Source organism: Alphaproteobacteria bacterium (assembly GCA_040216735.1).
Taxonomy (GTDB): domain Bacteria; phylum Pseudomonadota; class Alphaproteobacteria; order SHVP01; family SHVP01; genus CALJDF01.
In genome coordinates, this window is record JAVJOO010000004.1 from 459,107 (window position 1) to 573,741 (window position 114,635).

Below are 114,635 nucleotides of genomic sequence, written 5' to 3' on the forward strand. Positions count from 1 at the left end.
GTCGGGTTGGCCTTGCTCCAATCCGGGCAAGCTGCCCATCGGGATCGCGCGCCCGATCAGCGTCTCGACCTGGCCGACATATTTAGCTTCTTCGTGGGTTGCCAGCGTGATCGCGCGCCCGACCATGCCGGCGCGACCGGTGCGGCCGATCCGGTGCACGTAATCTTCGGCGTGGGTCGGCACGTCGTACAGAAACACGTAGGGCAGCCCCTGGATATCTAACCCGCGCGCGGCGACGTCGCTGCACACCAAAATGGTGAATTCACCGCGGCGGAATTTCTCCAGCGTTTCGGTCCGCGCCGGCTGCGACATGTCTCCGTGCAGTTCGAGGGCGTCGTAACCGTGGCTCTTGAGTGACCGCGTGAGCACACCGATATCGCGTTTGCGATTACAAAAAATGAGGGCGCTCGGCACCTCGTGTTGCTTCAACAACGACCGCAGCGCCTCACGCTTATCGGCGGCATCGACGTAGATTAACATTTGGTCGACCGTTTCCGCGGGCGAGGCGGGCGGGGCGACCGAAACCGACTTGGGGTTTTGCAAGAACCGGTCGGCCAGCCTGCGAATCTCCTTCGGCATGGTCGCCGAAAACAACAGGGTCTGGCGCAGCGGCGGGGCCAGTTTCACGATCTTTTCGACATCGGGGATGAAGCCCATGTCGAGCATCCGGTCGGCTTCGTCGATAACCAGAACCTTGATCCCGCCCAGCAGCAAACCGCCGTGCTCGGCGTGATCGAGCAACCGGCCGGGGGTTGCAATCAACACGTCGACGCCGCGATCGATCAGGCGGACCTGTTCTTCCATCCGCACGCCGCCGATCAGCAACGCGACGGTCAGTTTGTGATACTTGCCGTAAACCTTGAAGTTTTCCTGAACCTGCGCGGCCAATTCGCGGGTCGGTTCCAAGATGAGCGACCGCGGCATCCGCGCCTTGGCGCGGCCCGCGGCCAGGATATCGATCATCGGCAATGTGAACGAGGCGGTCTTCCCGGTCCCGGTCTGTGCCGTACCCAACACGTCGCGACCTTGCAGGACGATTGGGATCGCCTGTTCCTGGATCGGAGTGGGTTGATTGTAGCCGGCGTCCGCGACAGCCCGAAGGGCTTCGTCGCTAAGCCCGAGTTCCGCAAAACCCATGAAAACCCGTAGCTTGCGGATGCAACCGCGAATGTGACCTCATTGGGCGCAGCGATACCTTAATTGTGGGGGGCGGTCAAATCGTGGCCTCGGTGCCGTTTGGCCGTATTGCCCGGACTGTGCGGCCCCCCACGCCGATGCTATGACACCCCGATGACCGATCTCGTCCTGATCCCCGGACTCTTGTGCAACCGGGAATTGTGGGCCCATCAAATCGCACACTTGGCCCATCTCGCCACCGTCTCGGTGGCCGACGTGACCCAGGACGATTCGATCGCCGCGATGGCGATACGTCTCCTGGACAAGGCCCCCGCACGGTTTGCCTTGGCCGGTCTGTCGATGGGCGGCTATGTCGCCCAGGAGGTCGTGCGGCAAGCGCCGGACAGGGTCGTGCGCCTGGCGCTCTTCGATACCTCGGCCCGGCCCGACACCGACGATCAGCGCGACCGCAGGCGCGGACTGATCGACCTGTCGCGGCGCGGTCAATTCAAAGGCGTCACCCCGAGGCTCCTGCCGTTGCTGATTCACCCCGATCGGCTCGACGACACTCTGTTGGTCGGGCGGATCGCCGCCATGGCCGAAGACGTGGGGCAGGCGGGGTTCGTGCGTCAGCAAACCGCGATCATGGGACGGATCGACGGCCGCCCGTTGTTGCCGCATATCGCGTGTCCGACCCTTGTCGTCGGCGGTGAGGACGATCTCATCACCCCGCCCGAAGTCGTCCGCGAAATCGCCGACCTCATTCCCGGCGCGGCCTGTCACCTGCTGCCCCACTGCGGTCATTTAGCGACCATGGAAGAGCCCGAGCGAGTCACCGGCTTGATGGAAAGTTGGCTATCCGCCGGGTGAGCCCCCCTGTGCGCCCCGGCACCCACTCGAGATCGGCGACAGTCTGCGCGCGCGCAGGGGTTCGAGCCACGGCGCGCCTTTCCCTACGATCTTTACATTCGTGTAGCCGGTGTTTTAATTGACCGCGACGGTCGTACCCTCCATTCCTGCGCACGGCCCAGTAATCGAAAAGAGACCGCCATGACCAATCCGGACATCGTACTGATCGACCGTCACCCTGGCCGCTCGTCGCAGAGCATCGGCCTTGCCCGCGAGATGGGTACCGATCCGGCACTCATCCACGAGCCTTCCGTTGGCGTCGTCGGGACCAAAGGCGACAGCCAATGCTATCTGGGTGTCACGGCCAAGGTCGAAGCGATCCACATGGCCCTCAAGGGTCGCATCGGTACCGGCCCAGGCCAGCTCAAGTTCCGCCTCGTGCAGCCTGAGTACACGATCGCGACATCAGACGGCATTCGCAACGGTACGCCGGAGATGCGCTACTCGCTAATAGGGCGCGAGGTAACCCACGATGCGCTATGCGAACACTTTAGCGCCACCGGTCTAGCCGGCGCGATTGCCGTGGTCGCCTGCGACAAACCGCCCGTCGGCACTCTTGCTGCCATGCTGGAGCATAACTTGCCCAGTATCATCATGTCGGACGGCCCGATCCATCCCGGCACAGACCCCGAAACGGGGGAGAAGCTCGATATCGTCAGCGCTTTTCAAGTTGCTGGCGATCCCGATTCCGATTACCGCCACCACATTGCCTGCCATGCCTGTCCGGGTTTCGGAAGCTGTGGCGGCATGTTTACCTACAACACCATGCAGACGTTTATTGGCGTGCTCGGCATGCAGCCGTTGGACATGGTGGCGCCACCTTCGGACGATCCCCGTCGTTTGACTGAGTTCCCTGCCGAACTGGTCAGGCTGCTTGCCCAGTTGATCGAGAAAGACCTCAAACCCCGCGATATCGTTGGGCGCGATTCTCTGCGAAACGCCACGATCGTCGCCATGGCCATCGGCGGTTCGACCAACGCGATCTTGCATGCGCCCGAGATAGCCCGGGCCGCTGGCTTCGCGGATTTTTGGAAGGAGATCATGACGCCGGAGGAATTCAACCATCTCTCGCAGCACGTTGTGCCCGTGCTCACCGACGCACGGCCCTATGGCAAGTATTCGATGGTCGATATAGACCGGGCTGGTGGCGTACAGATTATTGTGCGCGAGTTGCTGGACGCCGGCCTGCTCAACGGCGACGTGCTCACCTGCACTGGCGAAACGCTGAGCGAACAGGTGGCGCGCTTAGGCGCGAAGGAGGCCGACGGTGCTGTTATCCATCCCGTCAAGGAGCCCTATAAGCCAACGGGTGGCCTGCGCATGCTCGGCGGCAACCTTTCGCCGGAGTTCTCTGCGATCCTGAAGCTTGCCGGCGTCGAGGGGGGGCTCGAGAACAACGTGTTCCGCGGCAAGGCGCGCGTCTTCGAAGGTCAGCAGGCGCTCCTCGATATGCTGGACCGGGCACCGGAGAACTTCGAGAACAACGACATGATCATCGTGCGCTATGAGGGGCCAAGCGGGGCGCCGGGCATGCCGGAAATGCTCGACCCCACCTCCCGCATCACCACCCTGTGCCGCGAGCGCGGCATCGTTATCGCCTTGATGACGGACGCGCGCTTCTCCGGTGGCTCGGTGGGCCTCGTCATTGGCCACGTGGGACCCGAAGCGGCGCTCGGTGGGCCTATTGCGTTTGTCGAGGACGGCGACGAGATCGTGGTGGATCTGAACAGTAACGAAATCAACTGTTCCGCGCTTGGCGATCCCGCAATTGTTAAGGCACGCAAAGCCACGTGGGACAAAGCGGTCGCCGGAAACGGCGGTTTTCATCCAAACTGCGGTGCTGCCGATACACGTTTGCTACACCGTGCAAGGCACATGGCCGTTCCAGCGATACGTGGCGCGGGCCTGCACCCAAACCGTGAAGTATGGGTACGCAACCCGCGTGAGCCCCTCCAAACCGGCTTCACGCCGCGCAATAAATTCCGTCCTGGAACGGATAAGAGGTTTTAGGCTGAGATCGACTCGACCAGGTTAGTCGAGGGGAAACCGTCGTGGCGTTGCGAACAGTGAAGACGTCATAAAGTGTCGGCTTGCTGCCCAAGACGACTAAGAACGGCGATCCCGTGGGTAAGCACCTTGTAGTGCCGTCACCCCGGGCTGCGTTAGGTCCGGTAAGGCATTAATCGCAGCAGGATATGGCTCAGGATTTGGTCGAATTCCGGCTCGGTATAATCCTCAAGTGCCTGGGTCTCGACGAAGCCCGACGAGATCGGCACATCGCCCAGACACAGGGCGCCCCGCACCAGTACGCGCTCCGCCAGGAACTTCGGCGAGATCGGCGATAGCCTGCGTGCCCGTAAGCCTTCGAGCCGCTTCGAGGGCAGCGCGGGGTAGGGGCCGGCTTCGTGGACATCGATCGCACCGGCACACAAGGCAAGGTCCAGGCGTTCGGCCGAATCGGCCTCGGCGTCCGGCTGGGTCGCCGGGCTGTTCACCCCGTCCAGCACCGGGTTGAACACCAGAACCACGCGGTAGCGGTGCGCCGGTGGCGGGTCAGGATCGACGGCAAAACGGTGCGGGCCCCAGACGCGTGGCAACCGCAGACGCGCCAGCACTAGGTCGCGGAATCGGTCGGCGTCGAGATCGCTTGGATTGCCGTGGAGTTCGGTCGGGATAGGCCCCGCATCGATCACGAACCGGACGGTATCGCGCGCGTAGTTCGGGCTCACCGCGCCGCCGTTATCGGTCGGCTGCGGGGTGACCGCCACGCAGGCACCGAGGCCCGCGGCGATGACAAGCGCAGCACCTGTCCGACCGGCGACCCCGCGCACCCTAGGAGCAGTTCGTTGTCGGACAGGTCACGTTGAGATCGCGGCGCCCCTCGGGCGGCAGCAGCGAGGTGACGAGGAGGTCGAGCACGCGTTCGAAGCGCGGGCCGGCAAAATCGTCCGGCGTCGGCGTCAATGCGCTGTCCTCCGACAGAACCTTGTCGAGTGAACAAAAGACCCCACGCACGAACAGGGTGGTGTTGGCACCGCCGGCTTTATCGAGACCTTCGCCGGCACAAACCTGGCGGGCGTCGATTCGCGTATTGTCGGCATTGAATACCAGGACCAAACGGAACCCGTGCCGGTTGCTCATCTGCGGATCCCGGCGAAACGCCGTCGTGCCGAAATACGGATCGATTTGCAGCGTCGATTCCACCAACTCGGCGAAGGCGGTGTCGTCTAGGGGGCTCGGGTTGCCATGAATCTCCAGCGGGAAGTCGCCCTGGCCCATGACATAGCGGACATAGCTTGGGTCATAGGGCAGGCCGGACGGCCCATCACCGGAAATCACGATGTCCGAGGTTGAACAGGCGGACAAACCCGTCACCAGGGCGGCAGCGAACAAAACTCTAAGGCGATTCATGGTCAGGACTCCTCGTTAGCCCGCCGCGATTCCCCGTCGCCTGAGAAAATGGGTATGCGTTGGTCGTCCGTCAATGGGCCCGTCGTTACGGCGAATTGCGATCGATAAAGGGCAGGGCCTCGGCGACCGCGGCATTGACCGCGCCGATAAAGGCGGCGCTGGAATCGTCGGGCGGCGGCGCTGCCCGCCAAGTCACGTCGGTCATACTTTGGGGCCCATCGCAAAAGCCCACCCGAATGGTCATTTGGTTGGCGGGACCGGCGAGCGTGATCGCCGACACGTCGCCACAAACGGCACGAAGGTCCAGGGTCCCGGCCGGGTTGAACAGAACAACCAGACGTTGACCCGCACCCGCCTCGGCGTTGGCGTCGCGCGCGAAGCGGGCATCCGGCGCCCATCCCGGCAAGCGCAGACGTTGATGCAAGGTTTGTTCGAGTTGACCTTGGGGGACGCCGCCAAAGGGATTGCCCCGGACAACCAACGGAAAGCGGCCGTCCCGCGCGACATAACTTACGAGTGAAGGGGCGTAGAACGGCGAGATCGTCGTGCCGACGCGACTGCCGCTAAAGGTCCCCGTGGCGGTATCGGCACACGCCCCCATGAGGGTCGCCGCCGCAACAAGCAGCACTATCCGTCCGATCATGGTTTCCTCCGGTGCCGTGGGTTCCCCGGCATCATACATCCAAGACGGCCGCGTCGGCCGCGTGTTCTTGTATAAAGGCCAATCGGTTTTCCGGTTTGCGCCCCATCAAATTCTCGACAAACTTATCGGTGCCGCGCCGTTCGTTTTCCGCCACCGTCACCCGAAGCAAGGTACGCTTCGCCGGGTCCATCGTCGTCTCGCGCAGTTGCGCCGAGGGCATCTCGCCCAACCCCTTGAATCGGCTGATGTCGGTCTTGCCGCGCCCGGCAAATTCGGTTTTCTGCAATTCCTCGCGGTGGGCATCGTCGCGTGCATAGAAAACCTTACCGCCTTGCGCCAAACGATACAGGGGCGGCTGCGCTAGATACAAATGCCCGTCGTGGATGAGCCGCGGCATCGCGCGGAAAAAGAACGTCATCAGCAACGAAGCGATGTGCGCGCCGTCGACGTCGGCATCGGTCATGATAATGACCCGGTCGTAGCGCAACGCGGCTTCGTTGTATTTGTCGCCGGTGCCGCAGCCCAAGGCCTGGACGATATTCGCGATCTCTTGATTCTCTTGGATCTTACCGGCCCCAGCGCTGGCGACATTGAGGATTTTCCCGCGCAACGGCAGCACCGCCTGCAAACGCCGGTCCCGCGCTTGCTTGGCCGAACCGCCCGCCGAATCACCCTCGACCAAGAAGATTTCGGTGCCGTCGGCTTGCCCCGCCGAGCAGTCCGAAAGTTTGCCGGGGAGGCGTAATTTGCGCTTCGCGCTTTGGCGCGACACGTCTTTTTCCTGGCGCTTTCGTTGACGTTCCTCGGCCCGCTCGCTCACGTAATCCAGAAGTTCGTTGGCGGCGTCGGCGTTGCCGGTGAGCCAATGGTCGAAGTGGTCCTTGACCGCGTTTTCGACCAGCTTGGCGGCTTCGACGCTGACCAGTTTTTCTTTGGTCTGTCCTTGGAATTGCGGTTCGGACATGAACAGCGAAACGATGATCGCCGCGCCGCCGCTGACGTCTTCGGTGGTGAACTGCGCTGCGCCGCGCCGCTTCACCATCGCGCCGTAGGCCTTGAGGCTACGGATCAGCGCGCTGCGCATCCCGCTTTCATGGGTGCCGCCCTGGGGTGTCGGCACGGTGTTGCAGTAGGTGCTGACAAACATCTGGCCGTCGTCGGGCCACGCGACCGCCCATTCGACGCGCCCCGCGCCGTTAAACGCGGCTTCGCCGGTAAACGGCGTGGGCGTGACCGTTTCCCGCGCGCCGATCTCCTCGGCCAACGCGTCGACCAAGCCGCCCGGAAAATGGAACACGGCTTCGGCGGGCACCTCGGACGTGCCCAGCAACGATGGGTCGCACTTCCAGCGAATATCCACGCCGCGGAACAAATAGGCTTTCGAGCGCGCCAACCTGTAAAGCCGCGCCGGGCGAAAGACCAGGTCGCCGAAGATTTCAGGGTCCGGGTGAAAGGTCACCGAACTGCCGCGCCGATTGGCGACCGGCTTGCCGGTCAGCTTACCCTTCGGTTTGCCCCGCACGTAGTGCTGCTGCCACAGCTTCTTGTCGCGCGCGACCTCGACGGTGAGGCTATCCGACAGCGCGTTCACCACCGACACACCGACACCGTGTAGCCCGCCCGACGTCTCATAGGCCTTGTTGCTGAACTTGCCGCCTGAATGGAGCGTCGTCAGAATCACCTCGAGGGCCGATTTGTTCTTGAACTTGGGATGGGGATCGACCGGTATCCCGCGCCCGTTGTCGCGCACCGTCAGCGACCCGTCGCCGTGGAGTTCGATCTCGATCCGGTTTGCGGCGCCCGCCACCACCTCGTCCATGGCGTTGTCGATAACTTCCGCCGCCAAGTGATGCAGGCCGTCGTCACCAGTGCCGCCAATGTACATCGCGGGGCGTCGGCGCACCGGTTCGAGCCCCTCGAGGACCTCGATATCCTTGGCCGAGTAGGATTTGCCGCGGCCCTTGCCGCCGGTTTCAAAAAGATCGCTCATGGTCCCTAAACAGAATTACCAAATGGACTCGCCAACGCGCGCGCACTATAGGGTATATTCTCAAACCACAACAACAAGATGTAGTAGAGAGTTGCCATGGAACCTCAAAGACCGAGTCGCGAGCCGGCGATCCGCGCCATGGCGATGCCGGGCGATGCAAATGCCAACGGCGATATCTTTGGCGGCTGGGTGCTCTCGCAAATGGACTTGGCCGGCGGCGCTTTGAGCGCCCAGGTCGTCGGCGGCCGTACCGCGACCGTCGCGATCGAGGCCATGACCTTCCATAAACCGGTCTTCATCGGCGATCTTGTCAGTTGCTATGCCGAGGTTGTCAAAACCGGCCGCACCTCGATCACCATTAAGATCGACACCTTCGCCATGCGCCGTTTCGGCGGCGAGGAGGTTAAGGTCACCGAGGGTATCTTCATTTACGTGGCGATCGACGACGCGGGCAAGCCGCGTCCCATAGGACCGTCCTAACCCAACGCAAAGATCTATAGACTCCGTTGGGCGGTATGTTAGATGAACGTCGGGAACAATTGAGGTACAGCGAACGATGAACGGTGAGATCGAAGTAATCGTCAAACAGGTGATCGAAATCGTGTCGACCTACGGTCTGTCGGTGGTCGGTGCCATTGTCATCCTCCTGGTCGGTCTGTGGCTCTCCGCCCGCGTCGCCTCTCTGGTAAAGCGCGCGCTGTCGCGCAGCGGACGGGTCGATGCGACGATCGTCGTGTTCACCGCCAGTTTGACGCGATACGCCCTCGTCGCCGTCACCCTCATCGCCGTCCTCAACCAGTTCGGCGTCCAGACGACGAGCCTTGTCGCCGTCTTGGGTGCGGCAACCCTGGCCATCGGTCTTGCGCTCCAAGGCACGTTGGCGAACGTCGCGGCTGGGGTGATGCTGCTCATCTTTCGCCCGTTTCGCGTCGGCGATTACGTCGAAGTCGGCGGGATCGGCGGGACGGTCAAGGCAGTAACCTTGTTCCTGACAGAGATGGTCACCCCCGACAACATCGAAATCGTCGTGCCCAACGGACAGGTCTGGGGCGCGGTGATCAAGAACTACAATCATAATCCGACCCGGCGGTGCGACATCAATGTCGGGATCAGCTACGACGACAATATCGGCGATGCCCGCGCCGCCGTTCTGGAATGCGTCGCCGCCGACCCGCGTGGGCTCAAGGATCCGGCGCCGGTCGTCGTGCCACTTGGGTTTGGTGACAGTTCGGTCGATCTGCAGGTTCGTGCTTGGGTGAAGACCGAAGATTTCTGGGCTTTTCGGTTCGATTTGACCCAAAAGATCAAGGAGAAATTCGACGAGCGCGGGATTACAATTCCCTATCCGATCCGGACCATCGTTCAGCAGTCGAAATAGGGCGTCCAACGTCCTCAACCTCTTAGAACGCTAGGAAGCAATCCCATGATGGAAATTCACACTTCGCCGATCTACATCGGCATCCTGACCCTCATGATGATGGTGCTTGGCGCGCGCGTTTCGTTCCTGCGCAACAAATTCAAGGTGTCTTTGGGGACCGGCGACAAACCGGAACTGCAACGGGCCGTCCGGGTGTTCGGCAACATGGCCGAATGGATCCCGATGATCTTGATCGCCTTGGTGGTTTCCGAAATGTTGGGCGCGCCGCAATGGCTCATCCACGTTGTTGGGATTGCCTTGATCGTCGGTCGCCTCGCAACGCTGCCCGGCATTCGCCCCGATCAAACCAACGCCGCCCGCGCGGTCGCCGCGATGCTGACCCTGCTCAGCGCATTGGTCACCGGGGGCTACCTGGTTTACGTCTCGGTCGCTTAGACGATCCTGATCACGAGGTCTTCGTTCTCGTCGAAGGCAGCCTTGAACCCTTCGAGTTCGCGGTCGAGCAAACCGTACTGCAACTGTTTGCCGCCCTCCAAGGTCGTGTTGAGCTTGGCGTTGTAGCAGCCGTGCGACAGGCCGTGCTTGTCGGTCACGTAATACTTGCGGATGGCAAAGGTGTTTTCGTTTTGCCGTGGGCCGGTCAAGTAGGTCTTGATTCCGTCGATGGTGCCGCCGGGGAGACGGACTCCCTTTAGCTTTTGCAGGTTCTCTTGCGCGAGCGCGGCAAACGCCGGTGCGTCGATCGACGTGATGCCGTAGGTCTGGCCCCATTCGAGGTCCTCGCCGGTGAGGTCGCGCACGGCATCGCTATAGAGAAGTTGGTCGTTCACGGCCGACCCGATCAAGCGGGCGAGTTCGATCGTCACGTCCCCCACGATGTAGCTCGCGCGCTCGTTCCCGCCGGTCGACTGATAGTACTCGTAGTGGCTTCCGGTCCCCGCGCACACCCGTAGCTTCGGCACGGTATGGGGCTCGGCCAGTTCGCGGGCGGCCTGGGTATGGGCGACGGCGACGCTGGCCGTACAGTACAGCGCAACGTCGGCCCACAGCCCGGTAAGGTTGTTCCACACGTAGAATCCGTCGCCCGTCGTACTCAATCGAACATCGATTGGCATGCCGGCCCGCTTGCACATGTTGGCGGCACGGATGATCGCATTCGACAAAACGTTGATTTGAGTAATCTGTTCAAACGGCGAGTAGAGCGAAAAACTGACCATGTCGAACAGCGCCACGGCGCGGCAATCGACTTCAGTCACCGAGTATTGCCCGAGCAGATCATTGATGAACTGCTGGATATCGGCGCTTTCGGTGAGACCGAACGACAACTTCAACGGGGTTGTCCGGCATCCAGCCTGGGTCGCGGTTTTCCAGTCGCCGTGATCGGGCAAGAAGCGAGCAGAGCGCAACAGCGTCGGAAACCGTTTGGCGATCGCCGGCAACTCGTAGGTGCTGACGTGGAGAAGGTCGAGGCCGTCGACGCTATAGCGCCAGCCCACCAGAACGGTGGTGCCGAGCGCGCTGACCCGCTTCAACCCGCCTTCCAACTCGGTACGGTTGGCCTTCGAAAGTCCTATGGGTGCCATGACGCCTAGCTAGGCGTCACGAAACGGTCACGCACTGCGTCAAATCAAGACCGTCAAGTACTGCGTCCTTCAGTTTGGCATGGCGCAGGTCGGTCTTCCGGACGCGGCCGGTTTCATTGCCATCGACGCCGCGTACAGGGATTGGTGTCAGCAACGCGCCGCTTAGGTCGGCCAAGCACAAGTCGGCCCCGGCCAGCGACGCGCCCGACAGCGCGGCACCGCTTAAGTCTGCGTTGGTCAGCACAGCTTTCGTTAGGTTGGCGAACAGGAGGATCGCGCGGGAAAGGTCGGCACCCTCAAGGTTGCAGCCCTTCAGCACGATCCCGCTAAGGTCCCGCGTTGAGAGATCCAAGTAGCCGAGGTTCTCGGCGTTGAGCGTGCCGCGCTGGCCCTTCTTTCCCCCGGTCAGCACCCATTGCTCGTGCTCGGTGAAGACGCGTCGCAAATAGGGCGGCAGGTTGTTGGGGTTGATCCGCACTTTGGCTTTCTCGAGCCAGCAGTCCACCAGGTTGGATTCCTCCATCTGCGAGCCTTCGAAATCGGCACCTTCAAAATGCGACTCGGTGGCGCTGATCCCCTTGAGGTTTGCCGTACGCAGGTTGGCGTTGCGAAAGGAGGCCTTACTGGCGCGTGCGCCGGAGAGATTTGCGCCCGTCAGATCGGCATTGCCGAAGTTGGTCTCGTCGAGATTCGCGCCGTTGAGTTGCGCGCCGTTCAGTTTGGCGCCGAACAGACTGGTATGGCGCAGTTGCGCGCCCGACATGCGCGCCCGCGCCAGGGTGGCGAAATCGAGTTGGCAGTCGCTGATATCGGTGGTCTCGCTGCCCAGGCGCATCCCGTCCGCACCCATCACCGTGCCGCCGCGCAGGTCCGCTTCGGTAAGATCGGCATGGTCCAGCCGAGCCCCCGACAGCTTGGCGCCGCGCAGGCTGGTATTGCGCATAATGGCCGAGGATAGGTCGGCGTCGGTCAGGTCCGCGGCGAAAAGATCGGCATTGGTCAAGTTGGCGCCGCGGAATTTGGCGCCGCGGCAATCGACGGCGACCATCACGGCGCCCGATAGATTGATCCCTGAAAGGTCCAGGCCCGCCAGATCCATGCGCGAAAGATCGGCCCGCGCACCGTTGGTCGGTTCCTTCAACCAGCGCAGGTGGCTTTTGATCAGATCGGGCAGGGCGGCCCGCCGAGTGACCTCGGGCCGACGGGGTGGCGTATTTGTTTTAACCTGTTGTGTCGCGGCCTGCATTGCGATTCCCCTACGATCCGTAATGCCTCAAACACGTCTAAAGTTTGAGCTGCAATTTACTAAAAGTAGTGGTGGCCCCCACGTACTCAACCTATGCTAGTCTGACGGGGAGCGAACGGCAAGGGGCACTGCAGGATTATCTGACGCAGGATCAACCGGCGCGCCGGTGGCGCGAATTCCGGACAAAAAAAAGGGGCCGCGCCATTTTGGCGGCGGCCCCTGTACCACAGATACTACGTTAACTAGTGCGTCTTATACACTGTAATACATAGAGAATTCAACCGGGTGCGGCGTGTGTTCAAAAGCGAACACTTCCTCCCACTTGAGGTCCAGGTATCCGTCGATCATGTCGTCCGAGAAGACATCGCCTTTCTTGAGGTAGTCGCGATCGGCGCTCAGGGATTCCAGTGCTTCGCGCAACGACCCGCACACCGTCGGTACACCCGCCAATTCCTCCGGCGGCAGGTCGTACAGGTTCTTGTCCATCGCATCGCCCGGGTGGATCTTGTTCTCGATCCCGTCCAGGCCGGCCATCAACATGGCCGAAAACGCGAGGTAGGGGTTCGCGCCGGGGTCGGGGAAACGCACTTCGACGCGTTTGCCCTTGGGGCTGGTCGCAAACGGGATGCGGCAGGAGGCCGACCGGTTGCGTGCGGAGTAGGCGAGGAGCACCGGCGCCTCGAACCCCGGGATCAAGCGCTTGTAGCTGTTGGTCAACGGGTTGGTGAAGGCGTTCAGAGACTTGGCGTGTTTAATGATGCCGCCGATGTAGTACAGCGCCATTTCCGACAGGTCCGCATAGCCCGACCCGGCGAACAACGGCGTGCTGCCCTTCCAGATCGACTGATGGCAGTGCATGCCCGATCCGTTGTCGCCCTTCACCGGCTTGGGCATGAAGGTCGCCGTCTTGCCGTAGGCGTGAGCCGTGTTGTGCACGACGTATTTGTAGATCTGCATGTTGTCGGCGGTGCGCACGAGGGTATCGAAGCTGATGCCCAGCTCGTCTTGGCTGGGGGCGACCTCGTGGTGGTGCTTTTCGACCGGCAGGTTCATGTCTTCCATGATTGACAGCATCTCGGCCCGCAGGTCCGAGTGCGCGTCCACCGGCGGAACCGGGAAGTAGCCGCCCTTAACCGCCGGACGGTGGCCGGTGTTACCACCCTCGAAGTCGCGGCCCGAGTTATAGGGGCCTTCGGACTCGTCGATCTTGTAGAACATGTGGTTGCTGGCGGTATCGAAGCGCACGTCATCGAACACGAAGAACTCGGCCTCGGGCCCGAAATAGGCGGTGTCGCCGATCCCGGTGTAGCTCAGATACGCTTCGGCGCGGCGCGCGATCGAGCGGGGGTCGCGGTTATAGGGTTCGCCCGTGGACGGCTCGTGCACATCGCAAAAGATGATGAGCGAGGACTGCGCCGCGTAGGGGTCCATCACCGCCGTCGACGGATCGGGGATCAGCGCCATGTCGGACTCGTTGATCACCTTCCAACCCGCGATCGACGAGCCGTCGAACATGATGCCCTCGGAGAACGAATCCTCGTCCATCATGCGCGGGTGCATGGCGAGATGCTGCCACTTGCCGCGCGGGTCGGTGAAGCGTAGATCGACGTATTTGATGTCCTTGTCCTTGATCATTTTGAGGACACTGGCGGCATCGGACATGTCTTGAACTCCCTCTTTGAACGAGTGTTTGTTAAACGATTGGCGGTAGTGACGTCGTGGAATTAGATCGCTTCGTTGCCGGTTTCGCCGGTGCGGATGCGGATCGCCTGTTCGACCGTCGAGACGAATATCTTACCGTCGCCGATGCGTCCCGTCCGGGCGGCCTGGGTAATCGCCTCGATGGCGCGCTCGACGAGATTGTCCTCAAGCACGATTTCGATCTTCACCTTGGGCAGGAAGTCGACGACGTACTCGGCGCCCCGGTAAAGCTCGGTGTGGCCCTTCTGGCGGCCGAAGCCCTTGGCCTCGGTGACGGTGATCCCCTGCAGACCGACCTCGTGCAAGGCGTCCTTCACTTCATCGAGTTTGAACGGCTTGATAATCGCTTCGATTTTCTTCATCGGACACACTCCGGCAACGGTGCGGCAACGCGCGTACCTCCCATATTGCACCCCGTGTGCCAAGTCTCCGGGCGGTCAAGTGGGCAGAATTCTGCGCTTACGACCACCGGCCGGACCCAGTGCTTGCCTGCAATAGAGGCAGGTGCATAGAAAATAGGCACGGTGGCCCGAGGCGGGTTGCGCCAACCACGGACGGTGACAGCCTTGCATTGAATGTGGCTAGCTTTCCCGAACCCACCCACGAAAGGGACCCGCCGTGCCGATCGATACCTACGCCGCCTTCCTCGTCGCGACCGTGGTCCTCATGCTGATTCCCGGGCCGTCGGTGATGCTCGCCGTCGGCGTCAGCCTGTCCCACGGCTTTCGCGTCGGCATGGCCAACGTCGTCGGGGCGTCGGGCGCGGTGGCCGTTCAGATGGTTATCCTCGCCCTCGGGCTCACCCCAATCCTTCTCTTCGCGGGTCAATGGTTCGAGGCGCTCCGCTGGGCCGGGGTCGCCTATCTCCTCTACCTCGGCCTGACTCAGTGGCGCCGGGCCGGGGTGGCACCCGAGAGCACCGCCGCAGTCCGTCGTGGCCGCCGGGTGTTCTGGCACGGGTTCGCGGTATCGGCGCTGAACCCCAAGAGCCTGTTGTTCTTCGCGGCCATCCTGCCGCAGTTTCTGGACCCGGCCCGCTCGCCGGGACCCCAGCTCGCGGTGATGGGCGTAACCCTGGTCGGCACCGCGCTCGTCACTACCACGCTGTGGGCCTATTTCGCCGATCGCGCCCGCATCCTTTTGCGCACGCCAAAGGCATGGACGTGGCGCGACCGTTTAAGCGGCACCGTTATGATCGCCGCCGGAATCGTGCTCGCCGTCGCCAAACGCTAACCTGCCACCAACATATGAGGCGTCGGCGCGGCTAACCCCTCGCGTCCGAGCCCACGGGCGGTGTAGTGTCGCGCGCCCCAGCCCGGTGTCTTGCGATGCCCCAAGAAACACTCGTTGCGTTTGTCCGCGTCATGCTTCTTCTCATGTTAATCCCAGGTCCCAACGTCATGCTCGTCGTGGCGACGGGGATGGCGCACGGCCTGCGCGCCGCCTTACTCAACGCCCTGGGCTCGGCCCTCGCCATTGTCCCGCATATGGTGATCTTGGCGGTTGCCCTTGGCCCGGTGATGATCTTTCTCGGGTCGTGGTTCGACTACGTGCGGTGGGCCGGGATCGTGCTGCTGCTCGGGTTTGGTATCCAACAATTCCTGACCCGGCCCGCGGCCGACGGCGCCGATGAAGGGATTTTGTCGCGCCAACCCTTCTGGCTCGGGTTCGGTGTCTCCTCGCTGAACCCCAAGCGCCTCGTCTTTCTGGCCGCGATCGTGCCCCAGTTCCTTGCCCCTTCGCGCGATCCGGTGCCGCAATTCGTCGCCCTCACGGTTGCGCTGGTCGCCGTCACTGTGGTGACCGCGTCCAGTTGGGCGCTGGTGTCGAGCGCTGCGGGCAAACTCCTCAAGGGGGCTAAACGCGGCGCGGTGCGCCAACGGCTCGGCGGTGCCCTGACGATCGGCGCGAGCGTTCTCTTGGCGGTGGTCGAGCCCTAAAGCGTTCCGGCTAAACCCGTCGGAACTCACCCGCCGTGCGCCCGCCGTCCACCGCAATCTGCTGCCCGGTAATCAGCGGCCGCGTTTGTTCGGCGAGGAACAGCACCGCGTCGGCAATGTCCTCGGGCTCTCCGATGCGCCCCATCGGCGTGATCGCCCGGGTATTGGCCATGTGCGCCGCCAGCCGGTCGGCGCCAAAGATTTGCGCCGCGCGCGGCGGCGGCTGGCCGCCCGGCCAGGTCAACGAGGGGTGGATCGTATTGGCTGAAATCCCATCGGCCTTGCCTTCGGCGGCGAGGCCGCGGACCAGTCCGGTCATGCATCCCTTAGCCGCCGAATGGATGCTGGCATTGGGCGCGCCGCGCAACCCGTTGACCCCCGAAATCGCCATGAAATTGCCGCCCTTGGGCACGGCGCGCCACGCGGCAAAGGCCGCCTGTGCCGCCAGGAACACGCCCTCGAGGTTGACCGCCAAGGCACCCAACAGGTCCGCCGGCGTGCTTTTCTCCAAGGTGGCGAGGAAGGCTTTCCCGGCGCTGCACACCACGATGTCGGGGACGCCCTCGCGGGCCGCGACATCGGCGAATAACCGGGGCCAGGCATCGGCTTCGGTCACCTCGTGGGGAACGAACCGGGCCGTTCCGCCGGCCTCGTGGATCGTTTGGCGCCGGGCCTCGCCTTTGTCCGGATCGCGCCCGGTGATCACCACCGCGGCACCCTCGCGCGCCAGGGCCAGCGCGCTGGCGCCGCCGATATGGCCGGCGCCACCCACGATCAGCGCGACCCGTCCGGCGACGCGCCCGCTCATGGGTTAAAGGATCTTGGCGATGCGCGTCATCGCTTCATCGATTTGCGCGCTTGAGGCCGCATAGGAGAACCGCACATACCCCTCGCCAAGGGCGCCGAAACTCGTTCCGGCGACGGTCGCGACGCCGGCCTCGTTGAGCATCGCGTCCTGCAGCGCCTGGGCGCTTCGCCCGGTGCCGGTGATGTTGGGAAAGGCGTAGAACGCGCCCAGCGGCGTCACGCAGGAAAAGCCGGGCAGGGCGTTGAGCCGCGCAACGATCAATTGCCGCCGTTCGTCGAAGGCCCTCACCATGGCCTCGACCGCATCCTGCGGACCGTTCAGTGCGGCCACGCCCGCCCATTGGGTCGCGGCGTTGACGCAAGAGTGGTCGTTGACCGCGAGCTTCGCCGCCAACGGTGCCAGTGCCGGGGGCCACAGGCTCCACCCCAGGCGCCACCCCGTCATCGCATAGGTCTTGGACCAGCCGTCCAGCACGATCAGCCGATCGTGCAGGGCCGGATAGGCCAGCAGCGAGGTGTGGGTATGACCGTCATACAGCATCCGGGAATAGATTTCGTCGGACAGAACCGTTACATGAGGAAATCTATCTAACCCTTTGGCAAACTTGTTCAATTCTTCCTTTTTAACGATACCCCCGGTGGGGTTGGCCGGGGTGTTGACGATAATCAGTCGGGTCTTGTCGGTGATCCGCCCAAGGACGTCGTCGGCCGAAAACGAAAAGCCCGAGGACTCGTGCAGTTCGATCGGCACCGGCGTCGCGCCGGAAAACCGGATCACCGATTCGTAGATCGGGAATCCGGGGTTGGGGTACATGATTTCAGTGCCTTGCTCGCCGAACATCAGGATCGAAAAGAACATGGTCGGCTTGCCGCCCGGCATGATGACGACGTTACCTGGATCGATCTCGACCCCGCGGTATTTCAGAACGTCGGCGGCGACGGCCTCGCGTAGCGGTAGGATACCGTTGGCCGGGGTATAGCCGTGGTGTCCGTCCTGCAGCGCCTTGACCGCGGCTTCGACGATGTGCGGCGGCGTCGGAAAATCTGGCTGCCCGATCCCGAGGTTGATGACATCCTTGCCCTTGGCGCGCAGCGCTTCCGCGCGGGCCAAGACGTCGAAGGCAGTCTCGGTGCCCAATTGTGCCATGCGTTGCGCCAAGTGCATCGGTGTCTCCTCAGGTGCGATTGCCGCACTTCCTATAGCGCATCTCGGAAACCCGCGCGACGCGGCGGAGGCCGGTTAACCGTCTGCCGCGAGGGCCTGCGACAGATCGTGCATACGGTAGGGCTTGGGAAGAAATCGGTACTGGGAATTCGCGCGTCCAGGCGCAGCGGAACCGGCGCCACTGGCGTCGTAGCCGGAGGTCAACACGATCCGCATCGCGGGATGGGTCTGGCGCACCCGATCGGCAAGGTCGCGACCGTTCATTGCGCCCGGCAACATCACATCGGAAAAAAGGATGTCGTAGCGCTTGGCGCCGCTCAGGAGGTCTAGCGCCTCGCGCCCATCGGCGGCCACATCGAACTGATATCCCAGGGCCGCGATCATATCCCCGGCCATTTCGCGCAGGCCCTCGTTATCCTCCACAAGTAAGACCCGGCCCCGACCGTGTACGGGAACACCTGTTTCGTGCGGCGTATGCTTGGCATCCTTCGGAGCGATCGGCAGCGAAAGCGCCACTGTCGTGCCGCTGCCTTCCGTCGAGTCGATCGTCAGATCGCCCCCGCTTTGCTTGGCGAAGCCATACACCATGCTCAGGCCGAGCCCCGACCCGAGGCCAGGCGGCTTGGTGGTGAAGAACGGTTCGAGGACGGACTGGAGCAGCGCTTGGGGGATCCCGGTGCCTGTGTCGCGGACCGCAAGGCGAACCGACGCGGGGCCGTCGATGCGCGCCTCGATATCGATGCGGCCGCCCTCCGGCATCGCGTCCTGGGCGTTCAACGTCAGGTTAAGGAGTGCCGCTTCGAGTTGGGCGGGGTCGACAAAAACTGGCGGAAGATCGGCAGCCACCGAGGTATTCACCACGATGTTGCTCCGCAATGTACGGCCCAGTAATTCGTTGATGTGAGCCACCGCCTCCGCCGGATGCACGACTTGAGGCTTGAGGACCTGTTTGCGAGCGAAGGACATCAACTGACGAACTAATGCCCGCCCCTGATCCAAGGCGCGAAGGGCGGTGCCGATGCGTCGTTGGGTCTCGGGCGAATCGATCAGCGTGTCCAACAGCTCAAGGTTGCCCTGCACGATCGTCAACAGGTTGTTGAAATCGTGCGCGACCCCACCGGTGAGCTGACCGACGGCCTCCATCCGCTGGGCTTGGCGCAGTGTCTCTTCGGCCGCATGCTGCTTGGTAACGTCGGTATGGATTGAGGCGACCTCGATCACGTCGCCGCCGGCATCGAACACCGGGAACTTGATCGACGACACCCGCCGCTCGGCGCCATCGGGAAAGGTCAGCGTATTCTCGCCCTTGACCGGGACGCCGTCGCGGGCGACCTGCCGGTCTAGTTCGCCGAACGCGGCGGCGGTCGGTTCGTCGTGGATCTCGGAACTGGTTCGGCCGACGATGTCGGCTAATGGCTGGGCCATCCAATCGCAAAACATCCGGTTCGCATGGGTAAAACGCCCGTCGCGATCCTTGAACACGATGGCCGCCGGCGAATGCTCCAGAAATCCCTGGACCTTTTGCATCAGCGGTTTGACACGGCGGCTTTCCAGGAGGGTCATCACCTGATTGGACAGAACCTTCAACGCGTCCCGCTGCTGCGCCGTGAGCGTGCGCGGTTCGTGGTCGATGACGCACAGCGTGCCGACGGCGAACCCCTCCGCCGTAATCAACGGCGCGCCGGCGTAGGCGCGGACATGGGGCGGCTCCACCACCAGGGGATTATCGGCAAAACGCGCGTCGAGGTGGGCGTCGGGAACTTCGAAGATAGAACTCTGGTTGATCGCATGACCGCAAAACGAAACCGCCCGCGGCGTTTCGCGCGCGTCAAGGCCGAACCGCGCCTTGAACCATTGGCGCTCCCGATCGATCAAACTCACCAGGGCGATCGGGGTGCCGCAGACATACGCCGCCAACCGTACGATATCGTCGAACTGGCCCTCCGGCGGCGTGTCGAGGACATCCAGAAACGCCAACGCTTCTAGACGTGCCGCCTCATTCTTGAGGGATGGGGGGGTCAGCATGGTGTCGTTGCGGCGCATGGGATGGTCATGGGGCAGGAGATTGAACGATCCGAACGGCCGCTGTCCAGAAAGTGGGGCCCCAGCAATCTGCAAATCTCGGGGACACCGATTGTGATGACGGGGACAGCGAGTGTGATTGGATTGCCGGCATGCCCGGGATTACGTGGGACGGGACCTTTTTCCGCACACCGAAAGGACCGCCCCCATGATCGTCTCCGACGCCAAGGCCGCCGCCAACCGCGCGAACGCCCAAGCCAGCACCGGTCCGCGCACGCGCGCCGGCAAAGCCGCGATCGCTCGCAACGCCCAAAGCCACGGACTCTATGGCACGAGCACGCCCGACACGGGCGAGGACCGCGCCGCTTTCGACAATCTCTACGAAGACCTGCGCATCCGCTTTGCCCCCGACGGGGTCGCCGAGACTGCCCTGGTGGCGCGTTTGGCAACCGTCATGTGGCGTCTCACCCGAGTTGCCGCAGCGGAGAATGCGATCTACGCCGCCCACGAGCTGGATTTCGCCCCTGCCAACGACGACCTCGACGACAGCGGTGCGGTCGCGGTCGATTTGCCCCAACTGTGGGGCCGTGCCCATGCCGCCGGCGGGATCGATTCGGCGATCGCCCGGATCAACCGGCACGAAGCGCACCTCCAGCGGATGCAGCAGCGCACCCTCGACATGCTCATGGCACTCCAGGGGTTACGCGATGGCGTCGATCCGGTGACTGCCACCAAGGTCAACGCCCGGGCCCAAGCGAGATCGGCCCCAGCGATGCCGGACAAAGCGAAACCCGACCCATCGAGACCCTGGGTTACTGGGGTGCCGACTGAAGAACCCGAGGAGATGGACACCGAGCAATTTTTCACGGCAATCGGTCCGGTCCTGGCGGAGTACAACGAGATTGTCGGCCCGGAAAACGCGATTCATTTTTTTCGCGGCCGCCTCCCCGAGGGCATCGAGGACGCAGGACCAGCCGAGGGGGGGACCGTCGTCGACGAATTCGCCAAACCGGGGGACACGGATCGCTAGGGCAGGGGACGGACCTTTTCGCCCGGCGCGAAACCGAGGAAATCCGCGCGAGTTGGCTTTGTTTCGGCGGAAAGCATGTATTTGAAAGGGGCCACTCCAGTGAGCGATTGCCAACCGACGTGAGACCCAATGGGCCCCTAAACGGGTGTGGCGCGCGAGTCGCCTCGCCCCCAACGCTGCCTTGTTCGCGGCGCGCCCGGTCGTTCCACCGAACACGAAGGGCGATTTGTCCGCGCCGTTGCGCTATAGGTTCGCGCCATGATTTTTCGCCGTAAACCGCCGGGTTGGAACGACGACCGGGTCAGCGCCCATCCGCTAGCCGAAGACGACATCGGCGAGTTGAAGTTGCCCAAACTCGTGGCCCAACCGCCCGCCGTCTTCCTGAGCGCGATGATCGCCAGTCTGGCGCTCGACCAGTTCGTTCAGCCGCTCTCGCTCGGCTTGGGTTGGGTCGGCGGCGTCGCGGGATTACTGCTGGCCGTGGGCGGCATCGCGTTGACCATGTCGGCGATGCAGGCCTATCGCAAAGCCGCAAGCTCGCCCGATCCGCATCACATGCCGTCGGCGCTCGTCGAAACGGGTCCCTACGCCCGTACCCGCAACCCGCTGTACCTCGGCACGCTGTTGTTGATGCTGGGATTCGGCGTGGGCGCCAATATGCCGTGGGTCTTGATCGCGGCGGTACCGGTGATGCTCGTCATTCACGTCGGCGTGGTCCTGCGCGAAGAGGCCTACCTCGACGATGTGTTCGGCGACCGCTACCGGGCTTACCGCGCCCGCGTCCGCCGCTGGGTGTAGCCAACCGGAAAGAGCTTAGATGAAACCAGCCAACTCCGTTCTCTCTTCCTTCGGCACAACGATTTTCGAGGTCATGTCGCGCCTCGCGATCGAGCACAAATCGGTCAATCTCGGTCAGGGGTTCCCGGATGGGAACGGGCCTGACGATGTACGCGCCGTCGCCCACGAAGCGTTGGACGACGCGCCTAACCAGTATCCGCCGATGATGGGCGTTCCGGCGCTTCGCCAAGCCGTCGCGGCCCACGACAAACGCTTCTACGACATCGACGTCGATTGGCAGCACGAAACGATCGTGGCATCGGGGGCGACCGAGGTCCTCGCGGCGGCGCTTTTCGGCCTGCTGGACCGGGGCGATGAGATCGTCATGTTCGAACCGCTATACGATTCCTACATACCGATCGCCCAGTTGGCGGGTGCGACGGTCAAGCTCGTCCGTCTCCAGCCGCCGGATTGGCGGGTGCCGCTGGACGAGCTCGCGGCGGCGTTTGGACCCAAGACCAAAGCAATCCTGATCAACTCACCGCTCAATCCAGCCGGAAAAGTCTTCACTCGGGCGGAACTCGAGGCAGTCGCCGATCTCGTCCAACGGCACGATGCCTATGCTATTTGCGACGAGGTCTACGAGCACATCGTTTTCGACGGTACGCCGCACGTTCCTCTGATGACGCTTCCGGGCATGCGCGAGCGCTGCATCCGAATTGGCTCGGCCGGGAAGACCTTTTCGCTGACCGGCTGGAAAGTGGGGTACGGCACCGCCGCGCCCGAGGTCATGGCACCGGTCGCAAAAGCCCACCAATTCCTCACCTTCACCACGCCGCCCAATCTCCAGCGCGCCGTTGCCTACGGTCTAGCCAAGGAAGACGCCTACTTCGCGGCGCTCAGCGGCGACATGCAGGCCAGCCGGGACCGTTTGGCCAAGGGCCTAACGGAGATCGGCTTTGCAGTCGCGCCGTGTCAGGGGACCTACTTCCTCAACGCAGATTTCCGCCCCCTCGGGTTCATGGGGAGCGATGAAGAGTTTTGCCGGCATATTACCGTTGAGGCTGGCGTCACCGGCGTCCCGGTCAGTGCCTTCTACATGGGTGGCGACGGGCCCGCGCATTTTGCCCGGTTCTGCTTTTGTAAAGAGGACGCCACGATCGACGCGGCGCTAGAGCGCCTAAAAGCCCACTTTTCTTAAGTTTTCCTGAGTTGGCGTATCGTGGTGCGCCGAGTGGACGCTTGGGAGGAATCCGGACCCGATACGCAATTGCCCGTATTTTGTTGAGCGCCGACGCGGGGTATACCGTTCCAACGAACCTTTTTTTGAGCCTTGCGTGGGCTAGGAGGACAGGCGATGACGACAGAGTCCTATGCCAAAGAAGATCACCGCGAAGCGGTCAACAACGCCGAGCGGGCAACTGCGCAGTTCATCGCCTTTCAGGTCGACGACCGGGAATACGGGATCGACATCCTGTCGGTACGCGAAATTCGCGGCTGGTCGCCGGTTACCGGTGTCCCGAACTCGCCAAATGAGGTTCTCGGGATCGTCAATTTGCGCGGCGCGATCGTGCCCATCATCGACCTCAAAGCCTGTTTCGGTGACGGCACCACGGACATTGCCAAATCGAATGTCGTCGTGATTGTACGGATCGAACACCACGTGGTCGGACTTGTCGTCGATGCGGTTTCGGACATTCTCTCGGTCAACCCGAGTGCCATCCAACCGATGCCGGAACTGCAAGGCGGCGGCGCCAAGCTCGTCCCGCAGATCATCAACTACGAAGGGCGGCTCCTCGGGGTTCTGGATCTCAGCCGGATCATGGACCTGGACAAGCTTGAAGGGGTCGCCGCGACCGTACAGTAACGGACCATTCTTGACGGCTTCCCACCGGTCGGGCAAATAAGGCGCCCGGGCCAGTCCCGGTCGGTCTTGTGGTGGGCGTAGCTCAGTTGGTCAGAGCGCCGGGTTGTGGTCCCGGAGGTCGGGGGTTCGAGACCCCTCGCTCACCCCATTCCGCAGTGGCCGCCGGCGCGCCAAAGTGGGCCGGCCGACGCATCCACTTACGTGGGACTACCGCCTAGACCGGGGCGCGATCAGACTGCGAGGAGACCGCCTTGACCACGTCGATCCGCCACGAAGTGATGATTTTCCTGACGGGGGCCGCGGTCCTCGCCCTTGAAGTTCTCGCCTCCCGCATTCTCACGCCCTATTTCGGAGTCAGCCTGTTCATCTGGGCCGGCATTCTCTCGATCACGCTAACCTTCTTAGCGGTCGGTTATTACGGCGGCAGCATTCTCAGCAAGCGGCTCAGTCAGTCGTCATTGGAATTCGCCTACCTCGCCGCGCCGGCGGCGGCCGCCCTGGCGATTGCCCTTGGTGCCGCGGCTTATCCGGTGTTGTTTCCGCTCCTGACCGGCGCGAACCTCGTGTTCGCGAGCTTCCTCGGCAGCGCCATTCTCCTCGCGTTCCCTTTGGTGGCGCTCTCGGGCATGAACCCGTTACTGGTTGCCCTGCAACGCGGGCGGGACGATCGCGGCGACGGCGGCGCCGGGCGCGTGTTCTTCGTCAGCACCATCGGCTCGGTCGCCGGCGTCCTGGCCACGGCCTTTCTCTTCATTCCGCTCATGCGCAACTATACCGGCGTCCTGTTCCTGGCCCTGGCGCTCTGCGCCCTCGTTCTGATCTACACCGCCGCATCGAAGGGCCTTACGGGGCGGCAGCGCGCGTGGCTGTTCGGCGGCACGGCGATCGCAATCGTTGTTGCCGGTGCCCTTTTGCTGGGGCAGCAGCGCTACCTCCAAATGGTCGGCGGCAAGCCCGACTTCGAATTTGAAATCAAGGCCGAGTACACCTCGGTCTTCGGCAACATCAAGATCATCGAACTGACCCCCCGGACAATCGGCGCCGAACCGCTTGTTGCCTTTCTACAGGACGGATTGGTGCAGAACCGGGCGCTCGGCGATGGATCGTCGATTTCGCTCTATACCTATTTCTTGGAATCGATTCCCTTCGCCTTCCGCACCGATCCGAAAAGCGCTCTGATTTTAGGGCTCGGGGCAGGGATCGTTCCCCGCAACCTCCAGGCGGACGGCCTCGACGTGACCGTGGTCGAGATCAACCGCGACGCTCTCCGCGCCGCGCGCGAGTACTTTCGCTTCGACAGCGATCTCGTCGATGTCCGCATCGAAGATGCCCGCACCTACGTTCGCCACTGCGGCCGGACCTACGATGTCGCCATTGTCGACTTGTTTCACGGTGACAACACGCCCGATTATTTGATGACCCACGAATTCTTCGCCGATTTGGCGAAGTGCATGGACCGAGACTCGGTCCTCGTGATCAACGCGTTTTTCGATTCGCAGGACGAGCGTCCCAATCAACGGGTGCGGGCCACGATCGCTTCGGTATTTCCGGAGTTGTTCGAGTTTCGCTCGCCCGACGGGGCGGCGTATTTGGCGGCGGCGAAGGTCGATCTCGGCGCGCCCGATCCTTTGCGTCCCACCCAGTTGCCGGCTTTCTTGCGCCAAAACTTCAGTATTGCGGCCGGCAACGTCCACCGGATCGATGCGGCGGCAATTCAAGGCGTTCCGCCCATTACCGACGATCACAACGTCTTCAAGGTTCTCTTTTCCAGCGCCGACCGCCGGTTGCGGCGCAACCTGGCGGACGGCCTGCCGCTTCAGTTTCTGGTCAACTGATCCGCGAAGTGGCGATCACGAAGGATCGCCGGGCCACAGAACCGACCGACCGCAGCGAGAGGTAAAGGTGAGTGAGGGTGGGGATCATCGCCGATAACCCCATCACGATCCCGAAGTAGATATTCTTGAGTTCATCCCGGCCCGTCGGGTCTTGCAGGGCGCGCACGAGCCGGTCTTGATACACGCTGCCGCGCTCAGCCAACGACTCAGGCGCCATACCGACGACACTGACGAGCCACCCCGAGACCGAGAACACGAACAGCACCCACAACGTCGCGAGCCCGGCAACGACCCCGTCTACACTCAGATGTGTCGCATAGGACAGGTTCGAGGTCCTTGTTAGCGCCCGGCGCACCATGTAGAGCGTGACGAATAGCGAAAGCGAATCGAATACGGCGCCGAGGAGGCCGACCGGCACCTGCACCCAGAAATAGTGAACGCGTTCCGGCCCAAAGGCGACTTCGGGAAACGCCGTCACCATCGCGATCCAATAGCAAAGAACGTTCAAACCGACGAAAAATAGGAAGAGCTTGGCGTAGAAGTATTTGGTCCTGTTTCGCCTATCCTCGAGGGTGCCAAGCAACGCCGCAAGCCTGGCGCGCCAAAGTTCCATAACATTGCGCTTCGCGTCCGGATCGATGGATGCGTCGCGTAGTTGGATTCGTTGCCCGAAGTCGTGCTGCATTGTCTTGCGCCGCGCGTGTGTCCAATACCTGAGCAACTCAGGACTTTTTGGCGAGGCCTGTCCCGGTGAGGTCCGCGCCGACTAGTGCAGCGCCGGAAACATCCGTTCCCGTCAGAATGGTGTTTCTTAGATTCGCAAAGTCGAACCGTGTTCCCGTCAGTTTGGCGCCCGAAAGATCGGCCTCCGATAAATCCACCCGGCTGAACACCGCCCCCGATAGATCGGCGCCAGCGAAAACAGCGCGCGCGAATTTTGCGCCTTCACAGGCCGTATCCGTTAAGTCGGCGTCTTTGAAATCCGCATCGCGTAAAAGCGCACCGTTGAGTTGGGCCGCCGTGAGTTGGGCCGATGCAAATCGCGTGACCTGTTTTTGGCCGGTTTTCTTTCCACCGTTACCGATGATCTCCATCGGGTCACCTTTGGTCTCGCTCAGCCGGGCGCGCCTTAGGTTGCTCCCGGTAAAATTGGCACCGGATACCTCGGCGCGGCGGATGTCGGTTCCCGACAAATCGGTGTCGCGGAGGTCGGCGAGGATCAAAAGGGCCCGCGAAAGGTTGGCGCCGCTGAGATTGGCGCCGCGCAGGTTGGCGCCGCTCAGGTAGACGCCCGCGAGGTTGTGCCCGCTAAGGTCGATTTTGCTGAGATCGGCGCGTTTGCCCTCTTCGCCGAAGGTGTCTACCCACAGCGCGTGATCGCGTAGCATCGTTTGAACATCGACGGGAAGGGTCGCGGTTCCCGGACTGATACTCGCGCCCTCAAGGTTCATCCCAGTAAGATTGGCGCCACTCAGAACCGATCCCCGGAAGTTCGCGCCCTGGGCGGTCGCATTCGAGAGGTTGGCGTGTTGAAGGTTGGCGCTGCTGAAATTGGCTTGCCGCAGCTGGGCGCCCTCGAACGACGCGGAGCTTAAATCGGCACCGGATAGGTCGACCGCGGCAGGGCGGCCCTGGGTGACCAGGCCGGTGCGGGCGAGGGAGCCGTCATCGCCGCCGATGATAAGTCCGGGACGCAAGTCCGCACCTTCGAAGTTCGCCTCAGGCAGCTTTGCGCGTCGAAAGCTGGCGCCTCTCAGGTCGCTTCGTTCGAAACTTGCGCCGGCAGCCTCGGCCGCATTGAAGTTGCTGCCGAATAAATCTGCCGAACTGAAATCGCACCCGTTCAGTGTACATCCCGAAAAATTGACCCCCGAGAGAAGCGCGTTACCAAGCTTTAGGTTGCGGAACCGCAGGCCAGACAAATTTGCGCGCGCGAGGTCGGCCCGGCGTCCGCCCGTGAGGCCAGCCAAATAGCGCTCGTGACCGCGTACTACTGCGACAAATTGTTCGGACGTTAATGCCATGTAGCGGGCCCGAATGACTCCAAAGGTCGACCGTTATTTCGAATTTGATGAAATCTTCTCTGGATTTCCCTGCCACAACTTGTCTCAAGCAAGTTGTGTGGCGGTTGTGATCTTCGCATGACATCGCCTTCGTGAAAAGCCACGTTAAGGGGGAACCCTTAGGAGGATGCGGGCGGCACCGGTTCGGCTGTCTCCTTATAGACAACACTCCCGATTTATTGAGAATGAGAATGCGGGGGTCGGTGCGAGTTCTACAACGGGTAGGAGGCCCCGGATTGAGTCAATTGAGTAAGATGTATAGTTGGTTTGGAGTGGGCAAGTAGATGGATATTGCTACTTTCCTAGGCCTCATTGTTGGCGTTGGCGTTATAGGCGCTGCCGTCATGGTGGGTTCGGACCTTGGCGTGTTCCTTAACCTTCCCGGCTTTCTCATCGTCGTCGGCGGTACTTTCGCGGCGACCCTCATCAAATTTCCAATTTCGAATCTAGCCGGAGCCCTTTGGGACGGTATCAAGGTTGCATTCATTTCGCGCCGGACCGATGCCCAACAGTTGATCGAGCAAGCTGGCCAATTGGCAACTGTCGCGCGTAAGAAAGGCGTCCTCGCGCTCGAAGATCAGCCGATCGGTAATTCCTTCTTGCGGAAGGGGATCATGATGATTGTGGACGGCGCAGGGCCGGAACACATTCATCAAGTTCTTACCCGCGATATGACGCAGTCCATTCAGCGCGAAGAGAACGGTGAACGGATTTTCCGCGCGATCGGGGATTCGGCGCCAGCGTTCGGAATGATTGGGACCCTTGTCGGTCTCGTCCAAACGTTGAGCCAAATGGCCGATCCCGCTGCTATCGGTCCGAACATGGCGATCGCGCTCCTCACGACGCTCTACGGCGCCGTCGTGGCTTACCTCTTGGCCAATCCGATCGCGGAAAAACTCTCGACCAAAGCGATCCAAGATCGCAGCAACCGGGAACTTATTCTCGATAGCGTTCTCGGTATTCAACGCGGCGAGAACCCGCGTGTGATTGTTGAGTTGCTCGAAGCCTACGTAAAGAATGATCGGCGCCAGGGTGCCTCGGATCAGCGTGAGGAACAGGAAGAGCGTCGCACCAAGCGCGCCGCAGCGGCGCCTGAGGGCGCAAGGCCTGCCGCGCGTCCGGCGAAAAAGAAGGCGTCTCTCACTGAACAACACGCCGCTCGCACGAAAGCCAAATAGCGATGATCAAGAAAGTCGTTGGATCGTCCGCGCCCGCCTGGATGGTCACCTTTGCGGATCTGGCTCTCCTCTTGATGGCGTTCTTCGTTTTGATGATGTCGTTTTCGTCGATTGACTTGGCCAAGTATCGCAACGTGTCGGAGTCGATGAGCGAAGCGTTCAACGACGCCCTCGGTGCTTTCGATCAACCGCTAGCGGGTCGGATCGGTGAGGAAAAGGCCGACTCCGACACGTTCAAGGAAGAGGCTGGCAACGCGGCCTCGCAGGTTGGCGAGAGCGACGACGAAACCCGCAAAAAAATGCAAGAAACGTTCTCGTCGCTGAAGTCGGTGCTTCGCAAGGAGGTCACCGAAGGGAAGGTCAGTGTCGAGAGCAGCGGGAACGCGGTCATCATTCGTTTTGACGACTCCGCGTATTTCACAGCCGGCAGCGAAGCGCTTTCACCGGCGATGGCACCGGTCCTGCAACGGGTTGCAAACGTCTTGATGACGAGCCCGGGTACCATCGTAGTCGAGGGCCATACCGACAGCGTGCCTATTTCGACCGACCGTTTTCGGTCGAACTGGGATTTATCGACGGCGCGGGCAGCTTCGGTTGTAACCGAACTTCTTCAATTTGCGCCTATCAAGAACGATCGCGTGGTCGTTCAAGGTCATTCGGATACGAAACCGGTTGCGCCGAACGATTCGGCCGAGAATAGGGCTAAGAATCGGCGAGTCGAGATTCATATTATCGGCGAGGACGGCCAGGACACGACCCTGTCGATTCCGACCCAGTAGCGGCTCAAACCGGTGCGCTAGCACCTCTTCGCCGCACAAAGAAAAATATTCCTACCGCGATCATCGCCGAACCAAGGAGCGCGTAAGCCGTTCTCAAACCCCACACTTCGGCGATCGGTTGGCTCACCAAGGGCGAGAGGAAATGGCCGACAAAAATACTCGTCGCCAGTCCGCCTAAAATCCGGCCTCGCAGGCGTTCCGGTGCGATATCGATTACCCAAAGCGATAGATTAGGCATCAGCAGGCCGAGGCAGGCACCGGTCAGACTGAGGACGAAGAGAATGGACACGAGGTCCGTTGCCGCGGCCATGAGCCAATAGCTCACGCCGAATCCACCAAATGCGATTATGAAGATCGAGTCGCGGCTAAATACCCGGCGGAACCAAGCAAACGAGAACATCGAAACGGACGCCGATGCCAAGGAGATCAGCGCCATCGCCAGTCCGGCGACTGTCGGACTGGCGACGCCGATATCGCGCAAGAAAAACGCGAGTTGGGTGGGACCCATGTAGAAGGCGACACTCTGCAAGACGCCGATGCCGTAAAGCATTGCGATAACGGAAAGGGGCGCGGCCAAGGACTTTTGTAGATCGGCGCCGTCGATCGTGCGATTGCGATCCGGTTCAAAAATAAAGATGACGGCGAGGGGCAGGATCGCGAAAGCCAGTAGATAGACCAAGAATGGCGCACGCCAATCGACCGACGCCAAGATTCCGCCAAGGGTAAGGAAGACCACCCCACCGTACTGGATAAACCCTTGGCGAAACCCCATGAAACGCTCACGGACTCGACCTGAAAAGTAATCGCCTAGCAGTGTTGAGGAGACCGTCATGACGGCTGCGACGGCTAAACCGAGGACGGCCCTGCTGATCAAGATGCCGCTTAGCGAATCGAGGAAATAGCCAGCGGATCCGGCAAAACCGTAAAGGAAAATCCCGGCAATCAAGAGGCGCTTACGTCCGAACCGATCCACGATGAGACCGGCCAGCGGGGCGAAGATCGCAATAACGATCGAGGGGAGGGTTATCAAGAAGCGGCTGAGGTATTCGACGCTTGGCGAATCGGCAAAGTGATCTGCCAAGGCAGGCAGCGCCGGTGAGATCGTGGCACCAGCCATGATCGTCATCGTACCGGTCATCAGGAGCGTGAACCTGACAGCGAAGCGTTGGTCCTGGTCGGGGGGGCCCGTGCCCGCCAGTGTCTGATTGGAATCGGTCATGCGGTCGTTCGCTTCCCTATCGACCGTCTTCTCAAGAAGAAGACCACCGAAACCAAGAGCAGGAGGGCCGCTGCGGTCAGGAAAGAGGTCGATAGACCGAAGAACGTCGCAATGCTTTGACTTACCAGAGGTGAGATAAAGAAACCCATCATGATGGCGGTGGCCTGTCCACCCATGATTCTTCCACGAACGCGCAAGGGCGCTAGGTCTAGAAGTCGAATAGAAAAGTTAGCGGTGGTCGATCCTTGGCCGGCACCAAAGAGGAGGAGCCCAAGGAACAAGAGTGGAAGTGTGGCTGCGAGTCCCATCACCAGGAACCCAAACGCACTAAGTGCAAAACCGTAGATGAACATTGTTTCGATGGCTAAGTAACGCCGCAGACGACCGTAGAACAACGCAGTCGTTGCAGTAGCAAGAGTAGAGGCAGCAACGCCGATCCCCGACAGGGCCGGATCGTCGAAGCCCATCTCAATCAAGTAGAAGGGAATCTGAGTGGGGATCATGTAAAACGTGACGCCAAAGATAAACGCCGCGAAATAAAGCCAACTGATCTCCAACCACGGAATCGGCGCGACTTGCGGATCGCCTGTTGCCGCGTCACGTTCGATTCCTGGGCCCGGTTCGAAGACGTACCGGACGATGAGCGGCAGGACAGCGAGGGCCACCAAATAAATAAAGAAGGGCGCGCGCCAATCGACGGTGGCAATAAAGCCTCCCAAAATGAGGTAGACAACACCGCCGAAGTTGTTGGATGCATTTCGGTAACCCATGAAACGGTTGCGCGTCGCGCCAGAGAAGTAGTCGCCGATCAGTGTACCGACTGTCGTCATGATCGCTGCGGTCGAGACGCCGAGGAACGCCCGCGAGATCAAGATCGCCGTGATCGAATCGAAAATCGCCCCCGCGGTACCCGATACCGCGTAGAGAAGAACGCCACCAATCAAGAGCTTGCGGCGTCCGAACTTGTCAATGATGTAGCCCGCGAACGGCGCCAAGATCGCCATGAACAGCGATGGCACGGTAATGATAAAGCGCGCCAAGTAGTCGATGTGGGCGACGTGAACAAAATGTTGCTCAAGGGCGGGAAGAGACGGTGAAACGATCGCACCGGCCATGACGGCGAGCGAAGCGGTCATCAAAAGAGTGATGCGGATCGCAACGGGAGGAGAAAGGTCGGCGACTTGAGGCATAGGTTCTCGGCCGCCGGAAGGGCGTCGCTGAACTATCGTGATCGCAGCGGTCTTGTCACCGTTGGCGAAGTGGCTGTCCGCCGCGCGGTCAGTTGCTAGAGCGCTTTGAAGACCGCCTCTACAAGGGCCTCTCCGCGCGGACCGAGTTCGAGGCTGTCGTGCATGAAATTGGGCGTGTAGCCGAATGCGATCCCGTTCTTGATATCCCCAAACCCGAACGCGCCACCGGCGCCCCAGTGACCGAAAGCCTTTGGGTTCGGTCCCATAGGAAATGTTGGGTTGTTAATCTCGTAGCCGAGCGCAAAACGCACCGGTTTGCCCAAGACTGGGTCGATATCATCGCTCTCGCACTGGAACGTTATCGCGCGGTCTCGGGTTTTCGGGCTCATGATTTTGGTGCCGTTGAACGTGCCACCGGCACGCAACATTTCGAAAAGACCTGCAATGGCGCGGGCATTCCCATGCCCTTGTCCCGACCCGACCTCGTTCGAACGCCAGCCATCGGAATTGAAATCTTCGTTGGGGCCAAAGCCCTGCATCGTGCGGGAGAACAGTGTGTCGGGGTTGTTCTCGACTTCTTCGAAAAGCGCCCGCGGGCTCCCTTTCTGAAGGATGGTCGCGCAACGTCCCTTTTCCTCGGCCGTCAGCGCAAAATTGTAATCGAGGCCGAGCGGCCCGCAGAGTTCTTCGCGATTGAATTGTCCAATACGTTTGCCGGTCAGACGATAAACCAAACCGCCCATCAAATAGCCGTAGGTCATGTTGAGATAAACCGGGTGCACGCCGGGCTCCCAGTTCGGCTTGGTTTGCTCGATCGCCTCGATCATCAGATCCCAGTCGTAGAGATCCCCGGACTCGAGAGGCCGATCGACATAGGAAATAGCGCAACGGTGATCCAGAAGGTGCCGGGTGAGAATGCCTTCTTTGCCGTTTTGGCCGAACTCCGGCCAATACTTGGCGACGGGTTCGTCCAAGTCGATGACCCCGCGGTCAGCGAGCATGTGGCCCATCGTCGAAATCAATGCTTTCGAAACCGAAAACGTCGAAACAATCGTATCGCGGCCCCAGGTTCTTCCGCTCTCGGGGTTGGCGACGCCGCCCCACAGATCCACGACCTTTTGACCGTCGGCGTAAACGCAAACCGCACAGCCAACCTCGCGGCCATCCTTGAGCAGGTTTGTTAGGACATCTCGAACGCCATTGAACTGAGGCGTATTCTTGCCGGAAACGGTTGGATCGCTGCTCATTCGCGGTCTCCATTTAACAGGTGCGGTGATCGACGGCGGGTATTACATCACGCCGTGTCGGTCAACGGAATGGGGGCCACGGTCACAGGTGACAGCGTTAGTTTAGCAGGCGAACGTCTACAAAAACGGTACGCCGGACTTCTCGACCTCCTTGGATCGCGGTGATGTCCGTGCGCGACGTCCCGCTCGAGAGGCCGGTTTCCGTGTCGATGAGTCCGAAGCCGCCGATCTCCAAAATCAGAAGATTTGCTCCTGACCGACCGACGATCTTGCCTGTCAGTTTGGCAACCAACAGCTTTCGACCCGAGACGGTCGTGAGCCCCTTGGCAACGGTGGCGACGTCGTTTTCGACGATGACAGCATCCTCATCGCCCATAATCCCGCGCACCTGTCGTTCCAGCAACCGATGGTAGGAACCTACGTTAAAGACTGATGTATTGATGCGAATCGGCCGGTCGGCGTATGCGAGATCCGCAGCAAATAAATCCACCCACAATTGATGCTGTGGCGTGTTTGGCGGCGGTGCCGCGATACCCTTCTCGATCAACCCAGGAAATGTGACATCTAGGTCACTCACATTGCCGCCCTGCGGGTCCGACCATGCTTCGACGACGATAAGCGGACGATCCGCGGTGACGTGTTGATCGTTTATCGTCAACTCGCTCACTGCAAAGCGACGCGTGAAACCTCCGCGCGTTCGTCGTACGGACCCGGTAAATGTCGTCGTGATCGATTCGCGGCGCTCGTTGGATATCAGGCTTAACGTCTCAACCGCTCCAACGATTCCGGATTTTTCTCCCCAGGAGAGCGTTACCGGGCGTTGAAGAGGCTCGACCGTCCCAATAAATCCGCCGACGCCGCGCGAGGGGTCAAAGCGGGCCAAATCCTGGGCGACAACCGATACGGTATCGCCGAGCAGCAGGCAAGCAAGGACGGCGGCGAGCATTACAGTTCGCATGTGATCCCCCAATCGCGTCCATTAGAGCAGTGGACGGGAGCCGGTGCCAGCGCAAGTGACTTTACCAAAGGGTAAAAATAGCGGCAGTGTGGCCGCCGTTACCGGATAGGACGATGACAACTCCAGCAACCGATAAGCCCGCAGCCGCAATTGGTTACATCGTCCTTGCGATGGCGCTCTTCGCTGGCATGGACGCTGTCGCGAAGTGGCTGGTCGCCGACTTCTCAATCTTTCAGATCCTGGCAATGCGAGGAATATTCTCGATCGCGTTTTTGTTGCCGCTTCTTGTCCGTGGCCACGGGATTGCGGGGATTCTGCGAACTCAGAACCTAACAGGGCAGGTGATGCGGTCGCTCTTGGGCGTGGGGGCGATGTTTGGGTTCTTTGCAGCGCTTCGCGAAATGAAACTCGCGGATGCGACCGCAATCGGGTTTTCCGGATCGCTATTTATGGCAGCGCTGTCGGTACCCCTACTAAAGGAGCGAGTTGGGCTGCGGAGGTGGTTGGCGATTCTTTTCGGGTTCGGTGGCGTTCTTGTCATCGTGCAGCCTGGCACCTCCGCCTTCCAGGCCGCGTCGCTCTACGTCGTGGTTTCGGCTCTCCTCTACGCGCTAATGATGATTGCAACGCGTTGGTTGAGCAGAACCGAAACGAACGTAAGTATGGTTTTCTATCACTCGCTCGTTTCGACGGTGATCGGGTTCGCGGCGCTACCGTTCGTGTGGGTGTCACCCGATCTCGCCGATTGGGGTCTATTTGCCGTGATGGGGGTATTCGCAACAATCGCGCATCTCGCGATCGCCCAGGCCTTTCGCCTTGCGCAGGTGGCGATCGTCGGGCCGTTCGAATATAGCACCCTGCTCTGGGCAACGATCATCGGCTACATCGTGTGGCAGGAAGTGCCCGGTCCCAACGTTTGGTATGGCTCGGTTATGTTGGTGTTGGCCGGTATCTATATTCTCTATCGCGAGACCAAACTCGCGTCGGACGCCCGTCGGGCGGTTCGTGACGCCGCCAAGGCGGCGGAATAACTACCCTTCGTATTCTGCGAGAACGTATGTGGTCTTGAGGAGATCCCAACGGATTTTGACGAACAACAGATCGTCGCCGTGGTACCACACGTGCTCGGGGGGATGGCCCGACTCGCGCAGCGGAAAGACGAAATGCTTAACTTGAAATTTTCCTGCTGGAACGGTCATTTCTTCGTCGCCGACCAATTGGGCGCGAAACTTTCCCCGGCCGATCATCGGGCCCGAAGCGCCGTTCGGTAGCGGCGAACTCATGATCGATGCCCAACCTTGTTCGGCTTCGCCGCTCGACCAGTCCCATGCGCCGAGATGCCAAATGTCGCAGACAACCGGGTGGGCGCCAAAGGACCGCGGCCACTCCATCACAGGCACCTTTTGGGAGATGCGGCCTTCCTTCGCCGTGTAGCCTTCGCATTCGACGTTCGTCGGTCCAAATCGGAACCATGCCGCGCCCATAAACTCCTCCGCGACGGTCAGGCGGACATAGGAGTCGATAGGGCGCCACTCTTTGTCGACGGTATACACAACGTCCCGAAGAATGCGGGTATCGTCCATTTCGCAATGCGACCGCAATGTTCGGGAGCCGTCGGGCTGGACGGTAACCGTGAACCATTCTCTTCCGCGTTCGCCGATGTCGTCGTGGATGTAATCGATTCTGCCGCGGTAGGTCCGGTGTTTCATGGCGAGCTTCCGTTACAGGATGAATTGAACTAGGTGACGTTGGGATAGGTCACCAGCAAACAGGAGAGACGATGTCGCGGAAAGCAGAAATAATCCGCCGAGACACGGTTTACCAGGGCTACTTCGACCTTGAAGAGGTGGCGTTCAAGCATACCACGGTCGACGGTGGGATGAGCCCAGCGATAAATCGCCTCGTCCTCAATGTCGGAGAGGTCGCAGCCGGACTCCTGATCGACCGCCACCGCCGTAGGGTCGTCCTGGTGGAGCAATTCCGCCTACCGGCCCTGGACCGCGATGGCGGCTGGCTAACCGAAGTCGTGGCGGGCAGGGTGGACCCTGGCGAAACGCCGGTGGATGCCTTTCGCCGCGAGACGTTGGAAGAAGCCGGTTACGAGATCGCCGACCCCGTCCAAATCCACCGGTTCTATCCGGCCAGCGGCACCCTGGCGGAGCATATGACGCTGTTCTGTGCCGAGCTCGGGCAACGGGTGAACGAGGGCGGCGGTACCGATGCCGACGAAGACATCCGCGTCCTCGATTGGAGCTATGCGGAGTTCTTTTCCGCCCTCGACAACGGGCGCATCATTGACGCCAAGACGATAATTGCCGGGCTGTGGCTGCGCCAAACACAGGGGTAGCTCAGCCCTGAGTTCCCGTGGTCTCCTGCAACAAATAGGTCGTGGAAAGGACGTCGAAACGCATTTTGACCAGCAGCCTGTCGTTCAGCGTGCACCATGCATCCATACGATCGTGCCCTTCCTTGTCGACATAGGTGACGCGTTCGCACTCAAAACTTCCCGCGGGGGCCTCGACGGTTTCCTTGCCGCGGTAACGGAAGCGATGCTGGGAGATGCCGAGCATCGGGCCCGATGCACCGTTTGCCAGAGGCGAGCAGGTGGCGGACGTGAAGGTTTGTATTTCCTCCTGTTTGGATCGTTCGATATTGGCAAAATGCCAAACATCGCAGGCCACCGGGTGGGTTACGAACGAATGCGGCGGTTCGTCGAACGCCATCGTTTGGGAAATCCTGCCTTCGTTCGCGGTAAACCCTTCGCACTCGACTTGCTTGCCGTTGAAGCGAAACCAGCTCGATCCGAGGAATTCGTCTCTGACGGAGACTCGGACAAAGACGTCCTTGGGTCGCCAGTTCATATCGACGGTGGACGTGACATCGCGCAAGACCTGTGAGTCATCCATTTCACATAGGGCCCGCAGCGTTCGATCACCGTTGCCATGCACCGTTACCGTGCACCACTCTCGACCGCGTTCACCGGTGTCTCCGAGGTACTGAATCTTGTAGCTGTAGGTTCGATGTTGCATCCGGTATCTCGTCTAGTTGTCGCTGTCCGGCTGGTACTGCGGGCCGTGCCGAGGGTAGTCTTTCTCTCGAACGCAAACGGGCGTCTGGGGAGGGTCGTCATTGCCTCATATCTTTGTAGCCGGTGCAAGCCGGCGAGTCGGGTTCGAGACGGTAAAAGTTCTTCGCGCTAAGGGATACGACGTATCGTGCTGCTTTCGGAGCGAGTCTGACCGTACAACGGTCGAGCAGACGGGGGCGCGAGTCGAGATCGTCGACGCCTTTGACGCGGGCGTCCTTGCCGATGCAATTGCCCGGGCCGGCGCGCTCGACGCGGTTATTTGTACGCTCGGCGGCAAGCCCGGCGACGAACCGAGGGTGGATTTCGTCGGCGCCAAGCACAGTATCGATGGGACGAAAGCCGCAGGCATCAAGCGGTTTCTGTTCGTCACCGCCATAGGCTGTGGCAACACTTGGGACATCCTAGGCGAAAAGGCGCAAGGGTTTCTCGGTCCCGCGATTGAGGCGAAGAACAAAGCCGAGGAATATCTGTTCGCAAGCGGGCTGGATTACACGGTCCTGCGACCGGGCGGCTTGTCGGACGACCCCGCGACGGGGAACGGCTTTCTGACCCGGAATGCCGATGTCCTTGGCACCGTGACCCGCGCGGACGTCGCAGCGCAACTCGTCCGCTGTCTGGAGAACAGCACAACCAGGGGCAAGGTCTACCAAGTTCTCGACCGCACCCAGATGCGGACCGAAACGCCCTACGTCGAAGAAGTTCTCTAGCGGCTATTCCGCGGCGACGGGTCGCGCCTGAGCGGCGGCCAACAAGGAGACAACTTCGTCTGTGGTCTGAACGTCGCCGAAATTGATGATAAAAGAGTACAGACTGGCGGCGTGCTGCTCGTCCGTGTTTGTTGAACAACTATCCGACACCATGAGGGTGCGGTAGTTCAGCATCATCGCGTCGCGCGCTGTCGACTCGCAGCAAACATTCGTCGCGGTCCCTGTGATGAGAACGGTATCGATTCCACGACTGCGCAGCACTTGGTCGAGGTCCGACGAGCCTTGAATAAAGGCGCTGTAGCGCGATTTACGGACCGTCAGGTCTTCCGGATGCGGACGAAGGTCGGCGTAAAGTTCGTGCCCATGTGCGCCCTCGGACATCGACTCGGTGCGGCGCTTAAAGCCCTCCGGGGTCGAAAGTTCCCGGTGAAAGTGGGACCAGCTATCGAGCGATTCTTTTGTGACCGTGTTGAGAATCCAGACGACGGTGCCACCCGCGCCGCGTGTCGCGTCGGCAAGTCGATTGATATTCGGACAGGTGCCGGCTGCTTCGGGGACGTACGCGTGACCGGCACCTTCCTTCACGAATGCGTTCTGCATATCGACAACGATGAGTGCGGTTCGCCGTGGGTCGAGAGTTTGATAGGCGTGCACCCGTCCGCGCCGTTGCTTGACCCGCTCTTCAATATCCTTAGGAATTGCGAAAGTATGCATCAGGCGTCTCCGTTCGGCGGTTGGCACATGTGGAACTCATTGCCGTAAAGGTCGATGAAACGGGCGGTTACGCCCCACGGTTCTTCCATTGGCGGGTCGTTGAAATGGACGCCGCGGGATTTGAGCGTCTCGTAAGTTCGTCGGCAATTATCCGTTTCGACGACAAAGACCGGGGATTTACCCACCCCCGTGTCGCTCGGGGATTGCGGTCGCTGATCCAATACCAGAGTGAGGTCGGGTTGGTCCGGGGAAGCGACCGTCAACCAACGTGTCCCGTCGGTGTAGGTCTCGTCTTGGTGCTTCACGAAACCGAGCTTGTCGGTATACCAGCTGCATGCCGTATCGCAATCGGCGACATGGACCGTTACCTGGCTGATCCTGAACATCAATCGACGACTTGCTGTTTGAGAATCGGATTGCCGAACTCGTCTCGTCGAATTTCTCCAACTACGCGGTCAGGTTGGAGGAATCGTTTGAACATGTAGTCGTCGCGTAGTTCAAATCGAGGGATGATTTCTGCGCAGCCGCCGACGGCCAGCATGAGCCCAAACGCAAGGAGGAAGCGAGGTCCGTGTACGTTGGGAGGTTTTGTGTGGCTTTCTCTGTTCTTATCCATGAGCTTCCTAGTGGACGGACGGCGAATCCTACTGTCAACGGCGATCTTGCCACTCCCTATGTATTGTCTTCAACGTTAGGGTAGGGACAATGTCGCGCCTCGTCACACCTATGCAGTATTGGGCCGTAATTTGATCCAGCCGTATGAACGTTCCGCGCAGGAGTTGATCGCGGCCTATCGCAACGGCGAGCTGACACCGTCGAGCGCGCTGGACAGTATCCTCGCGCGGATCGATCACTGCGAGCCCAGAATCAATGCCTATTGCTACCGCGACGACGAGACAGCTCGGCAAACGGCCGAGGAATCCACCAAACGTTGGCAGGCGGGCCGGCCCCTTGGCGGGTTAGATGGCGTTCCGGTGTCGGTCAAAGACCTGATCGATGTCGCGGGGATGCCTACTCGGTCTGGATCTAGAGCCACCACGGCCGACGCCGTCGCCAAGGACTCGCCGTGCCTTGCAGGATTGCGCCGAAGCGGCGCGGTCATTTTGGGAAAGACTACGACACCCGAATTCGGGCACAAGGGCGTGACCGATAGTCTGCTCAGCGGCGTCACGCGAAACCCTTGGGACACGGACATGACGCCGGGCGGCTCAAGTGGTGGTGCCGGCGCCGCTTTGGCAGCTGGCATGGGGCCGCTTGCAATCGGTACCGATGGCGGTGGATCGTGCCGCAAACCGGCAAATTATTGCGGCGTCGTCGGGATGAAGCCTTCCTTCGGACGGGTACCTCTTGCCAGCACCGGCGGGTCCTGGCCGCTGTCGTCACCAGGACCGATGGCACGCACCGTGGCCGACGCCGCGTTGTTGCTCCAGGCGATTTCCGAACCGAGCCATCGCGACCCCTTTGTCCTACCCGAGTTTCAGGCCGGGGTGGCGATGGCATCGGATATCAAGGGCGTTCGGATTGCGCACTGCCTAGAACTTGCCGGTGCTAATGCACGTCCGGAAATCGCAACGGGAGTCGGCGCAAGCGTCGCGGTGTTTCGTGAGTTAGGTGCAGAAGTCGAAGCCGAAAAGCCTGATATACCGGACTCGATGCCGTTCTACCGCACGCTGTTCGACAGCGGATCGGCGCTGAACGCCTCACAATGGAGCGAAACGCAACTCGGCCTCGCCGATCCTACCTTTCGCGAAAGCGTTGAGCGCGGCCGGGCGCTTTCCGCGGTCGAGCTGCGCCGGGCGTTGCAGCATCGCGGTGAACTCGCTGCGGCGATGGCGCGATTTCTCGATCATTACGACCTATTGGTTCTGCCCAGCAATCCAACGACAGCTTACAAATTGGGGCAGCGCGAGCCGACCAAGACACCTCGCGATATGTGGTCTGCGACGGTCTGCTTTACTTCACCCTTCAATATCACCGGCCAGCCGGCGATTACCGTCCCGTGCGGACATACCGAGGCGGGACTGCCGTTCGGGCTCCAGATTGTCGGGCGATATGGCGAAGATGAACTCGTCCTTCGGGCTGCGGCTGCTTTCGAAGCGACAACCGGCCTTGCCAATCAGTTGGCGCCGCTATGAGCGAACTGTGGCGCCTGTCCGCGAAAGAACTGACCGACGGGTACGCCAGTGGCGACTTCACGCCAGCCGAGGCAACGCAGGCCGTTCTGGAACGAACTTCGACGCTCAACGAAAAACTGAATTGTTTTTGCTTGGTCGATCCGGATCGAGCGCTGGCCGATGCAGCGGCTTCAACCCAGCGGTGGAGAGCGGGCACGGCGCTGAGTCCGATCGATGGCGTGCCGACCTCAATCAAGGATCTGCTGCTCGCGGAAGGATGGCCGACACTGTTCGGATCGCTGACGACGGACCCCGACCAGGCTTGGAACGCCGATGCGCCGGCGGTCGGCAACTTGCGCCGTGGCGGTGCGATCTTCTTCGGCAAAACCACAACGCCCGAATGGGGCCACAAGGGCGCCACCGACAGCCGCCTCCACGGGATCACGCGAAATCCTTGGAATACGGACCTGACCCCCGGTGGATCGAGTGGCGGTGCCGCCGCCGCCCTTGTAAGCGGTTCGGGGCCCCTGGCAATCGGCAGCGACGGTGGCGGTTCGTGTAGGACACCGGCGAATTTCTGCGGTGTGGTCGGGCTGAAACCGACCCATGGCCGCGTTCCGGTTTGGCCGCCAAGTACGTGGGGGCACCTGACGACGCCCGGTCCCATGGCACGAACCGTAGCCGATGCCGCCCAGATGCTTCGGCTGATGAGTCGTCCCGATATCCGCGATCCGCTGACCCGGCCCGACAATCCGTTTGACCCGGTCACCGGTATGAACGAAGGGGTTGCCGGCCTCAGGATCGCCCTCAGCCCTGGGTTCGGCCACCCCGTTAAAAAGGAGATCGCCGACGCGGTGGTTCGGGCGGCGCAGACATTCAGCGATATGGGTGCGGGGGTTGAGGAAGTATCGCCGGATGTCGGCGACGCGATAGAGCTGTTCCGCACGTACTTTTTTGTAGGGGCGGCGATTACCATGAAGAACATCCCCAAGCACAGACATGCGCTGCTCGAGGATCTATTTAGGCAAGTTGCGGAGGTCGGGGCGCAAATCACAGCCACCGACTATGTCGAAGCGGTTCGGGCGACAACCGAACTCCGTCAACGGATGGGCGTATTTCACCAAACCTACGACCTCATCCTCACGGCCACAAATTCAGTGCTGCCCTTTCCCGTCGGGATGGCGACGCCTCCTGAGGACGCCGACGGGAAGTGGGGCAATTTTTCGCCGACGCTCTTCCCAATTAATTTGTCAGGTCAGCCGGCCATCACGGTCCCCTGCGATCGTGCCTCGAACGGCCTGCCCATCGGGCTCCAGCTCGTTGCAGCCGCAGGTCGCGAAGATTTGCTTTTCCGGGCGGCCCTGGCGTTCGAGCGGACCTCGGGTTTCGCTAACCAGGTCGCGCCAATCTAGTGTCCCGCACAGTCATGCAAAACTGATACAGTCGCGCCAAACAGGAGTGGATTTATGAGCGTACAGGAAGCAACCGAAGTCAACGACTTGGGCGTCGCCCGGGACATCGACATTTTCGAGCGTCTAGCCGATTGGAACGGCCTTGATGTCGTCGATTGTGGCTGCGGTAACGGCAGCTTGGCCGGCGGTCTCGCCAAGCGCGGCGCCGTCGTTACCGGCATTGAACCGGACCCGATCCAAGCGGAAAAGAACCGTGGCGCGGAACCGATTCCGAACGTGACCCTCCTTGAGGCGCCGGCGCAATCCATTCCGCGGGACGATAACAGTGTAGATGCCGTTGTGTTCAGCAAGTCGTTACATCATGTGCCGTTGGACCAGATGGACAACGCGCTTCGCGAAGCCGCTCGAATTCTCAAGCCGGGCGGGTTCCTCTACGTTCTTGAGCCGGACATTCGCGGACAGTTCTCGCAGATGGTGAAACCCTTTCATGACGAGACCTTGGTCCGTGCGAAGGCGCTCGAAGCGCTGGATCGAACGGCCAACACCGTGTTCGGCGATATGGAAGAGTATTGGTACACCAATGTCGTAACGTTCCCCGATTTCGAAACCCTCGAGAAGCGCATGTCGGGGTCGTCCTTTAACGAAATCGATGCCGTCCAAGTCGATACGCCGGAGGTCCGGGCCGCGTTCGAAGCCGGAAAAGCCGAAGAGGGGTATGCCTTTACGAACCTCATGCGGGTCCGCATCTACCGTCATCCCAAGAGCGTATAGCCGCTAGGGAGACCGCCCGGTGGTCGGGTTGAACCACGATCATCGCCTATTCGCGGTAGCAGACATGTATGCCGCCGATTCGGCCGCGATTGCAGCCGGGATCGCCGGCATCCAACTGATGGAAGCCGCCGGGCGGGCGGTGTCGGACGAGGTTCGGCGCCACTTCTCGCCACGATCGACCGTCGTCCTTTGCGGACCGGGCAATAACGGGGGCGATGGTTTCGTCGCCGCGCGCCTACTACTAGAGGCCGGTTGGCCGGTAAGGGTGGCCCTTGTTGGTGATCGTGGCAAATTAGCGGGCGATGCGGCCATAGCGGCACAGCGATGGTCCGAGCCTGTCTTGGCGTTTGAACCCGGCGTTGTCTCGGGCGCCGAAATCGTGATCGACGCGGTATTCGGTGCGGGTTTGACGCGTCCGGTGGACGGCGCGGTCCGCCAGGTTTTGGAGGCGGTCGCGGCGAGCGACGCCGCAGTGGTTGCCGTCGACGTGCCGAGCGGCGTGCACGGCGACAGTGGTGCGGTACTCGGTTACGCTCTCCGGGCTGATCGAAGCGTCACGTTCTCACCGAAGAAGACTGGGCATTGCCTGTTGCCGGGGCGCCTGTTGTGCGGGGCTCTCCGTGTCGCTGACATCGGTATTCCGGGCGAGGTTCTCGCTGAGATACGCCCGCAAACCTGGGAGAACCATCCGGACCTTTGGCGCCTGTCGATGCGATGGCCGGGATCGGAGAGTCACAAATACACCCGTGGTTACGCTGTCGCGGTGAGCGGTGGTGCGGAAACGACAGGGGCCATCCGGCTATCGGCCCGCACCGCGTTACGGGCCGGGGCAGGGGTTATTAGCGTGGCGTGCCCACCAGAGGCCTTGCCGACGTTGGCGGCAACGCTAACTGCGGTGATGACCAAACCGATCTCTCAGCCCGCCGACCTGATTACCCTCGTCGCGGACCGGCGGGTCACAGCTTGCCTCATCGGTCCGGGGGCTGGGGTTAACGCGCGTACCCGAGAGAATACGCTCGCACTGCTGCGAACCAATAAACCCTGTGTCATCGATGCCGACGGGCTTTCGGTCTTTGCCTCGGCGCCGACGGCGTTCTTCGCCGCGCTAAACGGGGACTGCATCCTTACCCCCCACGAAGGTGAGTTTGCGCGCCTGTTCGGTGCCGCACCGGGGAGTCGCCTCGCGCGCACCCGCGCCGCAGCGAGTAGAGCGGGCGCTGTGGTCCTGCTCAAGGGCGGGGATACGATCGTGGCGTCGCCCGACGGCCGGGCCACGATCACCACGAACGCCCCGCCGGAACTTGCGACCGCTGGGTCCGGAGACGTCCTTGCGGGGGTGGCACTGGGTCTCCTCGCGCAAGGACTGCCGGCTTTTGAAGCGGCGAGTGCGGCAGCCTGGCTCCACGCCGAGGCAGCGCGACGTTTCGGTCCGGGCCTCATTGCCGAAGATATCGTGGAACTCCTGCCGGCAGCGCTCCGATCGGTGAAAGAATTGGATTGATCGGACGTAAAGTGATCAAGCCTTTATGAATAAAAACAACGTACTATGGGATATTTTCAATGTAGTTTATTGGGTGGTGCCTGGGCCCCGATATCAACCATTCGGAAACCTAAGTGGCCGGTAGATCGCGCGGGCCAACGAAACGAAACTTGAGTTCAATCTAATGCGAGGTGCTGGTTGGCGACCCCATTATGGCAAGAGCTTGGATACCACCGTCTTCGCCCCGATTGGATGTCGGAAAATGATCTTTGGCGGCTCCCGCAGAATGTTATACAAGGGCCGCTCTCGCCACCCCGGACCGCCCACCCGGCGCGGTGTGGCGACAAAATGGATACCCCGCGGGCGTGGTGGAACTGGTAGACACGCTAGGTTTAGGTCCTAGTGGGCTTTAGCCTTTGGGGGTTCGAGTCCCTCCGCCCGCACCAGGTACATCAATCTCGGTGATAAGGATCATTCCGGTTAGACCATGCAGATTACAGAAACCGCCTCCGAAGGACTGAAGCGCTCTTACAAGGTGGTCGTCGGTTCCGACGCCATCGAAGAGAACATCCAGAAGAAGATCACGGCGATTGGCGATCAGGCCCGCCTACCGGGTTTCCGACCGGGGAAGATCCCTCAAAAGGTCCTACGTGCACGGTTCGGTAAGTCGATCCTCGGCGAAGTTCTCCAGGAGACGGTCGATGAGACGCTCCGCAAGACCCTGGACGACAACAAAATTCGGCCGGCCCTTCAGCCCAAGGTAGAGGTGTCGTCGTTCGACGAGGGGAAAGACCTCGAATACACGATGGAGGTCGAACTCCTGCCTGAGATCGTTCCCACCGATTTCTCGACCATCGAACTCGAGCGTCTTGTGGCGGAGATCGAGGACGCAGAAGTCGACAGGGCCATTGAGAGCATCGCCGACCAGCAAAAAACTTTCACCGCGGAAGAGGGCGCCGAAGCCAAGGACGGGGATGCCGTTCTGATCGATTTCGAGGGGTCAATTGACGGCGAGTTGTTCGAAGGCGGTGCAGGCAAAGACAGCCAGATCCAGCTTGGGTCGGGCCAGTTTGTGCCTGGGTTCGAAGAACAACTGGTTGGCGCCAAGGGCGGGGAAGAGCGCGAAATCAAGGTCACATTCCCAGCCGACTACCCCTACGAGAAACTGCGCGACAAGGATGCCGTCTTCAAAGTGACCGTTAAGGAAGTGCGTAAGCCAAGCATCCCGCCGGTCGACGACGCATTGGCGACGCGCCTCGGGCTTGAAGGGCTGAGCCAGTTGAAGGAGCGGGTCCGCGAACAACTCGCCGAGGAGTATGGCCAGATTTCGCGGCAACGCTTGAAGCGTGAGCTTCTCGACAAACTTGACACCGCCCACGATTTCGAATTACCGCCGACCCTCGTACAAAACGAGTTTGACGGTATCTGGCAGCAAATTGAGCGCGACCGCGAGGCCGGGTCGCTCGATCCGGAGGACGCTGAGAAATCGGACGACGACCTCAAAGAGGACTACCGCAAGATAGCTTCGCGCCGCGTAAGGCTAGGCCTTTTACTGTCGTCGGTGGGTGAGGCCAACAACGTTACAGTCGGCCAGGACGAGTTGAACCGTGCATTGGCGATGCAAGCCCAGCGGTATCCCGGACAAGAGCAAGAAATCTTCAAATTCTATAAAGAGAACCCGCAAGCAGCGATGCAGCTGCAAGCGCCTCTCTTTGAGGACAAGGTTGTCGACTTCGTACTCGAGCTCGTCCGCGTCAACGAACGCAAGGTCTCGAAGGACGAGCTCCTGGCGGACCCCGAGACAGATGAGGGCGCCGCCAAAAAGCCGATCAAGAAGGCGAAGTCGAGCACCAAGGCAGCGAAGAAGGGCGACGGCAAAGGCGCCGAAGACAAGGGCGCCGATAAGCCAAAAACCAAGAAATCGGCGAAAAAAGACGACTAGTTTCAAACGATTCGACTGCCTACATGAATCGTCCAACGCCCCACACAACAACCGGAAAACGACTATGTCGGATATCTTTATGAATACCCTCGTACCGATGGTCGTTGAACAGACCAACCGCGGCGAGCGTGCCTACGACATCTATTCTCGCCTTCTCAAAGAGCGAATTATCTTCCTGTCTGGGCCGGTCAACGACGCGGTGTCCACGTTAATAACCGCGCAGCTTCTGTTTCTTGAGGCAGAAAACCCCGAAAAAGACATAGCACTCTACATCAACTCACCGGGTGGCGTGGTGACATCCGGTCTCGCGATCTACGACACGATGCAGTACATCCGGCCGGACGTCCAAACCCTGTGCACGGGGCAGGCCGCCAGCATGGGGTCGCTCCTGTTATGCGCGGGGGCGAAGGGTAAGCGGTTTGCACTCCCCCATGCTCGGGTCATGGTTCATCAACCCTCCGGTGGTTTTCAGGGGCAGGTGACCGACATCGAGATTCACGCCAAAGAAATTCTCGATACGCGCCAACGACTGAACGAAATATACGTCAAGCACACCGGCCAAAAGATCGATGTGATTGAAGAGGCACTCGAACGCGATCGGTTTATGTCAGGGCCTGACGCAGTAAAATTCGGCATCATCGACGAGGTCGTGTCGAAGCGCACGGTCGCGAGTGAGGGCGATTCGGCTGAGAAGAAATAGCGCGATCGTGACCGGCGAGCGCGGGATTTCTACTACCCAAAGCTTAAATCCGGGGTTGCCCCTTCAACCCGAGCCGCCGATGGTCGAGGCCGTTAACGATGGTTCGCGTTGATATTTGGGGCTGGCCATCGTTAACAAGATGAAGGATCAGGTTCACTGAAAGACGCAAGATTTAGGTTGTACGCGCGGCAGGCCACCGTCTACCATAATAGAGTTGTAGTGATTCGGGTGTGGCGATGAGTAAGTCTGGCAGCGGCGATTCAAAAAATACGCTCTACTGCTCCTTCTGCGGAAAGAGCCAGCATGAGGTTCGCAAGCTGATCGCTGGGCCCACTGTATTCATCTGCGACGAATGCGTTGAGCTCTGCATGGACATCATTCGCGAGGAGCACAAGAGCGCCCTCGTCAAGAGTCTCGACGGCGTACCGACTCCGGCCGACATCTGCAGCGTTCTCGACGATTACGTCATCGGCCAAGAATATGCGAAACGAATTCTGTCGGTAGCTGTCCACAACCACTACAAGCGGCTGAATCACGACTCCAAGAACAACGACGTCGAGATTTCGAAGTCCAATATTCTGCTGCTCGGTCCGACCGGTTGTGGGAAGACCCTGTTGGCGCAGACGCTCGCGCGTATCCTCGACGTCCCCTTCACAATGGCAGACGCGACGACACTCACCGAAGCGGGCTACGTCGGCGAAGACGTTGAAAACATCATCCTGAAACTCCTCCAGGCCGCCGACTATAACGTCGAACGGGCGCAGCGTGGCATCGTCTATATCGACGAGGTCGATAAGGTGAGTCGTAAGTCGGACAACCCCTCGATCACGCGCGACGTTTCCGGTGAGGGTGTCCAGCAAGCGCTTTTGAAGATCATGGAAGGCACCGTTGCGTCGGTCCCCCCCCAGGGCGGTCGCAAACATCCGCAACAGGAATTCCTCCAGGTCGACACGACCAACATACTTTTCATCTGCGGCGGGGCTTTCTCGGGTCTCGAAAAGATTATTGCCCAACGCGGTCGTGGGACGGCGATCGGCTTCGGTGCCGATGTGCGCTCCGTCAACGATAAGAAGACGGGCGAGATCTTGCGCGAGGTGGAGCCGGAAGATCTTCTGAAGTTTGGACTCATTCCTGAGTTCGTCGGTCGCCTGCCAGTGTTGGCCACCCTCAACGATTTGGACGAGGAAGCGCTCGTCGAGATTCTTTCACAGCCGAAGAATGCACTGGTCAAGCAATATCAGCGGCTGTTCGAAATGGAGAACGTGAAATTGACGTTTTCTGACGATGCGCTGAAGGCGATCTCGCGCCGCGCGATCGGTCGCAAAACTGGTGCCCGTGGGTTGCGTTCGATTATGGAAAGTATCCTACTCGAACCAATGTTCGAACTTCCGTCACTGGATTCGGTCGTCGAGTTGGTCATTAACTCCGAGGTCGTCGAAGGACGCGCCCAACCGCTGCACATCTATGCTGACCGTCGCGAAGAGGCGGGATCCAGCGCTTAAGACCTGCAGAAAGCGGTGCGTCTTGAAGTGGCGCCGATCAAGAGCCACTTTGAGTGAAACAGGGCTCTACGCCCGTATTTTGGTAGGGAAGTCGCGCCAAGGCGCGGCTCGAGAGTGCAATGACTGAAAAAGCGACGCTATACCCGGTTCTTCCGCTTCGCGACATCGTCGTGTTTCCTCACATGATCGTTCCGCTGTTCGTCGGTCGGGATAAATCGGTGCGGGCGCTGGAGGACGTCATGAAGGAGGACAAGCAGATCCTTCTTGTGGCCCAAAAGGACGCCGCTGTCGACGACCCAGCGTCGGAAGACATTCACACCGTCGGCACAATTGGTGCCGTGCTGCAACTTCTTAAGTTGCCCGACGGAACGGTCAAGGTTCTAGTTGAGGGTGGCAACCGGGCGCGAATTCAGAGCTTTGCGGAGAACACCGATTTCTTCCAGGCCTACGCTGAAGTAGTCGAGGATCCGGAACCCGATTCGCAAGAACTCCAAGCGCTCGCGCGTTCGGTCGTGACCCAGTTCGAGCAATACGTGAAGCTAAACAAAAAGATTCCGGCCGAGGTTCTTGTGTCCCTCAATCAGATTGAGGATCCCTCCAAACTTGCCGACACTGTCGCGTCGCATATGGCGCTGCGCGTTTCGGAGAAACAAGAACTGCTCGAAACAATCAGGACGTCAGAGCGTCTTGAGCGTGTCTATTCGTTCATGGAGAACGAAATCGGCGTACTTCAGGTTGAGAAGAAGATTCGCAGCCGCGTGAAACGGCAAATGGAAAAAACGCAGCGCGAGTACTATCTCAACGAACAGCTCAAAGCGATCCAGAAGGAACTCGGCGACACTGACGATAGCCGCGAGGAGCTGCACGAACTCGAAGAGAAAATCCGCAAAACTAAGTTCAGTAAAGAGGCGCGGGATAAAGCGACCGGCGAACTAAAGAAACTGCGGAATATGAGCCCCATGTCTGCGGAGGCCACTGTCGTCCGCAACTATTTGGATTGGTTGCTAACCATTCCTTGGAAAAAGCGGTCTCGCGTCAAGACCGACATCAAGTTCGCGGCAAAGGTTCTCGATCGCGACCACTTTGGTCTCGAAAAAGTCAAAGAGCGCATCCTCGAATATCTTGCCGTCCAACATCGCATGAAAAAGATGCGGGGACCGATCCTTTGCCTGGTTGGACCGCCCGGCGTTGGCAAGACCTCATTGGGGCGTTCGATTGGGACTGCGACCGGCCGTAAGTTCGTGCGGATTTCGTTGGGTGGCGTACGGGACGAGGCCGAAATACGCGGCCATCGGCGGACCTACATCGGGTCGATGCCAGGCAAGATCATTCAATCGATGAAAAAAGCCGGGTCATCCAATCCGATCTTCATGCTCGACGAAGTCGATAAGCTGGGCGCCGATTTCCGCGGCGATCCATCGTCTGCCCTACTCGAGGTTCTGGACCCCGAGCAGAATTTCTCATTCAACGATCATTATCTCGAAGTCGACTATGACTTATCGGATGTGATGTTCATCGCGACCGCAAACACTCTGCGCATCCCGCCGGCGCTGGTCGATCGCATGGAGGTAATTCGTCTTGCGGGCTATACCGAAGACGAAAAGGTAGAGATCGCCAAGCGTCACCTGATCGACAAGCAAATCGAGGCGCACGGGTTGAAGAAAGAGGAGTGGTCCATCAGCGAGGACGCTCTGCGCGACGTGATTCGCTACTACACGAGGGAAGCTGGCGTCCGGAATCTCGAACGTGAGCTGGCTAACCTGACGCGCAAGGCAACCAAAGAAATCGTCGAGTCTGGCAAGGATAAGGTGTCGGTAACCCGACGCAATCTCGACAAGTATGCCGGTGTTAAGCGGTATCGCTTTGGCGAGGTCGAGCAGGAGCACCTTATCGGGGTTACGACTGGCTTGGCGTGGACCGAAGTTGGCGGCGAACTCCTCAGTATTGAAGCGTTGTTGGTTCCTGGTAAGGGGAGCATCAAATACACCGGTAAACTCGGTGACGTGATGCAGGAGTCTATTCAAGCTGCGTGGAGCTACGTGCGCGCCCGTGCGACCGACTTTGGGATCAAACCCACTTTGTTTGATAAACGTGACATCCACGTCCATGTCCCCGAGGGCGCGACCCCCAAGGACGGGCCGTCCGCCGGCGTTGCCATGGTAACGTCGATTGTGTCGGCACTGACCCAAGTCTCCATTCGCAAAGATATTGCCATGACTGGCGAAATCAGTTTGCGCGGTCGGGTAATGCCTATCGGGGGATTGAAGGAAAAGCTCTTGGCAGCTCTCAGGGGCGGATTGAGCACGGTCTTGATCCCGATCGAGAACGAGAAGGATCTTGCAGAGATTCCGGACAACGTGAAGAAGGGGCTAAAGATTATCCCAGTGACACACGTTGACGAGGTTCTGAAGCACGCTCTTACGGCAAAACTCGAGCCCATCGAATGGGATGAAGAGCAGGAATCCCTCGCTAAAGTGGCGGAGACGGATGCTGCAGCTAAACGCGAAGGTGTGGTGACGCACTAAAATACACTAATGGCGGGTATCTCAAGCGGAAACGCGCGAAAAAGCTGGGGATAGGTGCTCTTTTCCCTTTGACGGGGGCGCCGCCCACTCCTACAGTTCGTGCGTCTGATGCAATCCATACACAACATTTGCTATTTCAATTTGCTCTTGTCCTAGAGAGGGGGCCCTGCCGTGAACAAAAATGATCTGGTGGCAACAGTTTCCAATGCTGCTGGTCTTTCCAAAGCCGATGCCACAAAAGCCGTTGATTGCGTGTTTGAAGCGATCACCGACTCGTTGAAGGCAGGCGAGGAAGTCCGGCTGGTCGGATTCGGCACATTCAACGTGGCGCAACGGAAAGCCTCAGAGGGTCGGAACCCTCGCACTGGCGAAAAAATCCAAATCCCTGCGTCGAATCAGCCGAAATTCAAGGCTGGCAAAGGCCTGAAGGACGCAGTCAACTAGTTCTTCACCTAGCATATCTATGAAATGCGCCGGCCTTTGGGTCGGCGCATTCGTTTTGGAGGCAAGCCCGTAACCTCTAGACCGATCCTTGAACGGACAAGCGAACGCCCGCTCTGGACAAACACCGTTCGATCCCGCATCTAAGGATTAGGAACCCGATGGGCGATTAGCTCAGCTGGAAGAGCACCTCGTTTACACCGAGGGGGTCGGCAGTTCGAACCTGTCATCGCCCACCACAATTCTCAATAGATATGACCGATTCCCCCCCTCCCGCACCACCGTTACAGGTAATCGAGACCATCGTTCGCGCCGTCAAGTTCGTTTGGCAGGGCCGTAACGACTTCATGAATCTCGCGTTTCCCGCCGTTCTGGTGCTGAGTGTCCTGAATACCGGGGTTGCTCTCGTCGTTTCGTCGCCGGTTGTTCAAGACCTCGCTCCGGAAACAGAGCAGGTCGAACAAGCGCTCAGGATCAACCTTCTGCCGTTCATTCTTCTGATTCTTCCGTTCGGCTATTTCTGGACGACATTCGCCATTGGGTGGCATCGTCGCTATCTCCTGCCCAAGGAACACCAGACCGTTCGCCAAATACTGACTTGGCGAAGTCGCCATACACGTTATCTGCTCTATGCGATTGGCGTCACGATGATCATTGCGACGATCGTCGTTGTCGGCGCCAGCATTGCCGTCTTCGCACCGGTTCTAATGGTTCTTGTACTTGGCGCCGCTGGTGTTGTTTATGCTCGGTTTTCGCAGGTCTTGCCCAGCGCCTCCATCGATCACGGGCTTACGCTCGCCGAGAGCTGGGCTCTTACCCAAGGCAACACTAGCCGAATATTCGCTGCCATTGTCGCGACTTGGCTGCCTGTGATCGTCGTGGTGAGTGTCGCTGAGAGATTGCTGATCCTCGCGTTGGGGGGCTCCGAGACCTTCATGGCCCTCTTTGTTCGAGCCTTCGTCGGCAATTTTGTCGGATACATCGGTGTCGCCGTCGGTGTAAGTCTCCTGTCCTTAATTTATGACCATCTCAGGGTCGGGCAGGGGCCGAGCGTCGATCTGAAGGTCTTCTAAGGAAGGAAATACGATGGTGACCGCGGACCAACTTGTCGGGACCTGGGAGCTGGTCCGCTGGGAAACCAGTTACGAAGACGGTCGGAAGATCTACCCAATGGGCGAGGACGCCCAGGGATTCATCCTCTATACCCCCGACGGATTCATGAGCGCCGTTCTATTTCGCGCCAATCGCCCACCGTTCACGACGGGTGAAGCATTGACCGCAAAAGACACCGAAAAGGTCGCGGGTTGGGACGGCTACTATGCCTATGGCGGCCCCTTTGAAATACAGGGCGATCGCGTCGTCCACACAGTCGCACATTGCATCTATCCCAATTGGGTCGGAGACACTCAAGTTCGCGGGATTAGCTTCGAGGACGACAACCTCGTGCTGTCGACACCCCCTCAAAAAACCCGGCGCGGCACACAGACCAGCCGGGTCATATGGAAGCGGGCGAATCGCGCCTACACCGGGCCACGTCCTTGACACCCCACAGGGCCTAAAGTAAATGAGGCGGGCCTCCACAAGGGGGTGTAGCTCAGTTGGTTAGAGCGCCGGCCTGTCACGCCGGAGGCCGCGGGTTCGAGTCCCGTCACTCCCGCCATTTCCTTTCGCACCACGATCAATTTGCACCGGTAAGTCGTTGTTGAGGCGCACCTTTCGTAGTATGACTTGGCGCGATTAGGAAGTGAACTTGGGCGCCGCCGCGCTAGGGGTGGCTGCCACCGATCCAAAGCCGCACCATAGCTGGGGAACCTCGGTAGGCGCGGCCCTGGATCGCAGCGTACGAGGGTAAATGGACGATCTGCTGCGAGAGTACCTGCCGATTCTGATCTTCATCGGCTTGGTCGTGGTCTTGGGTGTTGCATTTATTGCTGCGTCTTACATTGCAGCGGAACAGCGCCCCGACGCGGAGAAGCTTTCGACCTACGAGTGCGGATTTGAACCGTTCGAGGATACCCGTAGCAGGTTTGATGTTCGCTTCTATCTAGTTGCGCTTCTTTTCATCATTTTCGATCTTGAGGTTGCGTTCCTTTTCCCCTGGGCGATAACCCTGGGCGATACTGGCGCATTCGGTTTTTGGTCGATGGTCATCTTTCTAGGCGTTCTGACGATCGGCTTCATTTACGAATGGAAGAAGGGGGCTCTCGAATGGGAGTGAGTGCCACGACCGTCCAACCCGCCGGCGAGCGCGACCTGACCGCCGACCCGTTTTTTCATCAGGTCTCCGACGAGCTCGCCGACAAGGGGTTTGTCGTCACCCAGGTCGACAAAGTTGTCAATTGGGCGCGTACGGGCTCTCTTTGGTGGATGACTTTCGGCTTGGCTTGCTGTGCCGTCGAAATGATGCACGCCTCCATGCCGCGCTACGACTTGGATCGCTTCGGTGTCATGCCCCGCGCCAGCCCCCGGCAATCCGACCTCATGATCGTCGCGGGAACGCTGACCAACAAGATGGCGCCGGCGCTCCGGAAGGTCTACGACCAGATGGCGGAACCGCGCTACGTGATTTCCATGGGCAGTTGCGCCAACGGCGGCGGTTATTACCATTATTCCTACTCCGTCGTCCGTGGTTGCGACAGGATCGTTCCGGTTGACGTCTATGTTCCGGGGTGCCCCCCTACGGCCGAGGCCTTGGTTTACGGAATCCTACAATTGCAGAAGAAGATCCGCCGCACCGTCACAATCGCTCGGTAGTTTTGGTAATCAGGCCGTATGGACGACTCACTTAAGGAACTTGGCGAATACATCGCGGCGGCGTTGACCGACCAAGTCAACGCGGTCGAGGTTGCCCATAGCGAGTTGATGATTCTGGCGACCCCGGGCGGCGTGGCCAAGGTTCTTTCGTTCCTGAAAGACGACCCGGCCTGCCAGTTCAAAGTGCTGATCGACATTTGCGGCGTCGACTATCCCGAACGCGGTCGACGGTTCGACGTTGTCTACAATTTGCTAAGTCTAACGCACAATCAGCGGGTCCGTGTGAAGGTTCAGGTCGACGAATCGACGCCAGTCCCTTCCGTGCATGGTATTTTTTCCTCCGCCGGATGGTTTGAACGTGAAGTGTGGGACATGTATGGCGTCATGTTCTCCGATCATCCCGACCTTCGCCGCTTGCTCACGGACTACGGCTTCGAAGGGCATCCACTCCGAAAGGATTTCCCACTGACCGGATTCGTCGAAGTACGTTATGACGAAGACGAAAAGCGCGTCGTGTACGAACCAGTTAAACTCACCCAGGAATTTCGCCGGTTTGACTTCTTGAGCCCTTGGGAAGGGACCGACTACGTGCTGCCAGGCGACGAGAAAAGCACACCGGCGGATGGCAAGTGATGGCTGAGCCGACAATCAGCAGCTACACACTGAATTTCGGGCCGCAGCACCCGGCCGCTCACGGCGTTCTACGCCTCGTTCTCGAGATGGAAGGCGAGGTCGTTCGGCGTACCGACCCGCACATCGGTCTCTTGCATCGCGGCACCGAGAAACTCATCGAGTACAAGACCTACCTTCAGGCCATTCCGTATTTCGACCGCCTCGATTACGTGTCGATGATGTGTCAGGAACACGCCTTCGTCTTAGCGGTCGAAAAACTCCTGGATATCGAAGTCCCGGCGCGGGGCAAGAAGATACGCATTCTCTTTAGTGAGATCACTCGAATCCTAAATCACCTCCTCAACATCACGACTCAGGCAATGGATGTTGGTGCCATGACGCCGACCCTATGGGCCTTCGAAGAGCGTGAGAAGTTGATGGAGTTCTACGAGCGGGTTTCCGGATCGCGCATGCATGCGGCGTATTTTCGCGTGGGCGGCGTTCACCAAGACCTTCCTGCGGGCCTACTCGAAGACATCGCGCAGTTCTGCGAGACTTTCCCGAGCGTGATTGTCAACATCGAAGGGTTGCTCACTGAAAACCGGATTTTCAAGCAGCGGAATGTAGACGTTGGCGTCGTGCCCGCGGACGATGCGATGGACTGGGGCTTCTCGGGCGTGATGCTTCGCGGGTCCGGGGTTCCATGGGACCTTCGCAAGTCACAACCCTATGACGGCTATGAACATTTCGATTTTGACATTCCCGTCGGAAAGAACGGCGACTGTTACGACCGTTATCTCTGCCGGATCGAGGAAATGCGCCAGAGCGTCCGCATCATCGAGCAATGCCTAGCAGATATGCCGAGCGGTCCAGTCTCCGCTCAAAACAATAAAGTCGTTCCGCCCACGCGGGGCGAGATGAAGAACTCGATGGAAGCTCTCATCCATCACTTCAAACTCTACACCGAAGGCTTCCACGTACCTGCAGGCGAGACCTACACCGCGGTCGAGGCCCCAAAGGGCGAGTTCGGCGTCTACCTTGTGGCCGACGGCACCAACCAACCGTACCGCTGCAAGATTCGCGCGCCCGGATACGCTCATCTCCAGGCCCTAGACTATATGTGCAAGGGGCACATGCTTGCCGATACGGTTGCGATCATCGGTAGCCAGGACATTGTCTTCGGGGAGATCGACCGATGATCGTTCAAAAGACTGCGCCGCCCGAACAACAACCGGCGACCTTCGAATTTTCAGCCGAGAACCAGGAAAAAGCGAAGGCGATTATCGCGCGTTATCCGCAAGGGCGTCAGGCTAGCGCAATCATGCCGCTTTTCGATCTCGCGCAACGGCAACACGACGGTTGGCTGCCGACAGCTGCAATGGACTACGTGGCGAAGATGCTCGATGTGCCGCGGATGCGCGCCTATGAGGTGGCGACATTCTATTCGATGTACAACCTCGCACCGATCGGCAAGCATTTGATTCGAGTCTGCACAACGACACCGTGCGAGCTTCGCGGTAGCGCCGAGGTCGTTGAAACGTGTAAAGCGGCGCTCGGGGTCGGGCTCAACGAAACGACTGCGGATGGGCTTTTTACTCTTCGCGAAGCCGAGTGCTTGGGTGCCTGCGTCAATGCGCCGGTCGTGTGGATCGGCGATGATTACTATGAAGATGTCGACACCGACTCGATGCGCAAGATAGTCGAAGCGCTTCGCGCCGGAAACACACCGCCACCGGGATCCCAAAAAGGTCGTCAAACATCGGCACCAATTGGCGGCCCAACGACCCTCAAGGAGCAAACGGTCTAATGCTGCAGGATAAGGACCGGATATTTACCAACCTCTACGGCATCCACGATTGGCGCCTCGCAGGCGCGCGGGCGCGTGGGGACTGGGACAATACCAAAGCTCTGCTCGATCTCGGGCGGGACAAAATTATCGACGAAGTAAAGGCATCGGGCCTACGCGGTCGCGGTGGCGCCGGATTCCCGACCGGCCTCAAATGGTCGTTCATGCCAAAGCAGTCTGATGGGCGCCCGCACTACTTGATCGTCAATGCCGACGAAGGTGAACCGGGAACGTGCAAGGATCGCGACTTGATGCGTCACGATCCCCACAAGCTGCTCGAAGGTTGCCTGATCGCAGGTTTCGCGATGGGTGCCCATGCTTGCTACATTTACATCCGCGGCGAATTCATCCGCGAAGCCGAGCATCTCGAGGCTGCGATTGCCGAAGCCTACGACGCAGGTTTGCTGGGCAAGAACGCATGCGGCTCAGGCTGGCAATACGACATTTACGTTCATCGCGGGGCCGGCGCCTATATTTGCGGCGAAGAGATGGCGCTCATCGAAAGCCTTGAGGGCAAAAAAGGCCAACCACGGTTGAAGCCGCCGTTCCCCGCGAATATGGGGGTCTGGGGCTCGCCAACCACAGTCAACAACGTGGAAAGCATTGCCGTCGTCCCGACAATTCTACGGCGCGGCGGCAGTTGGTTCGCCGGATTTGGTCGCGAACGCAACACTGGGACGAAGGTGTTTTGTATTTCGGGCCACGTGAACAACCCCTGCAATGTCGAAGAGGAAATGGGCATCCCGCTCCGCGAACTTGTCGAAAAACATGCGGGAGGCGTGCGGGGCGGCTGGGATAATCTTCTGGCCATCATCCCGGGCGGGTCTTCGGTGCGGTTGTTGCCTCGGTCGATTTGCGACACCGTCTTGATGGACTTCGATTCCTTGGCGGCCGAGAAATCGGGACTTGGTACCGCGGCTGTCATAGTCATGGACAAAAGTACCGATATCGTCGCTGCGATTGCGCGGTTGTCGAAGTTCTACATGCATGAAAGCTGCGGCCAATGCACTCCGTGTCGCGAAGGGACGGGGTGGATGTGGCGAGTCATGGAACGACTCGTGACCGGAGAGGCACATGTCGAAGAGATCGACTTGCTTCTGGATGTCGCCAGCCAAATCGAAGGGCATACAATTTGCGCTCATGGCGACGCCAGTGCGTGGCCGATCCAAGGCCTAATGCGCCATTTCCGACCGGAAGTGGAGCGCCGTCTCCTAGAAAAACAGCGCGCGACGTCGGCCGCTGCCCAAGCGGCGTAGGACTAAACCATGGCGACACTCACCATCGACGGCAACGAAGTAACGGTCGAGGACGGCCTGACGGTCCTTCAAGCCTGCGAGCTCGCTGGCGCCGAGGTGCCGAGGTTCTGTTATCACGACCGCTTATCGATCGCCGGAAATTGCCGGATGTGCCTGGTCGAAATGGAAAAGTCGCCGAAACCGATTGCCTCCTGCGCGATGCCGGTCGCAGAGGGCATGGTGATCCACACCAATACGCCTTCGGTCAAGAAGGCGCGAGAAGGGGTGATGGAGTTTCTCCTCATCAATCACCCCCTCGATTGCCCGATATGCGATCAGGGTGGCGAATGCGACCTGCAGGACCAAGCAATGGCGTTCGGGAGAGACCGAAACCGCTACATCGAAAATAAACGCGCCGTTAAGGACAAAGACCTTGGCCCGCTGGTAAAGACCATCATGACGCGCTGCATTCATTGCACGCGTTGTATTCGCTTTGCGACCGAAGTGGCCGGTGTCGAAGAACTTGGCGCAACGGGTCGCGGCGAAGAAATGGAAGTAGGGACCTATGTCGAACGGGCCCTTACCTCCGAGCTTTCAGGGAACATCGTCGATCTATGCCCGGTCGGTGCCCTCACATCGAAGCCTTACTCGTTCAGCGCACGCCCCTGGGAACTGAGAAAGACCCAGACGATTGACGTGATGGATGCGGTTGGCAGCAATATCAGAGTGGATGCCCGCGGTCGGGAAATCATGCGCGTGCTCCCAAGACTTAACGAAGAGATCAACGAAGAGTGGATCTCCGATAAGGCACGCTATGCCTGCGACGGTCTGCAACACGGTCGTCTTGACCGGCCCTACGTCCGCAAAGACGGCAAACTCGTACCCGTCAGTTGGGGCGAAGCATTTGACGCCATAGCCGAAAAGTTGAAGTCGGTAAACGGCGCGAACATCGGCGCGATTGCCGGCGACATTGTCGACGCAGAATCTATGGTGGCTCTCAAGGACCTCATGACCGCCTTGGGTTCGACCAATATCGACTGCCGCCAGGACGGTGCCAAACTCGATCCGCAGGCGCGTGTCAGCTACCTTTTCAACACCGGAATCGCCGGCATCGAAGATGCAGACGCGCTTCTTCTTATCGGTACTAATCCGCGTTGGGAGGCCCCGCTCGTCAATGCGCGCATTCGCAAGCGATGGTTGCGGGGTAACTTCCCCATAGGCTTGGTCGGAGTTCCCCACGACTTGACCTGCGACGCAAGCTATTTGGGGGGCGGTCCGGAATCGCTCAAGGAAGTCCTCAGCGGCAACGGGTTCTCGGAAATTCTAGCAAGCGCAAAACGTCCGATGCTGATCGTGGGGCAGGGCGCCTTGACGCGACCAGACGGCGGGGCCGTCCTCAGGTTGGCGCGGAATATTGCCGAGAAATTTGGCCTTGTTTCATCAGAATGGAACGGGTTCAACGTCTTGCATACAGCAGCCGCCCGCGTCGGCGGACTGGATATAGGGTTTGTCCCAACGTCCGGTGGAAAAGACGTCGAAGGCATCCTTGCCGGCGCTGAGTCAGGTACGATTGGCCTTGTGTACCTCCTCGGAGCCGACGAAGTCGATATGTCCCGCCTAGCCAAAACCTTTGTGGTCTATCAAGGGCACCACGGGGATGCAGGCGCCGCAGCCGCAGACGTCGTCCTCCCAGGCGCCGCATACACAGAAAAGCCCGGCACCTACGTGAATACCGAGGGACGGGTCCAAAGGGCTTTGCGCGCTGCTTTTCCGCCGGGGGAGGCTAGGGAAGACTGGGCTATTCTCCGCGCACTATCGGAACGCGTCGGACATCGACTTCCGTACGACACATTGGAAGAAGTCCGTCAGCGACTTACTGAAGTCGCACCTACGTTCGCCGATTCCGACACCTTGGCCGCGGCTCCTTGGGCCAGCTTCGGCACCGAAACAGACACAACGTCTCAGCCCTTCGTGGAACCAATCAGAGACTTTTACCTGACGAACGCGGTCTGTCGCGCCTCCACCACGATGGCGCAATGCAGTGAATCATTCAGTCGCCAAGCCGAACCGGGGACTGGCACCAATGGCTAGTTTCTGGGCCGATTGGCTCTTCCCGTTCTTGATCATCGTCGCTCAAATTCTGGCGGTCGCGCTCCCGATCGCCGTCAGTGTCGCTTTTGTCGTGTATTTCGAACGCAAGGTGTTCGCTGCCATGACGTTGCGGCGCGGACCCAATGTGGTTGGCCCTTGGGGGGTGCTCCAATCCTTCGCCGACTTCATCAAGATCTTCTTCAAGGAAACGATCGTGCCCACCGGCGCAAACAAGATCGTGTTCCTGGCAGCGCCGGTCGTAACCTTCATCCTTGCGTTCATCGCCTGGGCGGTCGTTCCGTTCGCGCCGGGTTGGGTCGTCGCCGATATCAATGTCGGTATTCTTTACCTATTCGCGATATCGTCGCTGGGTGTTTACGGCATCGTCATGGCCGGTTGGGCGAGCAATTCGCGCTACCCTTTCCTCGGTGCTCTGCGTTCCGCCGCCCAAATGGTGTCGTACGAAGTCTCCATGGGCTTCGTGATTGTGACGGTCCTTCTCGTCGTTGGATCGCTCAACCTGAGTGACATCGTGATGGCCCAAGATCGCATTTGGTTTGCGATCCCGTTATTCCCGATGTTCATCATCTTCTTCATCTCGGCTTTGGCAGAAACGAACCGCCATCCGTTCGATCTTCCGGAAGCCGAATCTGAACTCGTAGCGGGCTATCAGGTCGAATATTCGGCAATCGCGTTCGTTCTATTTTTCCTCGCCGAATACGCGAACATGATTTTGATGAGCGCCATGACGGCGATCCTATTCTTGGGCGGTTGGCTCCCACCGTTTGACATTGCCCCGTTCAACTGGATTCCGGGCCCGATCTGGTTCGTCTTGAAGATCGTGTTCCTTCTCTTCGTCTTCGTCTGGGTGCGGGCTACGTTCCCGCGCTACCGTTACGACCAACTTATGCGTTTGGGATGGAAGGTGTTTCTCCCGTTTTCACTTCTTTGGGTGGTTCTCACAGCGGGCGTTTTGCTGTGGTTCGACCTATTGCCGCAGGGTTAACGAATGGCATTTCTCGATCAGGGCGTTCGTTCCCTTTTTCTTGTCGAATTGGTCAAGGGGATGGGCCTGACCTTCAGCTACATGTTCAAAAAGAAGGTGACGATCAACTACCCCTTTGAAAAGGGTACCCTTAGTCCACGGTTTCGCGGGGAACATGCTCTACGGCGATACCCTAACGGAGAGGAACGCTGCATCGCCTGCAAATTGTGCGAAGCGGTTTGCCCGGCCCAAGCTATCACCATCGAAGCGGAGCCGCGTGCAGACGGGTCTAGGCGAACGACTCGGTACGATATCGACATGACGAAGTGCATTTACTGCGGGTTCTGCCAAGAGGCGTGCCCGGTCGACGCAATTGTCGAAGGACCGAACTTCGAGTTTGCAGCGGAGACCCGCGAAGAATTGCTGTACGACAAGCATAAATTGCTCGCAAACGGCGACCGCTGGGAGCGTGAAATCGCTTCCAACCTCGCCAAAGACGCGCCTTACAGGTAGAACGCCGCATTATGCTCCTAACGGCTGTCGCATTTTATATCTTTGCCTCGATCCTCATCGCCTCGGCGGTACTCGTCATCGGCGCGCGTAATCCCGTCCATTCGGTGTTTTTCCTAATTCTTGCGTTCTTCAACGCAGCAGGACTATTTGTGCTGGCCGGCGCCGAATTCCTCGCGATGATCTTAGTGATCGTCTATGTGGGTGCCGTCGCAGTTTTGTTCATGTTCGTCGTGATGATGCTCGACATCAATTTCGCTCGATTGCGGGAAGGTTTTCTCCAGTACCTCCCGGTAGGCGCCTTGGTTGGCCTAATCTTACTTGTTGAACTGATCTTCATTGTGACAACCCAGGTCAATGTGCCCGAGGTCCTCGCAATAAGCGCAGCCCCGACACCCGCTATCAGTGACATCACCAACACCGACGCGTTGGGCCGCTTGATCTATACCCACTACATTTACTTGTTCCAGGCGGGCGGCCTGATCCTCCTTGTCGCGATGATCGGCGCCATTGTTCTCACATTGCGTGAACGCCCCGGTGTGAGGAAACAGCGCATCGCCGACCAGGTCGGTCGTCGCCGCGATGAATCGGTCGAGATAAGAAAGATCACCCCGGGGAGCGGTATCTGATGGAGATCGGGATCGGGCATTACCTGACCGTCGGGGCCATTCTGTTCACCATCGGCGTGTTCGGAATCTTTCTGAACAGAAAGAACGTCATCATTATCCTGATGTCCGTCGAACTGATCTTGTTAGCGGTCAACATCAATCTGGTTGGATTCTCAGCCCATCTGAGCGATTTGGTCGGTCAAATCTTCGCCATGTTCATCTTGACTGTTGCCGCGGCCGAGGCGGCAATCGGTTTGGCGATCTTGGTTGTGTACTTCCGCAACCGAGGAACGATCGAAGTCGAAGAAATCAGCGTGATGAAGGGGTAGGGGAGATGATGTACATTCTTATCGTTTTCCTCCCTGGCATCGCTGCACTGCTCGTCGGCTTTTTCGGTCGCGTCCTGGGCGACCGTCCGTCGCAATTGATTACCAGCCTCGCCGTAACCCTAAGCGCAATTCTGTCTATAGTCGGTTTCATCCAGATTACCGGCACCGACGACATAGAGCACGTCCAACTCCTCCATTGGATATCGTCCGGCGGTTTGGATTTTTCGTGGGCCATTCTGGTCGACCCTCTAACGGCAGTAATGTTCGTCGTCGTGAATGGCGTTTCGGCGCTCGTTCATTGGTACTCGATCGGCTACATGAGCCACGATCGTCACAAAGCGCGATTCTTCGCGTACCTGTCGCTCTTCACCTTCGCGATGCTGATGCTCGTCTCGGCGGACAACTTCGTTCAGTTGTTCTTCGGCTGGGAAGGTGTCGGACTAGCCTCTTACCTTTTGATCGGTTTTTGGTACGACCGCCCCTCTGCCAACGCTGCTGCAATCAAAGCGTTCGTCGTCAACCGAGTCGGCGACTTCGGCTTCGCCCTCGGGATTATGGCGATCTTCTTGGTCTTCGGTTCCGTCGATTACGCAACAGTTTTTGCGATGGCGCCGGAAATGACCGGGATGTCAATCGGGTTCCTCGGAATGGAACTCGACACCCTTACCGTCATTACGTTTCTGTTGTTTATCGGTGCGATGGGAAAGTCAGCTCAGATTTTCCTCCACACCTGGCTGCCCGACGCGATGGAGGGCCCGACACCTGTATCGGCACTAATCCATGCGGCGACAATGGTCACCGCCGGCGTCTTTCTGGTGGCGAGGGCGTCACCGCTATTCGAACTAGCGCCGATCACACTCGGATTCGTTACGGTCGTTGGAGCCATTACCGCCCTTTTTGCAGGCACCGTCGCTCTCGCCCAGAACGATATCAAACGCGTTATTGCATATTCGACGTGCAGCCAACTTGGCTACATGTTTTTTGCTGCGGGCCTTTCAGCTTATTCGGTGGCGGTGTTTCACCTTTTCACCCATGCGTTTTTCAAGGCGCTCCTTTTTCTCGGAGCAGGATCAGTCATTCATGCAATGTCGGACGAGCAAGACATGCGCAAGATGGGTGGACTGTTTAGCCTGATGCCACTGACCGGAACCATGATGTGGATCGGGTCGTTGTCTTTAGCCGGTGTGGGCATATCCGGTGTGTTCGGTTTCTCAGGTTTTTATTCGAAGGACCTTATCCTCGAAGTGGCATGGGCCTCCGAGGCTTTTGGCGCCAATCTGGCGTTTTGGGTCGGGCTCGCGGTCGCTCTCCTAACCGCTCTCTATTCGGGTCGCCTGTTGTTCATGACGTTCCACGGTAAAACCCGCGCTAGCCAAGCCGCAATGGCCCACGCCCACGAAGCGCCCCTTAGCATGAACATTCCGAATATGGTGCTGACACTGGGAGCAATCCTCGCAGGTGTCTTCGCGGTACACGCCTTCACCGAAACCGAAGATTTCTGGGGCGCTGCTATCTTCATGCTCCCGGAAAGCTTGGAAGTACTGGACAAAGCGCACCACCTATCGTTCTGGGTGAAGATGATGCCCGTCTTTGCAGGCCTAATAGGGCTCTTGATGGCTTGGTATTTCTATATTCGCCGTCCGGACCTTCCTGCACGATTCGCGACGGCAAATCGACCGGTGTACGAGTTCCTGCTCAATAAATGGTACTTTGACGAAATCTACGAAGTCCTGTTGGTTCGCCCGGCCAAACTTCTTGGTTACACGTTGTGGCGGGTCGGCGATGGGCGAATCATCGACGGATTCGGCCCCGACGGATTTGCCGCCATGGTCATGGGATTGGCGCGCCGCTCTGCAGCACTTCAGTCCGGTTATTTGTACCATTACGCTTTTGCAATGCTGATCGGGGTTGCGGCCTTGGTTTCCTGGTTCCTTTTCTTTGGTTAAACCTTGATGTCCGACTGGCCCCTTTTATCTCTTGTAATCTTTGTGCCCCTCGTGGGCGCGTTGTTCATCCTAATCATTCGGGGTGATGAAGCGATCGTTGCACGCAACGCGAAGTTCGTTGCGCTGTGGACGACCCTTGGAACTTTCGTTCTTTCACTTCCCTTATGGATCGGTTTCGACAACCAAGACGCCGGCTTCCAGTTCGTCGAGCGCCACGCATGGCTCTCCGACGCGATCACTTACCATGTGGGCGTCGACGGCATTTCAATGCTGTTCATCATTCTTTCGACTTTTTTGATGCCGATCTGCATCCTCGCCAGTTGGGAGGCGATTCAAACCCGCGTCAAAGAATACATGATCGCTTTCCTTGTCATGGAAGCGACGATGATCGGCGTCTTCTCCTCCCTCGATTTTGTCTTGTTCTATCTGTTCTTCGAGGGCGGTTTGATTCCGATGTTCCTGATCATCGGGATTTGGGGCGGCGCCAATCGTATCTATGCGACCTTCAAGTTCTTTCTCTACACCCTGCTTGGTTCCGTCCTCATGCTCTTGGCCATCATGGTCATGTATTTCGAGGCTGGAACCACCGACATTCCAACGCTCATAACCTATGGTTTCGACCCCTCTATTCAAACCTGGCTATGGTTGGCCTTCCTTGCATCATTCGCTGTCAAGGTTCCGATGTGGCCGGTCCACACCTGGCTTCCCGACGCGCACGTCGAAGCACCGACGGCTGGGTCAGTCATCCTCGCCGCGGTGCTCCTCAAGATGGGCGCCTATGGTTTCCTTCGCTTCTCCATTCCAATGCTGCCCGATGCAACGGTCTATTTCACGCCGCTGATCTTCACACTGAGCGTTATTGCCGTCGTCTATGGTTCTCTCGTGGCCTTGATGCAGGAGGATATGAAGAAGCTGGTCGCCTATTCGTCCATCGCCCACATGGGCTTTGTGACGATCGGTATTTTCACTTTCACCCAACAAGGGATCGAAGGTGGAATTTTCCAGATGCTTAGTCACGGGCTGATTTCGGGCGCGCTGTTCTTGTGCGTCGGCATTATCTACGACCGTATGCACACGCGACAAATCGCGAGATACGGCGGGTTGGTCCACCGTATGCCACGCTATGCAACGTTTTTTCTGATTTTTACGCTGGCGAATGTGGGGCTTCCGGGAACCACCGGGTTCGTCGGGGAGTTCCTGGTCCTTGTCGGAGTATTCCAGGTCAACACGTGGGTTGCACTCATCGCGACCACCGGCGTGATCCTAAGCGCCTGCTACGCGCTATGGCTCTATCGTCGAGTTATCTTCGGCGTGTTGGAAAAAGCAGACCTCAAAAGCATCACCGATCTCAATCGACGGGAAGTCGCAATCCTGACACCACTGCTTGCAGCGATCATCTTCTTTGGCGTCTACCCGCAACCTCTACTCGATGTTATGCAGGCGTCGGTCGAGAACTTAATTTCCCAGCACCATGCAGCGCTCGACGCGGCCCGGTCGGTTCTCGTGGCGGGACACTAAGCCATGCAACACGCTCCCATCCCTGACATTCTCCCCGCTTTGCCGGAGATCTGGCTCGCTTGTGCGGCAATGGTCTTGCTGATGATAGGGGCGTTCCGCGGCAACGCCGCAACGCGGTCGATATCCTGGTTGGCGGTCGTCGCAATCGCCGTCGCTTTCGTCCTGGTAGTATCGGGCACGAAAGAGGGGACGACATTCGCCGGCTTGTTCGTGGTCGATTCTTTTTCGACCTTGGCCAAGGGCCTTATCCTGATCGGCACGGCGGCGACGCTCATTATGTCGATGGATTACATCCGCCGCGAAGGAATGGAACGGTTCGAGTTCCCGGTTTTGGTTCTCTTGGCGACAGTCGGCATGCTGATGATGGTATCGGCCAACGACCTCATGTCACTTTACGTCGGCATCGAATTGCAAAGTCTCGCGCTCTACGTCATCGCAGCCTTCAAGCGGGACACACTCAAGTCGACCGAAGCAGGGCTGAAGTATTTCGTTTTGGGCGCGCTCTCCTCGGGGATGCTTCTTTACGGCGCATCCTTGATTTACGGGTTTACCGGCACGACCAACTTCGAGGCGATCGGCGCGCTCTATACGCAGGCTGGCCAAGAGCCTTCGATCGGTTTGATCGTCGGCCTTGTGTTTCTAATTTCCGGGCTGGCCTTTAAGGTTTCCGCGGTTCCATTCCACATGTGGACCCCAGATGTCTACGAAGGTGCATCCACACCCGCCACGGCGTTTTTCGCAATCGCCCCAAAGGTTGCGGCCATGGCGCTACTCGTTAGGGTCATGATCGCGCCGTTCTATGGCGCAGCGGCGGATTGGCAGCAGGTCATTTCGTTTATTGCGATCCTCTCAATGGGGTACGGCGCTTTCGCCGCGTTGCGGCAAACCAACATCAAACGTCTCATGGCCTACAGTTCGATTGGCCACATGGGATTCGCACTGGTGGGCTTGGCTGCAGGGACCCAACAGGGCGTTCAGAGCGTTCTTATCTACCTTCTGATCTACCTCGCGATGAACATCGGCACGTTCGCGGCCATTCTGACAATGCGCGTCAAAGGCCAAATGGTCGAAGGCATCGACGACCTCGCCGGGTTAGGCAAGAACAACCCGGTCTTGGCGCTCATCCTCACAGTTCTACTTTTCTCCCTGGCAGGCATTCCGCCGCTCGCGGGTTTCTTTGGCAAGTTCTATGTTTTTCTCGCGGCAATTGACGCGAAACTCTACATCCTCGCCGTTCTAGGCGTTCTTTCGAGCGTGGTCGGCGCCTATTACTATCTCCGCATCATCAAAATCATCTACTTCGATGAACCTGGAGAATCGTTCGAACAACCCATCGGACGAGAAATGAAAATTCTCCTTGGGGCTTCGGCAGTTTTCACCACATTCTTCGTCGTCCTCCCGGGCCCATTCTTGGCTTTGACACAGCAAGCGGCCACCGCACTCCTCCCTTGAGAACGCCGCCCGCCGCATTCTTTATCCGGCACCACGTCAGACTTACAAAAAGCACAAACGATATCGCCCGAGAACTCGCCGAAACCGGTGCGCCGGAAGGCACAACGGTCACCGCGGCCCGCCAAACCGCCGGACGAGGGCGCCGCGGCAATACCTGGGAATCGAGTGAGGGCAATGTTTTTCTCTCGATGGTGCTGCGGCCCGACGGCACGCCGCAAGCTGCAGCCCAAATTTCCTTCGTGATGGCGGTCGCAGTACAAGAACTCGTCACCGCTCGGTTGCCAGGCGTTCCGGTCCAGTTGAAATGGCCTAACGACGTCCTGTGTGGAGGAAAAAAAGTATCGGGTATCCTGCTCGAGGCTGGCCCGGCATCAGACCGCGGTATCGACTGGCTGGTCGCAGGGTTGGGGATCAACGTGGCGCATAAACCGAAGTCCCGAAACGATGCGACGTCGCTCCATGACGAAGGGGACTTTGATGCCAGTGCGGACAGCGTGATTATCGATTTTTGCGAACGGTTCCTACCTTGGTATGAAATGTGGCAATCCAACGGCTTCCGCAACGTGCGTAAGGCGTGGCTTGCCGCGGCCTACGGCCTCGCAGACCCGATCCGCATCCGTTTACCTCGTGAAGAAATCGACGCCGTTTTTGAGGGGCTCGACGAGGAGGGTGCGCTGTTGGCGCGACTTACCGACGGCACGCAGCGGAAAGTCACCGGCGGCGAGGTATACTTTGGGGGCACTGGGTAGGGCTCATGCTTCTCGCGATCGATTCTGGCAATACCAACATCGTATTTGCCGTCTATGACGGAGAGACGCGGCTGGGCCTATGGCGTGCCGCCACCGCACAGGCCCGTACTGCCGACGACCATGCTGTATGGCTCTCCAGTTTGATGCGGATGCACGACCTGGAGCCAAATCAAATCACCGACACGATCATTTGTAGCGTCGTGCCCCATGCGCTCTTCGAGCTCAAGCAACTCTGCCGGGGGTTCTTCGGCTGTGAACCCGTTATTGTTAGCCAGAATCTCGATCTCGGCATCAAGATTTTGATCGACAACCCTGGCTCGGCAGGCGCCGATCGGCTGGCCAACGCCGTTGGGGTCAACAAGACCTACGGCGGTCCTGCGATTGTGCTCGATTTCGGAACGGGGACGACCTTCGACGTGGTCGACCGTTCGGGAAACTATTGCGGCGGGGTAATTGCGCCGGGGATCAACCTGTCCCTGAAGGCACTTCATGATGCAGCGGCGCATCTTCCCCGCATCGACGTGGCGCGACCCAACAAGGTAATCGGCGGCGGCACGGTTGAAGCGATGCAATCGGGGGTCTATTGGGGTTACCTTGGCCTTATCGAAGGGCTGGTGAGCCGCATCGCGACGGAATTTGGAAGCCCCATGAAGGTCATTGCAACCGGTGGCCTCGCTCCGGTCTTTGCCGGTGCGACCGATGCAATTACCGAGGTCGACCCCGACATCACTTTGACGGGGATCGTCGAAATCTGGAAGCGCGCGAAGGGAACCCCCTAAGGGTGGCCAGCGAGAAAGAGCTACTGTTCCTCCCATTGGGCGGATCGGGTGAGATTGGGATGAACCTCAATCTCTATCGCTGCGGTGGAAAATGGCTAATGGTGGATCTCGGGATCACGTTCGCCGATGAATCGCTGCCAGGGATCGATATCCTTACGCCCGATCCAACCTTTATCGAAGGGGAGCGTGAAAACCTATTGGCGCTCGTCTTGACACATGCCCACGAGGACCACCTCGGCGCGGTACCGTATCTTTGGGATCGGCTGCGCTGTCCAATCTACGCGACCCGGTTCACTGCCGCAGTACTGGAACGTAAGCTTGTCGACAGCGGGCACAGAAAAATACCGATCAACGTCGTGGAATACGGCCAAGAAATTGAGATCGGACCGTTCCGCGTAACCTATTTGCCGATCACCCACTCAATCCCCGAGGGGAGCGCCCTGACCATTCGAACCGAGGCAGGGACGGTTTTTCACACCGGAGACTGGAAGTTCGACCCCGACCCAGTAATCGGTAGAGCAACAGATGAGGCTTTCTTGCGTGAGATCGGCGACGCAGGGGTTCTCGCGATGGTGTGCGACTCGACCAACGTATTCGGCGAGGGCGAATCGGGGTCCGAGGGCGCTGTCCAGAAAAGCCTCACGCAACTCATCGCCGACCGCAAAGAGCGTGTTGTCATTACCACCTTTTCCTCCAACATCGCTCGAATCCGTAGTGCGGCAGAAGTCGCAATCGCAACTGGCCGGACCCTTGCGGTAGCGGGACGGTCACTTCTACGTATGGTGGAATCGGCCCAGGCGTCAGGCTATCTCCTCGACATCCCCGCGATCGTACAGGACCAGGATGTGCCGCTGTTGCCCCGGGATAAGGTTCTGTTGCTTTGCACTGGATGCCAGGGCGAGCCGAGAGGCGCCATGGCGAGAATAGCGTTCCACGATCATCCCCACATCGAACTCGCACGGGGAGACACCGTCATATTCTCCTCCAAGATCATCCCCGGAAACGAGCGCCCAATTGGCGCTCTGTGCAACCGGCTCGTCGAAAGTGGCGTCGAGGTGCTCACCGAACATACGGATTTTGTCCACGTCTCAGGTCACCCTCGGCGTGAAGAGCTGAGACGCATGTACGACCACATCCATCCTGCCGTCGCGGTTCCCGTTCACGGTGAAGCAGTACATCTCGCAGAACATGCTTCTCTCGCGAAGAGCCTTGGCGTCCCGACCGTCGTGACCCCGACCAACGGAAGCGTTATTCGCTTGGCACCGGGCCCGGCCGAGGTGATCGACCACGTTCCGATCGGGCGACTGGCGGTCGACGATGGGGTCCTAGTTTCCACGGACAGCGAGGAGATCCGCGCCCGTCGGCGGCTCATGCACAACGGCGTCGTAACCGTCGTCATGGTATTGAATACGGAGAAATCCGACATTCGTGTCACAGCCTTTGGCATAGCGGCAGCCGAGGGGCTCGATCTTGCCGATGAGATCGGGGCGGAAATAGAGGCCCAGTTGGCCCGCGCGTCGCGGCGCGACCTTCAAGATGCCGACGCGCTGGAGACGTTGGCGCGCCGCGCCATCAATCGCGTCATCCGTCTGACCTCACAGAAGCGGCCGCTGGTCGATGTCCAGGTCATCCTCCCAGCGCGCCAAACAAAGCGACAACGCTCAAGAGAGGTCGTCAAATGATCGGAAGACTCAATCACGTAGCTATCGTCGTTCCCAACCTTGGCGCCGCCGCGGCGCTCTATCGAGACACTCTTGGCGCCACGGTCTCCACACCCCACGATCTGCCGGATCACGGCGTAACGACGGTATTCGTGGAACTCCCCAATACCAAGATCGAGCTCCTGCATCCCCTCGGGGAAAACTCGCCCATAGCCGGATTTCTAGCCAAGAATCCAGGCGGAGCGATGCACCACGTGTGTTACGAAGTCGCGGACATCCGACGGGCGCGCGATCGTTTAGTCGAGAAGGGGGCTCGTATTCTCGGGAGCGGGGAGCCAACAATCGGTGCCCATGGAAAACCTGTCCTCTTTCTTCATCCGAAGGACTTCATCGGCACGTTGGTCGAATTGGAAGAGGTGTAGCGGTGGGGATTTTCACCGGACTCGCAGTCTATTTCGTGGTGTGGTGGATTACCCTCTTCATGGTGCTACCGTGGGGCAACAGGCCCGATGACAGGGTCCAGAACGGGAACGTCGCGAGTGCCCCGGCTAAGCCACGGATTGCACTCAAAGCCGGGATCACGACGGTTGTCGCGGCGATCATCTGGCTTTTGATCTGGCTTCTCGTGCGAAGCGACCTTATCCCCCTGAGGGTTAGCGGCCCTATTTAGACCAAAGCATTAGAACTAGGGGGCAACTCATTGGGGCAAAAAGAAAAAGCAAGGCCTCTCGACCTTGCTTTGAGCAGCTCCAGGGCCCGTTGAGGGCTCCAATTTACCGTTTGTTGGTTTGTTCCTCCCTAAACTCGGGCCGGGGCTATGCCCTGCAACCTGAGCAAGGCAAATATTAACGGGATGGGTATGGGGCGTCATCCACTATATCGCCGTGAAGGCCAAATTTTCCTGTTGACTCCCGGGAGGCGACTGGATTCGCCGACTAGTCGAACGATGGCTGTCGGGGCCGCGGTTTTCCTCGTTTTTTTGACGTTGAGCGGCGACTGCATGTCGGCCCAAGAAGTGCCCTCGACGCGTGGTTCGGCGCACACGCCGATCACCGTTAACCAAGAAAGCTGCCGTGCACTTGTGCGCTACGTCGATACGGGAAACGCGACCTACCAACCCAGCGTGGATGTATTCGGCCGACCCGTTGCCGGCGCCGATTTGGTTGACCAAGCGGTCGTGATTGCGCCGTCCGATGTCGTGTTTTCACTGGCCATACGTTTGAAAGATTACGCGCCTGGCGTCGCTGCAGCGTTATCGGACTCGACAGCCCGGATCGGCGAGATCACCGTGCGCGGTCAAGAGGTGTTGTTCAACGGTCAACCTCTCTCGGCGAATGAGACCGCGGCGCTGGCGGCAGCGTGTCGGCAGCACGTGGATAACGACGCGGAATGAAGCGCGCTCCATCCATTGCGTGCCGGAATCCCTTTGCCTAGAGTCAGCCAACTGTCGTCACCTAACCCCCAACATTCTTGAGGCGCTAATGCGTTTGTCGCAGTTCTTCCTGCCTACGTTGAAGGAAGTTCCCTCCGAAGCTCAAATCGTGTCGCACCAACTGATGCTCCGTGCGGGCATGATCCGGCAGTCTTCGGCGGGCATCTATTCGTGGTTGCCGCTCGGCCACCGTGTCCTGCGGAAAATCGAACAAATCGTCCGAGAAGAACAGGATGGTGCCGGCTGTCAGGAATTGCTGATGCCGACCATCCAGCCGGCCGATATTTGGCGCGAAAGCGGCCGTTATGACGATTACGGCAAGGAAATGTTGCGAATTACCGACCGGCATGACCGGGAGATGCTCTACGGGCCAACCAACGAGGAGCTGATCACCGAAATCGTCCGCTCGTCGATTCGAAGCTACCGAAACCTACCCAAGAACCTCTACCACATTCAATGGAAGTTCAGGGACGAGGTGCGCCCCCGGTTCGGTATCATGCGCGGTCGCGAGTTCTTAATGAAGGATGCTTATTCCTTCGACCTCGACTACCCCGGCGCGCTGCGCGCCTATAACAAGATGTTTGTGACCTATCTTCGGACCTACGCCCGTTTGGGGCTCAAGGCGATACCGATGAAAGCCGATACCGGCCCGATCGGGGGGGATCTCAGCCACGAGTTTATCATCCTCGCCCAAACCGGCGAGAGCGAAGTGTTCTGCGACCGGGAACTGATCGAGCGCGACGTTCTCGGTGAAGGTGTCGATCTCGACGGCGATCTACAGCCCGTTGTCGACACCTGGACCTCGCGCTATGCGGCGACCGACGAGATGCACGACGCGGGGCGGTTCGAAACGGAAGTCCCCGAGGATCGCCGGGTCAGCGCCCGCGGAATCGAAGTCGGTCACATCTTCTATTTCGGCACCAAGTACTCGGCCGCGATGGGCGCCACCGTCGCCAACCATGAGGGCCAGCAAGTCCTGCTTGAGATGGGCTCTTATGGAATTGGTGTCTCGCGCCTGGTTGGGGCCATTATCGAGGCCTGCCATGACGACGCGGGCATCGTGTGGCCAAGACCAGTCGCCCCCTTCGACGTTGGCTTAATCAACCTAAAGGTCGGCGACGCCACGTGCGACAAAGCTGCGGCGGACCTGTACCAAAGTATGAAATTGGCGGGCCTGGATGTCCTCTTCGACGACGGCGAAGAACGGGCCGGCGTTAAATTCGCCAATATGGATCTGATCGGCCTGCCCTTTCAGGTTGTGGTCGGCCCGCGCGGACTGAAATCGGGCGTCGTAGAAATCAAAAATCGTGCAACCGGGCATCGCTACGAACTGTCGCCGGAATCGGCGCTCGCCCACCTCACGGGATAGATTGTGATAACGACCCCCGTGAATGAGGCCATCTAGGATGTTTTCGCCATTCGAGTGGGTCGTCGCGTTTAGGTATCTGCGTGCCCGTCGCGCCGAAGGATTCATTTCCGTGATCGCCGCGTTCTCCCTTCTTGGCATTGCCTTGGGCGTCGCGACGTTGATCGTGGTTCTTTCGGTCATGAACGGGTTTCGCGCCGAGCTTTTGGGGCGGATCCTTGGGCTAAACGGTCATATCGTGGTCCAGGGAATAGGCGCACCGCTTGAGGACTACGATGATCTTGCCGCTCGAATCGCTGCCGTTCGCGGCGTCGTCCGCGCCAGCCCCATTGTCGAGGGGCAGGTCATGGCGACGTCGCGGGATGCGGCAGCGGGCGCCCTGGTTCGCGGGATGCGGACGGCGGACCTGCGGAGCCACGAGATTTTGGCGCAAGGGATCGTCGCAGGCTCGATTGAAGAGCTCGACCCTCGAAACGATATCGTTGTCGGACGACGGCTCGCCAATCGTTTAGGCGTTGGTTTGGGAGAGCCGGTAACCTTGATCTCGCCGCAAGGCACGTCGACACCTCTAGGAACGGTCCCGCGGTCAAAGACCTACCGAATTGCGGCGCTCTTCGATGTCGGCATGTTCGAGTACGATTCGACATTCGTCTTCATGCCGCTGGAGGCCGCGCAGGTTTATTTTCGACAAGTCAACAGCGTGACGTCCATCGAAGTCGTCGTTGACGACCCTGACGACGTCAATGCAGCGAGAGAACGCTTATTCCCATTGACCAGCGGGCGCGAAAGGCTCACCGACTGGCAACAGGTGAACTCGTCCTACTTTACGGCCCTCCAGGTGGAGCGGAACGTCATGTTCCTGATTCTCACCCTCATCATTCTCGTTGCGGCATTCAACATCATCTCCAGTCTCATCATGCTGGTGAAGGATAAGGGCAGGGACATCGCAATCCTGCGAACGATGGGTGCGACGCGCGGGAGCGTGATGCGCATCTTCTTTTTGGCCGGCGCTAGCATCGGCGTCGTTGGCACTTTCTCGGGACTGATCCTCGGCATAGCGTTCGCAGGAAACATCGCAACGCTCCAGGGTTGGCTCGAAGGATTGACGGGCACTGATCTCTTTGCCGCGGAGGTCTACTTCCTCTCCCAACTTCCGGCGAAGATCGACTGGAGCGAGGTCGTCACGGTCGTTGGGATGGGGCTCGGGCTTTCGCTGCTCGCGACGATTTACCCTTCTTGGCGCGCGGCGCGGCTCGATCCGGTCGAAGCGCTGCGGTACGAATGAATACCCCGCCCGCCACGCCGGCGCTCGAGCTTCGTGCCATTACAAAGTCGTTCGAACAGGGCGGCCAGACGGTCAGCGTATTGCGCGGCGCCTCGCTCCGGATGGGCCGAGGCGAAACCATTGCGTTACTCGGGCCCTCGGGTGCCGGGAAATCGACGCTTCTTCAGGTCGCGGGTTTGTTGGAACCGCCCGACAGTGGGGACGTCGTGGTCGATGGATCTTCGGCCAAAGGTCTTTCGGAACGACAAAGAACGGGGCTTCGCAGGGATACGCTCGGCTTCGTGTATCAGTTCCACCATCTGTTGCCAGAGTTCAGCGCCCAAGAGAACATCGTGCTTCCGCAACTGATCGCCGGGGCTAGCCGGGCGGTGGCGCGGGAGCGTGCGATGGCGCTGCTTCGCAGCTTGGGTGTGGAACACCGGGCCAACCACCGCCCGGCGCAACTCTCTGGCGGCGAACAACAACGGGTCGCGATCGCCCGCGCATTGGCCAACGGACCTGCGGTTCTCTTGGCCGACGAACCGACGGGAAATTTAGATTCTAAGACGGCCGAGACCGTGTTCGGGCAAATGCAGTCGCTTGTCTCCGGCGCCGGCCTTGCGGCGCTCATCGCTACCCACAACGAAGCGTTAGCGGCACGGATGAATAGAATCGTTCGCCTGGTCGACGGCTGCCTCGTCGAGGATTAATCCACAGAAATCTCAATCTGGTCCGACCAATTGGGCTGACACGGCATCGTTGCTATGAAATCTTTGCAGCGATGACCCACGCGAAGTTCGTACACCTCCACGTCCATACCGCGTTTTCGTTGTCCGAAGGGGCACTCCGCCTCAAAGGGATCGTCGACCTTTGCCAGCGCTTCAAAATGCCAGCGGTCGCCATGACCGATACCGGCAATTTGTTTGGTGCCCTGGAGTTTTCGCTCGCCTGTGTCAAAGCCGGTGTGCAACCGATTATCGGCACGGCCCTCGCGGTCGATTTCTCCGAGGATTCGCGCGACACACGCAAGCCCGAACCGCGACGATTGGTGCTACTCGCCCAAAACGAGACCGGTTACGGGAACCTCCTGAAACTTTCCTCCAAGTCCTTCATGGACACACCGCCCGGTGAAAGCCCACAGGTCGATTTGGGCACTCTGACGCAGCACGCGTCGGGCCTAATCGCACTAACCGGCGGGCCGGACGGTCCCCTCGGGAATCTCTTGGAAGCAGGTCAGAAAGACCGCGCCGAAAACATCTTGCGTCATTTGGCAGGGACCTTTCCGGACCGCCTCTATGCAGAAGTTCAACGGCACGGCCTCGGCCGCGAACAACGGATTGAGGCCGGGCTGATCGAATTGGCCTACAAGCACAACATTCCCCTGGTCGCGACCAACGAAGCTTACTTCGCCGATGCCGCGATGTTCGAGGCTCACGACGCGCTGCTTTGCGTCGCTGGGGGGAACTACGTCAGTCAAGGAGATCGCCGCCAGCTCACGCCCGAACACCGATTCAAATCGCCCGACGAGATGGCGATGCTGTTCAAGGATTTGCCTGAGGCAATCAAGAATACGCTGGTGATCGCCCAACGATGCGCCGTGATGTCGCCGATACGTGACCCGATTCTGCCGGCCTTCTCAAAGGATACGGATGAGGCGGATATCCTCAGGAAGCAGTCAGCAGAAGGCCTACAACAGCGCCTCGAAGAGGCTGTCTTCACGGCGACGATGCCGGCAACCGAGCGCCAGGAGAAGTCTAGCCTTTACCATGAGAAACTCGACTTTGAACTTAATGTCATTATCGAAATGGGGTTCGCCGGATACTTCCTGATCGTTGCGGACTTCATTCGCTGGGCCAAGGAACGCGGTATTCCGGTTGGGCCTGGGCGCGGTTCAGGCGCCGGGTCGGTGACAGCGTGGGCCTTAACTATTACCGATCTCGACCCGCTGCGCTTCGGACTCATCTTCGAGCGCTTCCTTAATCCCGATCGTATTTCGATGCCGGACTTCGACATCGACTTCTGCCAGGACAGGCGAGACGAAGTCATTGAATACGTCCAAGAAAAATACGGCCGCGACCGAGTCGCGCAGATCATTACGTTTGGAACCCTGCAGGCGCGGGCGGCACTTCGGGACGTTGGGCGCGTCCTTCAACTCCCCTACGGACTGGTGGACCGCATTTGTAAGATGGTCCCCAACAACCCCGCTAACCCCGTCAAACTAAGCGATGCGGTCGACGGGGAGCCGCGTCTCCAGCACATGCGCCTGAATGAGGACGGCGTCGACAAGCTCCTCGATATCGCCATCAAACTCGAAGGGCTGTACCGGCATGCCTCGACCCATGCGGCTGGCGTCGTCATTGGGGACCGGCCACTCGATGAGTTAATCCCGCTCTACCGCGACCCGCGTTCCGAGATGCCGGTCACCCAATTCCCCATGAAGTATGCCGAGATGTCGGGGCTCGTGAAGTTCGACTTCCTTGGGTTGAAGACTCTGACAGTGATCGACAGAGCGCAGAAACTCCTTGCCGAACGCGGCATCGAGATCGACATCGCCCATATCCCGCTGGATGACGAACGGAGTTACGAGATGCTCCAGCGGGCCGAATCCATCGGCGTCTTTCAGTTTGAGTCGAGCGGGATGCGGGACCTTCTACGTGAGGCCGTACCGACCAACATCGAAGATTTGATCGCCCTCGTGGCCCTCTACCGGCCTGGCCCGATGGAGAATATTCCGAAGTACATCGCGTGCAAACATGGTCGCGAACAGCCTGAGTTTCTGCACGAGACAATCGAGCCTGTGGTTCGCGATACCTATGGCGTCATCATCTACCAAGAACAGGTAATGCAGATCGCGCAGGTCTTTGCCGGTTATACGCTAGGGCAAGCTGATCTGTTGCGCCGCGCGATGGGCAAGAAGATCAAAGAGGAAATGGCCGCGCAACGCGAAGTCTTCGTCAAGGGAGCTGTCGAGCGCGGTGTCGATAACGGTCGGGCGGAGTATGTGTTCGACCTCGTCGACAAGTTTGCCGGCTACGGGTTCAACAAAGCCCATTCGGCGGGCTATGCGCTGGTCGCGTATCAAACGGCCTGGTTGAAGGCCAACCATCCGGTCGAGTTTTTTGCGGCGTCAATGGGACTGGAACTCGCCAACACCGACAAACTCAACGTGTTTCGCAAGGAAATCGCTAGATCCGGTATCGGACTCCTCGCGCCCGACATCAATAAATCGGGCGCGAACTTCAGAGTGGAAGAACACGATGGAGTAGGTGCGGTGCGTTATGCCCTGGCCGCCGTCAAGAACGTCGGCAGGCAAGCCATGGAAGCCGTCGTCGTTGAACGCGAAGCGAACGGACCCTTTCAGTCGTTACTCGATTTCGCCCAACGACTAGACCCCCAGCACGTGAATAAACGGCAGTTGGAAAACCTGGCGCGCTGCGGCGTATTCGATTCGCTCAATCCGAACCGGGCGCAAGTTTGTGCGGCAGCGGATCTTATCATGCGTCATGCCTCCCTTGCCGCCGATGAGCGTGACAGTAATCAATCGAGCCTGTTTGGCGGAATCCCGGCTGAATCCAGCGAGCTCCAGCTTCCCAAGGTGCCGCCCTGGCGCGAAATGGAGGTTTTGCACCAGGAATTCGAGGCAATCGGGTTCTACCTGTCGTCTCACCCGCTGGACAATTACGGCGTGACGCTCGATCGACTTGGGGTCACGCGGTACGCCGACCTGGAGAAACGCCTGAACGGCGAAATCAAACGGGTGAAACTCGCCGGAACTGTTGAAGGTCGCCAGGAACGTACCTCCTCCCGAGGCAATAAATTCGCGTTCGTGCAACTGTCCGACGCGAGCGGCGCGTTCGAGGCAACGGTCTTTTCCGAAGCGTTGTCGGCCCATCGCGATCTACTGGAACCTGGTCAAAAGGTGCTTCTGGCCATCGACGCAAAACTCGAAGAAGGACAAATCCGACTCACTACCCAAAGTGTGCAACGTCTCGACGACGCGGCCGCGCAAAGCGATGTCGGACTGGAAATATTCCTGAAAGCGGAAGCAGCCAAGACGCCCCAAGTCATCACCGACATCCACCAGCATCTCGCGCCGGCTGCCCAGGGCAGGGGAAGGGTGTGCCTCCATCTGCTCTTAGAAGACCAACTCCGCGAGGTCGACATCGATTTACCCGGGGGCTTCAAAATCACTCCTGAGATCCGTGCGGAACTGGCCGACGTCGCCGGGGTCGCGCGCTTACAAGAAATCTAGTCGGTCGCATCGTGCTGGCGGCCGATCCCGGTTCGATCGCGACACTTGTTGCGGACATGCAAACTGGAAGGTTGGACCCCCAGGCACTAGTTGAGAAGTTTCTTACCCGGATCGAAAAGGCGGACCCAGAGATACGCGCCTGGCGCGTTGTCCTCGCCGAGGAAGCCCGCAAGAAAGCAGCGCAACTGAAGCGAATCGCCGACCCTAAGAAGTATCCCTTGTTCGGCCTGCCCGTCGGGATCAAAGACATTATCGATGTTGCCGGTGTACCGACACGCAATGGCAGCCCAACGTGCAAGGACGCGCCGCTCGCAAACATGGATGCGGCGGTCGTGACTGATCTCCGGGTTGCGGGGGCCATTATTCTCGGGAAGACGCACACCACCGAATTCGCTCATTTCGGGGGGCCGTATCCCACCCGAAACCCTTACGACCTCGCCCGAACGCCGGGCGGGTCCAGCGCGGGATCCGGTGCCGCCGTTGCTTCGGGGATGGTCCCGGCGGCGTTGGGGACACAAACGGCGGGTTCGGTGAACCGTCCTGCAGCCTATTGCGGCATTGGCGCTTTCAAGCCGAGTAGCCGAAGCCTTTCAGGTCACGGCGTCACAGCCTTTTCCCCCCGTTTCGATACGATCGGAACCTTTGGGTACCGGGCGCAAGACGCGGCCTACCTGTATGGTGCGTTGGCACCGGCGTTCGCGGCAACAGACACAGGCAAGTCGATCGCCAGACTTTTGGCCATCGACGACCCTCTGTATGCGGCTGCCGATGCCGAGATCTTGGCAGGCTTCGATAACGCCCTAACTCGCCTAGCCGAGACCGGTACAGAAGTCAGCCGTCTGCGGTCACCTTTCCCGTTTGACGACCTCTTGGCCGCCCACAAAACGGTCAGCGAATATGAGCTCGGATGGGGCCAAGGACGGCTCCTCGACGCGCAAAAAGGAACGGTCAACGCGCTTTTGATAGAGGCAATCGAACGTGGGCGCGGGACTCCCGCAAGCGACTATCAGGACGCCCTTCGGCTCCTTGTTCGCGGCGCACAGGTATTTTGGGAGTGTTTCGGACCAAACGACGTGATTGTCGCGCCTGCGGTACCAAACCCGGTCCCGCTGGGTCGGGCAACTGGCGACCCCAGCTTCATCACGCCGTTTACGACGTTGGGCGGCCCCATCGTGACCGTCCCGTCGCATTTGTCGGCCCTCGGGCTTCCCGAAAGCGTTCTGTTATGCGCGCGACCGGGTACCGACCTTTGGCTCGCCGGTAAGTTAGTTGTGCTGGAAACGGCCATTCGACAGCTCTAACGCCGCGCTGCCTTAAGTCGGCTTGCCGGTGGCCTTCCCGAGGTAGGTCTCGATGATCGAGTCGACCCGACGGTCTGTTTCGGCGAACGGGGCGTGCATGACCTTCTTCATCATGGTTTCCCGCTCTCGGTCCAGTTCCTCGGCAAACGGGCCGGTCGGCACAAACCGATCGATCTCGCTGCGGTCGATTTCGAGTTTTTCACAAACCACGCGCTCGAGAATGAGAAGGCGATCTTTGACGATCCACAGCTCGGCGAGAAGCTCCGTGTTCATCCGCAGCAGTTCATCGACATAGGGTGCATCGAAAAAACGGTCCTGTTTGGAATTGCTCACGCTGCGCGCCTTCACTCGGGTTTCGTTCCGACAGTCACGTAGGGGTATTTGTTGCGTTCGTGGAAAGCTTTCTCGCGGATGTTTTCGAATCCGATCTTTGCCATTTCTTTGCCCCAATTTGAGGCGCAGGAAACACTGAAGTAGGGTTCCCCGTGATGTAGCGATTCCCAGTCCATAATGACCGATTGAAACAGGTCGACTTCCTTGAACGGCGGCGGGTCGACGATGAGAAGAGAACCGCCGGGCCGCAATATCCTGTACATCTCCTCAAGAACCCGCAGGGTCTCGGCCCGTGGCAACTCATGAAAAAAGGCAAAGCTGATCGCGGCATCCATGCTATTGGCCGCTTCCCCCGTGTCGTGGGCCAACCTCTGTTTGAACTGAATACCGGCACCTAATCGATTGCTGATTCGGTAACCATGGCGCAACTGCGTTTCCGACAAATCCGACCCGATCAACTCGGCATCGGGAAACACGTCGCGCGCGGCTAGCAAAGTGCCTCCGGTTCCACAACCGACTTCGTAGATGCGTGGGTACTCGCCCTTGGGCAATTGTCCGAATAGCTCTTGCCGGGAGAACCGCGTTTGTTGGCCGCTTTCAACCACGGCATACCCGCCGTAGCGAAAGACGTTCGGGCCAAACGCGTACTGAAACATTTCGCCGTAAAGATCGTAGCCATCCCAACCCCCTGGCTGGGTATGCCATTCGACGGGGTAGTACCTAGGTTTCGGCAGGTCGGGCAGGAGGTCGAGGGACGTTCGCCCGTCATTATCAGTATCGGCGGCGCGTACCGCCTCGATCTCCGAGCGGCATTCCTCAACCGCACAAATGCCCCGGATGAAGATCTCGTGGCCACCGACATACTGATAGAAGCGCTCAAAGCGGTAGGCATCCGAACGCTCGGCCACGCGGCTCGCGTCCCGGACCAGTTTCATCCACGCCCGGTAGGAAGCGTCGGGCATCGATTTCGCTCTGGTACTCATAGACCGGGCGTCGGCATCGCGCTCAAAATCGTCCCGCGCGCGGGCACGCAGCCCATCGGACGCAATTCCGCGCAAATGTCCTAAAAACTGCATCCCTGCGCGGCCGCGTTGTGAGAGGCGAACCTGAGGCTGTCCCATCCTGTCCTCCAGGGTTGTGGGGGTCGAAATCTACCATGGATTGGCCCACCAAACCCACTGTAGGCCTTGCCAAAGGTCCCTGAGAGGGCTATCTAGCGCGCTGTTACATTCAATCAAACCCCTCACGCAGGTTCGCGGTTCGAAGCGCCTTACATAGCTTCTTGCCGCTCCGGTGTTCGGCCAATCGGTCGGGCTCAAGACTTGCGGCGGACTAACCGGAGAAGAAATCGATGGCACTCCCGACCTTTACTATGCGTCAACTCCTAGAAGCTGGCGTCCATTTCGGGCATCAAACCCGGCGTTGGAACCCTAAAATGCAGCCGTATATCTTCGGCGAGCGCAACGGGGTCCACATCCTCGATCTCCAGCAGACCGTGCCGATGCTTTATGCGGCGATGCAAGCTGTGCGCGATGTTGCTGCGGGTGGTGGTCGCGTCCTGTTTGTGGGCACCAAACGGCAGGCCTCCGAGGCAATCCGGGACGCAGCGAAACGTTGCGGCCAGTACTACGTCGATCATCGGTGGCTGGGCGGCATGCTGACGAACTGGAAAACGATTTCAGTATCGATCAAACGCCTGCGCGAAATTGAAGCGCAGCTGAATGAGGGCGGCACCGGCCTAACCAAAAAGGAAACCCTGAGCCTACAGCGCCACCGCGACAAACTGGAGCGGGCTCTGGGTGGCATCAAGGATATGGGCGGCTTGCCCGACATGCTGGTTGTCATCGACACCAACAAGGAAGAAATCGCCGTCGGTGAGGCCGCCAAGCTGGGTATACCGGTGGCCGCAACGCTCGACAGCAATTGCGATCCGGCGAATATCGCCTATCCGGTGCCGGGCAACGACGATGCCCTGCGCGCAATCAATCTCTACTTGGAGCTGATTTCCGGTGCGATTTTGGACGGCATTCAGGTTGAAATGACCGCCCGCGGCGAAGACATCGGCGCCCTTGTCGAGGCCCCGATCGAAGAAGTCCTGGCTGCCGAGGCTCCCGCAGCGGGCACACCTGCGTAGGAAAAGATTGAGTGATTACTTAATCTTATAGAATAACCCTACCAGAGGAGATTAATATGGCTGAGATCACAGCAAAACTTGTCAAAGACCTGCGCGAACGAACCGGCGCCGGCATGATGGATTGCAAGAAAGCCCTGACCGAGTCGGACGGGGAAATCGAGGCTGCCGTCGATTGGTTGCGGACCAAGGGACTTGCCGCCGCCGCGAAAAAGGCCGGTCGCGTTGCAGCCGAAGGACTGGTCGGCGTGTCGACGTCGCAAAAGGTCGGCGCCATTGTCGAACTCAACGCCGAAACGGATTTCGTCGCCCGCAACGAAGCCTTCCAACAACTGGTTACGACTGTTGCAGGGGTTGCCCTGGAAAACAGCGGAGAGCTCGCAACGGTGATGGCAGCGCCATTTCCCGATGCCGGCCGCAATGTGGGCGACCACATCACCCATCTCATCGCGACCATCGGCGAGAACATGACCCTACGCCGGACCCAGGCAATCAAGGTCGAAAACGGGGTCGTGAGCAGTTATGTCCACAATGCGCTAGCCCCTGGACTGGGTCGGATCGGCGTAATCGTCGGCCTGGAGTCCGGCGGCGATGCCGCAAAACTTGACGAAGTCGGCAAACAAATAGCCATGCACATCGCAGCAACGGCACCGCTGGCCCTGTCTCGCGACGACCTGGACCCTAGTTTCGTCGAGAAGGAGCGCAACGTCCTTATCGAACAAGCGCGCGAATCGGGTAAACCGGACAACATTATTGAAAAGATGATCGAGGGGCGGCTGCGCAAGTACTTCGAAGAGGTTTGCCTCCTCGATCAAGTCTTCGTCATTGACGGTGAAACCCGAGTTTCGAAGGTTCTGGAAGCGGCGGGCAAAGACTGCGGTGGCCCCGTCACCTTGACTGGTTTCGTTCGCTTTCAGCTAGGCGAGGGTATCGAAAAGGAAGCCAGCGACTTTGCGGCCGAGGTCGCGGCCACGGCCGCACGCTGAACAGGCAAAAAGCAGTGTTCGCAGCCCTTTACCGTGTGTCTTGAGGTTTCTCCGCTACTAGATTTGGTGTATCCTTAGCCGCTAGGCGGTGTCGTCGGGTTCTCCGGCGCCCCGCTGGTCCCCCTTGCCCTGATGCGGTGCCACCCATGAACCTTGCGCCCAAGTACCGCCGTGTCCTCCTAAAGATCTCTGGCGAAGCGCTCATGGGCGATCAGCAGTTCGGGATCGACTGGAAGACGGTGCATCGCATCGCCGAAGAGGTTGAGGCGGTGCGAAAAATGGAGGTCCAGGTTTGCCTCGTCATCGGCGCCGGCAACATCTTTCGTGGCGCCGCCGCCGCCAAAGAAGGGATGGAGCGGGCGGGCGCCGATTATATGGGCATGCTGGCGACCGTGATTAACGCGCTAGCAATGCAGCACGCTCTGGAGGATCGCGGGGTTCCGACACGCGTCATGTCGGCCATTCCGATGCAATCAGTGTGCGAACCATATATCCGGCGCAAGGGAATTAGGCACCTGGAACTCGGCAGAGTCGTGATCTTTGCCGCAGGCACCGGCAACCCATATTTCACAACCGACACCGCAGCCGCCTTACGCGCTGCGGAGATGGGTTGCGACGCTCTCCTAAAGGGCACGCAAGTCGATGGTGTCTACACGGCAGACCCCCGACTGGACGAAACGGCTGAGCGCTACGAGTCGCTTTCGTACCTCGAAGTCCTCGCCAAGGACCTTAAGGTTATGGATGCCGCAGCGATTACATTGGCGCGCGATAGCGACATCCCAATCTTGGTGCTCAATATCCATGAACCGGGTGCTTTCGCTTCGGTCGTTGGCGGAGAGGGAGAAAGCACGATGATCTGGAGCGGCGCCAAGTCGGCCATCATTTCAGGAGGAAAAAATGTCCGAACCAGATACTGAAGACTGGGAGCGCCGGATGCACGGCGCTATCGATGTATTAAAGCAAGAGTTTGGCGGCCTGCGCACCGGTCGCGCGTCCGCTTCCCTTCTCGAACCGGTGAAAGTCGATGCCTACGGCGCTGAAATGCCGCTTAACCAAGTCGGGACTATCAGCGTTCCGGAACCCCGGATGGTAACTGTACAGGTCTGGGATAAGTCGATGGTGAGTTCGGTCGAAAAAGCCATACGAAACGCCGGGTTAGGCCTGAACCCGGCGGCGGACGGGCAACTGGTTCGCGTTCCCATCCCCGAATTGACCGCAGAACGCCGCCAAGAAATGGCCAAGATTGCCGGCAAATATGCCGAGCAAGCGCGCATATCGGTCCGCAACGTTCGGCGGCATAGCATGGACGAGCTTAAGCGTATGGAAAAAGAGGGCGACCTGTCGGAAGACGATCACAAGGTTTACGCCGACGAAGTACAGACCATCACCGACAAAACAATCGGCGAAATCGACGAATTGTTCGCCAACAAACAATCCGAAATCACCCAGGTCTGATGGCCGTTGCGCCCGCATATGAAGAGCCGGCCCATCCGCCGACCCATGTCGCGATCATCATGGACGGCAACGGGCGCTGGGCGAAAGCCCGGGGTTTGCCGAGATTCGCCGGCCATGAACGCGGGGCAGAGGCAGTCCGGGAAGCCGTTGAGGGCGCCGGCAACCTCGGAATTCGCTATCTGACTCTCTATGCGTTCTCTTCGGAGAATTGGAAACGGCCTGAGCGGGAGGTCAACGATCTCATGGGCCTCCTTAGGGTCTATGTGAAGCGTGAACTAGCCGATTTGCACCGGAATAACGTGCGTCTGCGGTTTATCGGCGACCACACCGTGCTTCCGCAAGATATCCAGCACCTGATCGAAGGCGCCGAAGAACAGACCCGCGAAAACGGCGGGCTCAACCTCGTGATCGCACTCAACTATGGCGGCCACCATGAGATCGTCAACGCATGCCGCGCCCTAGCCAGGGATGCATCGGGGGGGCGAATCGCAATTGAGGATATCGACGAAGCTGCGTTTGTCGACCGACTGGACACCAAGGGCATCCCCGACCCGGACCTGTTGATCCGAACCAGCGGCGAAAAGCGTTTGAGCAATTTTTTGCTTTGGCAGTTGGCCTACAGCGAACTGATGTTTGTCGACACGCTGTGGCCCGACTTCACCAAAGAACACCTCGCACTCGCGGTCGCGGATTACCAACAACGTGAACGCCGCTACGGCGCAACGACGGCCTAGACGCGCATGACAAACATGCGTTTGAGAATAGCGTCCGCGCTCGTGCTGGCTCCCGTCGCGCTCGCAGCGGTTTACGCCGGAGGCTGGTCGACGGTCGCTCTGGTGGCGCTGGCCGGCATCCTTGCGGCCAACGAATGGGACCGATTGCGCGGTGGACCCGGGCTACAAGGATCGATCGGTATCCTCCACGCCACCTCGATTCTGACCGCGGCGATTTTTGCGGGACTTGGGTTTTATCAAGCCGCTCTCATCAGTATGGCTGGCGGTATGTTAGTCATCGGCTGTTTTGCCATTTGGCGAAAACAGCCGGCAATCTGGTCCCTCATTGGGGTTCTCTATCTGTCCTTGCCGATCATCGCGCTCATCTGGATGCGCGGCGCGCAAACCGGTGTCGAAATGTTGATCTGGTTGCTGCTTGTCGTTTGGGCGACCGACATTGCGGCCCTATTTACCGGCAAGACCTTCGGCGGTCCGCGGCTTTGGCCTAGTGTCAGTCCAAAGAAGACATGGTCTGGAGCTACCGGCGGGCTCTTGGCAGCTGCTGCGGTTGGAGCCATCACTGCAGCTTTGCGCGAAAAGGCAACGCTCGGCATCATGATCCCCCTCAGCGTTGGACTTTCGGCGATATCCCAAGCCGGTGACCTCGCTGAATCTGCCGTCAAGCGCTACTACGGGGTGAAAGATACAGGTACCCTCATTCCCGGACACGGCGGAATACTCGACCGAATCGACGGGTTACTTCTCGCGTTGCCCGCTGCGGCGGTTATTGCCATCTTGAACGAAGGAAGCGCGCTGATATGGCCTTAGCCGAACCGAAAGCGGTGTTGGCACCCAAGCGTGTAACGATCCTCGGTTCGACCGGCTCGGTGGGGTGTAGCACCCTCGACCTCGTTGCGCGAAACCCCGATGCCTTCCAGATCGAGGCCCTGACGGCCCACCGCGACGTCGCATCCTTGGCCGCACAGGCCCGTCGTTTCCACCCCGCGATGGTCGCGATCGCCGATTCAGCCTGTTACGAGGCACTCAAGGACGCGTTATACGACACTTCCATTGAGGTCGGCGCCGGACCGAACGCCATCGTCGAGGCGGCATCGCGTCCTGTCGATTGGATCATGGCAGCCATTGTCGGCGCCGCAGGACTAGTGCCAACCCTGGCAGCGGCCCGGCAAGGTGGCGTGCTCGCAATTGCGAACAAAGAGTGCCTCGTCACCGCGGGACCATTGTTCATGGCGGAGGCGGCCCGCCACGGCACAACCGTGCTGCCCGTCGATTCTGAGCACAATGCAATCTTCCAAGTCCTCGACCTCGAACACCGCAATGCCGTCGAGAAGATCATCCTGACCGCGTCTGGCGGCCCGTTCCGCGAAACCCCCTTGGATCGCCTCGCGGACGTAACGCCAGAACAGGCTTTGAATCACCCAAACTGGGATATGGGATCGAAGATCTCGATCGATTCGGCGACGATGATGAACAAAGGCCTTGAATTAATCGAGGCCCATTACCTCTTCGAGATGGACGAACCCAACATTGACGTCCTGGTTCATCCACAATCGATCGTCCATAGCATGGTCGCCTATCGGGACGGATCTGTCCTCGCCCAGTTAGGAACCCCAGACATGCGGACTCCAATTGCCTACACGCTAGCGTGGCCGGAACGAATGGAAACGCCATCGGCGCGCCTTGACCTCGCCCAGATCGGTGCGCTGACCTTCGAGGCCCCCGACGACACGCGGTTTCCGGCCCTCCGCTTGGCCCGCCAAGCGTTGAGAGCGGGCCATGGCGCTACCACCGTCCTCAACGCAGCGAACGAAGTTGCTGTCGCCGCCTTCTTGGCTGGCAAAACCGGGTTTCTAGATATTGTCGCGACTGTTGAAGCGACGCTCGACGCCGTGCGTTCAGGTGATACCGTTTCGCTAGCCGATGTTATGGCTTTGGATGCCCAGGCACGACGGTTAGCCGACAACTTCGTCGCATCGAATGGTAGTAACTAGAGTATGGATTTTCTTGCCGAAGCCGCGCTCAGGATACTGCCATTTCTGGCCGTCATTACCATTGTCGTCTTCTTTCACGAACTCGGCCACTTCCTAGTCGCACGATGGAACGGCATTCGCGTCGACGTTTTCTCGATCGGCTTCGGCGGCGAGGTTTTTGGTTGGCACGACAAACACGGAACGCGGTGGCGGATCAGTTGGGTTCCGCTTGGCGGTTACGTCAAATTCTTTGGGGATGCCGGCGCGACCAGCGCGCAGGGCGAAGGTCTCGAAGAAATGAGCTCGGCCGACCGCGCCGTCAGCTTCCACCACAAAAGGCTCTGGCAACGTGCGACAGTCGTCGTTGCCGGCCCGGTCGCCAATTTCATTCTTGCCATCGTGATTTTTGCAATCATGTTTGCGACGGTCGGTCAACGAATCAGCGACCCACTCGTCATTGAGGTGATGAGCGGCGGCGCCGCGGAAGCGGCGGGCTTCCGTGCCGGCGACCTCATCGTCACTATCGACGGCAAACCGATCTCACGGTTTCAGGAACTGCAGTCGTATGTCCAACCCCGACCAGGTCAAACGATTCAAGTAGGCGTCGAGCGAGACGGCAGGTCGATCGACCTGATCGTTACGCCGACACCTGCTGAACGTGAAGCGTTTGGGAGCACCCAAACCATTGGTTTGATTGGCATCACCGGTCCGGGCGGCCAGTTCGAACGGCAGAGCCCCACCGATTCCGTCTGGCTTGGCGTCGCGGCCACATACGGCGTTGTCGAAACCACGTTGGTATACTTGGCCGATGTGGTCACAGGAAACGCCAGTTCGGATCAGCTATCGGGTCCTATAGGGATAGCGGTCGTTACGTCCGAAGTCGCCCGCGTCAGCGTTGTGGGATTGATCAATCTGGCAGCGGTGATATCCGTCGCCCTAGGCCTGTTCAATCTGTTTCCCATCCCGTTGCTAGACGGCGGACACCTTTTGTTCTATGCGGCCGAGGCGCTGCGCGGCAAACCTCTGAGCGAGCGCGCCCAGGAATACGGCATGCGATTTGGTATGCTCGTCGTCATCGCCATCTTCGTTCTCGCAACGTTTAACGACCTTAAGTACCGTCTCGACTTTTTTGGGTTCGTCAGTGGATTGCTCAGTTAGACACCACGTCCAGAGTTTCGCCAAAGCGGTCGTCCGTGCCGTTTTGCCCGCCGTATTTGTGGCGGCAACTCTCATCAATCCGGCGATTGCACAAATTGTCGATCGAATCGACGTAGTCGGGAACCAGCGCGTCGAAGACGCGACGGTTACGTCGTACATCCCGATCGCGCCCGGAACCTTCGTGTCCGACGGCGACATCGACCGCGCTTTGAAGGCCCTCTTTGCGACCGGCCTGTTTTCAGATGTTACGGTGCGACGTGAAGGTGCGAGTTTGGTTGTCAATGTGATTGAGAATCCAGTGATCAACCGGTTGGCATTCGAGGGCAACCGAAAAATTCGAACCGAAGTCCTCGAGGCCGAAGTCCAACTTCGCCCTCGCATCGTGTTTACCCGGGCGCGGGTACAGAGCGATGTGCAGCGCATTCTCCAGGTCTATCGCCGCAGCGGACGCTTTGCGGCAACCGTCGAACCGAAAGTCATTCAACTCGAGCAAAACCGGGTTGACCTCGTATTCGAGGTCAACGAAGGGCCCGTAACCAATATCCAGCGCATCAACTTCATCGGAAACCAGGTCTTCTCTGACCGCAAACTTCGCGGGGTCGTTGCGACGAAGGAAACTCGTTTCTATCGCTTCCTGACATCGAACGACACCTACGACCCCGACCGCATTACCTTCGACCGTGAGCTGTTGCGTCGGTTCTATCTCAGCGAAGGATATGCCGACTTCCGAGTTGTTTCCGTCAATGCCGACCTCTCTCCCGACCGTGAAGGCTTCTATGTCACCGTCGCAATGGAGGAGGGAGCGAGGTTTCGTATCGGCGACATCTCGGTCGACTCGACCGTACGCGACCTCACGTCTGAACAGTTGGCTGGCGTCGTCGAGATGGAGTCAGGCGAGATCTACAATGCCGACAAAATCGAAATCGCGGTCGAGGACCTCAGCTTTAGCGTCGGACAGCTCGGATATGCCTTCGTCGATATTCGCCCGCGTCTGAATATCGATCGAGAGAAAAACATCATCGACGTGACCTTCGAAATGAACGAAGGCCCGCGGGTTTACGTCGAGAGGGTCAACATCACAGGCAACGTCCGGACCCTCGACAAAGTCATCCGGCGCCAATTCCGTCTCGCGGAAGGGGACGCCTTCGACACCGCCAAGTTACGTGCCTCGCGCCGAAACGTTCGCGCGTTGGGATTCTTCCGTGATGTACAGATCACGCAAGAACCCGGCAGTTCCCCCGACCGGTCGGTCATTAACGTCGACGTGCAAGAACAATCGACGGGAGAACTCAGCTTCGGGTTAGGCTTTTCAACAACCGACGGTCCGCTGGGCGACATATCCATCCGGGAACGCAACTTGCTCGGCAAAGGACAAGACTTGCGGGCGGGTTTCTCTCTGTCCGGACGCACCCAGGAAATCGACCTATCGTTTACCGAACCAGCTTTCTTGGAGCGCAACATCGCCGCTGGGTTCGATATCTTTCGGCAAACAACCGACCTGCAGAGCGAGAGTTCCTACGACGCAAAGGAACTCGGCTTTGCCCTTCGTGCCGGGTACCCGCTCACGGACGCTCTTCGGCAGCGCTTCACCTACACCCTGCGCCAAGACACAATCGAAAACGTCGCTTCTGACGTTTCCTCGTTTATCGCCCTCCAAGCAGGAACCGAAGTGACATCGTCAGTCGCCCACGCTTTGACCTACGACAAACGCGATGACGTGATCGACCCCACCGAAGGCTACCGCGTTGTTGTCGAGCAAACTCTCGCGGGCTTTGGCGGCAGCAAGCGCTATTTCAAGAACACCATCGATTATCAAACCTACTACCCAATACGAGACGACATCGTGGGCTCGCTGGGAATCAATCAAGGTTTTATCGTTGGAATCGGCAAGGATGTCGGGATCGGCGATCGCTTTTTTCTGGGTGGAAACAATTTCCGCGGGTTTGGTCCCGCTGGGATTGGACCGCGTGACAAGACATCCGGTGACGCTCTCGGGGGTAACATATTCTACGTCGGTACCGCGGAGGTCCGCTTCCCGATTGGGCTCCCGCCCGAACTCGGCGTCAGCGGAATTGTATTCTCCCAAGCAGGTAGTCTTGCCCAAATCGACGATCCGCCTGCGGCACCACTTTTTGACGTCGGTTCGGTGCGGGCGTCGGCCGGCATCGGATTCGCCTGGAAATCCCCATTCGGACCCTTTCGAATTGACTATGCAAAGGCGCTACGACAAGAAACGTTGGACCGAACTCAGAACATCTTTTTCAGCTTTGGCACGAGATTCTAATGGCACACCCTGCAAGAACATTTAACTCCAAGTATTGGCCTCTCGTGTTGGCCGCCATGTGCCTGACATTGTTGGTCCAGACCTCTACAGCATTCGCCCAGCAGAACCCGACCGAGGCTCCCAAGTTCGGTTTCGTTAACCTCGTCCGCGTTGCGCAAGAGGCAAATGCCGCTGTAACCGCAGGCAAAAGAATCGAGGCCTACGGGAAGAACGTGGAGCAACGGTTTCGGACCCGTGAAGAAGCGCTTCGCGAGGAAGATCAGGCCCTGGGGCGGCGGCGTTCGATTTTGGCGCCCGACGCGTTTCGGGAAGAAGACCGCAAGTTCAGAGAGAAAGTTGACCTCGCTCAGAGGGAGTTCCAAGAAATCAGACGTCAGGTGCAGCAAGCCACCTTCGAGGCACAACAAATCATCGACGAAAGGATGACGACAATCATCAGCGAGGTCGCCGCCGAACGGAAAATCAACTTTGTGTTCAACCAAACGCAAGTCACCTTCGTCAATCCTCTTGCTCAGTTCGATCTCACCGACGAAGTCGTTCGCCGAATGAATGCGACGCTACCGGAAGTTCCGGTCAACTTGCCAAAGGAGTAGGGATGGCGGATCCGCGGTTTTTTGATCGCCAGGGTCCCTTTACGCTCGGTGACATCGTTTCGGTCGCGGGGGCGTCGCTACCGTCGGAAATCGACCCCGATCGATCTTTCGACGATGTGGCGCCGCTCATCGGAGCCAATGCAAAGAAAGTAAGTTTTCTTGATAACCCCAAATACATCGGGGCGTTCAAGGAAACCCGAGCTGGTGCCTGTTTCGTTAGTCCCCAAAATGCATCACACGCACCTGACGGAACGGTCGTTCTGGTCACGGAATCACCCTATCGCGCCTTTGCTCTAGCAGCCCGAATGTTCTATCCGCTAAGTGCAACGCTGGAGACAGAGGCGGATGGTAGGGCGATTCATTCCACCGCTCGACTTGGAAAAGGCTGCGTCGTTGGACACGGTGTCGTCATAGAAGCCCACGTCGAGATTGGCGACGGAACTCGGATCGGCCCCAACACCTTTGTCAAACGCGGCGTCGTGATCGGGCGCGACTGTATCCTTCACGACTCGGTCACCGTGAGTCATGCAATCGTCGGGAACCGAGTCGAGATTCACGCGGGCGCCAAGATCGGTCAAGACGGGTTTGGCTTCGCACCCGATCCGCCTGGATACATCACCGTTCCACAACTGGGCCGTGTCCTTATCGGCAACGACGTCAGCATCGGCGCCAACACGACAATCGATCGCGGCGCCGGTCCGGATACGAAGATCGGCGACAACTGTCGCATTGATAATCTGGTTCAGATCGCGCACAACGTCGAACTCGGGCGCGGCTGTGTGTTGGCAGCACAAGTCGGCATATCGGGAAGTACCAAAATCGGCGACTATGTCGTGATGGGGGGGCAAGTCGGATTGGCGGGTCACCTGACCGTGGCGTCGGGCGTCGTGTTGGCCGGGAAATCCGGCGTCACACACGATCTGAAAGAACCTGGGACATACGGTGGATTTCCTGCCGTACCTGTGCGCGAATGGCGCAAGCAAGTCGCGCTTCTGCGCCGGTTGGCAAAAAAGAGGGATGGGAATGATGGCTGACGACATCTCGATGGAAACGACCGAAACTGCCGACATCCTACGAATCGTCGAAATGATTCCGCATCGCTACCCGATGCTGATGATTGATCGCGTGGTCGACATGATCCGCGACCGCTCCGCGACCGGCATCAAAAACGTATCGATTAACGAACCTCAGTTCCGTGGCCACTTCCCCAATCACCCCGTCATGCCTGGTGTGATGATTGTCGAATCAATGGCGCAGACAGCGGCAGTCCTAGTGGTTCACACCCTCGGCCCCGATGCGGAAGGAAAGCTAGTCTATTTCATGTCGATCGACGGGGCGCGTTTTAGGCGACCGGTCGTCCCAGGGGATACCATGAACGTACATGTTACCAAGGTGCGCAATCGTGGTCCGGTGTGGAAATTTCAGGCCGTCGCGAAGGTGGAGGGCCGCGTCGTCGCCGAAGCAGAGTTCGCTGCAATGATCCGTGAAGACGATGGGGGCTCGCTCGCGTGACGACGGTGCACCCGACGGCGATCGTTTCTCCCGGTGCGGAAATCGACGCCACCGCAAAGATCGGTCCGTATTGCGTCGTTGGCGAGAAGGTAAAGATCGCCGAAGGGGTACAGCTTAGGAGTCACGTTGTCGTCGACGGTGCCACCGAGATTGGACCGCACGCGACGATCTTCCCGTTCGCGTCGATCGGTTTGCAGCCTCAGGATCTTAAATACGAAGGCGAGAATTCTCGCTTGGTGATCGGTGCCAACGCTGTGATTCGAGAGCATGCCACCCTCAATACCGGCACTAAAGGGGGGGGTATGCTTACCCAGGTTGGCGACAACTGTTTGATTATGGTCGGCGCTCACGTCGCGCATGATTGCAAGGTCGGCAACAACGTGATCCTCGCGAACAACGCGACGCTTGCTGGACACGTAGAAGTGGGGGACTACGCCATTCTTGGCGGCCTTAGCGCCGTGCATCAGTTCGTTAGAATCGGTCGGCACGCCATGGTGGGTGGCATGACCGGCGTAGAAAACGATGTCATTCCCTATGGGTCGGTCACCGGCAATCGCGCGCACCTGTCTGGACTGAATATCATCGGTCTAAAACGCCGCGGTTTCAGCCGCGAGGCGATCCACGATCTGCGTCATGCCTACCGTGTCCTTTTCGCGCCCGATGGAACCTTGCAGGATCGCCTGTCCGAGGTCGAACGGACCTATGCTGGAAACGATGTTGTCATGGAGATCGTCGCCTTCGTCCAATCCGATTCGTCCCGGGCGATCTGCCAACCGCAGGCAGAGCGTGCCGCCTAAAGTCGGGCTATTAGCCGGGACTGGAAACCTCCCGCGCCGCCTTGTCGATGCCTGTGAGATGCAGAAGCGCGACGTTTTCGTCGTCACCTTCGAAGGCGACAACCACAACGATGAACTCAACGACGTTGCGGGCGCCTGTGTTCATCTCGGTCAAGTCGGAACGGTCTTTCGTCTCCTGAAAGAAAACGGATGCGAAGAAGTCGCGATGGCGGGTCGGTTCCGGCGCCCCGCGTATAACCAACTCAAGCTAGACCTCCGAGCCACGCGTCTATTGCCGAAACTCCTCCGAGCAAAGGGCGACGATGCGCTGCTCCGTGTTCTAACCGGGGCGCTGGAGCACGAAGGATTTAAGGTTGTCGGCGCCGAGTCTTTGTTGCCGACGCTTCAAATCGGCCCTGGGAACCTCGGCAGCAAAAGTCCCCAGCAGGAAGACCAAGCCGACATCGCTCTGGGGTCGGAAATTATTCGCCTTCTCGGGCCCTACGATGTCGGTCAGGCAGTGGTCGTTCGGCGCGGTCGGGTTCTGGGTGTCGAAGGACCGGAGGGCACCGATGCGCTTCTTGAACGATGTGCCACCTTTGACAGTGTCACTGGCGGTACACTGGTCAAGATGCGCAAGCCAGGTCAGGACGAGCGCGTCGACCTTCCCTCGATCGGACCGGAAACCATTCGCCGTGCCGCCGCCGCGCGACTCGCCGGCGTCGCTATTGAGGCGCACGCCACATTGGTTCTCGATCAGGAAGAAGTCCGTGCCCAGGCCGACCGGTTCGGCATATTCGTCGTCGGCTTTGTCGAGGCGACCACGTCGGATCGTCAATGACTTCGCCACTAAAGGTGATGTTGGTCGCAGGCGAACCATCCGGCGACGTTTTGGGCGCAGCACTCATGCGTGCCCTCCGGCGCAGAACAAGCGACGTCGTCTTCGTCGGAATTGGCGGATCGAAAATGGCAGTCGAAGGGTTGAACAGTATTGTCCCGATACAAGACCTTTCCGTCATGGGCCTTGTTGAGGTGCTGCCTCGAACCTTTCTACTACTTCGACATATTCGCCAGACCGCCGCATTTGCACGCCGAGAACGACCGGATGTACTCGTAACGATCGATGCGCCGGGTTTTAACTTCCGTCTGGCCAAACGCCTCGGCGACACGCAAATCCCACGTGTCCATTACGTAGCACCGTCGGTTTGGGCATGGCGGCCACAACGCGCAAAGAAGATCGCTCAGTTGTTCGATCACCTTCTCGCACTACTACCGTTCGAGCCGCCCTACTTCGAAGCGGAGGGTTTGGACACAACGTTCGTCGGGCATCCCGCCTTAGAACAGGTCCGCCGTTACGACTCTGAGGATTTCCGAGCCCGTCACGGGGTCGCCACAACGGCTCCCATCCTCTTGGTCCTGCCGGGTAGCCGACGAAGCGAAACGAATCGGCTCCTGCCGGTATATTCAGAAACCGTGCGGCAGCTTTGTGCCGTGGATCCAACCCTCAGGATCGTGGTGCCGACAGTCGACGGCGTCGAGCAGGCTGTCCGATCGAGTGTTCAAACGTGGCCGGGAAAACCCATCGTTGTAACCACGGAGGCCGACAAGACGTCGGCCTTTGCTGCAGCGACTGCCGCTTTAGCGGCGTCTGGAACGATTTCACTTGAGTTGGCCTTGGCCAGGGTACCCACCGTGGTCGCTTACGACGTTAACCCCATCACGGCATTTATCGCTAAACGACTGGTCAAGACGCAGTATGTCTCTCTCGTCAATATCGTGATGTCCCGAGAAATTGTTCCCGAGTACTTGCTCGGCAAATGCCGGTCCGCGCTCTTGATCCCGGCGGTCACCCGCCTATTGCAGAATCCCGACGCGCGCGCAGATCAGGTGGCAGGGTTTGACGAAGCCATCAAAGCGCTGGGTACCGGGCAAGATGCGCCCAGCGATACGGCGGCGCAGATTGTCCTCAAGCTTGCTGACCGGCAGACCGCACCCTAAGCAAACTGCCGTCAGTTATTGACAATCGACCAAATCAGAGCCCCGAGGGCCCCAGCGGCCGCACTTCGCACGACGTAACGTTTTGCCCGCCACATGACGGAAGGGACGTTGTCGTTCGCCGGACGTAGCAGGACGCGCCGCCGCGTCAGAGGCCGCAAGACCCGGCGGGGTCGCGCACCGCCAACGGAGGCATCTGCACGCAGAACCCTAGCCACGCTTGTTGACCGGAACGTAACTGCGTTGCTCGGGACCGGTGTACAACTGCCGCGGTCGCCCGATTTTCTGGCTGGGGTCTTCGACCATTTCCGACCAATGGGCAATCCATCCAACTGTACGAGCCAGCGCGAACAGCACTGTGAACATGCTGGTCGGAAATCCCATGGCCCTAAGGATAATCCCCGAATAGAAATCGACGTTGGGGAATAGTTTTCTCTCGACGAAATACTCGTCTTCTAGGGCGATCCGTTCTAGTTCCATTGCGAGCTTAAGCAAAGGCTCGTCTTGAGCGCCGAGCGCCTCGAGAACCTGATGCGCCGAATCCTTCAGCGCTGCCGCCCGAGGGTCGTAATTCTTGTAGACGCGGTGCCCAAAACCCATGAGGCGGAACGGATCGTTCTTGTCTTTAGCGCGCTCAAGAAACTCAGGGATACGGGCAACCGAGCCGATTTCGTTCAACATGTTCAGAACGGCTTCGTTGGCACCGCCATGGGCCGGGCCCCACAAACTGGCGATACCAGCGGCAATACACGCGAAGGGGTTGGCTCCAGACGATCCGGCAAGCCGGACGGTCGACGTCGAGGCGTTTTGCTCATGGTCGGCGTGCAGAATAAAGATGCGCGCCATGGCCTTGGTGAAAATCTCGCTCTGTTGAAAATCTTCGCCAGGGACCGAAAACATCATGTGGAGGAAGTTCGAAACGTAGTCTAGGTCGTTCCGCGGATAGATGAACGGTTGCCCGACCGAATATTTGTAGGCCATCGCTGCGATCGTCGGAATCTTGGCGATCATTCGGTGGGCCGAAATCCGCCGATGTTCCGGGTTCTCGATGTCGAGGCTGTCATGATAGAAAGCCGACAGAGCGCCGACTACACCGCAGACGACAGCCATCGGGTGGGCGTCCCGCCGAAATCCACGGAAGAAGTAGCTCAGTTGCTCGTGGACCATCGTGTGATAGGTGATGGTCCGTTCGAATTCCTCTTTCGCGCGGCGGTCGGGAAGCTCCCCGTACAGCAGCAAATAGCAGGTTTCCAAATAGTCGGCAGTTTCAGCAAGCTGCTCGATCGAATAGCCGCGATAGAGCAACACGCCCTCGTCGCCGTCGATATAGGTAATCTTCGATTCGCAACTCGCCGTCGACGTAAAGCCGGGGTCATACGTGAACCTACCCGTCGCGCCGTAAAGCTTGCGAATATCGAGGACATCTGGCCCGATCGAGCCATGCATGACCGGTAAGTCTACTTCGAATCCAGCGCCAGTAAGTTTGGCTGCTTCGGTTTTGTCCTCCGCCATGCTCTTCCTTTTTTGTTAGTTCCTGAGACGCCGTGGCGCCGAGCGCGCGGATTATACACGTGCGCCCAATTTGTCGATAGTGCGAGGGCGTCCTGTAACTTACTGATAAAGAACGAAAAAATGATTCATTCTTGAGTGCCCGCGTGAGGGGTATTGCGGTTCCTTACCGTTTCGATCCTCAGCAACGATTCCGCCCGGCCTAGAACACGCATAACATCGAAGACCCCCGGCGAGACCGTCCGTCCAGTCAAGGCGGCACGGAGCGGTTGCGCGATCTGTCCGAGCTTTACTCCTTCAGCACTCGCAAACTCCCTTAGGTTCGCCTCAAGGGTTGGTGCGTCCCACAGTGTCACATTGGCCAAGTAACGACCGAGTCGCTCCAAGATCACGAGGGCTTCGGCGGTCAGGAGTTTTTGGGCTTTTTCGTCTGGCGCAGGACCGCCGTCAACAAAATAAAACCCTGCATTATCAGCTAACTCTACAAGTGTTTTAGCGCGTTGCTTTAGGTCTGGAAGAGCTTCCTTCAGACGTTCATTCTCTTCATCGTTCAGGCTGCGGCCAAGCGTTTGCAGGAGAAACGGCGAGACCAGTTTCGCCAACCGATCATCGTTGGATTCCCGGATGTAGTGGCCGTTCAGGTTATCGAGTTTCGCTAGGTCGAGGCGGGAGGGCGATTTCCCTATCGCGCCCAAGTCGAACCACGCGATCGCCTGTGCGGTGTCGATTATTTCGTCGTCCCCGTGCCCCCAACCGAGCCGTAGCAAGTAGTTTCGCATGGTCTCCGGCAGATAACCCATGTCACGGTAAGCCTCGACCCCTAGAGCACCGTGACGTTTGGACAGCTTGGCGCCGTCCGGACCGTGGATTAGCGGGATGTGGGCATAGACGGGTGGGGCCCAACCGAGCGCCTTGATTACGTTGATTTGGCGGAAAGCGTTGTTGAGGTGTTCGTCACCGCGAATGACGTGAGTAACACCCATGTCGTGGTCGTCGACCACAACGGCAAGCATATACGTCGGCGTACCGTCGGACCGCAGCAGCACGATGTCGTCCAGAGCATCGTTCTCTACCGACACGACGCCCTGCACCTTGTCATCAATCGTTGTGGTCCCCGATAACGGTGCCCGGAATCGAATCACGGGCTCTATACCTTTTGGCGCATCTGCCGGGTCTTTGTCCCGCCACCGGCCATCGTAGAGTCGTGTCGTTCCCTGCGCGCGCGCGGCTTCACGCATTTCCGTGAGCTCCTCAGGCGTCGCATAACACCGATAAGCGTGGCCTTTCTCAAGAAGTTCATGTGCAACTTGCACGTGTCGCTGAACGTTGGAAAACTGGCTGACAGCCTCTCCGTCCCAATCCAACTCAAGCCACTTGAGACTTGAAAAGATCGCCGTAACGGCGGCGTCCGTGGAGCGTGCCCGGTCCGTATCCTCAATGCGCAGGGCAAACTTGCCGCCGCTATGGCGGGCAAAAAGCCAATTGAACAGCGCGGTTCGCGCACCGCCAATGTGAAGATAACCGGTCGGAGAGGGGGCAAAACGGGTGACGATTTCACTCATCGCAAACCCCGCTGAAGTCCAGGCTGACGTCTTGACCCATTGTCATTCCATAGCGCATATCGAGGAGGCAGTGATGGCACAGCCTGATTGCGAAGCAAACCCCCGTCGGTAAGGAAACCCATGGACCGTTTTGGTTTGGTAACTTTTGCATGCCTCGTACTCGTGGCTCCGGCGTTTGCTTCTTCCGAAGCGCCGGGCGGTGTGGACCCTTTCTTCGGGAACTTCAAAGAACTCAAGGGGCCGATCCACGTACGGGCCAGACCGGGATGGAGGTCGACTTGCCTTCTCGAGCAAACCGTTGAAACGGTTGAAGACCTTGCGGCCAAACAATTTGTCACGTTTGACACCGTGGTTGAAGGGACGCCCGACGCAGCGGTCATTATTCAAACCGTGAAGGGACACGAAGATACCCTCGAATCGCCTGCGCTATTTGGGTACCAACATCGCATAACCCTGGATCCGTCAGGGGTGCCGGTTGCGACCGAGGCGCGCGCGATCGAAGGGTTCCCGATCTCCAACCGAGACCTTCGTCAGGCCGCCCTGGATGGAAAGGTCGACATCCGCGACTCAATCTTCTCGGGTCGTACGTTTGTTCTGGGCGACCTTATCAATCACCGATCGGAGGAGACGTTTCGCTTCCTGAAACCTATCCTGCCTCGGAATCTTTCGATGGATACGATGGTCGATCACAGCGATAGCAGCCAGCTCGTTGGTCTGATCGAGTCGGACCAAGGGCGGCCGACGCTTCTCTTTCGCCTAGATACCGACACGACCAACGTACGACGTTCCAGTGCCACTAATTCAGTGCTGCGCGGGCACCTGCTTCTCGATATCGAGAGTGGTCTCATAGCTGGAGAAAAATGGTCCGCGCGAATCGATCGGACATCGGAAAAACCGTTCGAAATTGTCACAAAAGTCGAGTGTTTCGTTGGCTCCGTGAACTAGGCGCCCACGCGTGACAATCGGATTGAGACTGTTCTAGAGTGCTTATGCCTCGACATTGACCGGGGCAGGTGCGGGTTTGCGAAAAGCGCGAGCAGGCTGTCCTCGGCGGCAAGCTAAAGGTACGGTCGCACCGGTATTGGGGACAACCGTTGAAGGACACGCTGTGAGCAACATGGCTGCCAGGATGCCCGGTATTGACGTGGTAGGGGCAACCGCTTTGAACAAAGGGGCGTAACAGCAGTGGCGCGTAAAGTTATCTATCCTCCGGGGACGGGCCCCTTAGGCGCTAACAAGAAAAAGCGGCCAGCCTTCAACGCGCTCGGCTCCCGTACCTTCGAGGTGATCGTGTACAACCAACGCGTGCGCGAGGCGGTCGAGCGCGGCGAACACCACGCTCAATACGATGATCAGTGGTCCGAGAACCGCTACGTCGAAGTTGAGGCCGAGACGCCCGAGATCGCTCGCCGCAAGATTTCCACGCGCTACCCGAAACACCATGGATTCGTCATTGTCGATGTGATCGATACGATTTCGAAGTTCGACGAAGAGATGTAGGCTCAGGCGCGGAGACCGTTCGAGTCGGTCCGCCCCGCCGTGCCCTCTAAGCAACCTCAGCGTCTGCCCTAGGCAAGCGCCCAGTCTGTATTTTGTCGTCGACCCACGGTACCAATCCATCGAAAACCGCTTTGCTCTGTGCATAGGCGAGGGGAGACCCTAGAGAGCACAGGAGCGACCGATGACCACAACCCGCAGAACCTTTTTGGCTGGCCTGATCTGTGCCGGCGCACTCGCCGCTACCGCCGGACCCGCTATCGCGCGCGATATTTGGGTCGAGGGCAAATACCGCCGCGACGGTGCTTACGTCCCGGGTCACTACAGGAACGGCCGCGACACCAACCCCATCGACGACACCAAACCGTTTGCTATTCCCCGCGACGAGCGGAGCCGAGGCGGCGTGTTTGGCGGGTCCGACAGCTTTGGCGGCGACACGTTGTTTGGCCGGGGCAACAAAGGCGGCAATCCTCGGGGACGCCGGCTTGGCGATTAGCCCAGGTCGGACGCGTCTGACCGTCGACTAACCCGCGCGGGAACCCGCGCACGCTCGACCTGGATCGGAGCATAGATGGTTCAGGCTCGGGCGGCCGAGGCGGAGGGTCGGGTCCAAAGGCCACCCACCGAGCAGATAGTCCTTTGGACACCCGTCGCGATTGCCTGCGGGATCGGGCTCTACTTTTTGTTGCCCCATGAACCGCCATGGCCAGCAACCTTGGCAGCGCTTACCGTCGCGGCGATGGGTGCGGCGGTAGCGCGCCATCACAGACTTTTGCGCCACGTGGGCATCCTTTGCCTGGCTGCCGCCATCGGGTTTTGCGCCGCGGACATGAGAGTTGCCGCGGTCGATGCGCCGGTTATCGCCAAGCGAACCGGCTCCATTCACCTCGACGGGGTGGTCGTAGCCGTCGAAGACCGGGGAAAGGGTGGCCGCCTAACGCTCGCCTCCCTCGCCTCCGACCAAATCGCGCCCGCGGAGATGCCCGATCGCGTTCGCATCACGCTGCGCTCGGGCGCGCTTCCCTCACCCGGCACTCGGATCCGCGTCCGCGCCATTCTGATGCCGCCGCCGTCGCCCGCCGCATACGACGCCTTCGATTTTGCCCGACAGGCATGGTTCCAACGGATGGGCGCGGTAGGTTTTGCGCTGGGCCCGGTCGAGACGATTGGTGGGGACCGCGCGGGGGCCAGTATTCGCCTAGCCGCCTTACGCACTACGATGTCGGTGCGCATTCGAGTCCTATTGCCTGGCGCCAGTGGCGGCATCGCCGCAGCCCTTATGACCGGCGATCGCGCGGCAATCGACGCCGTTGACATGACGGCCCTGCGCGATTCAGGGCTGGCCCACCTGTTGGCGATATCCGGTCTTCACATCGGATTGGTCGCCGGCTTGGTGTTCTTTGCGATCCGGTTCGCACTTGCGGCGGTCCCGCCCGTCGCTTTGCGGTGGCCCATCAAGAAGTGGGCTGCGGCCGCCGCACTCCTGGCGGCGTTCGGTTACCTATGGCTGACCGGGGCGACGGTACCAACCCAGCGCGCCTTCGTCATGACTGGCATCGTTCTTGGGGCAGTCATTGTCGAGCGGCGCGCAGTGTCGATGCGGCTGGTCGCCATCGCCGCGACGATCGTCTTGCTAATTCGACCGGAGAGCTTGCTTGGGGCGAGCTTCCAAATGTCCTTCGCCGCCGTCGTTGCCCTGATCGCCGCCTACGAGTCGGTGGCGCCGACGTTCGGTCGGTGGCGACAACGAGCCGGGTGGCTCGACCGAGGACTGCTCTACTTTGCGGGCGTATCCTTCACCACGCTCATCGCAGGTTTCGCGACGATGCCGTTCGCGGCGTTTCACTTCAACCAGATTGCGCTCTACGGCCTGGTTGCCAACGCGGTCGCGGTGCCCCTGACGGCACTATGGGTCATGCCCGCCGCGCTCGTCGCCTATTGTTTGATGCCTTTTGGGTTTGAAGTTCTGGCGTTGGTGCCGATGGGTTGGGGGATCGACATGGTGCGCTGGATCGCCCACACCGTCGCCGGATGGCCGGGGGCGACCGTACCTATCCCATCGGGTCCCGTTTGGGGACTTGTGGCGATGGTCTTTGGCGGTTTGTGGCTTTGCCTGACTAGCGGCCGGCGGCGATTCCTCGGTGCGGCGGTTATTGCCGCGGGCGCGTTGGCGCCGGTCACGTCGAAACCGCCCTTGGTGATCGCGGACGCACAGGGGCGCTACGTCGCAGTGCGCTTGGGAAAGGACTACGCGATCTCGCCGACGGCACGGTCGTTTACGGCAAAGGTTTGGCTGCGCCGCGCCGGGCGGCGGACGGCGATACGATGGCCAAAACCGGGCGAAACGAGTGCCGATGGCCGTCTCAGCTGTATGGAGAACGGGTGCCTCTTCGATACCGGTGTCGGTATCGTGTTGATCAGCGACGATGCGGACGCCATCGCCGCCCATTGTGACCGCGTCCTCATCGTGGTCAGCCGCGAACCGGTGCGCCAGCGGTGTGCGGCGACGGTCATCGACCGCTTCGACGTGTGGCGTCACGGCGCCCATGCCCTATGGATCGAAGGTGGACGACCCGTCATCCGTACTGCCCACGAAGTCCGCGGCAGTCGGCCCTGGGTCGACACCACGCCGCGTCAACGCCCCCCAAGATCGTGATCCGCTGCACATAGGGCGCCCATCCTTACGCCAACTACCCGTGGTATAATGCGGAGTTCACAGGACTAGGAGTTCATTTGAGGCTGTCACGCATTTCCACCGCCTGCGCTGCCGCGACGATCGCGCTTGGAGCCGCGCCGGTAACAGGAGCCGACTTCGACGCGCCAACATTCCGTGGAACCGTTGCCCCCATCGCCACGCCGTTCCAGGTCGTCGTGCGTCCGGGGTGGCGGGCCCTATGCCGGGCCCGTACGGGCGACTCCGAGATCGTCATCGAGAAGGTGACCGTCGATACCAACGGAACGGTTCTAAACGCGCAAATTAGCCACACGCCACCGTCGATCAACAGCGTCCAAGCCTATGCGGTAACGTTGTTCTTCGGCGAGACCGGGCAACCGGCCGATTTCCAAGTCGAGGAAGTTGCCGGCCATCCGATCAACGACGACGATTACGTCGCGCTCCGCGACGCCGCGGCGTCGATGGTGCCCGAAGCCGAATTCGCCGGAAAAATGTCGGACGACATCCCACAACAGCGGCGCAACGCACGGTCTGAAGACGGGACGGGACAAGTCGAGGTCGACGCGACGATCATGGTTGAAGGTCTCGAGACCGTGGGCGCGGACACCTACGTGATCGTCCGCCGCGAAGGGCACATGTCGGGCTCGCTCGGCGGGCAGGAAGTGACCATCCTTTTCGCCGGGTACACCCGGCTGCACCGCGCAAGCGGCTTGATCGCCGAACAGGTCCTCGAGACCGAACTGCGCGCGCAGGGCACCAACCCGGTCCGCGACCTGCGTCACCTGATCTGCGCAATCGAACCGAGCGGCTAACGAGCCTTTCCTCCTTATCGTCGCCGCTACTTCTGGGCGTAGGTGATGTGCTGCAGGTTGCCGACGGCGCGGTGGCCGACCGGATCGCGCAGGGCATCGATGTCGAGTTCCTTGACGCTCTTCTTGGGAAATCCGGCCGCAGCAGCGAGCTTGCCGTGGTCGAGATCCATCAGCTTCGCGATAAACGGCTCGGCGTTGTAGTGCGTGTTCCAATCCATCGAGGTCTGGTCGACGACGTCGCCCATGAAGCGTCCCGGCGGGATGTCCTGGTGGACCATGATGCCGCCCGGCGCGAGCAGGCGATGGGCCTCGCGAAAAATCGCCGGCATCGCCTTTGACGAGGTTTCGTGGAACATCAGGTGCGAGACCACGAGGTCGAAATGACCGTCCGGGAAATTCGTGGCCTCAGCATTTTGTTGGCTGTAGTGGACAGGCTTGCCGAGCGCCTCGGCGCGGGCATGGGCGTAGCGCAGCACCGGCGCACCGACGTCGATCGCATGGACTTCGGCACCGGGGTAGGCGTCCACGTAGGGCAGGGTAGAGTGACCGACGGTGCAGCCCATATCGAGGATCCGCTTGGGCGCAAATTTCGGGTGCTGCTGTTTGAGCCAGTGGATGATCGAGCGCCCCGCTGAGTCGTTCAACCCACCGCCAGCGTGCACGAAGAACATCCAAATCACGTCGTCGTAAAGCGCGCCCGCAAACACGTCGTCCTCGGTGAGATCGGTGTGGTAGCCGCCCGGCTGAATATGGATATCGACCGCCGTGTGGTAGCGCGGGATCTTCAAATTGGGGTCGAGCATGAGCGAGCCCACCTTGGCGTTGATATCGCGGTAGCGCTTGGCCTTGGCGATCAAGGCGTCGAGATGTTTCTCGATCTTCTCGCCGTAGGTGTCCCACATGATTTCCTGATTGATGCGCCGGAGCGAGCTGCCCATCTGCCAATAGGGATCGCGCTGAACGACCTTGGCCACTTCAGTCCGTTTGACCGGGTCGCGGCCATGGGTCTTGCGGAACGGTGCGGCGTATTTCGCGTCCCACACCTTGCGGGTCCCGGGCCATAGGTCGGCGAGCAGGTAATAGCGCATGGCGTGGGTGTATTCCTGGCGCGCCGCTTCGTCGGCGGCGGGCCGCGCGATCATGTCGTGGATGGTTTGCTGGGGGCGGGTATCGGTCATGGCGTTATCCTCCAAGAAGGGCGAGCCGCCGAAGGGCCATCGCCCAGTGTTCGTGCGACGAGTATAGCGCGCGGTGGGCCGCGGCGGGATGGGGTTTCGTAGCGGCGGGACCGGTTCCGCCGAAACAAAGCCAACTCCCGCGGTTTTCCTCGTTTTCGGATACGGACACCCTTTCTCCCGGTTGCGGGGGGAAGAACGGGGGTTTTGCCGCGTTGTGCCCAACCTGGTTCCGCCGAAACAAAGCCAACGTCCGCGGTTTTCCTGGGATGACCTGTGTGGGCCGGTGCGTTTTTTTCCGGACGAGCCAAAACAGTTCATGTGTTTCAGTACCTTGGGTTTCTTGAACGCCGAACGAGGTCAAACAACCGTGCGCTTTCAATAACTTAAGGTGTATCTGCCGGTTGGGCCGGTACGCTCCGTTCGCCGAGGGCGAACGTCCAGGGATAGGTGGTCACGGCATGGCGGCGGGGCCAGGGCGGGACGGGGATTGTGATGCCCGGGGACAGCAGTTGTGATCGGGCGCTGGGGGCGCCGATAGAGGCCCGCGCGTCCTTCGGGACGCGGCCCGGTGGGCCGCTCCTCAGGATGAGGACAAATGCGGATATGGGCCGCTCCTCATGATGAGGAGAGATGCGGATATGGGCCGCTCGTCAGGACGAGCGAGAACGCGGATGTGGGGCGTTTCGATGGGGCGCGGCGTGGGCGTAGATGTGTCCGCCCCGCGACCCGCTCGGTTAGTGGTACTGGCGGATGAGCCCGACGAGGCGGCCTTGGACCTTGACCCGGTCGGGGCCGAAGATGCGGGTCTCGTAGGACGGGTTGGCGGCCTCTAGGGCGACCGACGAGCCGCGGCGGCGGAGACGTTTGAGTGTCGCCTCTTCGTCGTCGACCAGAGCCACGACGATTTCACCGTCATGGGCGGTGTCGCATTCCTCAATCACCACGACATCGCCGTCGAGAATGCCGGCGTCAACCATCGAATCGCCGTCGATCGACAGGGCGTAGTGACGGCGCTTGGGATTAAGCATCGAAGTGGGCACCCCCATGCTTCCCTCGGGGTCGCGCAAGGCTTCGATCGGAGCACCGGCGGCGATCTTACCGTAGAGCGGAAGGTCCACCGCGTCGGCAGCCTCGGCGACGCTCACCGCATGGGGTCGGGGCGTACCGAAACTGCCCCGGATGACATTAGCGGCACCGATAGGCACCTGAACCGGGCGGCCGTCGGGGACGCTCTCAGCCGGCATCCGCACGACCTCCAGCGCCCGGGCCCGGTGGGGCAGGCGGCGTAGGAAACCGCGTTCTTCCAATGCACCGATCAGGCGGTGAATGCCGGACTTGGACTTCAGGTCCAATGCCGCCTTCATTTCCTCGAACGAGGGCGATACCCCGTCTTCCTCAAGGCGCTTGTGAATGAAAAGCAGGAGTTCGTGCTGTTTCTTGGTCAGCATCCGGGTCCCTCGGGTTTTGGCGCACCGTCTCTGATGGACGAGCGCGCGGAACAAATGGGCAACATCGCTAGATGTTCTACATTGGTTCTTTTCGGGGGTCAAGATGTGGGTATCCCTGCGCGTGGGGACGTTCGGCACCAAAGCGCAAGAAAGTAACGCCCTCTAGGGAACCGTGAGTTTGATTTTGGACTCTGTGCCGGTCAGAAGGCGTCGAAGGTTGCCGTGGTGGCGCAGCCATATCAAAACCGCCAAAGGGGTGCTTGCCACCGCTACCTCCGGCAATCCCATGTACCACGCAAAAAACGGGACGGCGGCCATCGCCACTAACGTGGCCAACGAGGAATAGCAGAGGGATATCGCGACCGCCAACCATGTCAGGCAGGCAAACAAACATACTAGCGGTGCAAGGCCGATTAGTACCCCGAGCGCCGTCGCAAACCCTTTGCCGCCGCTGAATTTGAGCCAAACCGGGAACAAGTGGCCGAGGACCGCTCCCCAAGCAGCGATCACCGCAAGGTCCGGCCCAAACGATTGGCCGACGATGACGGCAATTAGTCCTTTTGCTGCGTCAAGAAGGAGTGTCGCAACGGCCAACCCTTTATGGCCTGTTCGTAAGACGTTGGTCGCACCGATGCTGCCGGAACCAATGTCGCGGACATCTCCGACGCCCGCGATCTTGGTCAACACCAGTCCGAAAGGAATGGAGCCCAACAGATAGGCAAAGCCAAATGCGACAGCCAAATAGTGCAGCTCTTGGCTCCAACTGCCGAGATCACCCATTCGACCCTCCGTCGACCAACTCCGGATTAGGTGGCAAGCCTACAGACGGGCTGATGGTCCACCAACCTGCATTTTGTCCGCCGGAACTAACGCTGGATCGGTCGCCCACTTTGCGGCACAGCCTAAAGCCCCTGATCCGGTGCCTCGATGCGAACGATGGGGACCTGGGTGCCTTGCGTTGCGGCCGGGGCGCCGGGGGGGCGGATCACGAGGGCTTGGGCGGCGGCGAGGCGGGACAGCATGGAGGAGTCCTGCTTGCCGAAGGGGGTTGCGACCAGCGCGCCGCTGTCGTCGCGGGTGAGGGTGGCGCGCAGGTAGTCCTGGCGTTCGTCGTTCGCAGGGAGATCGCGGCCCAAGCGGGCGGTGTCGGTCTCCAGGTAATCGCCGCTGCGACCCAGCATCGTGTGGAGCGCGGCCGAGACGAAAACAAGGCCGCAGACCAGCGAGGACACCGGGTTGCCGGGCAGGCCCAGCATCGGTGTGTCGCCGATAGTGCCAAACATCAGCGGTTTGCCCGGCCGCATCGCGATGCGCCAAAAATCGACATCGAGCCCCTGTTCGCCCAAGACGCGTTGCACGAGGTCGTGGTCGCCGACCGAGGCGCCGCCCAGGGTGATGAGCATATCGGCACCGCGCGCGCCCTCGGCCATTGCGGTGAGCGATGCGCGGTTGTCCCGCGCGATACCGAGATCGACCGCTTCGCCACCGCGCGCTGCGATCAACGCCGCCAACGCCAGCGCGTTGGACGAAACGATTTGGTTCGGACCGACGGGCTCGCCCGGGCGCACGATTTCATCGCCGGTGGCGAGCAGGGCGATGCGCGGTTTGCGCGTCACCATCAGCCACGGCACGTTCATGGCTGCCGCGAGGCCGATATCGCGGGCAGTAAGCAGGCGGCCTTTCTGGAGCCGCACATCGCCCACACTGAAGTCGAGGCCGGCGGGACGGATGAAGCGGCCTGCCGGAGCCCCTTCGTTGACCGTAACCGCGTCGCCCTCGCGGACGGTGTCTTCCTGGATGACGATGGCGTCCGCGCCCGCCGGGACCGGGGCGCCGGTGAAGATGCGAACGGCTTCGCCGGGACCAACGGCGCGGTCGAAAGAGGCCCCGGCAGGGACCTCGCCGATCACCGCGAGGGTCGCCGGCACGCGGGCGACATCCGCGGCGCGCACGGCATAGCCGTCCATCGCCGAGACCGCGGCGGGCGGTTGGGTCAACCGGGCGGCGACATCCTCGGCCAGGACGCGGCCATGGGCTTGCGCCAGGCCGACGCTTTCGGGCGGCAGGGGATGGAGGGCGCCGGTGATGCGACCGAGAGCATCGGCCACGGGCATAAGCGGTGATTTAGGCATACAGATCGGTGCTGTTGCAGAGCATCCCTCGCCGTCCGACGGGCGGAGGAGCGATGTTGGTTCGGTTCGTCACGCGGTGTAGGTGCCGGACTTACCGCCGGCCTTGTGCAGCAATTTCACCTCGGAGATAACCATGGCTCGGTCGACGGCCTTGCACATGTCGTAGACGGTCAGCGCCGCAACGCTTGCGGCCGTGAGCGCCTCCATTTCGACACCGGTGCGGCCACGGAGTTTGCAGGTCGCGGTGATGTCGACGGCGTTGCGGGTGGGGTCGCATACGAGATCGACCGTTACCGACGTCAGCGCCAAGGGATGGCACAACGGAATCAAGTCGGGGGTTTTCTTTGCGGCCATGATGCCGGCGAGGCGGGCGGTGCCGAGCACGTCTCCTTTCTTGGCCTTACCCTCCAGGATCAGCGCCAGGGTCGCGGGCTGCATGGTGACGGTGGCACCGGCGGTGGCGGTGCGGTCGGTCTCGTCCTTGCCCACGACATCGACCATATGCGCGTTGCCGGCGGCGTCGAAGTGGGTGAGCTTGCTCATGCGTTTACGGCGCGCTCATCGCGAACGGTTAGGGATCGACCGCGCCCCGACATGCTTAGGCAACCTGCTTGGCCGGATCGGCCAGCAACGTCCGGGTAGCCTCGGCCACGTCGGGTTGGCGCATCAGGGATTCGCCGACCAAGAAACACTGTGCGCCCGCGGCAGCCATCCGGGCGAGGTCGGCTGGGGTGTAGAGGCCGCTTTCGGAAACCAGCGTGGTGCCGGGCGGGACGCCGGCCGCGAGCGTTTCGGTTGTGCCGAGATCGACCTCGAGTTTAGTGAGATCGCGGTTGTTGACGCCGAGCAGACGCGATTTCAGTTTGAGCGCCCGAGATAGTTCGGCCGCGTTGTGCACCTCGACCAACACGTCCATGCCGAGATCAATGGCAAGCGCTTCGAGGTCGGCGGCCATGGCATCGTCGACGGCCGCCATGATGACGAGGATGCAGTCGGCGCCAAGCGCGCGGGCCTCCAGGACCTGATAGGGCTCGAGCATGAAATCCTTGCGCAACACCGGCAGGGCGACGGCGGCGCGGGCGGCGACGAGATAGGCGTCGGCGCCTTGGAAGTACGGGACGTCGGTGAGAACCGATAGGCAAGCGGCCCCGCCGGCTTCGTAAGCGCGGGCCAAGGAGGGGGGATCGAAGTCGGCGCGGATCAGGCCCTTGGACGGCGAGGCTTTTTTGATTTCGGCGATCAGGCCATAGCGGCCCTGGGCAACGGCCCGGTCGAGCGCCGCCTTGAATCCCCGCGGCGGGGCCTGCGATGCGGCTCGGTCGCGGAGGGCGGATTCACTATGGACAGCCTTTTGCGCGGCGATGTGGCCACGTTTGTCGGCACAAATCCGGGTGAGCGCGTTGCTCACATCGGGGGCCTTTCGTTGGAAACCGCGATCAGTTGTTGGAGGACCTCGCGCGCCTTGCCGCTATCGATCGCGGCGGCCGCGAGGGCCACGCCCTCTTTCAGGTCCTTGGCCTTACCCGCAACGATCAGCGCGCCCGCGGCGTTCAACAGGACAATGTCGCGGTAAGGTCCGGGGTGGCCATCCAGGAGTGCGCCCAGGGCAAGTGCGTTGGTGGCGGGGTCGGCACCCTTGAGGTCGGCGATCGTGGCGCGCGGCAGGCCGGCGTCCTCGGGCGTGATTTCGAAGGTCTTGATCTGACCTTTGTCGAGCGCGGCAACCCAGGTCGGCCCCGTTGTGGTGATTTCATCCAGGCCGTCGTGGCCGTGCACGATCCAGGCGCGCTCGCTTCCGAGGTTGGCCAGCACCCGGGCCATCGGTTCGACCCATTCTTTGGCGAAGACGCCGGTCAGCTGACGTTTGACCCCGGCGGGATTGGCTAGTGGCCCGAGCAAATTAAAGATGGTCCGTACGCCCATTTCGACGCGGGCCGGCCCAACGTGGCGCATCGCGCCGTGGTGACGCGGGGCCATCATGAAACAGATGCCGGTCTCCCACAGTGCCTTCTTGACCAGCGCCATGTCGCAATCGACGTTGACGCCCAGTTCGGTCAGGACGTCCGCCGCGCCGGACTTGGACGACAGGGCGCGATTGCCGTGCTTGGCCACGGGCACGCCGTTGGCCGCAACGACAAAGGCGGAGGCGGTGGAGATGTTGTAGGTCCCGGCGGCGTCGCCGCCGGTACCGACCGTGTCGATTGCCCCAGCCGGAGCGTCGATCGTGAGCGCTTTGGCCCGCATCACCCGGACGCCGCCGGCAATTTCCGTGGTCGTTTCGCCGCGTAGGCGCAAGCCCATCAAGAAGGCGCCAATTTGCGCGGCGGTCGCTTCGCCGGACATCATCAGCTCGAACGCCGTCGCCGCTTCGGCCTCGGAAAGGGTGCCGCCGGCGGCCACCCGCGCGAGGATTTCCTTCATGGAAAATTCGGCCATATCAATACCTTATCGGCGACACTTGATGTGGAAAACGGCGATGATCGAGGCGAGCCGCAGCATAGTTTGAACTAAGCAGGGGAACACCGGCAACGTCAAGCCGAGCGCCGACCTTGACCTTACAGTAACTGGAAGCCCTATATCTGTCCCATGAACATTTCTAACCGCGTCGCCCACGGTACCCCGATGGCGCAAGTCGCCGACACAACCGACATGGTCATCCTCCCGGTCGAGGGGATGACCTGCGCCAGCTGTGTGGCGCGGGTAGAAAAGGCCCTGCATCGTCTCCCGGGGGTGGCGAAGGTCAGCGTCAACCTCGCCGCCGAACGCGCCCAGATCGCCTACGACCCGACGCAAACGAGCGCCCAAGAAATGGCCAAGGCCATCGGGCGCACTGGGTTCACCGTCCCCCACGAGGATTTCACGCTCGACGTTACCGGCATGACCTGCGCGAGCTGCGTTGGCCGGATCGAGAAGGCCCTTGGCAAAGTGCCCGGTGTGGCCAGCGTCCAGGTCAACCTCGCGACCGAGCAAGCCGCCATCCGCGCACCCAAAGCGCTTATCGACCCGCAGGATCTAATCGGCGCGGTCACGCGGGCGGGCTATGGGGCCACCTTGCACGGGGAGGGGCCCGCGGTCGACGCAGACGAGGCGCGCGTCGCGGCACGCAAAGCGCGCTGGGAACTTTTGCACCTCGCGGGGGCCGCCGTCCTGACGGCGCCGATGATCGCCAACATGTTCGCGATGTTGTCGGGCGGTCACGGATTCATCCCCGTGTGGCTACAATTCGCGCTGGCGACCCCGGTCCAGTTCTATTTCGGACGGCGCTTTTATGTAGCGGGGTTCAAAGCGTTGCGCGCGGGCAGCGGCAACATGGACCTGCTGGTCGCGCTAGGGACGTCGGCGGCTTATTTTTTCAGCCTGTTCCTGTGGTTCTATCCGTCGTTCAACCCCGGCGGCCACCTCCATTTCGAGGCCGCCGCAGCGATCATCACGTTCGTCCTGCTGGGGCGCTGGTTCGAAAGCCGCGCAAAACGCGGCACGACGGCGGCGATCAGAGCCTTGATGAAACTGCGCCCCGACACCGCCCGAGTGATCCGCGACGGCGACGAAATTACCGTGCCGCTCGGCGACGTGGTGACGGGTGATGTGGCTGTGGTCCGCCCCGGGGAGCGCATTCCAGTCGACGGAACGGTCGAAGAGGGCCATAGCGATGTCGACGAATCGCTTATTACCGGAGAGAGCATGCCGGTCGCCAAGGCGGTCGGGGCCGCGGTCACCGGTGGCGCCATCAACGGCGCCGGCCTTTTGCGCATTCGCGTTACGGCGGTCGGCGGCAACACCATGCTGGCCCGGATCATCAAGATGGTCGAAGGCGCGCAGGCCAGCAAAGCGCCGGTGCAACGCCTGGTCGATAAAGTCAGCGCGGTATTCGTGCCAATCGTCGTCGCCATCTCCCTGATCACGTTCGGAACGTGGTGGACGATCGACGGCGATTTCGCCAACGCCTTTGTCGCGGCGGTCTCGGTCCTCGTGGTGGCGTGCCCGTGCGCGCTCGGGCTGGCAACGCCGACCGCGATCATGGTGGGGACGGGTGCCGCGGCAAGGGCCGGCATCTTGATCAAGGACGCCGAAGCGCTGGAGCACGGTCACCGCATCGACACGGTCGTGCTCGACAAGACCGGCACCCTCACCGAGGGTCGCCCAGGGGTGAGCGACATCGCGGCGGCACCGGGCGAAAACGCGTCCGACGTGATCCGGCTCGCCGCGGCGTTGCAATTGGGGAGCGAGCATCCCTTGGCCCGCGCGGTGTTGGGCTATGCAAGCGAACACGGGATCGAGGCCAGGGATGCTCAGGATTTCCACAGCCTCACCGGACGCGGCGTAAGCGGCGCGGTCGAGGGCCGGACGCTCTATCTCGGCAGCCGCCGATTGATGCAGGAACAGGGGGCCGACATTGAGCCGTTCGAAGACAGAGCCCAGGCCTTGGAGAACACTGGTCACACCGTGATGTGGCTTGCGACCGGGACGACAACCACACGCGTTCTCGGCATCATCGCGGCGGCCGACCGGATCAAACCGTCGGCCAAGGCGGCGGTAGAGAGGCTAAGAGAGATTGGTGTGCGTTCCGTGATGCTGACCGGCGACAACGAACGCACCGCCCATGCCGTCGCCCGGGAAATCGGAATCGACACGGTGATCGCCGGCGTTCTCCCCGACGACAAAGCCGCCGAGGTACGCAAGCTGCAGGACGACAAACGGGTGGTCGCGATGGTCGGCGACGGGATCAACGATGCGCCGGCACTGGCTGCCGCCGATATCGGCATCGCCATGGGCACTGGCACGGACGTCGCGATGCATACCGCAGGCATAACCTTGATGCGCGGCGACCCGCTCTTGGTCGCCGATGCGATCCGCGCCTCGCGGGCGACCTACCGCAAGATTTGGCAGAATCTATTCTGGGCGTTCATCTTTAATGTCGTGGCGATTCCCGCCGCGGCCGCCGGGTTCTTGACCCCGGCGTTGGCCGGTGGCGCCATGTCGATGTCGAGCGTCAGCGTTGTGTCCAATGCCCTGTTGTTGCGCCGCTGGCGCGCCTGGGCATCGCAGAAGGAGCGAGCATGAATATCGGGGAAGCCGCGACGGAAACCGGCGTGACCGCGAAATCTATCCGCTATTACGAGAGTATCGACTTGATCCCGCCGGCCGAACGTTCCGAGTCCGGCTACCGGCAATACAGCGACCGCGACATCCAAATCCTCCACTTCATCAAGCGCACGCGCGGACTGGGGTTTTCGGTGGCCGAGGTGGCGGAGCTGCTGTCGTTGTACCGGGACCGCAACCGGGCGAGCGCCGAGGTGAAGGGGATCGTTGAGGCGCGCCTGGGCGAAATCGATCGCAAAATCGCGGAACTCGACAGCATCCGCACGACGCTACGCACCCTCGCTGAACGGTGTCACGGCGACGACCGACCCGATTGCCCGATTCTCGACGACTTCGCGTCGCAAGAGCCGGACCGCTGGTGAAATTTCAAGATTAGGTCTAGAGTTAAAGCGTTATGAGTCAGAGCGTTAGGCTGTAAACTCAATGTTTGGTGGCAAGATAGGGCGATGGTTCACCGTTCGGCGCACGGTGACCTTGGTGATCGCGTTGGCGGGGTTGGGCCTGTTGATCGGCGGTGCCGCCAGCACCATGGCGGGACGCGATCCGGACACCACCCCGGCTGCCGCGGCTGCACCGGAAACACCGGAGACCAACGCGCGTGCGCCGCACGCCACAACCGACCACACCGACACAGCACCGCCCGCGAGTCCAGCGTC

General features: G+C 59.9%; 110 protein-coding genes and 4 tRNA genes (2 of these 114 running past the window's edge). 80 read left to right on the top strand and 34 right to left on the bottom strand.

Features of this window, described 5'->3' with window-relative positions:
- On the bottom strand, positions 1-1,137 hold the 5' portion of the coding sequence (locus RID42_12600; protein MEQ8248510.1) for a DEAD/DEAH box helicase. The gene continues 456 nt to the left of window position 1, outside the view; 1,137 of the gene's 1,593 nt are visible here — the first part of the coding sequence; it begins with the start codon at positions 1,135-1,137; its stop codon lies beyond the left edge, outside the window.
- Positions 1,138-1,290: 153 nt separating this feature from the next.
- Between RID42_12600 and RID42_12605 the strand changes: the two genes are divergently transcribed.
- Both RID42_12605 and RID42_12610 read left to right on the top strand, forming a co-directional pair.
- Complete coding sequence (locus tag RID42_12605; protein MEQ8248511.1) at positions 1,291-1,986, top strand: alpha/beta fold hydrolase; 696 nt, start codon at positions 1,291-1,293, stop codon at positions 1,984-1,986.
- 180 nt (positions 1,987-2,166) lie between these two features.
- Complete coding sequence (locus tag RID42_12610) at positions 2,167-4,035, top strand: dihydroxy-acid dehydratase (GenBank protein MEQ8248512.1); 1,869 nt, start codon at positions 2,167-2,169, stop codon at positions 4,033-4,035.
- Between the two features lie 152 nt (positions 4,036-4,187).
- Here the strand turns inward: RID42_12610 and RID42_12615 are convergent, their stop codons facing one another.
- The 4 genes from RID42_12615 to parE form a co-directional block, all read right to left on the bottom strand.
- Complete coding sequence (locus RID42_12615) at positions 4,188-4,856, bottom strand: hypothetical protein (GenBank protein MEQ8248513.1); 669 nt, start codon at positions 4,854-4,856, stop codon at positions 4,188-4,190.
- Between the two features lies 1 nt (position 4,857).
- Entirely contained in the window at positions 4,858-5,436 is a 579-nt protein-coding gene (locus RID42_12620; protein MEQ8248514.1) for a hypothetical protein, read from the bottom strand.
- Positions 5,437-5,521: 85 nt separating this feature from the next.
- Positions 5,522-6,079, bottom strand: a complete 558-nt coding sequence (locus tag RID42_12625) for a hypothetical protein (GenBank protein ID MEQ8248515.1) — start codon at positions 6,077-6,079, stop codon at positions 5,522-5,524.
- Between the two features lie 31 nt (positions 6,080-6,110).
- On the bottom strand, positions 6,111-8,069 hold the full coding sequence (parE, locus tag RID42_12630; protein MEQ8248516.1) for a DNA topoisomerase IV subunit B: 1,959 nt from the start codon (positions 8,067-8,069) through the stop codon (positions 6,111-6,113).
- A gap of 96 nt (positions 8,070-8,165) precedes the next feature.
- On the opposite strand from parE, the gene RID42_12635 reads away from it, so the two are divergent.
- The 3 genes from RID42_12635 (at position 8,166) to RID42_12645 (ending at position 9,882) form a co-directional block, all read left to right on the top strand.
- The gene (locus RID42_12635; GenBank protein ID MEQ8248517.1) at positions 8,166-8,549 is read left to right on the top strand and encodes an acyl-CoA thioesterase; all 384 of its coding nucleotides are present in this window, start codon (positions 8,166-8,168) and stop codon (positions 8,547-8,549) included.
- A gap of 76 nt (positions 8,550-8,625) precedes the next feature.
- Positions 8,626-9,447 carry a mechanosensitive ion channel gene (locus RID42_12640; GenBank protein ID MEQ8248518.1) on the top strand — a complete coding sequence of 274 codons (822 nt, stop codon included), beginning with the start codon at positions 8,626-8,628 and terminating at the stop codon, positions 9,445-9,447.
- A 45-nt stretch (positions 9,448-9,492) separates the two neighbouring features.
- A complete protein-coding gene (locus tag RID42_12645; GenBank protein ID MEQ8248519.1) occupies positions 9,493-9,882 on the top strand; it encodes an MAPEG family protein in 390 nt (129 codons plus the stop codon).
- Here RID42_12645 and RID42_12650 read toward each other — a convergent pair.
- The 4 genes from RID42_12650 to RID42_12665 form a co-directional block, all read right to left on the bottom strand.
- Positions 9,879-11,030 (bottom strand): hypothetical protein, encoded by a 1,152-nt coding sequence (locus tag RID42_12650; protein ID MEQ8248520.1) that lies wholly within the window; start codon positions 11,028-11,030, stop codon positions 9,879-9,881. The genes RID42_12645 and RID42_12650 overlap by 4 nt on opposite strands.
- A gap of 16 nt (positions 11,031-11,046) precedes the next feature.
- Positions 11,047-12,276, bottom strand: a complete 1,230-nt coding sequence (locus RID42_12655) for a pentapeptide repeat-containing protein (protein MEQ8248521.1) — start codon at positions 12,274-12,276, stop codon at positions 11,047-11,049.
- Between the two features lie 252 nt (positions 12,277-12,528).
- Positions 12,529-13,938 (bottom strand): type I glutamate--ammonia ligase, encoded by a 1,410-nt coding sequence (gene glnA, locus RID42_12660; protein ID MEQ8248522.1) that lies wholly within the window; start codon positions 13,936-13,938, stop codon positions 12,529-12,531.
- A gap of 62 nt (positions 13,939-14,000) precedes the next feature.
- Positions 14,001-14,339, bottom strand: a complete 339-nt coding sequence (locus RID42_12665; GenBank protein MEQ8248523.1) for a P-II family nitrogen regulator — start codon at positions 14,337-14,339, stop codon at positions 14,001-14,003.
- A 256-nt stretch (positions 14,340-14,595) separates the two neighbouring features.
- Between RID42_12665 and RID42_12670 the strand changes: the two genes are divergently transcribed.
- Entirely contained in the window at positions 14,596-15,210 is a 615-nt protein-coding gene (locus tag RID42_12670; protein MEQ8248524.1) for a LysE family translocator, read from the top strand.
- A 95-nt stretch (positions 15,211-15,305) separates the two neighbouring features.
- On the top strand, positions 15,306-15,917 hold the full coding sequence (locus RID42_12675; GenBank protein MEQ8248525.1) for a LysE family translocator: 612 nt from the start codon (positions 15,306-15,308) through the stop codon (positions 15,915-15,917).
- A 10-nt stretch (positions 15,918-15,927) separates the two neighbouring features.
- Here the strand turns inward: RID42_12675 and RID42_12680 are convergent, their stop codons facing one another.
- From RID42_12680 to RID42_12690, 3 genes are all read right to left on the bottom strand, one after another.
- Positions 15,928-16,725, bottom strand: a complete 798-nt coding sequence (locus RID42_12680; GenBank protein MEQ8248526.1) for an SDR family oxidoreductase — start codon at positions 16,723-16,725, stop codon at positions 15,928-15,930.
- Between the two features lie 3 nt (positions 16,726-16,728).
- Positions 16,729-17,889, bottom strand: coding sequence for a pyridoxal phosphate-dependent aminotransferase (locus RID42_12685; protein MEQ8248527.1), 1,161 nt, complete (start codon positions 17,887-17,889; stop codon positions 16,729-16,731).
- A 75-nt stretch (positions 17,890-17,964) separates the two neighbouring features.
- Positions 17,965-19,932 carry a PAS domain-containing protein gene (locus RID42_12690; GenBank protein MEQ8248528.1) on the bottom strand — a complete coding sequence of 656 codons (1,968 nt, stop codon included), beginning with the start codon at positions 19,930-19,932 and terminating at the stop codon, positions 17,965-17,967.
- Positions 19,933-20,119: 187 nt separating this feature from the next.
- On the opposite strand from RID42_12690, the gene RID42_12695 reads away from it, so the two are divergent.
- The 6 genes from RID42_12695 to RID42_12720 all read left to right on the top strand — a co-directional run bounded on the left by RID42_12695 (position 20,120) and on the right by RID42_12720 (position 25,420).
- The gene (locus RID42_12695) at positions 20,120-20,941 is read left to right on the top strand and encodes a hypothetical protein (GenBank protein ID MEQ8248529.1); all 822 of its coding nucleotides are present in this window, start codon (positions 20,120-20,122) and stop codon (positions 20,939-20,941) included.
- A gap of 258 nt (positions 20,942-21,199) precedes the next feature.
- Positions 21,200-21,739, top strand: a complete 540-nt coding sequence (locus RID42_12700; GenBank protein ID MEQ8248530.1) for a methyltransferase — start codon at positions 21,200-21,202, stop codon at positions 21,737-21,739.
- A 19-nt stretch (positions 21,740-21,758) separates the two neighbouring features.
- Complete coding sequence (locus RID42_12705; GenBank protein ID MEQ8248531.1) at positions 21,759-22,919, top strand: aminotransferase; 1,161 nt, start codon at positions 21,759-21,761, stop codon at positions 22,917-22,919.
- Between the two features lie 156 nt (positions 22,920-23,075).
- Entirely contained in the window at positions 23,076-23,585 is a 510-nt protein-coding gene (locus tag RID42_12710) for a chemotaxis protein CheW (GenBank protein ID MEQ8248532.1), read from the top strand.
- Between the two features lie 71 nt (positions 23,586-23,656).
- Positions 23,657-23,733: transfer RNA gene (locus RID42_12715), tRNA-His, on the top strand.
- A 103-nt stretch (positions 23,734-23,836) separates the two neighbouring features.
- Positions 23,837-25,420 carry a fused MFS/spermidine synthase gene (locus RID42_12720; protein ID MEQ8248533.1) on the top strand — a complete coding sequence of 528 codons (1,584 nt, stop codon included), beginning with the start codon at positions 23,837-23,839 and terminating at the stop codon, positions 25,418-25,420.
- Here RID42_12720 and RID42_12725 read toward each other — a convergent pair.
- A complete protein-coding gene (locus tag RID42_12725) occupies positions 25,413-26,105 on the bottom strand; it encodes a hypothetical protein (protein MEQ8248534.1) in 693 nt (230 codons plus the stop codon). The two genes, RID42_12720 and RID42_12725, sit on opposite strands and share 8 nt — an antisense overlap.
- Positions 26,106-26,142: 37 nt before the next feature.
- Complete coding sequence (locus tag RID42_12730; GenBank protein ID MEQ8248535.1) at positions 26,143-27,444, bottom strand: pentapeptide repeat-containing protein; 1,302 nt, start codon at positions 27,442-27,444, stop codon at positions 26,143-26,145.
- A gap of 323 nt (positions 27,445-27,767) precedes the next feature.
- Between RID42_12730 and RID42_12735 the strand changes: the two genes are divergently transcribed.
- Both RID42_12735 and tssL read left to right on the top strand, forming a co-directional pair.
- Positions 27,768-28,661, top strand: coding sequence for a MotA/TolQ/ExbB proton channel family protein (locus RID42_12735; protein MEQ8248536.1), 894 nt, complete (start codon positions 27,768-27,770; stop codon positions 28,659-28,661).
- 2 nt (positions 28,662-28,663) lie between these two features.
- Positions 28,664-29,440, top strand: coding sequence for a type VI secretion system protein TssL, long form (tssL, locus tag RID42_12740; GenBank protein ID MEQ8248537.1), 777 nt, complete (start codon positions 28,664-28,666; stop codon positions 29,438-29,440).
- A gap of 4 nt (positions 29,441-29,444) precedes the next feature.
- On the opposite strand, the gene RID42_12745 is transcribed toward tssL, so the two are convergent.
- From RID42_12745 to RID42_12760, 4 genes are all read right to left on the bottom strand, one after another.
- A complete protein-coding gene (locus RID42_12745) occupies positions 29,445-30,659 on the bottom strand; it encodes an MFS transporter (protein MEQ8248538.1) in 1,215 nt (404 codons plus the stop codon).
- Positions 30,656-31,849, bottom strand: coding sequence for an MFS transporter (locus RID42_12750; protein ID MEQ8248539.1), 1,194 nt, complete (start codon positions 31,847-31,849; stop codon positions 30,656-30,658). The genes RID42_12745 and RID42_12750 overlap by 4 nt, the downstream gene beginning before the upstream one ends.
- 95 nt (positions 31,850-31,944) lie before the next feature.
- Complete coding sequence (locus tag RID42_12755) at positions 31,945-33,096, bottom strand: serine hydrolase domain-containing protein (protein MEQ8248540.1); 1,152 nt, start codon at positions 33,094-33,096, stop codon at positions 31,945-31,947.
- 97 nt (positions 33,097-33,193) lie between these two features.
- Positions 33,194-34,054: a hypothetical protein gene (locus tag RID42_12760; GenBank protein MEQ8248541.1), complete on the bottom strand. Its 861-nt coding sequence runs from the start codon at positions 34,052-34,054 to the stop codon at positions 33,194-33,196.
- Between the two features lie 113 nt (positions 34,055-34,167).
- On the opposite strand from RID42_12760, the gene RID42_12765 reads away from it, so the two are divergent.
- The gene (locus RID42_12765; GenBank protein ID MEQ8248542.1) at positions 34,168-35,085 is read left to right on the top strand and encodes a DMT family transporter; all 918 of its coding nucleotides are present in this window, start codon (positions 34,168-34,170) and stop codon (positions 35,083-35,085) included.
- Here RID42_12765 and RID42_12770 read toward each other — a convergent pair whose 3' ends face one another.
- On the bottom strand, positions 35,086-35,763 hold the full coding sequence (locus tag RID42_12770) for a hypothetical protein (protein ID MEQ8248543.1): 678 nt from the start codon (positions 35,761-35,763) through the stop codon (positions 35,086-35,088).
- Between the two features lie 71 nt (positions 35,764-35,834).
- On the opposite strand from RID42_12770, the gene RID42_12775 reads away from it, so the two are divergent.
- Entirely contained in the window at positions 35,835-36,401 is a 567-nt protein-coding gene (locus RID42_12775) for an NUDIX domain-containing protein (protein ID MEQ8248544.1), read from the top strand.
- A 1-nt stretch (position 36,402) separates the two neighbouring features.
- Here RID42_12775 and RID42_12780 read toward each other — a convergent pair whose 3' ends face one another.
- A complete protein-coding gene (locus tag RID42_12780; GenBank protein ID MEQ8248545.1) occupies positions 36,403-37,083 on the bottom strand; it encodes a DUF3108 domain-containing protein in 681 nt (226 codons plus the stop codon).
- A gap of 100 nt (positions 37,084-37,183) precedes the next feature.
- On the opposite strand from RID42_12780, the gene RID42_12785 reads away from it, so the two are divergent.
- The gene (locus RID42_12785) at positions 37,184-37,849 is read left to right on the top strand and encodes an SDR family oxidoreductase (protein MEQ8248546.1); all 666 of its coding nucleotides are present in this window, start codon (positions 37,184-37,186) and stop codon (positions 37,847-37,849) included.
- 3 nt (positions 37,850-37,852) lie between these two features.
- On the opposite strand, the gene RID42_12790 is transcribed toward RID42_12785, so the two are convergent.
- Genes RID42_12790 through RID42_12800 form a run of 3 tightly spaced genes read right to left on the bottom strand, consistent with a single transcriptional unit; the run spans position 37,853 to position 39,179 of the window.
- The gene (locus RID42_12790) at positions 37,853-38,563 is read right to left on the bottom strand and encodes an isochorismatase family cysteine hydrolase (GenBank protein ID MEQ8248547.1); all 711 of its coding nucleotides are present in this window, start codon (positions 38,561-38,563) and stop codon (positions 37,853-37,855) included.
- Positions 38,563-38,949 carry a VOC family protein gene (locus RID42_12795; GenBank protein MEQ8248548.1) on the bottom strand — a complete coding sequence of 129 codons (387 nt, stop codon included), beginning with the start codon at positions 38,947-38,949 and terminating at the stop codon, positions 38,563-38,565. Before RID42_12795 ends, RID42_12790 begins: the two co-directional genes overlap by 1 nt.
- Positions 38,949-39,179, bottom strand: a complete 231-nt coding sequence (locus RID42_12800; GenBank protein ID MEQ8248549.1) for a hypothetical protein — start codon at positions 39,177-39,179, stop codon at positions 38,949-38,951. Before RID42_12800 ends, RID42_12795 begins: the two co-directional genes overlap by 1 nt.
- Positions 39,180-39,309: 130 nt before the next feature.
- On the opposite strand from RID42_12800, the gene RID42_12805 reads away from it, so the two are divergent.
- The 39 genes from RID42_12805 to RID42_12995 all read left to right on the top strand — a co-directional run bounded on the left by RID42_12805 (position 39,310) and on the right by RID42_12995 (position 80,140).
- Positions 39,310-40,698, top strand: coding sequence for an amidase (locus tag RID42_12805; protein MEQ8248550.1), 1,389 nt, complete (start codon positions 39,310-39,312; stop codon positions 40,696-40,698).
- Entirely contained in the window at positions 40,695-42,089 is a 1,395-nt protein-coding gene (locus RID42_12810) for an amidase (protein MEQ8248551.1), read from the top strand. Before RID42_12805 ends, RID42_12810 begins: the two co-directional genes overlap by 4 nt.
- Before the next feature lie 54 nt (positions 42,090-42,143).
- Positions 42,144-42,860 (top strand): class I SAM-dependent methyltransferase, encoded by a 717-nt coding sequence (locus RID42_12815; protein ID MEQ8248552.1) that lies wholly within the window; start codon positions 42,144-42,146, stop codon positions 42,858-42,860.
- A 19-nt stretch (positions 42,861-42,879) separates the two neighbouring features.
- Positions 42,880-44,361, top strand: coding sequence for an NAD(P)H-hydrate dehydratase (locus RID42_12820; protein ID MEQ8248553.1), 1,482 nt, complete (start codon positions 42,880-42,882; stop codon positions 44,359-44,361).
- Between the two features lie 338 nt (positions 44,362-44,699).
- Positions 44,700-44,786, top strand: a tRNA-Leu gene (locus tag RID42_12825).
- Positions 44,787-44,827: 41 nt separating this feature from the next.
- A complete protein-coding gene (gene tig / locus RID42_12830) occupies positions 44,828-46,282 on the top strand; it encodes a trigger factor (GenBank protein ID MEQ8248554.1) in 1,455 nt (484 codons plus the stop codon).
- Between the two features lie 79 nt (positions 46,283-46,361).
- Positions 46,362-46,982: an ATP-dependent Clp endopeptidase proteolytic subunit ClpP gene (gene clpP, locus RID42_12835; protein ID MEQ8248555.1), complete on the top strand. Its 621-nt coding sequence runs from the start codon at positions 46,362-46,364 to the stop codon at positions 46,980-46,982.
- 236 nt (positions 46,983-47,218) lie between these two features.
- A complete protein-coding gene (gene clpX, locus RID42_12840) occupies positions 47,219-48,484 on the top strand; it encodes an ATP-dependent Clp protease ATP-binding subunit ClpX (protein ID MEQ8248556.1) in 1,266 nt (421 codons plus the stop codon).
- Between the two features lie 119 nt (positions 48,485-48,603).
- Positions 48,604-51,009 carry an endopeptidase La gene (gene lon / locus RID42_12845; GenBank protein ID MEQ8248557.1) on the top strand — a complete coding sequence of 802 codons (2,406 nt, stop codon included), beginning with the start codon at positions 48,604-48,606 and terminating at the stop codon, positions 51,007-51,009.
- Positions 51,010-51,180: 171 nt separating this feature from the next.
- Positions 51,181-51,453 carry an HU family DNA-binding protein gene (locus RID42_12850; protein ID MEQ8248558.1) on the top strand — a complete coding sequence of 91 codons (273 nt, stop codon included), beginning with the start codon at positions 51,181-51,183 and terminating at the stop codon, positions 51,451-51,453.
- 160 nt (positions 51,454-51,613) lie between these two features.
- A tRNA-Val gene (locus RID42_12855) sits at positions 51,614-51,689 on the top strand.
- Positions 51,690-51,704: 15 nt separating this feature from the next.
- Positions 51,705-52,523 carry a hypothetical protein gene (locus RID42_12860; protein MEQ8248559.1) on the top strand — a complete coding sequence of 273 codons (819 nt, stop codon included), beginning with the start codon at positions 51,705-51,707 and terminating at the stop codon, positions 52,521-52,523.
- A 13-nt stretch (positions 52,524-52,536) separates the two neighbouring features.
- Positions 52,537-52,992 carry a lipocalin-like domain-containing protein gene (locus RID42_12865; protein MEQ8248560.1) on the top strand — a complete coding sequence of 152 codons (456 nt, stop codon included), beginning with the start codon at positions 52,537-52,539 and terminating at the stop codon, positions 52,990-52,992.
- Positions 52,993-53,033: 41 nt separating this feature from the next.
- Positions 53,034-53,110 (top strand) — tRNA-Asp (locus RID42_12870).
- A gap of 192 nt (positions 53,111-53,302) precedes the next feature.
- Positions 53,303-53,668 carry an NADH-quinone oxidoreductase subunit A gene (locus tag RID42_12875; GenBank protein MEQ8248561.1) on the top strand — a complete coding sequence of 122 codons (366 nt, stop codon included), beginning with the start codon at positions 53,303-53,305 and terminating at the stop codon, positions 53,666-53,668.
- On the top strand, positions 53,659-54,204 hold the full coding sequence (locus RID42_12880) for an NADH-quinone oxidoreductase subunit B family protein (GenBank protein ID MEQ8248562.1): 546 nt from the start codon (positions 53,659-53,661) through the stop codon (positions 54,202-54,204). The genes RID42_12875 and RID42_12880 overlap by 10 nt, the downstream gene beginning before the upstream one ends.
- An 18-nt stretch (positions 54,205-54,222) precedes the next feature.
- Entirely contained in the window at positions 54,223-54,837 is a 615-nt protein-coding gene (locus tag RID42_12885) for an NADH-quinone oxidoreductase subunit C (protein ID MEQ8248563.1), read from the top strand.
- Positions 54,837-56,015, top strand: a complete 1,179-nt coding sequence (locus tag RID42_12890; GenBank protein MEQ8248564.1) for an NADH-quinone oxidoreductase subunit D — start codon at positions 54,837-54,839, stop codon at positions 56,013-56,015. The genes RID42_12885 and RID42_12890 overlap by 1 nt, the downstream gene beginning before the upstream one ends.
- Entirely contained in the window at positions 56,012-56,623 is a 612-nt protein-coding gene (gene nuoE / locus RID42_12895; protein ID MEQ8248565.1) for an NADH-quinone oxidoreductase subunit NuoE, read from the top strand. Before RID42_12890 ends, nuoE begins: the two co-directional genes overlap by 4 nt.
- Positions 56,623-57,918, top strand: a complete 1,296-nt coding sequence (gene nuoF, locus RID42_12900; protein MEQ8248566.1) for an NADH-quinone oxidoreductase subunit NuoF — start codon at positions 56,623-56,625, stop codon at positions 57,916-57,918. Before nuoE ends, nuoF begins: the two co-directional genes overlap by 1 nt.
- A 9-nt stretch (positions 57,919-57,927) precedes the next feature.
- Entirely contained in the window at positions 57,928-59,988 is a 2,061-nt protein-coding gene (gene nuoG, locus RID42_12905) for an NADH-quinone oxidoreductase subunit NuoG (GenBank protein MEQ8248567.1), read from the top strand.
- Positions 59,981-60,994: an NADH-quinone oxidoreductase subunit NuoH gene (nuoH, locus tag RID42_12910; protein MEQ8248568.1), complete on the top strand. Its 1,014-nt coding sequence runs from the start codon at positions 59,981-59,983 to the stop codon at positions 60,992-60,994. The genes nuoG and nuoH overlap by 8 nt, the downstream gene beginning before the upstream one ends.
- 3 nt (positions 60,995-60,997) lie before the next feature.
- Positions 60,998-61,486 (top strand): NADH-quinone oxidoreductase subunit NuoI, encoded by a 489-nt coding sequence (gene nuoI, locus RID42_12915; protein MEQ8248569.1) that lies wholly within the window; start codon positions 60,998-61,000, stop codon positions 61,484-61,486.
- Between the two features lie 11 nt (positions 61,487-61,497).
- Positions 61,498-62,112, top strand: coding sequence for an NADH-quinone oxidoreductase subunit J (locus RID42_12920; protein ID MEQ8248570.1), 615 nt, complete (start codon positions 61,498-61,500; stop codon positions 62,110-62,112).
- The gene (gene nuoK / locus RID42_12925) at positions 62,112-62,420 is read left to right on the top strand and encodes an NADH-quinone oxidoreductase subunit NuoK (GenBank protein ID MEQ8248571.1); all 309 of its coding nucleotides are present in this window, start codon (positions 62,112-62,114) and stop codon (positions 62,418-62,420) included. The genes RID42_12920 and nuoK overlap by 1 nt, the downstream gene beginning before the upstream one ends.
- A gap of 8 nt (positions 62,421-62,428) precedes the next feature.
- On the top strand, positions 62,429-64,366 hold the full coding sequence (gene nuoL / locus RID42_12930; protein MEQ8248572.1) for an NADH-quinone oxidoreductase subunit L: 1,938 nt from the start codon (positions 62,429-62,431) through the stop codon (positions 64,364-64,366).
- Positions 64,367-64,372: 6 nt separating this feature from the next.
- On the top strand, positions 64,373-65,884 hold the full coding sequence (locus tag RID42_12935; protein ID MEQ8248573.1) for an NADH-quinone oxidoreductase subunit M: 1,512 nt from the start codon (positions 64,373-64,375) through the stop codon (positions 65,882-65,884).
- Between the two features lie 3 nt (positions 65,885-65,887).
- Complete coding sequence (gene nuoN, locus RID42_12940; protein MEQ8248574.1) at positions 65,888-67,336, top strand: NADH-quinone oxidoreductase subunit NuoN; 1,449 nt, start codon at positions 65,888-65,890, stop codon at positions 67,334-67,336.
- Positions 67,333-68,085, top strand: a complete 753-nt coding sequence (locus tag RID42_12945) for a biotin--[acetyl-CoA-carboxylase] ligase (GenBank protein MEQ8248575.1) — start codon at positions 67,333-67,335, stop codon at positions 68,083-68,085. The genes nuoN and RID42_12945 overlap by 4 nt, the downstream gene beginning before the upstream one ends.
- Before the next feature lie 5 nt (positions 68,086-68,090).
- Complete coding sequence (locus RID42_12950) at positions 68,091-68,864, top strand: type III pantothenate kinase (protein MEQ8248576.1); 774 nt, start codon at positions 68,091-68,093, stop codon at positions 68,862-68,864.
- Positions 68,865-68,866: 2 nt separating this feature from the next.
- Positions 68,867-70,546, top strand: a complete 1,680-nt coding sequence (locus RID42_12955) for a ribonuclease J (protein ID MEQ8248577.1) — start codon at positions 68,867-68,869, stop codon at positions 70,544-70,546.
- Complete coding sequence (mce, locus tag RID42_12960) at positions 70,543-70,947, top strand: methylmalonyl-CoA epimerase (GenBank protein ID MEQ8248578.1); 405 nt, start codon at positions 70,543-70,545, stop codon at positions 70,945-70,947. Before RID42_12955 ends, mce begins: the two co-directional genes overlap by 4 nt.
- A gap of 2 nt (positions 70,948-70,949) precedes the next feature.
- Positions 70,950-71,195 (top strand): DUF1467 family protein, encoded by a 246-nt coding sequence (locus tag RID42_12965; GenBank protein MEQ8248579.1) that lies wholly within the window; start codon positions 70,950-70,952, stop codon positions 71,193-71,195.
- A gap of 276 nt (positions 71,196-71,471) precedes the next feature.
- Positions 71,472-71,918: a hypothetical protein gene (locus RID42_12970; protein MEQ8248580.1), complete on the top strand. Its 447-nt coding sequence runs from the start codon at positions 71,472-71,474 to the stop codon at positions 71,916-71,918.
- An 88-nt stretch (positions 71,919-72,006) separates the two neighbouring features.
- Positions 72,007-73,326, top strand: coding sequence for a proline--tRNA ligase (locus RID42_12975; GenBank protein ID MEQ8248581.1), 1,320 nt, complete (start codon positions 72,007-72,009; stop codon positions 73,324-73,326).
- 37 nt (positions 73,327-73,363) lie between these two features.
- Positions 73,364-74,608 (top strand): lipoprotein-releasing ABC transporter permease subunit, encoded by a 1,245-nt coding sequence (locus RID42_12980; protein ID MEQ8248582.1) that lies wholly within the window; start codon positions 73,364-73,366, stop codon positions 74,606-74,608.
- Positions 74,605-75,297 carry an ABC transporter ATP-binding protein gene (locus RID42_12985; GenBank protein MEQ8248583.1) on the top strand — a complete coding sequence of 231 codons (693 nt, stop codon included), beginning with the start codon at positions 74,605-74,607 and terminating at the stop codon, positions 75,295-75,297. Before RID42_12980 ends, RID42_12985 begins: the two co-directional genes overlap by 4 nt.
- A 71-nt stretch (positions 75,298-75,368) precedes the next feature.
- Positions 75,369-78,839 carry a DNA polymerase III subunit alpha gene (gene dnaE / locus RID42_12990; protein ID MEQ8248584.1) on the top strand — a complete coding sequence of 1,157 codons (3,471 nt, stop codon included), beginning with the start codon at positions 75,369-75,371 and terminating at the stop codon, positions 78,837-78,839.
- 11 nt (positions 78,840-78,850) lie between these two features.
- The gene (locus tag RID42_12995) at positions 78,851-80,140 is read left to right on the top strand and encodes an amidase (GenBank protein ID MEQ8248585.1); all 1,290 of its coding nucleotides are present in this window, start codon (positions 78,851-78,853) and stop codon (positions 80,138-80,140) included.
- Positions 80,141-80,152: 12 nt separating this feature from the next.
- On the opposite strand, the gene RID42_13000 is transcribed toward RID42_12995, so the two are convergent.
- On the bottom strand, positions 80,153-80,473 hold the full coding sequence (locus tag RID42_13000; GenBank protein ID MEQ8248586.1) for a hypothetical protein: 321 nt from the start codon (positions 80,471-80,473) through the stop codon (positions 80,153-80,155).
- A gap of 11 nt (positions 80,474-80,484) precedes the next feature.
- Positions 80,485-81,456, bottom strand: coding sequence for a class I SAM-dependent methyltransferase (locus RID42_13005; protein ID MEQ8248587.1), 972 nt, complete (start codon positions 81,454-81,456; stop codon positions 80,485-80,487).
- Between the two features lie 368 nt (positions 81,457-81,824).
- Between RID42_13005 and rpsB the strand changes: the two genes are divergently transcribed.
- The 15 genes from rpsB to lpxB all read left to right on the top strand — a co-directional run bounded on the left by rpsB (position 81,825) and on the right by lpxB (position 96,070).
- Complete coding sequence (gene rpsB, locus RID42_13010) at positions 81,825-82,607, top strand: 30S ribosomal protein S2 (GenBank protein MEQ8248588.1); 783 nt, start codon at positions 81,825-81,827, stop codon at positions 82,605-82,607.
- A 56-nt stretch (positions 82,608-82,663) separates the two neighbouring features.
- Complete coding sequence (gene tsf, locus RID42_13015) at positions 82,664-83,590, top strand: translation elongation factor Ts (protein ID MEQ8248589.1); 927 nt, start codon at positions 82,664-82,666, stop codon at positions 83,588-83,590.
- 146 nt (positions 83,591-83,736) lie between these two features.
- Positions 83,737-84,507 (top strand): UMP kinase, encoded by a 771-nt coding sequence (gene pyrH / locus RID42_13020; GenBank protein ID MEQ8248590.1) that lies wholly within the window; start codon positions 83,737-83,739, stop codon positions 84,505-84,507.
- Entirely contained in the window at positions 84,488-85,045 is a 558-nt protein-coding gene (frr, locus tag RID42_13025; GenBank protein MEQ8248591.1) for a ribosome recycling factor, read from the top strand. Before pyrH ends, frr begins: the two co-directional genes overlap by 20 nt.
- Positions 85,045-85,779: an isoprenyl transferase gene (locus RID42_13030; protein ID MEQ8248592.1), complete on the top strand. Its 735-nt coding sequence runs from the start codon at positions 85,045-85,047 to the stop codon at positions 85,777-85,779. Before frr ends, RID42_13030 begins: the two co-directional genes overlap by 1 nt.
- A gap of 15 nt (positions 85,780-85,794) precedes the next feature.
- Positions 85,795-86,586, top strand: coding sequence for a phosphatidate cytidylyltransferase (locus RID42_13035; protein MEQ8248593.1), 792 nt, complete (start codon positions 85,795-85,797; stop codon positions 86,584-86,586).
- The gene (locus RID42_13040) at positions 86,577-87,770 is read left to right on the top strand and encodes a 1-deoxy-D-xylulose-5-phosphate reductoisomerase (GenBank protein MEQ8248594.1); all 1,194 of its coding nucleotides are present in this window, start codon (positions 86,577-86,579) and stop codon (positions 87,768-87,770) included. Before RID42_13035 ends, RID42_13040 begins: the two co-directional genes overlap by 10 nt.
- Positions 87,771-87,773: 3 nt before the next feature.
- The gene (rseP, locus tag RID42_13045; GenBank protein ID MEQ8248595.1) at positions 87,774-88,907 is read left to right on the top strand and encodes an RIP metalloprotease RseP; all 1,134 of its coding nucleotides are present in this window, start codon (positions 87,774-87,776) and stop codon (positions 88,905-88,907) included.
- On the top strand, positions 88,891-91,191 hold the full coding sequence (gene bamA, locus RID42_13050; GenBank protein ID MEQ8248596.1) for an outer membrane protein assembly factor BamA: 2,301 nt from the start codon (positions 88,891-88,893) through the stop codon (positions 91,189-91,191). The genes rseP and bamA overlap by 17 nt, the downstream gene beginning before the upstream one ends.
- Positions 91,191-91,784 carry an OmpH family outer membrane protein gene (locus RID42_13055; protein ID MEQ8248597.1) on the top strand — a complete coding sequence of 198 codons (594 nt, stop codon included), beginning with the start codon at positions 91,191-91,193 and terminating at the stop codon, positions 91,782-91,784. The genes bamA and RID42_13055 overlap by 1 nt, the downstream gene beginning before the upstream one ends.
- 2 nt (positions 91,785-91,786) lie before the next feature.
- Positions 91,787-92,818, top strand: coding sequence for a UDP-3-O-(3-hydroxymyristoyl)glucosamine N-acyltransferase (lpxD, locus tag RID42_13060; protein ID MEQ8248598.1), 1,032 nt, complete (start codon positions 91,787-91,789; stop codon positions 92,816-92,818).
- Positions 92,811-93,296: a 3-hydroxyacyl-ACP dehydratase FabZ gene (gene fabZ, locus RID42_13065; GenBank protein ID MEQ8248599.1), complete on the top strand. Its 486-nt coding sequence runs from the start codon at positions 92,811-92,813 to the stop codon at positions 93,294-93,296. The genes lpxD and fabZ overlap by 8 nt, the downstream gene beginning before the upstream one ends.
- Positions 93,293-94,093, top strand: coding sequence for an acyl-ACP--UDP-N-acetylglucosamine O-acyltransferase (gene lpxA, locus RID42_13070; protein MEQ8248600.1), 801 nt, complete (start codon positions 93,293-93,295; stop codon positions 94,091-94,093). The genes fabZ and lpxA overlap by 4 nt, the downstream gene beginning before the upstream one ends.
- On the top strand, positions 94,011-94,913 hold the full coding sequence (gene lpxI, locus RID42_13075) for a UDP-2,3-diacylglucosamine diphosphatase LpxI (GenBank protein MEQ8248601.1): 903 nt from the start codon (positions 94,011-94,013) through the stop codon (positions 94,911-94,913). The genes lpxA and lpxI overlap by 83 nt, the downstream gene beginning before the upstream one ends.
- Positions 94,910-96,070, top strand: coding sequence for a lipid-A-disaccharide synthase (gene lpxB / locus RID42_13080; GenBank protein ID MEQ8248602.1), 1,161 nt, complete (start codon positions 94,910-94,912; stop codon positions 96,068-96,070). Before lpxI ends, lpxB begins: the two co-directional genes overlap by 4 nt.
- 207 nt (positions 96,071-96,277) lie before the next feature.
- Here lpxB and gltA read toward each other — a convergent pair whose 3' ends face one another.
- The gene (gene gltA / locus RID42_13085) at positions 96,278-97,579 is read right to left on the bottom strand and encodes a citrate synthase (protein MEQ8248603.1); all 1,302 of its coding nucleotides are present in this window, start codon (positions 97,577-97,579) and stop codon (positions 96,278-96,280) included.
- A 125-nt stretch (positions 97,580-97,704) separates the two neighbouring features.
- The gene (gltX, locus tag RID42_13090; protein ID MEQ8248604.1) at positions 97,705-99,138 is read right to left on the bottom strand and encodes a glutamate--tRNA ligase; all 1,434 of its coding nucleotides are present in this window, start codon (positions 99,136-99,138) and stop codon (positions 97,705-97,707) included.
- Positions 99,139-99,258: 120 nt separating this feature from the next.
- Here gltX and RID42_13095 point away from each other — a divergent pair, with 120 nt between their 5' ends.
- The 5 genes from RID42_13095 to RID42_13115 all read left to right on the top strand — a co-directional run bounded on the left by RID42_13095 (position 99,259) and on the right by RID42_13115 (position 104,121).
- Positions 99,259-100,083 (top strand): hypothetical protein, encoded by an 825-nt coding sequence (locus RID42_13095; protein ID MEQ8248605.1) that lies wholly within the window; start codon positions 99,259-99,261, stop codon positions 100,081-100,083.
- Between the two features lie 240 nt (positions 100,084-100,323).
- Positions 100,324-100,638, top strand: a complete 315-nt coding sequence (locus RID42_13100; protein ID MEQ8248606.1) for a hypothetical protein — start codon at positions 100,324-100,326, stop codon at positions 100,636-100,638.
- Between the two features lie 181 nt (positions 100,639-100,819).
- Positions 100,820-101,131: a hypothetical protein gene (locus RID42_13105; protein ID MEQ8248607.1), complete on the top strand. Its 312-nt coding sequence runs from the start codon at positions 100,820-100,822 to the stop codon at positions 101,129-101,131.
- A 75-nt stretch (positions 101,132-101,206) separates the two neighbouring features.
- Positions 101,207-103,291 carry a ComEC/Rec2 family competence protein gene (locus RID42_13110; GenBank protein ID MEQ8248608.1) on the top strand — a complete coding sequence of 695 codons (2,085 nt, stop codon included), beginning with the start codon at positions 101,207-101,209 and terminating at the stop codon, positions 103,289-103,291.
- A gap of 77 nt (positions 103,292-103,368) precedes the next feature.
- Entirely contained in the window at positions 103,369-104,121 is a 753-nt protein-coding gene (locus tag RID42_13115) for a hypothetical protein (protein ID MEQ8248609.1), read from the top strand.
- 26 nt (positions 104,122-104,147) lie between these two features.
- Here the strand turns inward: RID42_13115 and RID42_13120 are convergent, their stop codons facing one another.
- From RID42_13120 to trpD, 7 genes are all read right to left on the bottom strand, one after another.
- A complete protein-coding gene (locus tag RID42_13120) occupies positions 104,148-105,299 on the bottom strand; it encodes a class I SAM-dependent methyltransferase (protein ID MEQ8248610.1) in 1,152 nt (383 codons plus the stop codon).
- Between the two features lie 734 nt (positions 105,300-106,033).
- The gene (gene lexA / locus RID42_13125) at positions 106,034-106,747 is read right to left on the bottom strand and encodes a transcriptional repressor LexA (protein ID MEQ8248611.1); all 714 of its coding nucleotides are present in this window, start codon (positions 106,745-106,747) and stop codon (positions 106,034-106,036) included.
- A gap of 162 nt (positions 106,748-106,909) precedes the next feature.
- The gene (plsY, locus tag RID42_13130; protein MEQ8248612.1) at positions 106,910-107,527 is read right to left on the bottom strand and encodes a glycerol-3-phosphate 1-O-acyltransferase PlsY; all 618 of its coding nucleotides are present in this window, start codon (positions 107,525-107,527) and stop codon (positions 106,910-106,912) included.
- Positions 107,528-107,649: 122 nt separating this feature from the next.
- A complete protein-coding gene (locus RID42_13135) occupies positions 107,650-108,861 on the bottom strand; it encodes a molybdopterin molybdotransferase MoeA (GenBank protein ID MEQ8248613.1) in 1,212 nt (403 codons plus the stop codon).
- Between the two features lie 87 nt (positions 108,862-108,948).
- On the bottom strand, positions 108,949-109,422 hold the full coding sequence (moaC, locus tag RID42_13140) for a cyclic pyranopterin monophosphate synthase MoaC (GenBank protein MEQ8248614.1): 474 nt from the start codon (positions 109,420-109,422) through the stop codon (positions 108,949-108,951).
- A 55-nt stretch (positions 109,423-109,477) separates the two neighbouring features.
- Positions 109,478-110,287 carry an indole-3-glycerol phosphate synthase TrpC gene (gene trpC / locus RID42_13145; GenBank protein ID MEQ8248615.1) on the bottom strand — a complete coding sequence of 270 codons (810 nt, stop codon included), beginning with the start codon at positions 110,285-110,287 and terminating at the stop codon, positions 109,478-109,480.
- Positions 110,284-111,315 (bottom strand): anthranilate phosphoribosyltransferase, encoded by a 1,032-nt coding sequence (gene trpD / locus RID42_13150; protein ID MEQ8248616.1) that lies wholly within the window; start codon positions 111,313-111,315, stop codon positions 110,284-110,286. Before trpD ends, trpC begins: the two co-directional genes overlap by 4 nt.
- Positions 111,316-111,465: 150 nt before the next feature.
- On the opposite strand from trpD, the gene RID42_13155 reads away from it, so the two are divergent.
- The 3 genes from RID42_13155 to RID42_13165 all read left to right on the top strand — a co-directional run.
- Positions 111,466-113,940 carry a heavy metal translocating P-type ATPase gene (locus tag RID42_13155; protein MEQ8248617.1) on the top strand — a complete coding sequence of 825 codons (2,475 nt, stop codon included), beginning with the start codon at positions 111,466-111,468 and terminating at the stop codon, positions 113,938-113,940.
- Entirely contained in the window at positions 113,937-114,341 is a 405-nt protein-coding gene (cueR, locus tag RID42_13160; protein MEQ8248618.1) for a Cu(I)-responsive transcriptional regulator, read from the top strand. The genes RID42_13155 and cueR overlap by 4 nt, the downstream gene beginning before the upstream one ends.
- A 61-nt stretch (positions 114,342-114,402) precedes the next feature.
- Positions 114,403-114,635 carry the start of a divergent polysaccharide deacetylase family protein gene (locus RID42_13165; protein MEQ8248619.1) on the top strand. It continues 922 nt past the right edge of the window, so the window shows 233 of its 1,155 coding nt (coding positions 1-233); it begins with the start codon at positions 114,403-114,405; the stop codon falls past the right edge of the window.

Excerpts from the sequence above, each read along its gene's own strand:
- RID42_12745 (MEQ8248538.1), bottom strand. The coding sequence starts at position 30,659 with ATGACCGATTCCAATCAGACACTGGCGGGCACGGGCCCCCCCGACCAG.
- RID42_13030 (MEQ8248592.1), top strand. The coding sequence starts at position 85,045 with ATGGCCGTTGCGCCCGCATATGAAGAGCCGGCCCATCCGCCGACCCAT.
- RID42_12625 (MEQ8248515.1), bottom strand. The coding sequence starts at position 6,079 with ATGATCGGACGGATAGTGCTGCTTGTTGCGGCGGCGACCCTCATGGGG.
- gltA (MEQ8248603.1), bottom strand. The coding sequence starts at position 97,579 with ATGGCGGAGGACAAAACCGAAGCAGCCAAACTTACTGGCGCTGGATTC.
- RID42_12710 (MEQ8248532.1), top strand. The coding sequence starts at position 23,076 with ATGACGACAGAGTCCTATGCCAAAGAAGATCACCGCGAAGCGGTCAAC.
- RID42_12650 (MEQ8248520.1), bottom strand. The coding sequence starts at position 11,030 with ATGGCACCCATAGGACTTTCGAAGGCCAACCGTACCGAGTTGGAAGGC.
- moaC (MEQ8248614.1), bottom strand. The coding sequence starts at position 109,422 with ATGAGCAAGCTCACCCACTTCGACGCCGCCGGCAACGCGCATATGGTC.
- dnaE (MEQ8248584.1), top strand. The coding sequence starts at position 75,369 with ATGACCCACGCGAAGTTCGTACACCTCCACGTCCATACCGCGTTTTCG.
- lexA (MEQ8248611.1), bottom strand. The coding sequence starts at position 106,747 with ATGCTGACCAAGAAACAGCACGAACTCCTGCTTTTCATTCACAAGCGC.
- RID42_12880 (MEQ8248562.1), top strand. The coding sequence starts at position 53,659 with ATGGGAGTGAGTGCCACGACCGTCCAACCCGCCGGCGAGCGCGACCTG.
- RID42_12695 (MEQ8248529.1), top strand. The coding sequence starts at position 20,120 with ATGATCGTCTCCGACGCCAAGGCCGCCGCCAACCGCGCGAACGCCCAA.
- RID42_13035 (MEQ8248593.1), top strand. The coding sequence starts at position 85,795 with ATGCGTTTGAGAATAGCGTCCGCGCTCGTGCTGGCTCCCGTCGCGCTC.
- RID42_12690 (MEQ8248528.1), bottom strand. The coding sequence starts at position 19,932 with ATGCGCCGCAACGACACCATGCTGACCCCCCCATCCCTCAAGAATGAG.
- nuoL (MEQ8248572.1), top strand. The coding sequence starts at position 62,429 with ATGTACATTCTTATCGTTTTCCTCCCTGGCATCGCTGCACTGCTCGTC.
- RID42_13155 (MEQ8248617.1), top strand. The coding sequence starts at position 111,466 with ATGAACATTTCTAACCGCGTCGCCCACGGTACCCCGATGGCGCAAGTC.
- RID42_13120 (MEQ8248610.1), bottom strand. The coding sequence starts at position 105,299 with ATGACCGATACCCGCCCCCAGCAAACCATCCACGACATGATCGCGCGG.
- RID42_12700 (MEQ8248530.1), top strand. The coding sequence starts at position 21,200 with ATGATTTTTCGCCGTAAACCGCCGGGTTGGAACGACGACCGGGTCAGC.
- RID42_13055 (MEQ8248597.1), top strand. The coding sequence starts at position 91,191 with ATGGCACACCCTGCAAGAACATTTAACTCCAAGTATTGGCCTCTCGTG.
- RID42_12810 (MEQ8248551.1), top strand. The coding sequence starts at position 40,695 with ATGAGCGAACTGTGGCGCCTGTCCGCGAAAGAACTGACCGACGGGTAC.
- RID42_12620 (MEQ8248514.1), bottom strand. The coding sequence starts at position 5,436 with ATGAATCGCCTTAGAGTTTTGTTCGCTGCCGCCCTGGTGACGGGTTTG.
- RID42_12685 (MEQ8248527.1), bottom strand. The coding sequence starts at position 17,889 with ATGCACTTGGCGCAACGCATGGCACAATTGGGCACCGAGACTGCCTTC.
- RID42_13005 (MEQ8248587.1), bottom strand. The coding sequence starts at position 81,456 with ATGAGTACCAGAGCGAAATCGATGCCCGACGCTTCCTACCGGGCGTGG.
- clpX (MEQ8248556.1), top strand. The coding sequence starts at position 47,219 with ATGAGTAAGTCTGGCAGCGGCGATTCAAAAAATACGCTCTACTGCTCC.
- tssL (MEQ8248537.1), top strand. The coding sequence starts at position 28,664 with ATGATCAAGAAAGTCGTTGGATCGTCCGCGCCCGCCTGGATGGTCACC.
- RID42_12800 (MEQ8248549.1), bottom strand. The coding sequence starts at position 39,179 with ATGGATAAGAACAGAGAAAGCCACACAAAACCTCCCAACGTACACGGA.
- nuoK (MEQ8248571.1), top strand. The coding sequence starts at position 62,112 with ATGGAGATCGGGATCGGGCATTACCTGACCGTCGGGGCCATTCTGTTC.
- RID42_12815 (MEQ8248552.1), top strand. The coding sequence starts at position 42,144 with ATGAGCGTACAGGAAGCAACCGAAGTCAACGACTTGGGCGTCGCCCGG.
- RID42_12665 (MEQ8248523.1), bottom strand. The coding sequence starts at position 14,339 with ATGAAGAAAATCGAAGCGATTATCAAGCCGTTCAAACTCGATGAAGTG.
- RID42_12730 (MEQ8248535.1), bottom strand. The coding sequence starts at position 27,444 with ATGGCATTAACGTCCGAACAATTTGTCGCAGTAGTACGCGGTCACGAG.
- frr (MEQ8248591.1), top strand. The coding sequence starts at position 84,488 with ATGTCCGAACCAGATACTGAAGACTGGGAGCGCCGGATGCACGGCGCT.
- RID42_12605 (MEQ8248511.1), top strand. The coding sequence starts at position 1,291 with ATGACCGATCTCGTCCTGATCCCCGGACTCTTGTGCAACCGGGAATTG.
- RID42_12885 (MEQ8248563.1), top strand. The coding sequence starts at position 54,223 with ATGGACGACTCACTTAAGGAACTTGGCGAATACATCGCGGCGGCGTTG.
- trpD (MEQ8248616.1), bottom strand. The coding sequence starts at position 111,315 with ATGGCCGAATTTTCCATGAAGGAAATCCTCGCGCGGGTGGCCGCCGGC.
- nuoI (MEQ8248569.1), top strand. The coding sequence starts at position 60,998 with ATGGCATTTCTCGATCAGGGCGTTCGTTCCCTTTTTCTTGTCGAATTG.
- rpsB (MEQ8248588.1), top strand. The coding sequence starts at position 81,825 with ATGGCACTCCCGACCTTTACTATGCGTCAACTCCTAGAAGCTGGCGTC.
- cueR (MEQ8248618.1), top strand. The coding sequence starts at position 113,937 with ATGAATATCGGGGAAGCCGCGACGGAAACCGGCGTGACCGCGAAATCT.
- parE (MEQ8248516.1), bottom strand. The coding sequence starts at position 8,069 with ATGAGCGATCTTTTTGAAACCGGCGGCAAGGGCCGCGGCAAATCCTAC.
- lon (MEQ8248557.1), top strand. The coding sequence starts at position 48,604 with ATGACTGAAAAAGCGACGCTATACCCGGTTCTTCCGCTTCGCGACATC.
- gltX (MEQ8248604.1), bottom strand. The coding sequence starts at position 99,138 with ATGAGTGAAATCGTCACCCGTTTTGCCCCCTCTCCGACCGGTTATCTT.
- mce (MEQ8248578.1), top strand. The coding sequence starts at position 70,543 with ATGATCGGAAGACTCAATCACGTAGCTATCGTCGTTCCCAACCTTGGC.
- RID42_13105 (MEQ8248607.1), top strand. The coding sequence starts at position 100,820 with ATGACCACAACCCGCAGAACCTTTTTGGCTGGCCTGATCTGTGCCGGC.
- RID42_13110 (MEQ8248608.1), top strand. The coding sequence starts at position 101,207 with ATGGTTCAGGCTCGGGCGGCCGAGGCGGAGGGTCGGGTCCAAAGGCCA.
- nuoH (MEQ8248568.1), top strand. The coding sequence starts at position 59,981 with ATGGCTAGTTTCTGGGCCGATTGGCTCTTCCCGTTCTTGATCATCGTC.
- RID42_12645 (MEQ8248519.1), top strand. The coding sequence starts at position 9,493 with ATGATGGAAATTCACACTTCGCCGATCTACATCGGCATCCTGACCCTC.
- rseP (MEQ8248595.1), top strand. The coding sequence starts at position 87,774 with ATGGATTTTCTTGCCGAAGCCGCGCTCAGGATACTGCCATTTCTGGCC.
- RID42_12610 (MEQ8248512.1), top strand. The coding sequence starts at position 2,167 with ATGACCAATCCGGACATCGTACTGATCGACCGTCACCCTGGCCGCTCG.
- RID42_12875 (MEQ8248561.1), top strand. The coding sequence starts at position 53,303 with ATGGACGATCTGCTGCGAGAGTACCTGCCGATTCTGATCTTCATCGGC.
- RID42_12655 (MEQ8248521.1), bottom strand. The coding sequence starts at position 12,276 with ATGCAGGCCGCGACACAACAGGTTAAAACAAATACGCCACCCCGTCGG.
- RID42_12760 (MEQ8248541.1), bottom strand. The coding sequence starts at position 34,054 with ATGCGAACTGTAATGCTCGCCGCCGTCCTTGCTTGCCTGCTGCTCGGC.
- RID42_12640 (MEQ8248518.1), top strand. The coding sequence starts at position 8,626 with ATGAACGGTGAGATCGAAGTAATCGTCAAACAGGTGATCGAAATCGTG.
- RID42_12980 (MEQ8248582.1), top strand. The coding sequence starts at position 73,364 with ATGTTTTCGCCATTCGAGTGGGTCGTCGCGTTTAGGTATCTGCGTGCC.
- RID42_13135 (MEQ8248613.1), bottom strand. The coding sequence starts at position 108,861 with ATGCCCGTGGCCGATGCTCTCGGTCGCATCACCGGCGCCCTCCATCCC.
- RID42_12860 (MEQ8248559.1), top strand. The coding sequence starts at position 51,705 with ATGACCGATTCCCCCCCTCCCGCACCACCGTTACAGGTAATCGAGACC.
- tig (MEQ8248554.1), top strand. The coding sequence starts at position 44,828 with ATGCAGATTACAGAAACCGCCTCCGAAGGACTGAAGCGCTCTTACAAG.
- RID42_12675 (MEQ8248525.1), top strand. The coding sequence starts at position 15,306 with ATGCCCCAAGAAACACTCGTTGCGTTTGTCCGCGTCATGCTTCTTCTC.
- RID42_12985 (MEQ8248583.1), top strand. The coding sequence starts at position 74,605 with ATGAATACCCCGCCCGCCACGCCGGCGCTCGAGCTTCGTGCCATTACA.
- glnA (MEQ8248522.1), bottom strand. The coding sequence starts at position 13,938 with ATGTCCGATGCCGCCAGTGTCCTCAAAATGATCAAGGACAAGGACATC.
- clpP (MEQ8248555.1), top strand. The coding sequence starts at position 46,362 with ATGAATACCCTCGTACCGATGGTCGTTGAACAGACCAACCGCGGCGAG.
- RID42_13095 (MEQ8248605.1), top strand. The coding sequence starts at position 99,259 with ATGGACCGTTTTGGTTTGGTAACTTTTGCATGCCTCGTACTCGTGGCT.
- nuoG (MEQ8248567.1), top strand. The coding sequence starts at position 57,928 with ATGGCGACACTCACCATCGACGGCAACGAAGTAACGGTCGAGGACGGC.
- nuoN (MEQ8248574.1), top strand. The coding sequence starts at position 65,888 with ATGCAACACGCTCCCATCCCTGACATTCTCCCCGCTTTGCCGGAGATC.
- RID42_12890 (MEQ8248564.1), top strand. The coding sequence starts at position 54,837 with ATGGCTGAGCCGACAATCAGCAGCTACACACTGAATTTCGGGCCGCAG.
- tsf (MEQ8248589.1), top strand. The coding sequence starts at position 82,664 with ATGGCTGAGATCACAGCAAAACTTGTCAAAGACCTGCGCGAACGAACC.
- RID42_12755 (MEQ8248540.1), bottom strand. The coding sequence starts at position 33,096 with ATGAGCAGCGATCCAACCGTTTCCGGCAAGAATACGCCTCAGTTCAAT.
- RID42_13040 (MEQ8248594.1), top strand. The coding sequence starts at position 86,577 with ATGGCCTTAGCCGAACCGAAAGCGGTGTTGGCACCCAAGCGTGTAACG.
- RID42_12865 (MEQ8248560.1), top strand. The coding sequence starts at position 52,537 with ATGGTGACCGCGGACCAACTTGTCGGGACCTGGGAGCTGGTCCGCTGG.
- RID42_12735 (MEQ8248536.1), top strand. The coding sequence starts at position 27,768 with ATGGATATTGCTACTTTCCTAGGCCTCATTGTTGGCGTTGGCGTTATA.
- RID42_12950 (MEQ8248576.1), top strand. The coding sequence starts at position 68,091 with ATGCTTCTCGCGATCGATTCTGGCAATACCAACATCGTATTTGCCGTC.
- RID42_12750 (MEQ8248539.1), bottom strand. The coding sequence starts at position 31,849 with ATGCCTCAAGTCGCCGACCTTTCTCCTCCCGTTGCGATCCGCATCACT.
- RID42_12765 (MEQ8248542.1), top strand. The coding sequence starts at position 34,168 with ATGACAACTCCAGCAACCGATAAGCCCGCAGCCGCAATTGGTTACATC.
- pyrH (MEQ8248590.1), top strand. The coding sequence starts at position 83,737 with ATGAACCTTGCGCCCAAGTACCGCCGTGTCCTCCTAAAGATCTCTGGC.
- RID42_12725 (MEQ8248534.1), bottom strand. The coding sequence starts at position 26,105 with ATGCAGCACGACTTCGGGCAACGAATCCAACTACGCGACGCATCCATC.
- RID42_12975 (MEQ8248581.1), top strand. The coding sequence starts at position 72,007 with ATGCGTTTGTCGCAGTTCTTCCTGCCTACGTTGAAGGAAGTTCCCTCC.
- RID42_12770 (MEQ8248543.1), bottom strand. The coding sequence starts at position 35,763 with ATGAAACACCGGACCTACCGCGGCAGAATCGATTACATCCACGACGAC.
- RID42_12705 (MEQ8248531.1), top strand. The coding sequence starts at position 21,759 with ATGAAACCAGCCAACTCCGTTCTCTCTTCCTTCGGCACAACGATTTTC.
- RID42_12920 (MEQ8248570.1), top strand. The coding sequence starts at position 61,498 with ATGCTCCTAACGGCTGTCGCATTTTATATCTTTGCCTCGATCCTCATC.
- RID42_12795 (MEQ8248548.1), bottom strand. The coding sequence starts at position 38,949 with ATGTTCAGGATCAGCCAGGTAACGGTCCATGTCGCCGATTGCGATACG.
- RID42_12970 (MEQ8248580.1), top strand. The coding sequence starts at position 71,472 with ATGGCTGTCGGGGCCGCGGTTTTCCTCGTTTTTTTGACGTTGAGCGGC.
- lpxD (MEQ8248598.1), top strand. The coding sequence starts at position 91,787 with ATGGCGGATCCGCGGTTTTTTGATCGCCAGGGTCCCTTTACGCTCGGT.
- lpxB (MEQ8248602.1), top strand. The coding sequence starts at position 94,910 with ATGACTTCGCCACTAAAGGTGATGTTGGTCGCAGGCGAACCATCCGGC.
- plsY (MEQ8248612.1), bottom strand. The coding sequence starts at position 107,527 with ATGGGTGATCTCGGCAGTTGGAGCCAAGAGCTGCACTATTTGGCTGTC.
- RID42_12635 (MEQ8248517.1), top strand. The coding sequence starts at position 8,166 with ATGGAACCTCAAAGACCGAGTCGCGAGCCGGCGATCCGCGCCATGGCG.
- nuoE (MEQ8248565.1), top strand. The coding sequence starts at position 56,012 with ATGATCGTTCAAAAGACTGCGCCGCCCGAACAACAACCGGCGACCTTC.
- RID42_12790 (MEQ8248547.1), bottom strand. The coding sequence starts at position 38,563 with ATGCATACTTTCGCAATTCCTAAGGATATTGAAGAGCGGGTCAAGCAA.
- fabZ (MEQ8248599.1), top strand. The coding sequence starts at position 92,811 with ATGGCTGACGACATCTCGATGGAAACGACCGAAACTGCCGACATCCTA.
- RID42_12780 (MEQ8248545.1), bottom strand. The coding sequence starts at position 37,083 with ATGCAACATCGAACCTACAGCTACAAGATTCAGTACCTCGGAGACACC.
- nuoF (MEQ8248566.1), top strand. The coding sequence starts at position 56,623 with ATGCTGCAGGATAAGGACCGGATATTTACCAACCTCTACGGCATCCAC.
- RID42_12935 (MEQ8248573.1), top strand. The coding sequence starts at position 64,373 with ATGTCCGACTGGCCCCTTTTATCTCTTGTAATCTTTGTGCCCCTCGTG.
- RID42_12680 (MEQ8248526.1), bottom strand. The coding sequence starts at position 16,725 with ATGAGCGGGCGCGTCGCCGGACGGGTCGCGCTGATCGTGGGTGGCGCC.
- lpxI (MEQ8248601.1), top strand. The coding sequence starts at position 94,011 with ATGTTGTCATGGAGATCGTCGCCTTCGTCCAATCCGATTCGTCCCGGG.
- RID42_12775 (MEQ8248544.1), top strand. The coding sequence starts at position 35,835 with ATGTCGCGGAAAGCAGAAATAATCCGCCGAGACACGGTTTACCAGGGC.